This is a genomic window from Caballeronia grimmiae, from assembly GCF_000698555.1.
GTDB classification, from domain to species: domain Bacteria; phylum Pseudomonadota; class Gammaproteobacteria; order Burkholderiales; family Burkholderiaceae; genus Caballeronia; species Caballeronia grimmiae.
The window spans coordinates 114,608-202,827 of sequence record NZ_JFHE01000007.1 but is presented as its reverse complement, the minus strand read 5'-3'; the positions used below and the strand labels follow the sequence as shown (position 1 = coordinate 202,827).

At 62.6% G+C, this 88,220-nt stretch carries 90 protein-coding genes (1 of these 90 cut by a window edge); 46 read left to right on the top strand and 44 right to left on the bottom strand.

Annotation, left to right across the window (positions count from 1 at the left end; genetic code table 11):
• Positions 1-50: 50 nt before the first annotated feature.
• From BG57_RS11230 to BG57_RS11220, 3 genes are all read right to left on the bottom strand, one after another.
• Positions 51-335, bottom strand: coding sequence for a hypothetical protein (locus BG57_RS11230; RefSeq protein WP_052005721.1), 285 nt, complete (start codon positions 333-335; stop codon positions 51-53).
• 204 nt (positions 336-539) lie between these two features.
• The gene (locus tag BG57_RS11225) at positions 540-1,904 is read right to left on the bottom strand and encodes an MFS transporter (RefSeq protein WP_035963020.1); all 1,365 of its coding nucleotides are present in this window, start codon (positions 1,902-1,904) and stop codon (positions 540-542) included.
• A gap of 149 nt (positions 1,905-2,053) precedes the next feature.
• Positions 2,054-3,214 (bottom strand): alpha-D-ribose 1-methylphosphonate 5-triphosphate diphosphatase, encoded by a 1,161-nt coding sequence (locus tag BG57_RS11220; RefSeq protein ID WP_075583112.1) that lies wholly within the window; start codon positions 3,212-3,214, stop codon positions 2,054-2,056.
• A 70-nt stretch (positions 3,215-3,284) separates the two neighbouring features.
• Between BG57_RS11220 and BG57_RS11215 the strand changes: the two genes are divergently transcribed.
• The 3 genes from BG57_RS11215 to BG57_RS11205 are packed head-to-tail and all read left to right on the top strand — an operon-like array spanning position 3,285 to position 5,378.
• Positions 3,285-4,019 (top strand): DUF1045 domain-containing protein, encoded by a 735-nt coding sequence (locus BG57_RS11215; protein ID WP_052005720.1) that lies wholly within the window; start codon positions 3,285-3,287, stop codon positions 4,017-4,019.
• The gene (gene phnN / locus BG57_RS11210) at positions 4,016-4,585 is read left to right on the top strand and encodes a phosphonate metabolism protein/1,5-bisphosphokinase (PRPP-forming) PhnN (protein WP_035963019.1); all 570 of its coding nucleotides are present in this window, start codon (positions 4,016-4,018) and stop codon (positions 4,583-4,585) included. Before BG57_RS11215 ends, phnN begins: the two co-directional genes overlap by 4 nt.
• Positions 4,586-4,631: 46 nt before the next feature.
• The gene (locus tag BG57_RS11205; RefSeq protein ID WP_035963018.1) at positions 4,632-5,378 is read left to right on the top strand and encodes a Pr6Pr family membrane protein; all 747 of its coding nucleotides are present in this window, start codon (positions 4,632-4,634) and stop codon (positions 5,376-5,378) included.
• Positions 5,379-5,385: 7 nt separating this feature from the next.
• Here BG57_RS11205 and BG57_RS11200 read toward each other — a convergent pair whose 3' ends face one another.
• From BG57_RS11200 to BG57_RS11160, 9 genes are all read right to left on the bottom strand, one after another.
• Positions 5,386-5,694: an EthD family reductase gene (locus BG57_RS11200; RefSeq protein ID WP_035963015.1), complete on the bottom strand. Its 309-nt coding sequence runs from the start codon at positions 5,692-5,694 to the stop codon at positions 5,386-5,388.
• A gap of 22 nt (positions 5,695-5,716) precedes the next feature.
• On the bottom strand, positions 5,717-6,634 hold the full coding sequence (locus tag BG57_RS11195) for an MBL fold metallo-hydrolase (RefSeq protein WP_052005719.1): 918 nt from the start codon (positions 6,632-6,634) through the stop codon (positions 5,717-5,719).
• A complete protein-coding gene (locus tag BG57_RS11190; RefSeq protein WP_052005730.1) occupies positions 6,631-7,476 on the bottom strand; it encodes a quinoprotein dehydrogenase-associated SoxYZ-like carrier in 846 nt (281 codons plus the stop codon). The genes BG57_RS11195 and BG57_RS11190 overlap by 4 nt, the downstream gene beginning before the upstream one ends.
• A gap of 17 nt (positions 7,477-7,493) precedes the next feature.
• Positions 7,494-8,423: a quinoprotein relay system zinc metallohydrolase 2 gene (locus tag BG57_RS11185; RefSeq protein WP_035963012.1), complete on the bottom strand. Its 930-nt coding sequence runs from the start codon at positions 8,421-8,423 to the stop codon at positions 7,494-7,496.
• Positions 8,420-9,394 carry a LysR family transcriptional regulator gene (locus BG57_RS11180; protein WP_035963009.1) on the bottom strand — a complete coding sequence of 325 codons (975 nt, stop codon included), beginning with the start codon at positions 9,392-9,394 and terminating at the stop codon, positions 8,420-8,422. Before BG57_RS11180 ends, BG57_RS11185 begins: the two co-directional genes overlap by 4 nt.
• A gap of 24 nt (positions 9,395-9,418) precedes the next feature.
• Positions 9,419-10,189 (bottom strand): hypothetical protein, encoded by a 771-nt coding sequence (locus BG57_RS11175; protein ID WP_035963008.1) that lies wholly within the window; start codon positions 10,187-10,189, stop codon positions 9,419-9,421.
• On the bottom strand, positions 10,186-11,103 hold the full coding sequence (locus BG57_RS11170; protein ID WP_035963006.1) for a quinoprotein dehydrogenase-associated putative ABC transporter substrate-binding protein: 918 nt from the start codon (positions 11,101-11,103) through the stop codon (positions 10,186-10,188). The genes BG57_RS11175 and BG57_RS11170 overlap by 4 nt, the downstream gene beginning before the upstream one ends.
• Before the next feature lie 42 nt (positions 11,104-11,145).
• Positions 11,146-11,559, bottom strand: coding sequence for a c-type cytochrome (locus tag BG57_RS11165; protein WP_035963004.1), 414 nt, complete (start codon positions 11,557-11,559; stop codon positions 11,146-11,148).
• An 82-nt stretch (positions 11,560-11,641) separates the two neighbouring features.
• Positions 11,642-13,453, bottom strand: a complete 1,812-nt coding sequence (locus BG57_RS11160; RefSeq protein WP_035963002.1) for a methanol/ethanol family PQQ-dependent dehydrogenase — start codon at positions 13,451-13,453, stop codon at positions 11,642-11,644.
• Positions 13,454-13,838: 385 nt separating this feature from the next.
• Between BG57_RS11160 and BG57_RS11155 the strand changes: the two genes are divergently transcribed.
• From BG57_RS11155 to BG57_RS11115, 9 genes are all read left to right on the top strand, one after another.
• Positions 13,839-14,213, top strand: a complete 375-nt coding sequence (locus BG57_RS11155; protein ID WP_035963000.1) for a 4a-hydroxytetrahydrobiopterin dehydratase — start codon at positions 13,839-13,841, stop codon at positions 14,211-14,213.
• 852 nt (positions 14,214-15,065) lie between these two features.
• Complete coding sequence (locus tag BG57_RS11150) at positions 15,066-16,088, top strand: beta-ribofuranosylaminobenzene 5'-phosphate synthase family protein (RefSeq protein ID WP_035962997.1); 1,023 nt, start codon at positions 15,066-15,068, stop codon at positions 16,086-16,088.
• 43 nt (positions 16,089-16,131) lie between these two features.
• Positions 16,132-17,061, top strand: coding sequence for an NAD(P)-dependent methylenetetrahydromethanopterin dehydrogenase (locus BG57_RS11145; protein WP_035962996.1), 930 nt, complete (start codon positions 16,132-16,134; stop codon positions 17,059-17,061).
• A complete protein-coding gene (locus BG57_RS11140) occupies positions 17,061-18,215 on the top strand; it encodes an ATP-grasp domain-containing protein (RefSeq protein WP_052005729.1) in 1,155 nt (384 codons plus the stop codon). Before BG57_RS11145 ends, BG57_RS11140 begins: the two co-directional genes overlap by 1 nt.
• Before the next feature lie 3 nt (positions 18,216-18,218).
• Positions 18,219-19,205: a methenyltetrahydromethanopterin cyclohydrolase gene (mch, locus tag BG57_RS11135; protein ID WP_035962992.1), complete on the top strand. Its 987-nt coding sequence runs from the start codon at positions 18,219-18,221 to the stop codon at positions 19,203-19,205.
• The gene (locus BG57_RS11130; RefSeq protein ID WP_035962990.1) at positions 19,190-20,146 is read left to right on the top strand and encodes an ATP-grasp domain-containing protein; all 957 of its coding nucleotides are present in this window, start codon (positions 19,190-19,192) and stop codon (positions 20,144-20,146) included. The genes mch and BG57_RS11130 overlap by 16 nt, the downstream gene beginning before the upstream one ends.
• On the top strand, positions 20,133-20,978 hold the full coding sequence (locus BG57_RS11125; protein WP_035962989.1) for a triphosphoribosyl-dephospho-CoA synthase: 846 nt from the start codon (positions 20,133-20,135) through the stop codon (positions 20,976-20,978). Before BG57_RS11130 ends, BG57_RS11125 begins: the two co-directional genes overlap by 14 nt.
• A 166-nt stretch (positions 20,979-21,144) precedes the next feature.
• Positions 21,145-21,654, top strand: a complete 510-nt coding sequence (fae, locus tag BG57_RS11120) for a formaldehyde-activating enzyme (RefSeq protein ID WP_035962986.1) — start codon at positions 21,145-21,147, stop codon at positions 21,652-21,654.
• Positions 21,655-21,734: 80 nt separating this feature from the next.
• On the top strand, positions 21,735-22,115 hold the full coding sequence (locus BG57_RS11115) for a hypothetical protein (RefSeq protein ID WP_035962984.1): 381 nt from the start codon (positions 21,735-21,737) through the stop codon (positions 22,113-22,115).
• Between the two features lie 20 nt (positions 22,116-22,135).
• Here the strand turns inward: BG57_RS11115 and BG57_RS11110 are convergent, their stop codons facing one another.
• Complete coding sequence (locus BG57_RS11110) at positions 22,136-22,594, bottom strand: dihydroneopterin aldolase (protein ID WP_035962983.1); 459 nt, start codon at positions 22,592-22,594, stop codon at positions 22,136-22,138.
• A 314-nt stretch (positions 22,595-22,908) separates the two neighbouring features.
• On the opposite strand from BG57_RS11110, the gene BG57_RS11105 reads away from it, so the two are divergent.
• Genes BG57_RS11105 through BG57_RS11095 form a run of 3 tightly spaced genes read left to right on the top strand, consistent with a single transcriptional unit; the run spans position 22,909 to position 26,905 of the window.
• Complete coding sequence (locus BG57_RS11105; protein WP_035962981.1) at positions 22,909-24,930, top strand: sigma-54-dependent Fis family transcriptional regulator; 2,022 nt, start codon at positions 22,909-22,911, stop codon at positions 24,928-24,930.
• Positions 24,927-25,526, top strand: coding sequence for a flavoprotein (locus tag BG57_RS11100; protein WP_035962979.1), 600 nt, complete (start codon positions 24,927-24,929; stop codon positions 25,524-25,526). Before BG57_RS11105 ends, BG57_RS11100 begins: the two co-directional genes overlap by 4 nt.
• Positions 25,505-26,905, top strand: a complete 1,401-nt coding sequence (locus BG57_RS11095; RefSeq protein ID WP_035962976.1) for a DUF6513 domain-containing protein — start codon at positions 25,505-25,507, stop codon at positions 26,903-26,905. The genes BG57_RS11100 and BG57_RS11095 overlap by 22 nt, the downstream gene beginning before the upstream one ends.
• Here BG57_RS11095 and BG57_RS11090 read toward each other — a convergent pair.
• The 8 genes from BG57_RS11090 to BG57_RS11055 all read right to left on the bottom strand — a co-directional run bounded on the left by BG57_RS11090 (position 26,902) and on the right by BG57_RS11055 (position 35,571).
• On the bottom strand, positions 26,902-27,447 hold the full coding sequence (locus tag BG57_RS11090) for a thioredoxin family protein (RefSeq protein ID WP_035962975.1): 546 nt from the start codon (positions 27,445-27,447) through the stop codon (positions 26,902-26,904). The two genes, BG57_RS11095 and BG57_RS11090, sit on opposite strands and share 4 nt — an antisense overlap.
• 116 nt (positions 27,448-27,563) lie before the next feature.
• Positions 27,564-28,601, bottom strand: a complete 1,038-nt coding sequence (fba, locus tag BG57_RS11085; protein WP_035962973.1) for a class II fructose-bisphosphate aldolase — start codon at positions 28,599-28,601, stop codon at positions 27,564-27,566.
• A gap of 15 nt (positions 28,602-28,616) precedes the next feature.
• A complete protein-coding gene (gene tkt, locus BG57_RS11080; RefSeq protein ID WP_035963077.1) occupies positions 28,617-30,659 on the bottom strand; it encodes a transketolase in 2,043 nt (680 codons plus the stop codon).
• Between the two features lie 32 nt (positions 30,660-30,691).
• The gene (locus BG57_RS11075) at positions 30,692-31,564 is read right to left on the bottom strand and encodes a phosphoribulokinase (RefSeq protein WP_035962972.1); all 873 of its coding nucleotides are present in this window, start codon (positions 31,562-31,564) and stop codon (positions 30,692-30,694) included.
• A gap of 34 nt (positions 31,565-31,598) precedes the next feature.
• Positions 31,599-32,693: a class 1 fructose-bisphosphatase gene (locus BG57_RS11070; RefSeq protein ID WP_035962970.1), complete on the bottom strand. Its 1,095-nt coding sequence runs from the start codon at positions 32,691-32,693 to the stop codon at positions 31,599-31,601.
• Positions 32,694-32,705: 12 nt separating this feature from the next.
• A complete protein-coding gene (gene cbbX / locus BG57_RS11065) occupies positions 32,706-33,623 on the bottom strand; it encodes a CbbX protein (protein ID WP_035962968.1) in 918 nt (305 codons plus the stop codon).
• Between the two features lie 10 nt (positions 33,624-33,633).
• Complete coding sequence (locus BG57_RS11060; RefSeq protein ID WP_035962967.1) at positions 33,634-34,053, bottom strand: ribulose bisphosphate carboxylase small subunit; 420 nt, start codon at positions 34,051-34,053, stop codon at positions 33,634-33,636.
• 27 nt (positions 34,054-34,080) lie between these two features.
• The gene (locus tag BG57_RS11055; RefSeq protein WP_035962966.1) at positions 34,081-35,571 is read right to left on the bottom strand and encodes a form I ribulose bisphosphate carboxylase large subunit; all 1,491 of its coding nucleotides are present in this window, start codon (positions 35,569-35,571) and stop codon (positions 34,081-34,083) included.
• A gap of 320 nt (positions 35,572-35,891) precedes the next feature.
• Here BG57_RS11055 and pqqA point away from each other — a divergent pair, with 320 nt between their 5' ends.
• From pqqA to BG57_RS11045, 3 genes are read left to right on the top strand one after another with little or no spacing between them, the layout of a single operon-like run.
• A complete protein-coding gene (gene pqqA / locus BG57_RS34115; protein WP_008354335.1) occupies positions 35,892-35,966 on the top strand; it encodes a pyrroloquinoline quinone precursor peptide PqqA in 75 nt (24 codons plus the stop codon).
• A 60-nt stretch (positions 35,967-36,026) separates the two neighbouring features.
• Complete coding sequence (locus tag BG57_RS11050; protein WP_035962964.1) at positions 36,027-36,596, top strand: DUF447 domain-containing protein; 570 nt, start codon at positions 36,027-36,029, stop codon at positions 36,594-36,596.
• A 22-nt stretch (positions 36,597-36,618) separates the two neighbouring features.
• A complete protein-coding gene (locus tag BG57_RS11045) occupies positions 36,619-37,323 on the top strand; it encodes a (5-formylfuran-3-yl)methyl phosphate synthase (RefSeq protein ID WP_035962963.1) in 705 nt (234 codons plus the stop codon).
• Here the strand turns inward: BG57_RS11045 and BG57_RS11040 are convergent.
• Genes BG57_RS11040 through BG57_RS11030 form a run of 3 tightly spaced genes read right to left on the bottom strand, consistent with a single transcriptional unit; the run spans position 37,314 to position 40,044 of the window.
• Entirely contained in the window at positions 37,314-37,901 is a 588-nt protein-coding gene (locus tag BG57_RS11040) for an amino acid kinase family protein (protein WP_035962961.1), read from the bottom strand. The two genes, BG57_RS11045 and BG57_RS11040, sit on opposite strands and share 10 nt — an antisense overlap.
• A gap of 5 nt (positions 37,902-37,906) precedes the next feature.
• On the bottom strand, positions 37,907-39,004 hold the full coding sequence (locus BG57_RS11035) for a hydantoinase/oxoprolinase family protein (protein WP_052005718.1): 1,098 nt from the start codon (positions 39,002-39,004) through the stop codon (positions 37,907-37,909).
• Positions 39,001-40,044 carry an ATP-grasp domain-containing protein gene (locus BG57_RS11030; protein ID WP_052005727.1) on the bottom strand — a complete coding sequence of 348 codons (1,044 nt, stop codon included), beginning with the start codon at positions 40,042-40,044 and terminating at the stop codon, positions 39,001-39,003. Before BG57_RS11030 ends, BG57_RS11035 begins: the two co-directional genes overlap by 4 nt.
• Before the next feature lie 13 nt (positions 40,045-40,057).
• Between BG57_RS11030 and BG57_RS11025 the strand changes: the two genes are divergently transcribed.
• The 11 genes from BG57_RS11025 (at position 40,058) to BG57_RS10975 (ending at position 51,046) form a co-directional block, all read left to right on the top strand.
• Positions 40,058-40,777: a HisA/HisF-related TIM barrel protein gene (locus BG57_RS11025; RefSeq protein WP_035962960.1), complete on the top strand. Its 720-nt coding sequence runs from the start codon at positions 40,058-40,060 to the stop codon at positions 40,775-40,777.
• A gap of 999 nt (positions 40,778-41,776) precedes the next feature.
• Positions 41,777-43,027 (top strand): molybdopterin-binding domain-containing protein, encoded by a 1,251-nt coding sequence (locus BG57_RS11020; protein WP_174447209.1) that lies wholly within the window; start codon positions 41,777-41,779, stop codon positions 43,025-43,027.
• Entirely contained in the window at positions 43,024-44,715 is a 1,692-nt protein-coding gene (locus BG57_RS11015; protein ID WP_035962958.1) for a formylmethanofuran dehydrogenase subunit A, read from the top strand. The genes BG57_RS11020 and BG57_RS11015 overlap by 4 nt, the downstream gene beginning before the upstream one ends.
• Before the next feature lie 5 nt (positions 44,716-44,720).
• Positions 44,721-45,662 (top strand): formylmethanofuran--tetrahydromethanopterin N-formyltransferase, encoded by a 942-nt coding sequence (gene fhcD, locus BG57_RS11010; RefSeq protein WP_035963073.1) that lies wholly within the window; start codon positions 44,721-44,723, stop codon positions 45,660-45,662.
• Positions 45,659-46,480, top strand: coding sequence for a formylmethanofuran dehydrogenase subunit C (locus tag BG57_RS11005; protein ID WP_035962956.1), 822 nt, complete (start codon positions 45,659-45,661; stop codon positions 46,478-46,480). Before fhcD ends, BG57_RS11005 begins: the two co-directional genes overlap by 4 nt.
• A 63-nt stretch (positions 46,481-46,543) precedes the next feature.
• Positions 46,544-47,113, top strand: coding sequence for a cytochrome b (locus BG57_RS11000; protein ID WP_035962954.1), 570 nt, complete (start codon positions 46,544-46,546; stop codon positions 47,111-47,113).
• 22 nt (positions 47,114-47,135) lie between these two features.
• Positions 47,136-48,056 (top strand): pyrroloquinoline quinone biosynthesis protein PqqB, encoded by a 921-nt coding sequence (gene pqqB / locus BG57_RS10995; RefSeq protein ID WP_035962952.1) that lies wholly within the window; start codon positions 47,136-47,138, stop codon positions 48,054-48,056.
• A gap of 43 nt (positions 48,057-48,099) precedes the next feature.
• The gene (pqqC, locus tag BG57_RS10990; RefSeq protein ID WP_052005726.1) at positions 48,100-48,834 is read left to right on the top strand and encodes a pyrroloquinoline-quinone synthase PqqC; all 735 of its coding nucleotides are present in this window, start codon (positions 48,100-48,102) and stop codon (positions 48,832-48,834) included.
• Positions 48,835-48,839: 5 nt separating this feature from the next.
• A complete protein-coding gene (gene pqqD / locus BG57_RS10985) occupies positions 48,840-49,139 on the top strand; it encodes a pyrroloquinoline quinone biosynthesis peptide chaperone PqqD (protein WP_152562563.1) in 300 nt (99 codons plus the stop codon).
• A gap of 12 nt (positions 49,140-49,151) precedes the next feature.
• Positions 49,152-50,342, top strand: a complete 1,191-nt coding sequence (pqqE, locus tag BG57_RS10980) for a pyrroloquinoline quinone biosynthesis protein PqqE (RefSeq protein ID WP_035962947.1) — start codon at positions 49,152-49,154, stop codon at positions 50,340-50,342.
• Positions 50,343-50,344: 2 nt separating this feature from the next.
• The gene (locus BG57_RS10975; protein ID WP_035962945.1) at positions 50,345-51,046 is read left to right on the top strand and encodes a response regulator; all 702 of its coding nucleotides are present in this window, start codon (positions 50,345-50,347) and stop codon (positions 51,044-51,046) included.
• Here BG57_RS10975 and BG57_RS10970 read toward each other — a convergent pair.
• Positions 50,974-52,014, bottom strand: coding sequence for an ATP-binding protein (locus BG57_RS10970; RefSeq protein WP_035963069.1), 1,041 nt, complete (start codon positions 52,012-52,014; stop codon positions 50,974-50,976). The two genes, BG57_RS10975 and BG57_RS10970, sit on opposite strands and share 73 nt — an antisense overlap.
• Positions 52,015-52,192: 178 nt before the next feature.
• On the opposite strand from BG57_RS10970, the gene BG57_RS10965 reads away from it, so the two are divergent.
• Positions 52,193-54,493, top strand: coding sequence for a TonB-dependent receptor (locus BG57_RS10965; protein WP_052005716.1), 2,301 nt, complete (start codon positions 52,193-52,195; stop codon positions 54,491-54,493).
• Between the two features lie 20 nt (positions 54,494-54,513).
• Here the strand turns inward: BG57_RS10965 and BG57_RS10960 are convergent, their stop codons facing one another.
• The 3 genes from BG57_RS10960 to BG57_RS10950 form a co-directional block, all read right to left on the bottom strand.
• Positions 54,514-54,924: a hypothetical protein gene (locus BG57_RS10960; protein WP_152562562.1), complete on the bottom strand. Its 411-nt coding sequence runs from the start codon at positions 54,922-54,924 to the stop codon at positions 54,514-54,516.
• 113 nt (positions 54,925-55,037) lie between these two features.
• Positions 55,038-56,102, bottom strand: a complete 1,065-nt coding sequence (locus tag BG57_RS10955; protein WP_035962942.1) for a cytochrome D1 domain-containing protein — start codon at positions 56,100-56,102, stop codon at positions 55,038-55,040.
• A gap of 144 nt (positions 56,103-56,246) precedes the next feature.
• Complete coding sequence (locus tag BG57_RS10950; RefSeq protein ID WP_052005715.1) at positions 56,247-56,780, bottom strand: DUF3280 domain-containing protein; 534 nt, start codon at positions 56,778-56,780, stop codon at positions 56,247-56,249.
• Between the two features lie 210 nt (positions 56,781-56,990).
• On the opposite strand from BG57_RS10950, the gene BG57_RS10945 reads away from it, so the two are divergent.
• The 4 genes from BG57_RS10945 (at position 56,991) to BG57_RS33710 (ending at position 58,597) form a co-directional block, all read left to right on the top strand.
• Complete coding sequence (locus BG57_RS10945; RefSeq protein WP_035962940.1) at positions 56,991-57,197, top strand: hypothetical protein; 207 nt, start codon at positions 56,991-56,993, stop codon at positions 57,195-57,197.
• Between the two features lie 126 nt (positions 57,198-57,323).
• Positions 57,324-57,647, top strand: coding sequence for a hypothetical protein (locus tag BG57_RS10940; RefSeq protein WP_035963064.1), 324 nt, complete (start codon positions 57,324-57,326; stop codon positions 57,645-57,647).
• A gap of 11 nt (positions 57,648-57,658) precedes the next feature.
• Positions 57,659-58,033 (top strand): VOC family protein, encoded by a 375-nt coding sequence (locus BG57_RS10935; RefSeq protein WP_229754034.1) that lies wholly within the window; start codon positions 57,659-57,661, stop codon positions 58,031-58,033.
• A gap of 315 nt (positions 58,034-58,348) precedes the next feature.
• On the top strand, positions 58,349-58,597 hold the full coding sequence (locus BG57_RS33710) for a hypothetical protein (RefSeq protein WP_075583114.1): 249 nt from the start codon (positions 58,349-58,351) through the stop codon (positions 58,595-58,597).
• Between the two features lie 9 nt (positions 58,598-58,606).
• Here BG57_RS33710 and BG57_RS10930 read toward each other — a convergent pair whose 3' ends face one another.
• Positions 58,607-59,167 (bottom strand): J domain-containing protein, encoded by a 561-nt coding sequence (locus BG57_RS10930; protein ID WP_035962936.1) that lies wholly within the window; start codon positions 59,165-59,167, stop codon positions 58,607-58,609.
• 70 nt (positions 59,168-59,237) lie between these two features.
• Complete coding sequence (locus tag BG57_RS10925; protein ID WP_229754033.1) at positions 59,238-59,558, bottom strand: hypothetical protein; 321 nt, start codon at positions 59,556-59,558, stop codon at positions 59,238-59,240.
• 164 nt (positions 59,559-59,722) lie between these two features.
• On the opposite strand from BG57_RS10925, the gene BG57_RS10920 reads away from it, so the two are divergent.
• A complete protein-coding gene (locus BG57_RS10920; RefSeq protein ID WP_035962933.1) occupies positions 59,723-61,132 on the top strand; it encodes an MFS transporter in 1,410 nt (469 codons plus the stop codon).
• A 218-nt stretch (positions 61,133-61,350) separates the two neighbouring features.
• Positions 61,351-61,806 carry a transglycosylase SLT domain-containing protein gene (locus BG57_RS10915; protein WP_229754040.1) on the top strand — a complete coding sequence of 152 codons (456 nt, stop codon included), beginning with the start codon at positions 61,351-61,353 and terminating at the stop codon, positions 61,804-61,806.
• A gap of 116 nt (positions 61,807-61,922) precedes the next feature.
• Here the strand turns inward: BG57_RS10915 and BG57_RS32975 are convergent, their stop codons facing one another.
• Together BG57_RS32975 and BG57_RS10905 are read right to left on the bottom strand one after the other, a co-directional pair.
• The gene (locus BG57_RS32975; RefSeq protein WP_035962929.1) at positions 61,923-62,342 is read right to left on the bottom strand and encodes a hypothetical protein; all 420 of its coding nucleotides are present in this window, start codon (positions 62,340-62,342) and stop codon (positions 61,923-61,925) included.
• Between the two features lie 94 nt (positions 62,343-62,436).
• On the bottom strand, positions 62,437-62,802 hold the full coding sequence (locus BG57_RS10905) for a hypothetical protein (RefSeq protein ID WP_035962926.1): 366 nt from the start codon (positions 62,800-62,802) through the stop codon (positions 62,437-62,439).
• A gap of 359 nt (positions 62,803-63,161) precedes the next feature.
• Here BG57_RS10905 and BG57_RS10900 point away from each other — a divergent pair, with 359 nt between their 5' ends.
• Complete coding sequence (locus tag BG57_RS10900) at positions 63,162-63,635, top strand: hypothetical protein (RefSeq protein ID WP_035962924.1); 474 nt, start codon at positions 63,162-63,164, stop codon at positions 63,633-63,635.
• A 134-nt stretch (positions 63,636-63,769) separates the two neighbouring features.
• Here BG57_RS10900 and rarD read toward each other — a convergent pair whose 3' ends face one another.
• A complete protein-coding gene (gene rarD / locus BG57_RS10895) occupies positions 63,770-64,747 on the bottom strand; it encodes an EamA family transporter RarD (RefSeq protein WP_035962923.1) in 978 nt (325 codons plus the stop codon).
• A 197-nt stretch (positions 64,748-64,944) separates the two neighbouring features.
• Between rarD and egtD the strand changes: the two genes are divergently transcribed.
• Positions 64,945-65,913, top strand: a complete 969-nt coding sequence (gene egtD / locus BG57_RS10890) for an L-histidine N(alpha)-methyltransferase (RefSeq protein ID WP_035963060.1) — start codon at positions 64,945-64,947, stop codon at positions 65,911-65,913.
• A gap of 3 nt (positions 65,914-65,916) precedes the next feature.
• Here the strand turns inward: egtD and BG57_RS10885 are convergent, their stop codons facing one another.
• The 5 genes from BG57_RS10885 to BG57_RS10865 form a co-directional block, all read right to left on the bottom strand.
• A complete protein-coding gene (locus BG57_RS10885; protein ID WP_035962921.1) occupies positions 65,917-66,213 on the bottom strand; it encodes an acylphosphatase in 297 nt (98 codons plus the stop codon).
• Between the two features lie 69 nt (positions 66,214-66,282).
• The gene (locus tag BG57_RS10880) at positions 66,283-67,422 is read right to left on the bottom strand and encodes a hybrid sensor histidine kinase/response regulator (protein ID WP_035962919.1); all 1,140 of its coding nucleotides are present in this window, start codon (positions 67,420-67,422) and stop codon (positions 66,283-66,285) included.
• Between the two features lie 41 nt (positions 67,423-67,463).
• A complete protein-coding gene (locus BG57_RS10875) occupies positions 67,464-68,060 on the bottom strand; it encodes a chemotaxis protein CheB (RefSeq protein ID WP_035962918.1) in 597 nt (198 codons plus the stop codon).
• A 2-nt stretch (positions 68,061-68,062) separates the two neighbouring features.
• A complete protein-coding gene (locus BG57_RS10870; RefSeq protein ID WP_035962916.1) occupies positions 68,063-68,899 on the bottom strand; it encodes a CheR family methyltransferase in 837 nt (278 codons plus the stop codon).
• 28 nt (positions 68,900-68,927) lie between these two features.
• Positions 68,928-72,077 (bottom strand): hybrid sensor histidine kinase/response regulator, encoded by a 3,150-nt coding sequence (locus BG57_RS10865; RefSeq protein ID WP_035962915.1) that lies wholly within the window; start codon positions 72,075-72,077, stop codon positions 68,928-68,930.
• A 168-nt stretch (positions 72,078-72,245) separates the two neighbouring features.
• Here BG57_RS10865 and hpnA point away from each other — a divergent pair, with 168 nt between their 5' ends.
• The 3 genes from hpnA (at position 72,246) to BG57_RS10850 (ending at position 76,520) form a co-directional block, all read left to right on the top strand.
• Positions 72,246-73,256, top strand: coding sequence for a hopanoid-associated sugar epimerase (hpnA, locus tag BG57_RS10860; protein WP_035962913.1), 1,011 nt, complete (start codon positions 72,246-72,248; stop codon positions 73,254-73,256).
• 194 nt (positions 73,257-73,450) lie between these two features.
• Positions 73,451-75,697 (top strand): NADP-dependent isocitrate dehydrogenase, encoded by a 2,247-nt coding sequence (locus BG57_RS10855; protein WP_035962912.1) that lies wholly within the window; start codon positions 73,451-73,453, stop codon positions 75,695-75,697.
• A 241-nt stretch (positions 75,698-75,938) separates the two neighbouring features.
• The gene (locus tag BG57_RS10850) at positions 75,939-76,520 is read left to right on the top strand and encodes a hypothetical protein (RefSeq protein ID WP_035962910.1); all 582 of its coding nucleotides are present in this window, start codon (positions 75,939-75,941) and stop codon (positions 76,518-76,520) included.
• Between the two features lie 15 nt (positions 76,521-76,535).
• Here BG57_RS10850 and BG57_RS10845 read toward each other — a convergent pair whose 3' ends face one another.
• Complete coding sequence (locus BG57_RS10845; RefSeq protein WP_035962909.1) at positions 76,536-77,738, bottom strand: glycosyltransferase; 1,203 nt, start codon at positions 77,736-77,738, stop codon at positions 76,536-76,538.
• Between the two features lie 421 nt (positions 77,739-78,159).
• Here BG57_RS10845 and ispH point away from each other — a divergent pair, with 421 nt between their 5' ends.
• Positions 78,160-79,131 carry a 4-hydroxy-3-methylbut-2-enyl diphosphate reductase gene (gene ispH, locus BG57_RS10840; protein ID WP_035962908.1) on the top strand — a complete coding sequence of 324 codons (972 nt, stop codon included), beginning with the start codon at positions 78,160-78,162 and terminating at the stop codon, positions 79,129-79,131.
• A 14-nt stretch (positions 79,132-79,145) separates the two neighbouring features.
• A complete protein-coding gene (gene hpnH, locus BG57_RS10835; protein WP_035962906.1) occupies positions 79,146-80,303 on the top strand; it encodes an adenosyl-hopene transferase HpnH in 1,158 nt (385 codons plus the stop codon).
• Positions 80,304-80,371: 68 nt separating this feature from the next.
• Here the strand turns inward: hpnH and BG57_RS10830 are convergent, their stop codons facing one another.
• The 4 genes from BG57_RS10830 to BG57_RS10815 all read right to left on the bottom strand — a co-directional run bounded on the left by BG57_RS10830 (position 80,372) and on the right by BG57_RS10815 (position 83,431).
• Complete coding sequence (locus BG57_RS10830; RefSeq protein ID WP_035962905.1) at positions 80,372-80,767, bottom strand: type II toxin-antitoxin system VapC family toxin; 396 nt, start codon at positions 80,765-80,767, stop codon at positions 80,372-80,374.
• Positions 80,764-81,003 carry a type II toxin-antitoxin system Phd/YefM family antitoxin gene (locus tag BG57_RS10825; protein ID WP_371875871.1) on the bottom strand — a complete coding sequence of 80 codons (240 nt, stop codon included), beginning with the start codon at positions 81,001-81,003 and terminating at the stop codon, positions 80,764-80,766. The genes BG57_RS10830 and BG57_RS10825 overlap by 4 nt, the downstream gene beginning before the upstream one ends.
• Before the next feature lie 124 nt (positions 81,004-81,127).
• Complete coding sequence (locus BG57_RS10820; RefSeq protein ID WP_035962904.1) at positions 81,128-81,322, bottom strand: YbdD/YjiX family protein; 195 nt, start codon at positions 81,320-81,322, stop codon at positions 81,128-81,130.
• Positions 81,323-81,346: 24 nt separating this feature from the next.
• Positions 81,347-83,431 (bottom strand): carbon starvation CstA family protein, encoded by a 2,085-nt coding sequence (locus BG57_RS10815; protein WP_035962903.1) that lies wholly within the window; start codon positions 83,429-83,431, stop codon positions 81,347-81,349.
• Positions 83,432-83,594: 163 nt separating this feature from the next.
• Between BG57_RS10815 and BG57_RS10810 the strand changes: the two genes are divergently transcribed.
• Together BG57_RS10810 and BG57_RS10805 are read left to right on the top strand one after the other, a co-directional pair.
• Complete coding sequence (locus BG57_RS10810) at positions 83,595-85,022, top strand: cache domain-containing protein (RefSeq protein ID WP_035962901.1); 1,428 nt, start codon at positions 83,595-83,597, stop codon at positions 85,020-85,022.
• Positions 85,012-85,650, top strand: coding sequence for a response regulator (locus BG57_RS10805; RefSeq protein WP_035962900.1), 639 nt, complete (start codon positions 85,012-85,014; stop codon positions 85,648-85,650). Before BG57_RS10810 ends, BG57_RS10805 begins: the two co-directional genes overlap by 11 nt.
• A gap of 22 nt (positions 85,651-85,672) precedes the next feature.
• On the opposite strand, the gene BG57_RS10800 is transcribed toward BG57_RS10805, so the two are convergent.
• Positions 85,673-86,290 (bottom strand): MlaC/ttg2D family ABC transporter substrate-binding protein, encoded by a 618-nt coding sequence (locus tag BG57_RS10800; protein ID WP_035962899.1) that lies wholly within the window; start codon positions 86,288-86,290, stop codon positions 85,673-85,675.
• A 249-nt stretch (positions 86,291-86,539) separates the two neighbouring features.
• On the opposite strand from BG57_RS10800, the gene hpnN reads away from it, so the two are divergent.
• Positions 86,540-88,220, top strand: partial view of a hopanoid transporter HpnN gene (hpnN, locus tag BG57_RS10795; protein WP_035962898.1) — the 5' portion only. The gene runs 980 nt beyond the window's last position; only the first 1,681 of its 2,661 coding nucleotides appear in the window; it begins with the start codon at positions 86,540-86,542; its stop codon lies off the right edge, out of view.

The following is an 88,220-nucleotide window of genomic DNA, read 5'->3' as shown; positions in this document are numbered from 1 at the left end:
AAAACGGGACGCTCGCGAGCGTCCCGTTTTTACATCGGCCGAGCTAAAGCTTACTGGCCCGAGCCACTTGCGCTGACCGGTGCGCCGGGGCCGCTCGGCGTTGCAGTGCCGCCGGGCGCGGTCGACGGACCCGTCTTCATCGACGACGAATGGCTGCCGTGCGACTTCTTCGTGTGCGTCGACTTGTGCGAGGTGCCTGAACCTTGCGTCGTGGTTTGCGCATTGTCGCCGGCTTGCAGGCCCGTAGCGGAACTCGGCGGATTGTCCTGTGCGAATGCCGATGCACAGACGAGAGCGAATGCGCCAGCAGCGCACGAGAGAGCGATACGTTTCATGTCCAAAGACTCCTGTTAGCAGTTGCGAATGCGATCCGTGCATTGTTCTACATGCTGAGCGCCGGCGTGACGCACGGCGGCTCGTCGCATTCGCTCATGAGCACGGGACGTGCCACAGTCTGACGAATCGGTGACGAGAAAAACAAAAGCCTCGCGCAGCAAAGCCACGCGAGGCTACGTCACATCATCTGCGATAAAGAACGCTCAGTGTCCGACCGGCCCCGTGGCCTTGAGATCGCCCGACGTCCTGGACTGCGGATGCGCCGCCTGCTTGATCAGCAACGCGACAGCCGAAATGACGCCCGCCACCGCGATCACCGCGAAAATTCCGCCGAACGTGAAGTGCAGACGCGTCAGCTCGGCGACGAGGAACGATCCCGCAATGCCGCCGAAGCGGCCGATGCCCAGCATCCACGCGACGCCCGTGCCGCGGCCTTGCGTCGGGTAGAACGCCGCGGCCAACGCGGGCATCGACGATTGCGCCGTGTTCATCAACACGCCCGCGAGGAACACGACCAGCACCAGCAGTCCGACGTTGCCCGCCGCCTGTCCGATGCAATACACGCTCACCGCCGTCAATGCATAGCACGCTGCGATGATGCGGTTCGCATTGAACTTGTCCATCAGCACGCCGAGCAGCACGGCGCCCACGCCGCCCAGCGGGAACAATGCGGAGATCAGCGTCGCGCGTTGCGGGCTGAGGCCGGATTCCTTGAGCAGGATCGGCATCCAGTTGATGGACGCATAGAAGATCACGAGGCCCATGAAATACGCGAGCCACAGCATGATCGAGCCGACGATGTAGGAACGCGACAGCACCACGCTCACGCCGCTCTGCCCTTGCACCGTGGGCGCGGTTTCGGTCATGAAGAACGAGCCGGCGTCGCGGGCGTCATGCGAGATTCGCGCGAGCGTCGCGCGAACCTTGTCGACGGGCTTCGCCTTCGCCACCATGTATCGCACCGATTCAGGCAGCGCGATGAGCAGCAGCACCGACAACAGGAGCGGTGCAACGCCGCCGAGGAACAGCACGCTGCGCCAGCCGAAATGCGGAATCATCCAGGCCGCGAGAAAGCCGCCGAACGCCGCGCCCAGCGGAAAGCCGCAGAACATCAGATTGATGAGCGTCGCGCGGCGGCTGTCGGGGCAGAACTCGCTCATCATCGTGACGGCGTTGGGCATCGCCGCACCGAGGCCCAGGCCCGTGACGAAGCGCAGCGTCGTGAGTTGCGTAATGTCCGCCGAATAGGCCGATGCAAAGCATGCGACGCCGAAGAGGATGACCGATGAAAGCAGCATCGACCGGCGGCCGAGCCGGTCCGACAGCGGCCCGGACAGCAGCGCGCCCGCCGCGAGGCCGAACAGCGCCGCGCTCAGCACGGGTGCCAGCGCGGGCCGGCTGATATGCCATTCCGTGACGAGCGACGGTGCGATGAAGCCGATCGCAGCGGTATCGAAGCCATCCAGCAGGACGATAACGAAGCACATCCCGAAGATGAGCCACTGAAACGGCGAGAACGGATGCTCGTTGATGAACGTCTGGACGTTCACGCTAGGACTTCTGCTCACTTCAATCCCTTTACGTAAGAGGCAATAGATGTTCGCCACATGTTCGTTACGCGAACAGCGATTCACATAGCGAACTATGCGATGCGCGTGAGAGTACGCAACAACGGATGCCTTCGCAACGCGGGGATACCCGGAAATCGCATGAATCGTCAGCAGACGCGCAGGCCCGCGCGATAGGTTTCCCGCGGCACGACGAGCCCCTGCGCCCGCGCGACCCGCACGAAGTCCGCTCGCAAGCCCACGGCAAGCGCGCCGCGATCGTGAAGCCCCGCTGCATGCGCCGGTGCCCACGAAACAGCCGACACCGCACGCGGCAAGCTCCAGCCTGCGCCATCGACGAGATCGAAGACCGCGATGAGCAGGCTCGACGGCACGTAGTCGGAAGAAAGGATATCCAGCAGCCCTTCGCGTGCGAGTTCCATCGCCGATACGTTGCCCGAGTGCGATCCCCCGCGCACGATGTTCGGCGCGCCCATGATCGTCGCGATGCCGTGCGCGTGCGCGGCGCGCGCTGCGTCCAGTGTCGTCGGAAATTCGGCGAGCGCGATGCCGTCACGCGCGGCTTCTTCGACGTGTTCGACGAGCGTGTCGTCGTGGCTTGCGAGCGGTATGCTGTGGCCTTTGCAACGCTCGACGATTGCCTTGCGATGCTCCGCCGCATAACGCGCCTGTTGCTCAGACCATTGCTCGAGCGTCGCTTGCGCGTGCGCGTCGCTCCACTTGCCATGACGTTCCTGAAACGCGCGCCACTTCCCGTGGTCTTGCCATTGACGCTGGCCCGGCGTGTGATCCATCACCGAGGCGAGCCTGAACAGCGGATGCGCGCTGAGCGAATCGAAGACCTCGACGACATCCGATGTGCCGACTTCGCAGCGAAGGTGCAGAAGGTGATCCGCGCGCAACAGCCCGCTCTCGGCGAGCTTGCCGATGGCATGGGCGCACTCGACCTGCACCGCGCGGCCGCGCAGGGCGTCATCGGGACGCGAGCCCACGCCGAGCGCGTCGAATACGGTCGTGATGCCCGCCGACGCCACTTGCGCGTCGTGCACGATGATCGCCGCTTCGTGATTCCATAGCACGCCGGGGCGCGGCGCGAGATGCTTTTCGATGTTGTCCGTATGCAGTTCGACAAGCCCCGGCAGCAGATAGTCGCCGTTCCAGTCGATGGCGTCGCGCGCCGCCGTGTTGCCCGCCGCGATGTCGGCGATACGTCCGTCTTCGTGACGCATGACGCCGGTGAAGGTTTCATCGCGCGTAACGATTCGCGCGTTCCTGATGAGCATGTCCGTAGTGTTCCGTTGCGCTTGCATTGTTGTTCGGGCTGACTGGATGGCGGTCGCGAGAGCATTACAATCGAACCGTGATATTCAGGCGATGCGAATGACAGCCCCATCTGAATCGAATGATAAAACGGCAAAGGCGATTGCTGCGGATAGCAGTCCGCGCGTGGCGCTTTACTATGCGCCGCCCGCCTCGTCCGCGTGGTGGCAGGAAGGCTGCGAATGGCTGGGCCGCGATGCGGAAAGCGGCCGCGAAACGCACGCGGCCATGCACGCGTGGACCCAGTCGCCGCGTCGCTATGGCTGGCACGCGACCATCGTTGCGCCGTTTCGATGCGCAGCGGGCGTCACGCTGGCGGACGTGCAGGCGGCGGCTCGCGCGTGGGCGAACGGAATCGTCCGCTTCGATATGGCGGTGCGCATCGCGCAGATGAATGGCTTCGTTGCACTGCGCGCCGCGCACGACGGTGACGACGCCCGCATGCGAACCATTGCGGCAAGCGCGCTGCGGGCCATCGCACCGTTGCAGGCGAAGCCTTCGATCGAAAGCATCGGGCGGCGCATTCACGACGGCATGAGCGCACGCCAGATCGCGCTGCTGCGTGAATGGGGCTATCCCTATGTGCTCGACGAGTACCGCTTCCACATGACGCTGTCCGATTCACTCGATGACGCGAACGCGCGCACGTCGATCGCGTCTCACTGGGCGCCGCGCATCGCGCGACTCGGGCCGCTTCCCGTTCATGGCGCGGCGTTGTTCATCGAGCCGGAACCCGGCGCACCGTTCGCACTATGGCAGCGTCTGCCCTTCAACATCGCACAGGACGAGGCATGAACCAGCTCGACAGCGCAAGACTGATCTACGTAATGGGCCCATCAGGCGCGGGCAAGGACGCGTTGCTGGCATTCGCACGCGAGCGCGTCGGTGCGAGCGTGATGTTCGCGCATCGCTATATCACGCGAGCATCCGGCGATGGCGAGAACCACATCGCGCTTACGCACGACGAATTCGCATCGCGCGTCGAACATGGACTCTTCGCGATGCATTGGGAAAGCCTCGGCTTGCGCTATGGCGTCGGCATCGAGCTGGATGCGTGGCTGGCGCGCGGCGTGCCGGTCGTCGTGAACGGCTCGCGACAACATGCCCACGTGGCCCTCGCACGTTATCCCGATGCGCGCTTCGTTCATATCGATGCCGCGCCTGCCGTGCTGGCCGCACGGCTCGCACGGCGCGGACGCGAAGACGCGCGGCAGATCGAAGCGCGCCTGGCGCGCAAGCCCTCGCTGGAAGTGCCCGCGGGCGCGCGCATCGTTCGTATCGACAATTCGGGCTTGCTTGCAGATGCCGGCTCGCGCTTTCTCGGCGTCGTCGAAGAAGCGGCGCAACGTCCGCGCGTCTAACAAGGCGTGCCCGGCACGGTGTCTCATGCGCCGATAGAATGGGCGAATGCCCAAGCCACCCAGGAACTCGCCGCGGCACGAGCACCCCTTGCCGCTTCATACGCCCAGTACCGCATCGCTGGCGACAGCCGCCGCCATCGCGCTGATAGCGTGGCTCGCCATCGCAGCGCAAATGGACCTCAGCATCGCGCGTTCGCTCGGTCGCGGCCTGACCGTGATCGAAGGGCTCGCGCGCATGAGCAGCTATCTGACGAATCTGACCGTGCTGCTGACGGCGCTCTGCTTTACGTGCGTCGCCACACGCGCGCAAGCGCCCATCGCGCGCTTCTTTCGTCAGCCGACTGTCGTGACTGCGGTCGTGGTGTATATCGTGTTCGTCGGCATCGCGTACAACGCGCTGCTGCGTTTCTGGTGGACGCCGTCGGGGTATCGCGCGTTCGTCAACGAGATGCTGCATACCGTCGTGCCCTTGCTTGCTGCGCTTTACTGGCTGTTATTCGTGCCGCGCTTTCATCTTTCATGGCGACGGTGTGCGCTCTGGCTCGTCTATCCGCTGTGCTATCTGTTCATCACGCTATGGCGCGGCAGTGCGTCGGCGTTCTATCCGTACTGGTTCATCAATGTCGCCGAGCTGGGCTATGAACGGGTCTTCTTCAACGCGACGCTGCTCATCGTCGCGTTCCTCGTGCTGATGAGCGTGTTTCTCGTCATCAATCACCGGCGCGAGGACTTGAGCGTGCCCGATCCGGAAGTCGATTCCGACGACATGGCGGATTCGGGCGCACCGCGTTGAACCGCGCTCAGGCGTCTTTCGTATCGAACATCAGCAGATCGACACCGGCCTGCGCGAAGTTCGCAAGATCGGCGGCAGTCGCCTGACCTTCGGGCGATGCAAGCGCGGACTTGATGGCGTCGAGCGAATCGAACTCCAGCAGCGCCACGAGATGATACGGCGACTCGCCTTGCGGCACGGCCACCGGCCCGCTGCTCACCCGATAGCTTCTCAGCCCGGGCATTTTCTTCGCAAGCGGCGCGTGCGTCGAGGTGTAATGGGCGTCGAACGCCTGGTTGTCGGACGGGGTTTTGTAGAGCGCTACAAGCTGGGCCATCGTTGTCTCCTCGGGGCGGTGGTCATTGCTTTTCCAACTGCAGATAAAGGCGTTGCACGTTCTGCGGCTGTGCAATCGCATAGAGCTTGTAGCCGCTGAATTCGGGCGTCTGGATCGAATGCATGGCATCGGTCAGGCCGACGCCGTCCTTATAGGCACGCCTCACCGACGCATCCAGTTGACGCAGATAGACGCCTGTTTGCATGATGTCGTCGCCGTCGAGGGGCGACCCGAATGCGGGAACCACGGTCTTGAGATCGAGTGCGCGAAGATTTTCCAGTGCGCCAAGCCAGCCCGGAATCTGCTCGTTGCGCAACTCGGGAATGCGGCCATTGGAGACGAGACTGCCTGCGAACAACACGCCCGTTTGCGTATCGAGGACCGCGAGATCGCCCGGCGTGCTGGCGGGGCCGAAGTGCAGCAATTGCAGCTTGCGTCCGCCGCTGTCGATCTCCGTCGTGCCATCTATCGTGCGATCCGGGACCGTCACGCGAGAACCGGCCATCTCGTCTTCGCCCAGCGTCTTCCGCAAGTTCGCAAGACAGATCGAGCATCGCTCGCGAATCAGTTGCGCGGTGCGAACATGCGCCAGTATGGGCACGTCGCGATCGCGAAACGCCCCCGCGCCGAACACGAATTCCGGCGCCTGATGCGTGATGATGACGAGTCTGACCGGCAACGGCGTGACTTTGCGGATGGCTTCGATCATCGCGCGGCCATAGCGATACGACGGCCCCGTGTCGATCACCGTTACGCCGCTCGGCCCCACGATGAACCCGTTATTCCCGACGATGCCATGATTCGCGGGCGCAACGGCGTCGCCCGTGCCGATGAACGCATACACGCCCGGCGCGATGGCGACCGGTGCGGGCATGCCCGCGAGCGCGGCGATCGCAGCATGCGCGAACGCGAACAGAAGCGCAGCGATCGCGGCCCTCATTTCATGGCCGACGTTTGCGGACCCGATTGCGCATCGATTGCGACAGCGCTTTCGAACGTCTTGTTTTTCGTATCCTCGATATGCGCCTTCAGTTCGCCATTTCCGTTGGGCAAGAAATAGAAGCGGAAATTCGGGTTCTCGCTGATCGAGAAGCTGACGTTCGCGGTCATCACCGGCTTGTCCGCATACGTAATGGCCACCTTGCGGATGAAATAGGCGGTCGCGTAGTTTCGCGTGACCTGATTCATCGCCATGCCCGTTCGGTTAGGGTGCCGAACCATTACTTGGGCAAGCTCGGGCTTGCCGCCTGCGGGTTTGCCTTCGGCTTGCAAACGCACCGCGCCCGCTGAGCGTTCGGCGGCGTCCTCGTCCTTGTCGGCGGGAGCGGAACAGCCTCCCGATGCCTTCACGAAACGCACGGCGCTATAGAGTTGGCCGTCGTTGGTCTCGGCTATCACGCGCATGAACGTGTAGTCTTCGACGCGAACGCGCGTCTCGATACTCGCGAGGCCCGACTCCGGCGTGAATTCGAACGAGCCTGCATACGGCTCCGGGTTTTCGTCGATGAAAAGATAGACCTTGCTGATGTAACGCGCCGGCGTTTGCGGAAATTGAGCGTTGATTGCGATGGGCACCACGGCAGCATCCGCTGCACGCGCGGGCGCATCCAGCTTGATGACCGCATCGCCATGCGCATCGATCGTGCGGCCCTTGAAGGCGCCTTCCTTGAAATCGAGCCAGCGCGCGACCTTGTCGGGATCGTCGTCGGGTGATGCGGCTTGCGTTACGCACGGCGCAAGCGCAAGCACAGCCGTGAACGCTGCAATACGCTTCCTCAACATGATGTCCTCCTCTGCCGCTACTTCTCCCATTCCAGCTCCGCATAAGCTGCTGTCACGTTGCGGCGATGATAGACGTCGTACAGGAGCCACTTGTCCCGCTGATCGACGCCTACCGTGTTCACGGCTTGCTGAATGGTATCGCCTCGCTTGATGGCCGCTCGCACATCGCGCGCCAGTTCCGCGAGGTACTGCTCTTCCGCTTCGATGGACTGAGGCCAGGGGGCATCGAGCGGGCCGTGCCCCGGCACCACATGACGCGGATTCATCTGCTTAATGCGCGCTATGTCGTCGAGCCAGCCAACCACACTGCCATCTACCACCGGTATGCATCCGACGAAAAGAAGATCGCCTAGCCATAGCGTTCCGCTCTTCTCATCGTATACCGTGATGTCGTTGTTCGTATGCGCTGTTTTCCATGTATGCAGCGTCAACGTGCGGCCGCCGAGATCGAGGGAGGCGCTTCCATCCACCGTCAGCGTCGGCGGAACGATCTCGCTTCCATCTGCCGCCGCTCCGAGTTCGCGATTCAGCGCGCGAAGATAATTGTCGCCGCGCGCCGCCTCGGCTTGCGGGAGCTTTACGCTGCCGACGAACTGCGCGTGCTCGTCCTTGAACGCCCCATTGCCGAAGATATGATCTGGGTGCATGTGCGTATTGATGACATAGCAGACAGGCAAGGGCGTGACCGCGCGAATCGCCGCGCGAAGCTGCCGGCCTTCGGCGAGCGTGCCGCCCGTGTCGATCACCGCGACGCAGCGCGCACCGACGATGAATCCCACGTTAGCAATATCGCCGCCGTTAGCGGGCGTCGCGACATCGTCGTGTCCGCGATGCACATAGTTGCCCGGCGCGATCTGCTGCACCGCGAACGCCGATGCGGCATGCGCTTTCATCGAACCGCATAGCGCGAGAAATACCAGCGCGCGCAGCATCGACGACACGGTCATCGAATGCTTTCCGCATCGGCAAGACGCTTAGAACGCAAGAGGCCGAACTCCGCGTACTCCCGCTCGAGAAACGGCTCGGCGTGTTCGAGAAGAAAGCGTCGAAACGCGAGACACGTCGGCGACAATTGCTTGGTGCGCGAATGCACGAGCTGCCACGTTCTCTCGACCGGCGTGCCGTTCACATCCAGCACGGCGATCTCACCGGTACGCAATTCGAGTGCGAGCGTATGCAGCGAAATCAGGCTCACGCCCATGCCTGCCATCACGGCCTGTTTGATGGTTTCGTTGCTTCCGAGCGTCACGCTGCGTGAAGGCACGAAGAGATTCTGCTTGAACACATGTTCCGATACGGCGCGCGTGCCGGACCCCGGCTCGCGCAACAAGAAGGTATCGCCGGCGAGCTCCTGCAAGTCGAAGCCCCGCGCATGCCGCAAAGGATGCGACAGCGGCGCAACGATGACATGCGGATGCCATGCAAGCGGCTCGGCCGTCGTTCCAAGCTCGGGCGGCGGCCGGCCCATGATGGCGAGATCCGTCGCATTGTCCTGCAGCAGCCTGAGCAAGGTCTCGCGATTGCCGACCGAGAAACGCACATCGACCTTCGGGTATTGCCGCGAATAAAGCGCAAGCAGCTTCGGCGCGAAGTAAGTGGCCGAACTCACGATGCTGACCGCAATCGATCCGCTATCGGCTTGTCTGAGCGACATCATCGCGTCTTCGGCGTCCTTGATTTCACCGAGAATGCGGCTCGCATGATGTTGCAATCGCTCGCCCGCTTCCGTCAGTGCAAGCCGGCGCGCGACGCGTTCGAATAGCGGCAAACCCACTGCGTCTTCGAGTTGCTTGATCTGCATCGATACCGCCGGCTGCGTGAGATGCAGTTCTTCAGCGGCACGCGCAAAACTCGGGCACCGCGCGGTAATCACGAAGATCTGAAGCTGACGCAGCGTGAGGGAACGGATGAAGTTCATGCGCGGGATGCGGCATCGAACCGCTTACCGGCTCGCACGCGGCGCGTTTCCCGTCTTCACGGGCGCACCTGGGGGCGGCGGCGAGATATTCTTGAGCGCACCCTGGAAAGCAATGGTCTCCTTCTGCATCGGATGCGCGAAATCGTTGCCCGCGCCCGGAACTTCGGTCCGAATGAGGAGGACGCGGCCCGGCACGTCATCGGAAATGACGAACGTATAGCGTTTGCCGACACATTGCGCGAAGCGGTCCGCGTTTGGATCGTTGAGGTAAGGCTGAATTACGATCTGCCGCGCATTGACGTTCTTGCTGTTCTTGAGACCGAGCGCCTCCGCTGAAACCGGCGTGATCGCGGGGCTTGCGGCGAGCGCCAGGCGTACGCGCTGCTGAAAATAGCGCTTCTGTCCGCCCGTCAACTGCTGCATCTCGGTGATGTCGTGTTCCAGAAAATAGATGATGACGGGATTGCATGGCAAGCCGCCCGGAACGTCGACGTTGCCCGTGCGATCCGTCAGCCGTGCATCGTTCTTCGCATTGCCGGGGCTCATCACGATTACGCGCACCGTATCGCTGACTTTCGCCGGCGGGCCCGAATAGTCGACCGCGTAATCCAGTTCCGTCATCGGTTCGATGCCGGTCATGTGCGGCTGCATGAAGAGCATGCGCTCGGCCGGCGCGATGTCCGGACTAGGCGCGGACGCGGGCGGCGCATCCGCGGCGAATGCGTTCGTCGCCGCGACGACAGCGAGCGCGCACGCCGCGACCAGCGCGCGAAGCCTTGCATGTGGGGCGTTCATTGCACTTGCGCCGGTTGCATCGGCTGTAGCGGCAGCAAGGGGACCTGATAGCTCGTGAGAATCTGATCGATCTTCGGCTGATTGGAAGCGATCCAGCCATCCACCTTGTCGCGCCACGCCTTCTCGCCATAGCGCACGCCCATCGAGATTTCGAAATCGAAGCGGATGCCCGGCTGCGGCGGAAAGGCCACGAGCCGCACCTTGTTATCCGAGCGATTCACGAAATAGCCCGCGATGGGACCCCACACGAAAGCCGCATCGACATTGCCGCGTGTGAGATCGCGTTCGATCAGCTCGCCGGGAAAAGCTTCCGGGTCGCCGCTTTGCCCTTGATACGACACAGCCTGATCGATGAGATTATTTCGCAGCAGCCAATCCACTGCGGGACTCTTGACGAAGATTCCGAGCTTCATCTTCTTGAGCTGATCGGGCGGCAAGTTGACGAGGTCCGCCGGCGTCTTGATGCTCGCGTACTCGGGCCGGTTCGGAAGCACCATTGCATAGGTGGAATGCAGATAGGGCCGCGTTGTCGACGTCAGCTCATAGCCCTTGGGCACGCCTATGATCAGATCGCACTTGAAGCGTTCGGTATCGGGCACTTTCTGGCGCAGCGTATTGCGCACGAAGCCCATGCGCTGCGGATAGTACGTGTATTCGAGCTTATAGCCGAAGTCACTCGCCATCTGGCTCGCGATCTTGTTCTCGTAGCCTTCGCCCTTGTCGTTGGAGAGCGGCATGTTGTTCGGATCGGCGCATACGCGCAATACGCCGTCTGCGCCGTCGTTGTTCGGCAGATCCGGCGGCGGGCCGCCTGCGCCCTGTGCATATGCCGCATGCGCGGCAAGCGCCGTGAAGCATGCGGTCAGGAACCGCAACGATCGGAACAATGCGCCGCTGGCAGGACGGTGATGCATGAAGCCTCCGGGAGTGAACGCGGTCATCGAACGTCGACGTGCTTACTTCGCATCTATCGCCTGCAAGTCGCCCGGATTGATCTTGCCGTCTGAACGTCCCTTCAGATACGCGTAAAGATTCTCCCAATTCTTTTGCATCATCTGGCTTGCGCTGAAGTCGGGCATACCCTTATCCACGCGCCCGCCGAATACGGTGCGATGAAACTCATTCTTGTCGAGCGTCTTCAATGCATCGACCAGCGACGGGCCGACCATGCCTTCCTGCTTTGCGCCGTGACAGCGTTCGCACGCGAGTGCGCGCCATGTACGCCAGCCCTGCAGCGTATCGTTGTCGACCTTGTTGCCGTCGACGACCTTGTACGCCACCTGTTTCATCTTCCCCGAATCGGTCTGGGCAAACGAAACGGACGACGCAGCGAGCGCCATCGAAAGCAGCAAGAGTGATCGGCCTTTCATGCGTCTGTCTCCATGAATATGATTTTTGTGCGCGGCGGCGCGTCTTGCCGCCGCGCGATACCACTACGTTAAGGACGCTGCATCAACCGCCGGGAATGGCGAACACGAACAGCGTGCCGCCGAGCGCCGTGTACTTGGCCAGTTCCTTATAGCCACCGACCGCGCCCAGGCCTTCAGTCGACTTCTCGAGACCCGCCGCCATGCCGATGCCGGCCCAGCCGCCAATGCCCGAATAGACGCCGACATATTGCTTGCCCTGATACTGATACGTGAACACGTTGCCGATGATCCCCGACGGCGTCTTGAACTTCCAGAGCTCCTTGCCGTCCTTGATGCGAACCGCCTTGATGTACCCTTCGAGCGTGCCGTAGAACACGATGCCGCCTGCCGTTGCGAGCGCACCGGACCACACCGAGAACCGCTCCGGCTTGGACCACGTGATCTTGCCCTTGGCTGCATCCCACGCGATGAAGTTGCCCATCGAACCCTTCTCGTTCGGGCCCGGATACATCGACAGCGTTGCGCCGACGAACGGCTGACCCGACACGTAGTCCACCTGGAACGGCTCGTAATCCATGCAGACGTGATTGGTCGGCACGAGGAAGAGACTCGTGTTCGGATCGAATGCGGCGGGCTGCTGATCCTTCGATCCAAGGGCTGCGGGACAGATGCCTTTCACGTTGACATCGGGACCTGCCTTCTGCGTCGAATAGGTTGCATTGCGAATCGGCAGGCCGCTCTTCAGGTCGACGCTATCGGCCCAGTTCACAGCGGGGTCGTACTTCTGTGCGACGAGCAGTTCGCCCGTTTCACGATTCAACGTGTAGCCGAACCCATTGCGGTCGAAGTGAACGATAGCGGGCACTTTCTTGCCGCCGATGTTCAGGTCCGACAGGATCATCTCGTTGACGCCGTCATAGTCCCATTCGTCGTGCGGCGTCATCTGATAGACCCACTTCGCCTTGCCCGTATTCAGATCACGCGCGAAGATCGACATGGACCACTTGTTGTCGCCGGGGCGCTGAGTCGGATTCCAGGTGCCCGGATTGCCGGTTCCGTAGTAGACAAGGTTGAGTTTCGGATCCCATGCGTACCAGCCCCATGTGGTGCCGCCGCCGTATTTCCACTGATCGCCTTGCCAGCTCTTGAGCGATGAGTCCGCTCCGATCGGCGTCATCTTTCCGTCGGTCCAGGTCATGGTTTGCTGCGGGTCGAGCAGCATTTCATCGTCGGGACCGGTGCTATAGGCCTTCCAGACTTCCTTGCCGTCCTTGATGTTGTAGGCGATGAGCCGCCCGCGCACGCCGAACTCGCCGCCGGAGATGCCTGTCAGGACCTTGTCGCCGAATACGTGTGGTGCGTTCGTATTGGTTTCGCCCTTCTTGGCGTCGCCGTTCTGAGCGGACCATACGACGTCGCCGGTCTTGGCATCGAGTGCGACGAGTTTGGTGTCGGCCTGCTGGAGGAAGATCTTGCCGTCGCCATAAGCGAGACCGCGATTGACGGTGTCGCAACACATCACCGAGATGACTTGCTGATCCTGTTTCGGCTGGTACTGCCAGATGAAGGTCTGGTCTTTCAGATTGATGGCGATGACCTTGTTCGGGAACGGCGAGTGGATGTACATCGTTTCGCCGATGACGAGCGGCGAGCCTTCGTGACCGCGTAGCACGCCGGTCGACATGGTCCAGGCGACCTGTAGTTTGCCGACGTTGCTTTCGTTGATCTGCTTGAGCGTGCTATAGCGGTGATTTGAGTAATCGCCCGCTTGCGCCGCCCAGTTCGAGGGGTTCTTGATGAGGCTGTCGAGTTGCGGATCGGCCTGCGCCACATAGGAATTCAAGCCTGCCGTCGCGACCACCGCCAGTCCAAGAACCAGGGTGCGTAAGTTCATGTCTCCTCCAGAATGATGATGCTTCCGACCCACGGATGACCACGCTACCGGCTTGCATCGTGCGCGCCTTCTGGATGCAGGTAACGCGTTGCGCTTTGCCCGGTTCTTTGCCGGACGCTTGCGTATCGGGGCCAATTGCATATTCCATGCCGGTTTGTTGCGCTCTTTATGTGCAGAGCGATCGTGCGTAACGGTTCTTTGTTTGATGGCCGTGCGCGCCGGTGGTGTGAGACATACTGTGTCAAATCCGCGAATTTCTTTGCTTTTTGTTCTGTGCTGTGGGGCTTTTCGTTTCTGACGCGTTGCAGCAGGGTTTTCGTTGCTGCGTTGGGCGGCGGGCGTGCATACTGGACGCGTGTGTTCTATTGCCAAGCGAGGCATCGCCATGAGTTCTACGGAGAAGGTTTATACCGACGACGAAGTGCAGCAGCGGCTTACGGGACCGCTTTCGCACTGGTATCTCGAGGATGGATGGCTTAGGCGCAAGTTCAGAACGGAAGGATGGAAAGGGACGCTCATGGTCGTGAATACCGTCGGGCATCTGGCCGAAGCGGCGTGGCATCATCCGGATTTGACGGTTTCCTACGCGTTTGTTGTCGTCAAGCTCAAGACTCACTCTGCTAAGGGAATTACCGATAAAGACTTTGCGCTTGCTTCGAAGATCGAAGAGGTCGTGCAGTGGCAGCCTTCACGGGAAGGCGGGCCGCTCGAGGGGACCCCTTCCGGGGATCAGCGGTTTCGGTATATCAAGTACGATTGATTTCTTTTTGCCCTTGGGCGGGCGGGCTTTTATTTCTTCTTCGGTTTTTCGTGTCGGTTTATTAGCTCGCCCCTCCCCGGGGCGGGGGTCACTTTCTTGGCAGTCGGCCAGAGTTGGCGCTTTAGCGCCTTACTCTGGTCCCATGCAAAGAAAGTAACCAAAGAAAGCAGCTTTTTTCTGAACCGCACAAAGCACTAACTTGTGTGGTCACTTCGTAGAACCTCCGTGGCACTCAGATTGAAACAGCCCTGAATCACCTTCCGCGCCCGCTGAGCGCCACGTCCTCCGAGCCCCTTGGCTCGACAAAACCAACTGCTCACAAACGCCCCCGATACTGCGCACTCTCAAATGAGTCGAATGACTCCGCAGGATTACGTTCAGTTCGGTTGCAAGCGCATCACCATCTTCTCCTCGCCTCGACTTCGCTTTGCTTTGCCGTGCCTTCTCGCGCCGGTTGGGGGGCGCGTGGTGCTTGATGTGCGTTCGGTGTTAACGAGCCAAGGGGCTCGGAGGACGTTGGTAGTCAGCGGGCGCGGAAGGTGATTCAAGGCTCTTTCAAGCTGAGTGCCACTGATGTTCAACGGAGTGACCACACAAGTCAGTGCTTCGGGCCAAAAAAGCTGCTTTCTTTGGTTACTTTCTTGGCTGTCGACCAGAGTTGGCGCTTTAGCGCCTTACTCTGGTCCCATGCAAAGAAAGTGACCCCCGCCCCGGGGAGGGGCGCGCCAATAGACCGACACGAATACAAGCTAACCGAGACAAGAACGAACAACAACAAAGAGTCCTTGGTACACCTTTTGCCTTAACCAAAAACCCCCCACCCGGCGCAAGCAGAGAAAAAGTCCAACTTCTGTGGAATACGAAAAAACCCGCCTATCGCCGCCCCGTGCGATCACCCTTTCAGCCTCGGCCCGACTGCATCTGGGCTTCATCGATCCAAACGGCTCGCTGGGCCGATCCTTCGGCAGCGTCGGCCTGACGATCGAGAACCACGACACACGGCTCACCGCCAAGCTAACGCAGCACGCCACACGCATCCACGGCGCAACGACGCCAGCACAACGCGACCGCATCGCGACGCACGTCGAACAACTACAGGCAGCGCTGAAAGAACCCCGCCACATCGATATAGAAGTGCACGAAACCCCGCGCGCCCATACCGGCCTCGGTTCCGGCACTCAACTCGCGCTCGCAGTAGGAACGGCCTTCGCCCGCATCACAGGGCGCCACATCGAGACAGCGGAACTCGCACACATAACGCATCGCGGCGCGCGTTCCGGCATCGGCATTCACGGCTTCGATCACGGCGGCCTGATCGTCGACGGCGGACGCAGCAGCGCCTCCACGCTACCTCCCCTCATCGCGCGACAGCCGTTTCCGGATGCATGGCGCATCCTGCTCATCGACGACACCTCGCGCGAAGGACTGCACGGCGATGCCGAGAAACGCGAGCTTGCAGCACTCGCACCCTTTCCCGCATCGCTCGCCGCGCACCTCGCGCATCGCGTCCTGATGCAGCTTCTGCCCGCAGTCGCGGAAAGCGATTTCGATACCTTCGCCAGCGCCATCACCGACATGCAGCAAACCATCGGCGAATACTTCGCGCCCGCGCAAGGCGGCCTGTTCGCAAGCCCCGCCGTCGCACGCGCACTCGAAGCCGTCGCGGCGGAGCAGAAGGCCGGCGTCGGGCAAACATCATGGGGGCCAGTCGGCTTCGCGTTCGTCGCGAGCGCCGAACACGCCGAGCGCGCGCTCGAAACCGCGAGGAAAGCCGCGCGCCACCCGTCGCTCACGTTCTCCATCGCGACCGCGCGCAATCGCGGCGCAACATGGCGCGCCGCAGATCATCGACAGCCCGGCGCCGATGCCGCCTGACGGCAGCACACGCACGCATTCCCATCGATACGAGTCCATCACCATGCACGAAGCCACCGAAAGACCGTACGTCCTGCACATGTTCACGAGCACGCCGCAGATGAGTCCGTTCGATGTCAACATGGCGGCCGACGCCGGTTATCAAATCCTCGTGCCGTACTGCAACGTCGATATCGACAGCGTCGTGCAGCTCACACAAGACGCGATCTTCTCGCGCGGGCCGAAGGGCGTGTCGCGCACCGGCATCTTTATAGGCGGACGCGACGTCATGCTCGCTGCGGACATGCTCGAACGCGCACGCAACGCGATGGTCCCGCCGTTCGAAGTCTCCGTCTTCGCCGATCCGAGCGGCGCATACACGACAGCCGCCGCGCTCGTCGCGCTCGCGGAAAAGCATCTGAAAGCCGTGCATAACGTCGGCTTCGACGGCAAACGTCTGCTGATACTCGGCGGCACCGGCGCGGTCGGACGCGTGGCGGCCGCGATGGCCGCATCGCTCGGCGCGGACGTCGCCGTCGCGAGCCATTCGAGTCAGTCACGCGCCACCCAGGTCAGCGACGAGATCAACCGCCGCTTCGATATCGCCACATCGGGCGTCGCGACAGGCACGCCCGAGCACCTGCATCGCGAACTCGCGCGGGCGGAGATCGTCTTCGCGACAGCCGCAGCCGGCGTGCAGGTGATGACCGCCACCGATCTCGCCCACGCGAAGCATCTGCTGATCGCCGCCGATGTCAACGCCGTGCCGCCCGAAGGCATCGCCGGCGTTCACGTGATGGACGACGGCAAGCCGCTCGCAGGCGCCGCGCGTCCGGATGCTATCGGCATCGGCGCGCTCGCGATCGGCAACGTGAAGTATCAGGCGGAGCATCGGCTCTTCCTGCGCATGCGAACCGGGGGAAAACCCGTTTATCTGGGCTTTCCCGAAGCATTCGACGAAGCGCGCGTCATCGTCGCGGGACAAGACTCATGATGGCCTCGCGTGCGCCTCGCGTCGCGGTGGCGGGTCTGTCCGCGCGTCTGCTCGCACAATCGGCCGAGCGCGCGGGCCTCAACGTGGTCGCGCTCGATATCTTCGGCGATCGCGATACACGCGCGCACGCCGACATGTGGCTCGATATCGGCGGCGACGGATTGTCAATCGATCGCGGGCGTCTCTACGATGCGCTCGAATGCGCCGCACGCCTGCCGCGCATGCTGGGCCTCATCGTGACGAGCGGCCTCGAACCGCTCGCGACGGAACTGAGCCGCGCGCCGCGCGTGCCGCGCTTCATCGGCAACGGGGCGCAGGCGCTGGCCGTACGCGATCCACGGCGCTTCTTCGCGTTGCTCAATGAAGTGCATGTGCCGCATCCGGAAGTGCGCTTCACGCCGCCAGAGGACGCGCGCGGATGGCTCGTCAAGCGTTCGGATGGCTGCGGCGGCACGCATATCGAGTGGGCGCAAAACGTCGATCGCATTCACGCCGATGCCTATTTCCAGCGGTTTTCGCGAGGCCGTTCGATGTCGGCGCTCTTCGTCGCCGCACACCGCGAAGCGACGGTGATCGGCTTCGCGGAGCAACTCACGACGGCGGCGGGCAACCTGCCTTTCGTGCATGCGGGTTCGCTCGGGCCGATCATGCTGCCCCGCGATATCGCCGAACGCGTCGTTCAGGCAATTGAAACGATCGTATGGAAAACGGACCTCACGGGACTGAACAGCATCGACTTCCTGCTCGATGACGATACCTTCCAGGTCCTCGAAATCAACACGCGCCCTTCTTCGACGATGGCGCTCTACGAAACCGCATGGCCCGATGCGTGGCCGCGTGGTTTGATCGGCGCGCATGTCGAGGCCTGTCTCGACGGCGACTTGCCGCATACGGCCTGCACGTGGAAACATGCCCCGCCGCTGATCGCGGGGCAACGTGTCGTCTTTGCGCCGCAAGGCTTCACCGTATCGAGCCTGTTCAGCGATGCGTGTTTCGTGGATGCCGAGTGCCATGACGTGCCATCGCCCGGCACGCGCATCGAAGCGGGCATGCCTGTCTGCACGATCACCGCGACTGCATCCACGCTCGATGCATTACGCGTCGAACTCGATAGCCAACGCACGAGTCTTCTGCAACGCATCAATGTGAACTAGCCCATGACTTCGACTTCCGCACTCAGCGTCAATGCACTCAGCGAGCCGCTCGTCAAACAACTCATCGACGATGCGCAACGCCTTCGCGTCGACATCGTTCGCACGCCGGCAGGCACCGTTATCGTCGATGCAGGCGTGAACGCGGCAGGCAGCGTCGAAGCGGGCCTGTTGATCGCGCGCATCTGCATGGGCGGCTTGGGGCACGTGACGCAGCGCATCGCTTTCGATGCCGCTCCGCTCTGGCCTGCCTTCATCGAAGTGCATGCGTCGAATCCGGTGCTCGCCTGCCTCGCGAGTCAATACGCGGGCTGGAGCCTTTCGGCGACCAAGGAGCAAACGGGCGGCAAGAAGTTTTTCTCGTTGGGCTCCGGTCCCGCACGCGCGCTCGCATGCAAGGAGCCGCTTTTCGATGAACTCGGCTATCGCGACCGTCACGATCGCGGCGCGCTCGTCATGGAAGTGGACCGCTTGCCGCCGCAAGTCGTCATCGACAAGGTGCTCAACGATTGTGGCCTCGCGCCGGCGAACCTCGTCATTGCGGTGACACCGACGCAATCTGTCGCGGGGACGGTGCAGGTCGTTGCACGCGTCGTCGAAGTTGCGTTGCACAAGACGCATGTGCTCGGCGTCGATCTGAACGAGATCGTCGATGTGAGCGGCAACGCGCCCTTGCCGCCGCCCGCGCCCGACGGCGTGCAGGCCATGGGCCGCACCAACGATGCGATCCTCTACGGTGGCCGCGTGCATCTCACCGTGAAAAGCGATGCGGTTGCGAAGAAGCTCGCGGCCGAGTTGCCTTCGTCGAATGCGCGCGGCTATGGCGAACCGTTCGCGGACATCTTCAAGTCCTTCAACTACGACTTCTATCAGATCGACGCGGCGCTTTTCGCGCCCGCCGAAGCATGGGTCTCCAGCCTCGAAAGCGGCGTCACGTATCACGGCGGCACGTTGAACAAGGCGCTGCTGGACGCGCAATGGCAGGCGCGATGACACGCATTGCGATCATGACCGACGAGACGGGCTGGCACACGAGCCGCCTCAGGAAAGCATTCCGCGCGCGCGGCGTCGAAGCGCGTTGCGTCGATCTCGCGGATTGCCGCATCGATACGACATGGAAGCCGCATGGTCTCGCGATTCCCGGCTTCGGCCACACGCTGCCCGATGCGGTGTTCGTGCGAGGCATCGCGGGCGGCACGTTCGAGCAAGTCACGCTGCGGCTCGGCATCCTGCACGCGCTGCGCGAAAGCGGCGTGCCCGTCTATAACGATGCACGCGCCATCGAACGCAGCGTCGACAAGTCGATGACGAGCTTTCTGCTGAACCGCTATGGCGTGCCCACACCCGCGACGTGGGCCGGCGAATCGTCCGCATTTGCCCAGCGCGTGCTGATGCGCGAACGCGCCGCAGGACGCAAGCTGGTGATGAAGCCGCTGTTCGGATCGCAAGGCAAGGGCTTGCAACTGCTCGGCGACGACGCCTGCGAACCGCTGCCATCGCTCGAATCGTTCGGCAAAGTGGCATATCTTCAGCGTTATGTCGATGGCGGCGAGCCCGGCTTCGACTGGCGCGTACTCGTGATCGGCACGCGGGCGGTCGCGGCGATGAAGCGCGTCGGCGGCGACGGCTGGATTCATAACTTCGCACGCGGCGCGGCGTGCGAGGCCGCTGAGTTGACGCCTTCGTTCGCGGATGTTGCCGTGCGCGCAAGCGCGGCGCTCGGGCTGGATTACGCGGGTGTCGACCTGATCGCTTCCGCCGCATCCGACGAACGGCCGCTCGTGCTCGAAGTGAACGGCGTGGCGGCGTGGCGCGGGTTGCAATCGGTGACATCGTTCGATATCGCGACACTGCTCGTCGACGATCTTCTCGACGGCAAGCTCGCTGCATCGCAACGGGCGATGACGTTCGCGAGCGGCCATGGACGCGCCTGACCCAACGCGAGAACAACGCGCACGTGCAGCGTTTTTGCGCGCATGCCGCCTCGATGTGGAGACGGCCAAACCCGGCAACGTGAGCATCGCCAGCGCGGGACACGGCATGACGTCGGCGCAATTCATCATCAGCGCAGGCACGGCCGCAGCCGGGCTTTTCGTTCCGGGCGCGAGCGTCGGCGCGCGCATTCTCGATGCCGTGCGCCGCACCTTCGATGCGGTCGCCTGCAATACGAATCTGGGCATCGTGCTGCTTGCCGCGCCTTTGTGCGCTGCGCTCGAACGCGTGCCGGGCGATGCGGACATCGACATCGTTCATTGGCGCGCGGAAACAGAGCGTGTGCTCGCATCGCTCGATATCGACGATGCCCGCCTCGCCTATCGCGCGATCGCGATTGCGAATCCCGGCGGCCTCGGCGACGCGCCGGAGCAATCGGTGCACGAAGCGCCGACCGTCGATCTGCGCACGGCCATGTCGCTCGCCGCCGATCGCGACAGCATTGCGCGACAGTACGCGAACGGTTTCGCGGATGTGTTCGATGCGGCGCAGCGCGCGGACGTCACGAAAAACACCGCAATACTAGGGATATTCCTTAGCTTCCTTGCCGCCTTGCCCGACTCGCACATAGTGCGCAAGCAAGGCGCGGCGATGGCGCAAAGTGTCACGCGCGATGCAGCCCTGCATCACGCGCGCTGGCTCGCCGCCGGCTCGCCCGCCGACGATCCCGAACTCGCCGCATGGGACGCCGAACTCAAGGCGCGCGGCATCAATCCCGGCACGAGCGCGGACCTTGCCGTGGCGGCGCTCTTCGTCGCGTTGATGACGGCGTAAACGAAGAAAACGCGCTACGTCCCCCGCAAAAGTGGCACGGATCATGTTTAGGAAGTGCGCGGTTATGCCGCCCCGTTTTTCAACGAGCCTTGCGCGGTTCTCATGCCGTCGCTAGCGAAAGAGCAAGTCGGTCGTCCCAAGAACCACCCATCACTGGAGGAAGAGCATGGCCAAGATCAACCGCGTCCTGATAGGAGAGTCGCTGGTCGGCGAAGGCAACGAGGTCGCACATATCGACTTGATCATCGGACCGCGAGGCTCCGCTGCCGAGACAGCGTTCTGTCACGCGCTCACGAACAACAAGGATGGCTTTACATCGCTGCTTGCCGTGGTCGCGCCGAATCTCATCACGAAGCCGAACACGATTCTCTTCAACAAGGTGACCATCAAGGGCGCAAAGCAGGCCGTGCAGATGTTCGGCCCCGCGCAGCATGCGGTGGCGCTGGCCGTGGCCGATAGCGTCGAGGACGGCACCATTCCGGCAGACGAAGCCGACGACCTCTTCATTTGTGTCGGCGTGTTCATCCACTGGGAAGCGTCCGACGACAAGAAGATTCAGGAGTTCAACTATCGCGCGACGAAGGAATCCATTCAGCGAGCCGTTGCAGGCGAGCCGAAAGCGGCTGATGTCGTAGCGAAGAAGGGTACCGTCGCGCATCCGTTCGCGGCGTCCTGATCGAAGCGACTTGTCCCGCGGCCGGCGCGCATGATGCAACGCCGGCCGCTCATCATCGACGATAAAGCGAGATTCATCGAATGATCCCACGTTGCCGCACGCTCGCGATGTTCGCCGCGCTCTCGCTCGCCTCGTCGTTTTCCTTCGGCGCGGACGCGCAAGGACATGATTATCCGACCGAGGGCCGCGTCGAATACGTGCTGAGCTGCATGGACGACAACGGGCACGACTTCGTGAACGTCTACAAGTGCTCGTGCGCGATCGACAGAATCGCGAAGGTGCTCAACTACGACGACTTCGTCGAGCAGTCCACGTTTTCCAAGTACGCCACGTTAGGCGGCGAAGGCGGAGCGGAATTCCGGGTGGACCGCGCGAAGGCCCAGACCAAGAAGTTCCGCGAGTTGCAGCGCGATGCGTTCAAGGCCTGCGGCATCGTGCAGCGCACATCCACCGGAAAATAGGCCGCTTAGGCCGCTTGAAGTTACTGCGGGACATATCCGCGTCCGATCCAGCCGAGGCCCGTTGTATCGGACCATGAACGGCGGCGCTCGATCACGACGCCGACCGCATCGACGTCATCGAATTTGGCGGGCTTCGCGAGCGAGATCTTCACCCAGTGCGCGCCGAAATCCGCGATCACCATCTGCGCGATGCGCTCGGCCAGCGCCTCGAGCAATTGCAGACGATGCGAAGCGAGCAGCGCATGAATGGCGTCGCGCACGGCCGCGTAATTGATCGTGTCGTCGATGTGATCCGTAGTGCACGCGCGGATCGACGGCACGCCGATCATGAGGCTCATGCGAACGGGCTGCGCCTCGTGCAGTTCGTTCTTGTCGATGCCGATGACCGTCCGGCCCGTCAATCCGTCGATATAAACGATATCCATCGCGGCGTCGTGCTGTTCAGTGAAGGCTTCGCGGATCGGATCGAATCGGCCCATGCGTTAGTGCCTCGCGTGAGTGTGCGGCGCTTCAACGCCGCAGGAATCCGTAAGCTGCAAGCAAAAAGCGGGCGCAAACAAGCTTCTTTATGCGACTACCAATTGAACACCGGCGTCATAGGATGTACAGTTTTTGAGAACCGGGAGTCCGAACAACGGCATCCGCCCGGCTACGAGGCGCGCACGCGTGCGGCAGACAGCACGACGGCAATGGATATCGAGCCGCAGCGCCAGCGGAAATCACAACGGATACGGCGTCCGAAGGCCGCGCGGCGAACGCGCGGCGGAACGCGGCGCCACGGAGACACGCCCTCATGTCGTCGCTTGCTGACGTAGATACGCATGTCCGGGAAGTGCTGAATATCGTCAATAACCCGCTGGCTTCACGGCGCGCGAGCGATTCCGTCGCGCAATCGTGGATGCGTTGCCTCACCGAATTCCATCTCGATCCGGGCCGCTTCGTCATGCCGCCCGTGCTCACGCAGCGCGAACTGACCGAGCGCCGCGAAGCCGCGAGCGATCTCATCGCGTGTTCGAAGCTGGAGATGACTACGCTCTATCAACAACTCGCGGACCCCGAGCTGGCAGTCGTGCTCGTCGACGCCGACGGCGTGATCGTGCATCAGGTGTCGTCGGTGCCGTTCGGCGAAGCCGTCGCCGCTGATGGCCTGCGCGTCGGCGCGCTATGGAGCGAACGCGAGGCCGGGACGAACGGCATGGGCACATGTCTGATCGAGCGCGATTGCATTGCGGTTTGCCAGCACGAACATTTCTATCCGCGCTATACGTCGCTCACCTGTTCCGCCGCGCCGATCTTCGATGAACGCGGCGCGGTGGTCGGAGTGCTGGATGTCACGAGCCGCTCGAAGCTCTTGCAGCAGCATTCGCTCGTGCTCGTCGGCATGTCGCGGCAGATGATCGAAAATCGTCTGATCGATGCGCGCTACCGCCACGCGAACATGATTCACTTCCATAGCCGGCCGGAGTTCGTCGGCACGCTGCACGCGGGCAAGCTCGCCGTCAGCGACGAGGGCATCGTGCTGGCCGCGAGCCGCAGCGCGCTTTTCCAGCTCGATTTGCGTTCGCCGGGCGAGCTATGCGGCAAGCGCATCGAAGAAGCGTTCAACGCGACGCTCGAAGACATGATCGCGCGCAGCATTCGCGGCTCGTTCCATCCGGTCACCGTCTATAGCGCAAAAGCGAACAGCCGTTTCTTTCTTACCGCCCAAACGCCGCGCGAAGCCGCAAGCAACGGAACGCGCATTCTGATGAACGACACGCGCGCCAAGCCCGCGCGCAAGGAAACGCGCGACGCGACCGGCACGGGCCGGCTCGACAAGCTCTCGCATCTGGAGTTCGGCGACCCGCGCATGGCCTCGCAGATCCAGCTTGCCGCACGCGTCATTCAACGCAAGATCCCGATCATCCTGCGCGGGCAAACGGGCACGGGCAAGGAAGTGTTCGCGAATGCGCTGCACAGCATCAGCCCGAATGGAAGCGGCGCATTCGTCGCGGTGAACTGTGCATCGTTGCCGGAGAATCTCATCGAGAGCGAACTGTTCGGCTATCGCGCGGGCGCATTCACCGGCGCGCAGCGTGAAGGCCGGCGCGGCAAGATCGTGCAGGCCAACGGCGGCACGCTTTTTCTCGATGAAATCGGCGATATGCCGCTCGCGTTGCAAGCGCGTCTGTTGCGCGTGCTCGAAGAACACGAGGTCACGCCGCTCGGCGCGGAGACCACCGTCAAGGTCGATTTCCAACTGATCAGCGCGAGCCACCGAAATCTCATCGAACTCGTGCAGAACGGCATTTTCCGCGAGGACTTGTACTATCGGCTCAACGGTATCGAGATCAATCTGCCGCCATTGCGTGAACGCGCCGATGCGCTCGCGCTCATCGGCCATATTCTCGAAACCGAATCCGACGATCCGCCGGCCTTGAGCGCCGAAGCGCGCCAGGCGTTGCTCAACTATCCGTGGCCCGGCAATATCCGGCAATTGCGGCATGTGCTGCAGATGGCGATCGCACTCTGCGATGGCAATGAGATCCGCTGCGCGCATCTGCCGCCGGAGATACTGAGCGGGGCATGGGCGCGTGCAACGAGTACGGCGCCATCGGCGGCGCCTGCGCATCTCACCGACGATGCGCAGATGAGCGCGCTCAACGCCATTCAGGTGAAAGAGCGCGAGACGGTGTTGCTGCTGCTCGACGAGCATCGCTGGAACGTGAGCAATGTCGCGAAGGTGCTCGGCATCAGCCGTAATACGCTTTATCGCAAGATGCATCGGCTGCATATCCGGCTGTCGCATGATTCGTCCTCGCCGCACGACGCATGACGCAGCCGACGCCTGCCCGCCGGCTCGACGAGTTCAAGCCCGACGCACACTTCGCATGGTGCGTGACAGGGTCGGGTCACATGATCGAAGAGTCGATCGATCTGGCCTTGCGTCTGCCGCGTTGCGACCTGTTTCTTTCATCGGCGGGCGAAGAAGTGCTGCCGCTCTACGGCTGGCCCATGAAGAGGCTGCGCGAGCACTTCAAGGTGTTTCGCGACAACAGCGCGAGCAGCGTGCCCGTCGGCATGCTTTATAACGGCGACTATCACACGGTCGTGATCGCGCCCGCGACGAGCAACACGGTCGCGAAGTGTGCGCTCGGCATCTCCGATACGCTGCCCACGAATCTCTTCGCGCAAGCGGGCAAGCAATGCGTGCCGGGCATCGTGTTCGCATGCGATACCGCGCCGAGCGTCATCACGCAGACGCCGCACGAATGGGTCGAAGTGAGGCCGCGTGCGATCGAGTTCGAGAACGTCAAGCGGCTTGCGGGCATCGAACACACGACCGTCGCCTATACGCTCGATGACCTGCGCGCCGCTCTCGACCGGCGGCTCACGCAACTCACGCTCGCATGGAACACATCGTCTTCCTGACCGGCCGTCTTGCCGAGCAGAGCTTGTATCGCGTGCTCGAAGGCATTGCGCCTGTCGATGCAGCATCGCCGTTCACATGGGAAGTGCGCGAACTTGGCTTGCAGGTGGCGGGGCTGATGACCGCCGACATGATCCGCCGGCGCGTCGCGCTGCCGCTCACCGAAGGCACAAATCGCATGATCGTGCCGGGCCGATGCCGCGGCGACCTCGATGCGCTCAGCGCGCACTATGGCGTGAAGGTCGAGCGCGGGCCCGAAGAAGTGAAGGACCTGCCGCAGTTCTTCGGACGCGAGGCGCGGCACGTGGATTTATCGCGCTACGAGACGGAGATTTTCGCGGAGATCGTGGACGCGCCGCGTCTCGACCTCGATGGCATCGCCGCGCGTGCGCGCGAGTACGTGAGCCAGGGCGCGAATGTCATCGATATCGGCTGTCTGCCCGAGACGCCGTTTCCGCATTTCGAAGACGCGGTGGCGATGCTCAAGGAACAGGGTTATCGCGTCAGCGTCGATTCCATGCTCACCGACGAGCTGTTGCGCGGCGCGCGGGCGGGCGCGGATTATCTGATGAGCCTGAACATCGATACCTTATGGATCGCCGACGAAACCGCGTCGACGCCGATCCTCGTGCCGCGCGAGCCGCACGGTATGGCCTCGCTCGATGCAGCGATCGACGCCATGCAAAAGCGCAACCGCCCCTTTCTCGCCGATCCCATTCTCGACCCGATCCCGTTCGGGCTCGCCACGTCCATCGCGCGCTATGTGAGTCTGCGCGAGCGTCATGCCGATATCGCGATCATGATGGGCATCGGCAACGTCACGGAACTGACGGAAGCGGACACGAGCGGCATCAACGCCGTGCTCATGGGGATGGCCGCTGAGTTGCGGGTGGCGGCCGTGCTGACGACATCGGTCAGCCTGCATGCAAGCCGCGCGGTTCGCGAAGCCGATGTCGCGCGCCGCGTGATGCATGCCGCACGCGAAACGCAGACGCTGCCAAAGGGCATGACCGGCGATTTATCGGCGCTGCATGCTAAACGGCCGTTTCCGTATAGCGCACAAGAAATCGATGCGCTGGCTTCGTCCGTTCGCGATCCAAACTTTCGCGTGCAGGTGTCGGAGGAAGGCATTCACGTGTACAACCGGGACGGGCATCGCCTGGATGTCGATCCGTTCGCGCTCTATCCGCAGTTGCAGCTTGAAACGGATGGCGGCCACGCGTTCTATATGGGCGTGCAGCTTGCGCGTGCGGAAATCGCGTGGCAACTGGGCAAGCGCTTCGATCAGGATCAACCGCTGGACTGGGGATGTCAGGTAGATCGGCCAGAAGAGGATCTGAGCGCATGGCATGCGCCCGGACCGACGATGAAGAAGCGCTAAGCCTTCCACTTGATCGAGCAGCCGAGAGCCGGGTATTGCTCGTCCGGTTCGCGGCCCTCGACAATGGCGCGCATCGCTTCGTAAAGGTCCCTTCGCGCGGCGGGCAACGGTTCCTTGCGCGATGCATCGATGCGCCCTCGATAACGCAAGCGCAGTTCCGCGTCGAAGCCGAAGCATTCCGGCGTGCAGACTGCGCCGTAAGCGCGCGCCACTTCCTGAGTTTCATCGTGGAGATAGGGGAACGGCATCCGCCATTCTTTTGACACGGCGATCATGCGGTCGAAGGCGTCGTCGGTGTAGATGCTTGCATCGTTCGAATTGATGCTCGCCAGGCCGACGCCTAGTTCTTTCAAGTCGATCGCGTCGCGGATCAAATGGGGAAGCGCCGCCTTCACGTAGGGGCAATGGTTGCACATGTAGACGAGCACGAGGCCCTTCGGACCGCGCAGCGTGTCGAGGTTGTAGGTGCGGCCATCGGTGGCGGGAAGCGTGAACGCGGGCGCGATTGCGCCGAGTTCCGCAGTCGGAGATTCGGTCGGCATGAGATAGCTCCCAATTGGCCGTTCGGAAGATTGGCGTGCGTGGCGGAGTCGGTTAGCATGGAAGCTATTGTTAGTTATACGGAGTATCCATGTACATTTCATCGGCCCGAGCCTGATCACTGATACCGCCTCGCCATCGCCTCCATCCCCAAAGGCTTGATCCTTTCCGCCTGCCCTTCACACCCGAACGCCCGAAAACGTTCGATGCAAAGATCGCGCGCCGCCGCCGTCGCCGCTTTCAACGCATGCCGCGGATCGAACTCCGATTTGCTCGATGCCATCGCGCGCCGCATCGCACCGGTCATCGCGAGGCGAATGTCCGTATCGATGTTCACTTTCCGCACGCCATTCGCGATGCCGCGCCGAATCTCCTCCACCGGCACGCCGTATGTCGATGGAATCTCACCACCGTACTCGCGTATCACGTCGAGCCACTCTTGCGGCACCGATGACGACCCGTGCATCACCAGATGCGTATCCGGAATGCGCGCATGTATCTCAGCGATGCGATCGATCGCGAGGATATCGCCCGTCGGCTCGCGGCTGAACTTGTATGCGCCATGCGACGTGCCGATCGCAATGGCAAGCGCATCGATGCCGGTTGCATCGACGAAATCGCGCGCTTCATCGGGATCGGTCAACAAGCGCTCACGGCCAAGCGCGCCTTCCGCACCCACGCCGTCTTCCTCGCCCGCACGACCCGTCTCGAGCGATCCCAGACAGCCGAGTTCGCCCTCCACCGAGACGCCCACCGAATGCGCTGCATCCACCACGCGGCGGCTGACGGCCACGTTGTAATCATAGTCGGCGGGCGTCTTCTGATCGGGCATGAGCGAGCCGTCCATCATCACCGACGTGAAGCCCGAGCGGATCGCCTGCTGACACACCGCCGGGCTCGCGCCGTGATCCTGATGCAGCACGACAGGTATACCCGGATGCGCCTCGACCGCAGCAAGCACGAGATGCCGCAGATACGGCTCCCCCGCGTACTTGCGCGCGCCCGCCGATGCCTGCAGGATCACCGGACTCTTCGTTGCTTCCGCGGCCTGCATGATCGCGTGGACCTGCTCCATGTTGTTGACGTTGAACGCGGGCACGCCATAGCCATGCTCCGCCGCGTGATCAAGCAGTTGCCTCATTGCGATGAAAGCCATCGTCGTTCTCCCGGTTCACGCCGCGACACGGCGCGCCTGCTCGATGACAGCCGCCGTCGTAACGCCGAAATGCGCATATAGTTCCCCCGCCGGCGCGGATTCGCCGAAACGGTCGATGCCCACCACGCCGCCATGCAATCCGACGTATTGCCGCCAGTACGCCGTCACGCCCGCTTCGACCGCGACGCGCGGCACCCCTTCCGGCAACACGCGCTCGCACCATGCGTGACACTGCCGGTCGAACACCGTCGTGGACGGCATCGACACGACGCGAGCGAGAATGCCCTCGCGCTTCAGCGGTTCGATGGCCGCAAGCGCCAGCGCCACTTCCGATCCCGTCGCGATCAGCACCACGCGCCGCGCATCGCGCTCCCATGCGCCGGGCCAATCCGCGAGCACATAGCCGCCGCGTTCGATCCCATCGATCTGCGCTTCATCGCGCGGCACGAAAGGCAGGTTCTGACGTGACAGCAACAAGCACGAAGGCCGGTCGCGCTCCACCGCGCTGACCCATGCCTGCGCGGTCTCGACGGTATCGCATGGACGCCACACGTCGAGGCCGGGAATCAGCCGCAACGTCGCGGCATGCTCGATCGGCTGATGCGTCGGGCCGTCTTCGCCGAGGCCGATCGAATCGTGCGTGAAAACGAACACCGTGCGCGTCTTCATCAACGCGGCCATGCGCAGCGCGTTGCGCGCGTAATCGGAGAACGTGAGGAACGTGCCGCCGAACGGCAGATAGCCGCGATGCAGCGCAACGCCGTTCATCATCGCGCTCATGCCGAACTCGCGCACGCCGAAGCGGACATAGTTGCCCCGTTCCGGCGATGCGGTAACGTCGATCGCATCCTTCCATCGCGTGAGATTCGAGCCCGTCAAATCCGCCGATCCGCCGAGCAATTCAGGCAATGCACGCGAGAGTCCTTCGATGGCGTTTTGCGATGCCTTGCGCGTCGCGATGGTCTGACGCGCGCGGTCGGCGTCACGCACGAGCGCATGCGCGGCATCGCGCCAGTTCGCCGGCAATGCACCACGCGTGCGCCGTTCGAATTCAGCGGCCTGCTCCGGATACACGCGACGATACGCATCCAGGCGACGCTTCCAGTCCTGCTGCACAGCCGCGCCTTCGTTGCGCGCATTCCATCGTTCGCGGATCGATGCGGGTATCTCGAAGGGCGGATGCGGCCAGTCGAGCGCGAGACGCGTCGCTTCGACTTCGTTGATGCCGAGCGGAGCGCCGTGCACGTCATGTGTGCCGGCCATCGACGGTGCGCCGTGACCGATCGTCGTCTTGCAGCGAATCAACGTGGGACGATCGGATGACCGCGCCTCGTCGAGCGCCGCCGAGACCGCTTCGACATCGTGGCCGTCGACTGGGGCGATCACGTGCCAGCCATAGGCCGCGAAGCGTTGCGGCGTGTCGTCGCTGAACCAGCCTTGCACGTGACCGTCGATGGAGATTCCATTGTCATCGTAGAGTACGGTGAGCTTATCGAGCCGCAACGTTCCGGCAAGCGACGCGGCCTCGTGCGTCACGCCTTCCATCAAACATCCATCGCCTACGAACACATACGTCCGATGATCGACGATCTCATGCCCCGGCCGATTGAACTCGCGCGCGAGCAGCGTCTCCGCGAGCGCCATGCCGACCGCATTCGCGAAGCCTTGCCCTAGCGGACCGGTCGTTGTCTCGACGCCGGGGGTTACGCCAACTTCGGGATGCCCGGGCGTCTTGCTTCCCATCTGCCGGAAGCGCTGGAGTTCTTCGATCGGCAAGTCATAGCCGGTGAGATGCAGCAACGCGTAAAGCAGCATCGAGCCGTGACCATTCGACAGCACGAAGCGGTCGCGATCGGGCCAGTCCGGATCAGCGGGATTATGTTTCAGGTGGCGGCTCCACAACGCGACGGCAATCTCGGCCATGCCCATCGGCATGCCGGGATGGCCCGAGTTCGCCTGCTGTACCGCATCGACGGCGAGCATGCGAAGCGCGTTCGCCATGTGGCGCGTATCGGGAGATCGAAAAGTTCGGGGCAAAGCCTCGGCGACGGCATTCATGAATGCCTCCATATTTGCAGGGGAAAAGCGGCTCAGGCGCGCGCGCGGCGGTCGCGCAACTGAAGAATCATCGGCGTGAAGATGAGTTGCATCGCGAGTCCCATCTTGCCGCCCGGCACGACGATCACGTTCGGGCGCGACATGAACGAGTCGTGCAGCATCGTGAGCAGATACGGGAAGTCGATGCCCTTCGGCTTCGTGAAGCGGATCACGACGAAGCTCTCGTCGGGCTGCGGAATCTCGCGTGCGGTGAACGGGTTCGATGTATCCACCGTCGGCACGCGCTGAAAGTTCACGTGCGTGCGCGAGAACTGCGGGCAGATGTAGTTCACATAGTCGGGCATGCGGCGCAGGATCGTATCGACGACCGCTTCGTGTGAGTACCCGCGCATGGTCTGATCGCGATGCAGCTTCTGTATCCATTCGAGGTTGATGATCGGCACGACGCCGACCAGCAGATCCGCATGGCGCGCAATATCGACCTTGTCGGTGACGGCCGCGCCGTGCAAGCCTTCATAGAACATCATGTCGGTATCGGACGCGATGTCTTCCCACGGCGTGAACGTGCCCGCGTCCTGTTTGAAATGCGCGGCTTCGGCGTCGTCGTGTATGTAACGCCGATACTCACCGCGACCGCTTTCGCCATACGTGCAAAAGAGGCGCTCCAGTTCTTCGAGCAGATTCGCTTCGGGCCCGAAGTGGCTGAAGTTGAGGATGCCATCGCGCTCGCTTTGCTTCATCGCTTCGCGCATGCCGAGGCGATCGTAACGATGAAAGGCATCGCCTTCGACGATTTGCGCATTGATGCGCTCGCGCCTGAATATATGCGTGAAACTCTTCATGACCGTGGTGGTGCCCGCGCCGCTCGAGCCCGTCACCGCGATGATCGGATGCTTGATTGACATGCGCCTGTCTCCCTATGGTTTTATTCTGTGCACTTCACACCGGCGTCTCGGGAAGGAACAGCGACCGCTCATTAAACAGCGGCGATGTGAATGGCTTGTCCTCCCCACGGTCGTATTCACCGTGATAACGCTGAATGCGCGCCACTTCATTGCGCGAACCGAGAATGACCGGCACGCGCTGATGCAAAGTGCGCGGCGTCGTATCGAGAATGCGTTCGCGGCCTGTGATCGAAAGCCCGCCCGCCTGCTCGACGAGGAAGCTCATCGGGTTCGCTTCATACAGCAGCCGCAAGCGCCCTTCCATCTCCGGCGTCTTGAAGTCGCGCGGATACATGAACACGCCACCACGCATCAGAATGCGATGCACCTCCGCGACCATCGACGCGATCCATCGCATGTTGAAGTCCTGCGCGCGGCATCCGGTGCGGCCCTCCTTGCACTCCTTCACGTAGCGGCGCACGGGCGGCTCCCAGAAGCGTTCGTTCGACACGTTGATCGCGAATTCGCACGAATCGTCCGGTATGCGGATGTCGGAATGCGTGAGCACGAAGTTGCCGACATCGCGCTCCAGCGTGAAGCCATGCGTGCCGTTGCCGACCGATATGACGAGCATCGTCGCTGGCCCGTAGATCGCATAGCCGGCTGCGACCTGTTCGCTTCCCGGGCGAAGGAAGTCCGCTTCGCTCGGTGCTTCATGCCGCGATGCGCTTCTTCTCGACACCGAAAAAATGGAGCCGACGACGCCGTTGATATCGATGTTCGAAGAGCCGTCCAGCGGATCGAATGCAAGCAGATACTCGCCACGCGGATAAGGCTCCGGCACCGCATACACGCCGTCCATTTCCTCCGACACCATGCCTGCCAGCAAGCCGTCCCATTCGCAATGCTGCAGGAAGATATCGTTCGTCACGAGGTCGAGCTTCTTCTGTTCCTCGCCATGCGTGTTGACGCTTAGCGCCGATCCATGCTGTCCGCCGAGCGCACCGCGCGTGAGCGCGGCGGCGATGGTCTTGATCGATGCCGCCACGTCCACCAGCAAGGCCGAGAGCCCGGTGGCCGCATGCGGGCCAGGCTTGCGATCGAGTGTATCGATCAGGAATTTCGACAGCGTCGTGCGTCCGTCCTGCATGGTGCGCTCCTTTCAGGATGACGGTTCGTCGAACACGCGGCTTGCGCGTATATCGCATGGTTCGAGCTGCATCAGCGCGTCGGCGTCGGCGGGACCGCTGCCTCGTTCCGCCGCCGCAAAGAGACGATTCGCCTGACGCAGCCGCGCGCGGTCCAGCGCATTGCGCACCGAGCGCGCATTGGCGAAGTTCGGCTGACGAATGCGGCGCGCGAGATACTCTTCGAAGACGCGGCGGGCATCGTCGTCGAATCGATAACGCATCTCGATGAGCATTTGTTCTGCTATCCTGAGCAACTCGTGCGGCTCGTAATTCGGGAACACGATGTGATGAGCGATGCGCGAGCGAAATCCCGGATTGCTCTGAAAGAACGTCTCCATGCGCGACTCGTAGCCCGCGAGAATCACGACGAGATCGTCGCGCTGGCTCTCCATCGTCTGCAGCAGGATTTCAATGGCTTCCTGACCATAATCACGCTCGTTCTCCGGCCGGTACAGGTAATACGCCTCGTCGATGAACAGCACGCCGCCCATCGCGCGCTTGAGCACTTCGCGCGTCTTGGGCGCGGTATGTCCGATGTACTGGCCGACGAGATCGTCGCGCGTCACCGAGACGAGCTGATTGCGGCGGATATAGCCGAGCCTGTGCAGCACTTGCGCCATACGCATCGCAACCGTGGTCTTGCCGGTGCCGGGATTGCCGGAGAAGCACATATGCAGTGTCGGCGCGCCGCTCGCGATGCCGAGCGTTTCCCGCGCCCGCTCCACGAGCAGATGCGCCGCGATCTCGCGAATGCGCGTCTTCACGGGAGCCAGGCCCACGAGATCGCGATCCAGTTCCGCGAGCACTTCGCCGATGCGCGACTCGCGATACAGCGCCATCAGATCGGCGCGCGTTTGCGGCTCTTCCTCGATGATGTCGTCGGCCTGCATGAGCGTCTCCTTATCGATACCGCTCGCCCGAAGGACGATCCGTCGCGTAGGTGCGAATCGAATAGTGCTGCACGCGGTTACGGCCGTCCTGTCGTTCGAGACGGAAGCCATGTTCTTCGGCAGGCCGGTTGACGATGAACGAAAGCCGCATGGTTTCGAAGCCGCGCACCGAATCGAAGGCATTGACCTTGACGTAGTGTTGCGGAAACGTCTTGCGGCATGCGTTCACTTCCATCATGACGCCGGCGGCATCGTGCAGATCGAACATCGGCAAGCCCCACATGTCCCAGTACGTATTGCGCGGATGCGGGTCGTCCGTGTATTCGACCGAACACGCCCAGCCCTGGCTCAATGCATAGTCGATTTGCGCGGCGATCTCTTCATCGCTCAATGCAGGCAGAAATGAAAACGTTCCTTGTGTGATGTGCATGTCGGCTCCGTTGCTCGTCGTTGATCGTCAGGCCACCGAGGGCGTCACCGCGAAATCCGGCGTGTCCGTGGAGGCATAGTTGAAGGTCACGTCGCGCCAGGTATCGAGTGCGAGCTTGAGCGGCGTGCACCAGCGCGCAGCGGCTTCGAGAATGTCCATGCCTTCGTGAACGATGTCGCGCCCTTCGTTGCGCGCTTTCACCATCGCTTCGAGCGCGACGCGATTGGCCGTTGCGCCCGCCTGTATCCCTTGCGGATGCCCTATCGTGCCGCCGCCGAATTGCAGGATCGCATCGTCGCCGAAGAGATCGAGCAACTGATGCATCTGCCCTGCGTGAATGCCGCCCGACGCCACCGGCATCACCTTGCGCAAGCCCGCCCACGGCTGATCGAAGAAGATGCCGCGCTGCAGGTCCACGTCGTTGCGCGGCTCGCGGCATACGTTGTAATAGCCCTGCACGGCGAGTGGATCGCCTTCGAGCTTGCCGACCGCCGTACCGGCGTGCGCGTGATCGACGCCCGCCATGCGCAGCCACTTCGCGATGACGCGAAACGAGATGCCGTGATTGCGTTGCCGCGTGTAGGTGCCGTGTCCCGCGCGATGCAGATGCAGGATCATGTCGTTCTTGCGCGCCCAGCGCGACATAGACTGAATCGCGGTCCAGCCGATGACTAGGTCGATCATCACGATGCACGAGCCCAGTTCCCTGGCAAACTCCGCGCGCTCATACATGTCTTCCATCGTGCCGGCGGTCACGTTCAGATAGTGGCCCTTCACTTCGCCGGTTTCCGCTTGCGCGCGATGCACCCCTTCCATCGCGAACAGATAGCGGTCGCGCCAGTGCATGAACGCTTGCGAATTGATGTTCTCGTCGTCCTTCAGAAAATCGAGGCCGCCCTTGAGCCCTTCATAAACGACGCGGCCATAGTTCTTTCCTGACAGGCCGAGCTTGGGCTTGACCGTCGCGCCGAGCAGCGGCCTGCCGTACTTGTCGAGCCTTTCACGCTCCACGATGATTCCCGTCGGCGGCCCCTGAAACGTCTTGAGATAGGCAACGGGGATACGCATGTCTTCGAGCCTCAGCGCCTTGAGGGGCTTAAAGCCAAACACATTGCCGATGATCGACGCCGTGAGATTCGCCACCGATCCTTCCTCGAAGAGATCGAGTTCATAGGCGATATAAGCGAAGTATTGCGGCTCGTCGGCGCGTGCATTCGGCACCGGTTCGACGCGATACGCCTTTGCGCGATACATGTCGCATGCGGTGAGGCGGTCCGTCCATACGACGGTCCACGTCGCAGTCGACGATTCACCCGCGACCGCCGCGGCCGCTTCCTCCGGCTCGACGCCTGCTTGCGGCGTGATGCGGAAAAGCGCGATGACGTCCGTGTCTTTCGGCGTGTAATCGGGCTGCCAGTAGCCCATCTCGCGATACTTCATCACGCCGGCCGCGTAGCGTGATCGGGGATCGGCCGGATTGCGCGCCGCCTCGATGGCGGCCTTGCTGAAGTCGTTCATTCCGTTTCCTTCACGAGGGGAAGATGAGAACGACGTGTCCGGAACATCCGCGACCGTCGCGTTCGTGTTGCGCCTTGCTGTGAATGCAGAGTAGGCGCACGCTCATCCCTTGTGAATTCACGAATTTCTTGCGCGGGTCTAAGCGATCCCTTATCTAACGTCACGCGCACGGACGGGACACTTTGCTGCGTTTCCGTCACAGTGCAAGCGCGCCGCACGTATCGGGTTCTTTGGCATGGGCCTTGCGTCGCATGCGTGGAGAATGCCTTCCGTGAGACGGGCGGCGTTGCTCCACTTACCTCGTCAAGGAGAAACAAGCCATGCAATGGACCACACCGAGCTTCACCGATATGCGTTTCGGCTTCGAAATCACGATGTATATCGCCACACGCTGAAGCGGATAAGGCCGCACGAAGAAGCATCGCTTCAACTCTTCGTGCGGCTTCGAATAGATCATGATCTATGAGACCATCGTCACGACCGCGGACCGCGACGGGCTTCCGCATATCGCGCCGATGGGCGTGCGCTTCGAGGAAGAGCGCGCGATTCTCGCGCCGTTTCGCCCGTCGATTACGCTGGACAACATCGTCGCGACGAAGAGCGCCGTCATCAATCTGACGACCGACGTACGCATTTTCGCCGGGTGCGTGACGGGCTTTCAGCGCGACTGGCCGACGCTCGCAGCCACCACCGTCCCGAGCGTGCGGCTGGCAGATCCACTCGCGCATATCGAGCTGCGTCTCGCCGATTTACACGACGATGACACGCGTCCCGTATTACGCATGGAGTGCGTGCATCGTGAAACGCATGCGCCGTTTCCCGGCTTCAATCGGGCGCAGGCGGCCATCGTCGAAGGCGCAATTCTAGTGAGCCGTCTCTTCATGTTGCCGCCCGAGAAAGTGGACAGCGAGATTGCGTATCTGCGCATCGCCATCGACAAGACTGCGGGCGACGCTGAACGCACCGCGTGGAACTGGCTGTTGCAGGCCATCGAAGCACATCGCGCGAAGGCGCTTCATTCCTGACGCATCCCTCCGGAGTTTGACGATGACCGCATTGCTCGCAAGCGTCCGCTCGGCCGATGAGGCATTCGACGCGGCCAGCGCCGGCGCCGAACTAATCGATCTGAAGGAACCGCATGCGGGCGCGCTCGGCGGCGTCGCGTTGCAGGACATCGCGAACATCGTGCGTGCATTGCGCGCGCAATATGCGGTACGGCCGATCAGCGCGACGATCGGCGATCTGCCGAACGATGCGCTCGATGAAATGACGCATCGCGTGCTCGACGTGGCGGCCACAGGCGTCGATTACGTGAAGGTCGGCGTCGCGCCCGGCCCGCGCGCGGCCGATTGCCTGCGTCATCTTGCGGGTCTGCCTGCGGCTGTCGTGCCTGTGTTGCTATCCGATGAAGGCGTGGACTGCGAGCTTGCGGCGCTTGCTGCGCAACTCGGCTTCGTCGGCATGGTATTCGATACCGCGAACAAGAATGGCCGCACGCTGTTCGATTGCGTCGACGTCGCGACGCTCGGACGGTGCATCGCAGAGGCGCGTTCGAGCGGCACGATGACGGCGCTCGCCGGTTCGCTGGGCTGGTCCGACCTGGACAAGATTCGCGCGCTCGCCCCGGATATTGCAGGCTTCAGAGGCGCGCTATGCGATGAACGCGAGGGGCGCACCGGCCGGCTCGATCCATCGCGCGTGCGGAACTGGGCGCGCGCGCTGCACGGCCAGCCTATCGCCGCTCACGCCTGAAACGCGAGCAGCCTGTCCCTCATGCGTGATGCATCGCCCTTGCTGAACACTTCGACGAGATAATTCGCATCGCGCACATAAGCAGGAAAGCGCCTGTCGACGACGCCGCTTGCCGCGAGCATGTCGAGTGGTGCGTGCGCTTCGACATCGCATGATTTGACGAGCAGGAGGCGCTCGGCGTTGAGCGTCGTTGAGAGCCATGCGGCGAGGCTGTCGGACGTGGTGTCCCAGTTGGTCATGGAATCCGGCGTCGTTCGCATGAGGTCGGTCGGCACCCATACGGCCACGCGGCCATCGCGCAATGCACGGCGAATGCGATCTTCGTTCGATGCCAGCACGAGGTCGGGCACGATGCCTTGCATGAGGATCGCGTACTGCGCCATGGCGAGCAGACACATGTTGTGGGCCGCTAGGTCGTCGAAGCGCCATTCGCGCTGATATCGCCGCACCGCATCCGCGAAATCGCCGCCGCCCGGCACGATCACCACGCGCCCTCCGCCCACTTCCCATAGCCGCATCAGCCACTCGCGCAGCGCCGGATCGTGACTCAGGCTTCCCCCGATCTTGACCACCCACATGGTCTTTATCCTCGTTCGAGATTCGTTGTCGTCGCGATCAAGGGCGACGATGCAAGCAACGCGACCGCCACGCTCGGCGCACACGTCGAAGCCCATTCCGCGCGCTCATCGTCCGTATCCGATACACCCGCAAGGCGCGCGAATTCGATGTATCCGCGCGCCTCCTGCCGCGCGAGCGCCTCCGCGAGAAAGCGTCCGCACCCGGCGCCGACAATCGGTGCGGCATTCAGTGAAGCATGCTGCGCACTCACGCGCGCAAGGCTCGCTTCCAGCGTGCGCAATTGCTCGTGCCGCCACGCGAATGCGAAGCGGCGCCATTCGTCGGGTTTCGCATCGCTTGCATCACGTCCGATCATTCTCGCGATGCGCGCGCGGCTCGCGGCTTCGGTCTTGGGTCCGTTGTCGGCGCTAGGATGCTGATCGTGCGCGTCCCACAACTCGCCGGTCAGACGATACACGTCCGCCGTCGTCGCGAACCATTCGTTCATCACGCCGGTGCTTTCCCCGCGAAACGCGATGCGCTGCGCGACGCCGCACAATGGCGTCCGCACGACGCCCTGATACACGAGCTCGCTGCTTGCGAGACGCTGCGCATCGTTCGTGCCGCGTGCGGCGACACGGCCATCGATGATCGAAATGATGTCGGTGGTCGTGCTGCCGATATCGACGAGCACCGCATGAGGCACACGCGTCGCGACCCATTGCGCCGTTGCGAGCCAGTTCGCCGATGCGATCTTGCGCCAGCCATCGGCGCACGCGGATCGCGCGAGCCAGTTCGATTCACCGCCATAGAACATCGTGCGCTGACCGAGCCGCTGCGCGAGCGTGCGTGCGAGCGTGCGCACGCCTTCGGCGCGATCCGCGAAGAGATCGACCATTTCGCCGGTCATGGTGACGGCGTGGCGTGCGGAGGCATCGGCTGCACTGGGCCAGCGTTCGAACGCATATTCGATGACCCGCTCGAGATGCGCAATGCCTTGCCATAGCGGACACGCCCATTGCGCGACATCGACGAGCGCGCCTTTGGTCGTCATCGAGACTTTGACGTGCGCGCCGCCCACGTCCCAGCCGAATACCGGCGCATTGCCGCTGCGCGCGGTCACGACGACGCTCCGACTTCGCGCACGCGCGTGTCATGGTGTGCGAAGCCTGACACACGATGCGCCGCGAGCAATTGCGCAGCGAGATTGCGCTTCTTGCTGATTGCCGCGTAGGCCACGGTGAGGCGCGGATTGACTTCGATCACCACGGGCCCGCGCGCTTCGTTCCATACGACGTCGATGCCGGCGAAACCGCGCAGCCCTGGCAACGCGTGTGCGACGCGCGTCGCAAGACGTTCGAGGGCTTGGCCCTTCGCGCTATCGAGCGGGATGTAATCGGCATCGACGCCATCGAATTCGACGATGCGTTCATTGCGATTCGATGACGTGTCGCTGCTTATGTCGCTGCTTATGCCGATGCGCTGCCGATTGATCGACACGAGTTGCGCGCCTGCCTCGTCGCAGATGAGCGACAGGCTGAGCGGCTCGCCATCGATCCATTCTTGCAGCACTGGATTGCGCCCGGCGGCGGCGCGCGCTTCATATTCCTTCAGCGCGGCGTCGAGGTCGCGATAAACATAGGTATCGAGACCGCCTGCGCCGTCGTCGGGCTTGACCACCCAGTTTGCTGCATCGAGCGATGCAGCCTGCTCCGGCTCGAGCGCGGGCGTCGTTGCGATGCCATGAACTGCGAGACACGTGGCCGTTGCGCTCTTGCTCGATGCAACGCGTATGACCTCCTTCGCGCAGCCGAGCCAGCGGGTTGCACCGACCGCATCGTAGAGACGCAACAGCAGGCCGTCGCATTCGGGCGCGACGACGAGTGCGTAATCGTGCTCGCGCGCCATGCGTGACACGAACTGCGTGATGGATTCTCCTTCTTGCGCGCGTTGGTGCGAATAGCGATCATCGACGTGTTCGAAGCGTGAACTGGCGATGGTCACGTCGATGCCGGGCAATGCGCGCAAATCGGTTGCGATGGCATCGCGCATGACGCGGCCTTCGACGATCAGGGCGCTCAGGTCTGCGAGGCTCGCTGGGCTGGCGATATCCGGGTCGATGCCGCCTCCGGTGAGGTACTCGAATACGAATAGTTTGATCAAAGGAAGGCGATCCATGCAGGTGATACCCGTTCTCGATCTGCTCGACGGTCATGTGGTGCATGCGGTGCGCGGCGAGCGTTCGCGCTACCGGCCGATCCGGTCTTCACTGTGCGCGACGAGCGAGCCGGTCGCGGTTGCTCGGGCATTGCTTCGCGCGACGGGGGCGCGGACGTTGTATGTAGCGGATCTCGGCGCGATTCTCGAGCGTGGCGCGCATGTCGATGCGCTTGCTGCGCTTTGCGATGCGCTTGCTGCGCTTTGCGATGCGCTTGGTCAGGGCGTTTCTATCTGGCTCGATGCGGGGTTCAGCGACTTTGCATCGGTGCGGGCGTTGTTCGGTGCTTGCGGTGCGGGGGCATCGCTCGTGCCGGTGTTCGGGACCGAGAGTTTGCGCGATGCGGGCGCAATTGCCGATGCCGCTGCGGCTGGGTACGAGCCGGTTCTTTCGCTCGATTATCACGGCGGGCGGGCGTTGGGTTCGCTTCATGGCGATAGCGCTCGTTGGCCGATGCGGGTCATCGTCATGACGCTCGATCAGGTTGGCGCGCGCGCCGGGCCGGATCTGGATACGTTCGCTGCCGTGCGCGGGATGGCCGGTGAGCGTCATTTGTTCGGCGCGGGCGGCGTGCGGGATCGCAGTGATCTTGCACGTGCTTCTCGCGCTGGCGCGCACGGGTGGCTTGTCGGGTCGGCGGTTCATGAGCTTGTACTTGGGGGTTCGGCTTTGGCCTGACTCAATATCTATGCCATCGAGAGATTGATTCGCATCGCGGGCTTTGTTGGTCGGGTTTGCTGGGTCTGGTGGGTCAGCAGGTGACAGTTTGTCGCGATTTGGGAGCATTTGGGGCTGCACTTGCTTTGCGTTGAGCCTGCTTGCGTTGAACTTGTATTCGTGTCGGTCTATTAGCTCGCCCCTCCCCGGGGCGGGGGTCACTTTCTTTGCCGCTGCAAAGAAAGTAACCAGAAAGCAGCTTTTTTTCGAACCGCACGATGCATAGACTTGTGTGCTCACTTCGTAGAACGCCAGTGGCACTCAGCTTGAAAGAGCCTTGAATCACCTTCCGCGCCCGCTGACTACTAGCGTCCTCTGAGCCCCTTGGCTCGACAACACCATTGGGGCACCATGCGCTACGTGCTATCAACGCTGTCGAGCGTTCAACTCAAGAACATGTAATGGGCGCAGCCGAAAAACCACGCAGCAAACACGGTCCGAAGGCGGGAACAGTCTTGCACGATCGAGCGCCGCTCGACGTTGCAATCGGCCTCATAACAAGCGTCGCGCGACAGAGCGGTTGAATCACAACGGAGTGCGAAGCCCGAGCGAGAAAGGCTTCAATAACGGCATTCAATCAAATTGGTCAGCCTTGAGCTGTAGCGTGGCCTGTTCATACAGTCGGTTTTGACGAGCCAAAGGGCTCGGAGGACGTTAGTTATCAGCGGGCGCGGAAGGTAATTCAAGGCTCCTTCAAGCTGAGCGCCACTGATGTTCTACGAAGTAACCACGCGTACTGTGCTTCGGGCCTAAAAAAGCTGCTTTCTTTGGTTACTTTCTTTGCATGGGACCAGAGTAAGGCGCTAAAGCGCCAACTCTGGTCGACAGCCAAGAAAGTGACCCCCGCCCCGGGGAGGGGCACACTAATAGACCGACACGAAAAAACGAAGAGAAACAACCAAACCCGAGCGCCAGCGAAAACCCCCGTTCGGCATAGACCTTGCTAAAAGCTCGCCCACTATGTCGAGCTCACCTCCCCAAGCGCCAGCAATAAGAACCTGTCCTTTCTGCCCGCTGCTATGCGAGGACATCGTGCTGACTGCGAGTCTCGAGGCATTGAACACGACCTGTCCGCGTCTAACCAAATCGCTCGCCACGTGCACGAACAACGACGCAACAAAGACCCCCCAGATAAATGGCCAAATTACGGACCTACCCGCAGCACTATCCGAAGCGGCAAAAATCCTGGAACAAGCCCGCCGTCCGCTCTTCAGCGGACTAGCAACCGACATCGCCGGCGCACGCGCGCTATACGAACTCGCGGCACACAGCGGCGCCATCCTCGATCATCTGCACGGCGACGCGCTCGCCGCCAGCACACTTGCGCTACAGGATCGCGGCTCATTCTTCACCACGCTATCGGAGATACGCTCGCGCGCCGATCTGATCGTCGTCATCGCGTGCGAACCATCGCGGCGCTATCCGCGCTTCTATGAACGCGTGCTCAACCTCGACCGTCAAACCGATATCGTCTTCGTCGGATGCGACACAGATCCCGCTGCAAGCACCAACGCCAAAGCGATACTGCCAAACACCGATCCCTTCGACATCCTCGCTCTGTGGTCCGCGCTGACGGAAGGCCGCAACGCCGATGCGCTCGCCGACGCGCAAACCGCGCAACAACTCGAAGCATTGCTCGAACGCATCCACACCGCGCACTACACCGCATTCGTCTACGAACCCGCCACGCTGCCCGCTCCGCACGCAGCCCTCGCCATCGAAGCGATCAACCGCATCGTCAAGACGATCAATCGCACCACACGCGCAGGCGCACTTGCGCTGACCGGCGACGACGGCGCACTCTCAGTCAATCAAACCGTCACATGGCTAACGGGCTTTCCGTTGCGCACGCGCGTCGCGTATGGCGTGCCGGTCGAACATGATTCGCACCGCTATCGCACCGACGACTTATTGCGCCGCAAGGAGATCGACGCATTGCTATGGATATCGAGCTTCGGCCCCGAGCCACTGCCTTCGTCGCTACCCGACGACGTGCCCGCCATCATCCTCGGCCATCCCGCAACGACGCACCACGCGCGCAACGCAAGCACGGTCTTCATCCCCGTCGCGACACCCGGCATCGATAGCAACGGCCACCTTTTTCGCGTCGATGCCTCGGTCGTCGTGCCGCTCGTCGCTGCACGCGATACGGCCTTCCCAACCGTGGCCGCAATCGCCAGCGAACTAGTCCGCGCAAGGAGGCCGCAATGAGCCTCACGCGCATCAGAGGCGCAGCCGTCTACGATCCGGCGAACGGCATCGACGGCGTCCGGCGCGACATCATCATTCGCGATGGCCGCATCGTCGATAACGCGCAGAGCGAAAGCATTCCGCCCGAACGGGACTTCGATGCGAGCGGCATGATCGCGATGGCCGGCGGCATCGACCTGCATTCGCATATCGGCGGCGGCAAGACCAATCTGTCGCGCCTGCTGCTGCCGGAAGATCATCGCAACGATGCACGCGCCATCCCCGACAAGCCCGGCGAAGGCCGCTATATGCGCCTGCCCTCGTGCGGAACATGCGCGCCCGGAACGCTTGCCACCGGCTATCGTTATGCGGAAATGGGCTACACCGCCGCGTTCGAACCGGCAATGGTCGCATCCAACGCACGGCACACGCACCTCGAAATGGGCGATACGCCGATCATCGATCACGGCGCCTACGTGATGATGGGCAACGACGAACTCTTCCTGCAAATGCTCGCGGCCAACGAAGACTTCGAGCGCATGCGCGATTACGTCGGCTGGACCATCGACGCGAACAAGGCGCTCGGCGTCAAGGTCGTGAATCCCGGCGGCATCTCCGCCTTCAAGTTCAATCAGCGTTCGCTCGATCTCGACGAAGGACACGTGCATTACGGCATCACGCCGCGCGACGTGCTAAGGACGTTGACGCGCGCGTTAAGCGAACTGCGCGTGCCGCATCCGCTGCATGTGCACGCGAGCAATCTCGGTGTGCCGGGCAACGTGCATTCGACGATCGCGACAATGGACGCATCCGATGGCCTGCCCATCCATCTCACGCATATCCAGTTCCATAGCTATGGAACCGAAGGGCCGCTCAAGTTCTCATCGGGCGCACGCGCCATCGCGGAAGCGGTCAATGCACGGCCGCACGTAACGATCGATGTCGGCCAGATCATCTTCGGCCAGACGGTCTCCGCATCCGGCGACACGATGATGCAGTTCCGCAATGCACCGCTTTCGCGTCCTCGCAAATGGATACTGGGCGATATCGAATGCGACGGCGGATGCGGCGTCGTGCCATTTCGGTATCGCGAGCAGAGCTTCGTCAATGCGCTGCAGTGGATCATCGGGCTGGAGATCTTTCTGCTCGTCGATGATCCGTGGCGCGTATCGATGACCACCGATCATCCCAATGGCGGACCGTTCACGAGCTATCCGCATCTGATCCGCCTGTTGATGGACAAGCCGTTTCGCGACGAACAACTCGACAAGCTGAACGCCGATGCAAAAGTCGCAAGCGTGCTCAGTGGAATCACACGCGAACTCTCTCTTTATGAAATAGCCATCATCACTCGTGCCGGCCCCGCGCGTCTGCTTGGTCTCGCCGATCGCGGGCATCTGGGCGCGGGCGCGGCGGCGGATATCGCGGTGTATCGGGAAGACGCGGATCGCGAGCGCATGTTCACGTCGCCCGCATTCGTGTTCAAGGACGGCGAACTCATTGCGCGCGACGGAACCTTGCTGCAAACGCCAACGGGCGGGATTCACTTCGTGACGCCCGACTATGACCGCGCAATCGAACAACGCGTGCGCGACTACACGCACGCGAATCTGGCGGGAAGGTTCGAAAACATCGCGATCGGCGACGACGAAATGTGTACGGTCTGCAACGGCGGCAAGCTCTTGCCCGTCGCATGCGAACGGCGATGACCACCATGCGCATCAACGACACCGAGATCGACGATACCTTCGCAGAAGCCTTCCCGATGAAGGCGACGCGTCTGATCATCACTGCGCATACAGCGACGTGGGCGCGTCATGCCGCCAATTCGCTGACGGGATTCGCCACGTCCGTCATCGATTGCGGATGCGAGGCGGGCATCGAACGCGACCTTGCTGGCGATGAAACTCCCGACGGAAGGCCAGGCATATCGGTGCTGATCTTCGCGGTGTCGTCGAAGGAATTGGCGAAGCAGGTTGCGCGTCGCGTCGGGCAATGCGTATTGACGTGCCCGACGACGGCCGTCTATGGCGGAATCGATCCGTCGACCAGCCGTGCGCCGCTCTCCGACAATGCACCGCTTGGCGCTGGCCTGCGCTTCTTCGGCGATGGCTTTCAGATATCGAAAGTGCTTGGCACGACGCGCTATTGGCGCGTGCCCGTCATGGACGGCGAATTCGTGTGCGAAGAATTCACTGCAACGGTCAAGGCAGTGGGCGGCGGCAACCTGCTGTTTCTTGCGCGTGACATCGACAGCGCATTGCATGCGGCAGAAGCCGCCGTTGCCGCAATGCACAAGCTGCCCAATGTCATTACGCCGTTTCCGGGCGGCGTCGTGCGTTCCGGGTCGAAGATCGGTTCGAAGTACAAAGGCGCGACGGCATCCACCAACGATGCGTTTTGTCCCACGCTCGTCGGCTTGTCGAAGAAAAGCGAACTCACTCCGGAAGTGGCGTGCGTGCTCGAAATCGTGATCGACGGTCTCACCGATGCCGACGTCGGCGCGGCAATGACAGCTGGTATCACAGCAGCCACGTCTATCGGACGCACAGGCGGAGTCTTGCGCATTTCAGCCGGAAACTATGGCGGCAAACTCGGGCCTTATCACTTCAAGTTGCATGAGTTATCCGCTGGCGTCACTGGAGCACGCGCATGAACGCCTTCACGCTGCGCGTAAAAAGTGCGCCTGCATTTCGCGTGGATGGGTCCAAATTACTTCCTGCGACGCTAGCGCAAATGTCGTCTACGGAACGTGCAAGACTGCCGCTGCACGCAGACGGTGAAACGTGCGCGATCGGCGATCTTTTCGACATCGCCGAGGCCGATGCAACCGATGCCTCGCTGCGCATAGAAGGCGATGTGGCGTGGCTCGATCGCATCGGCGCGTCGCTTACAGAAGGCAAGCTCACGATTCACGGCAATGCGGGCGACTACGCGGGTATCGGCATGTCGGGCGGCGAACTGTCGATTGAAGGCAATGCGGGCCGGTTCATCGCATGCGAGATGCAAGCGGGACGCGTGACCATTCAAGGCAACGTCGGCGACTTCGCGGCGAGCGCGCTGCCCGGCAACATGGAAGGCATGAGCGGCGGAACGCTCGTCGTCCACGGCGATGCTGGCGCGCGCCTTGCGGACCGCATGCGGCGCGGCACCGTGCTCATCGGCGGAAATACCGGGGATTTTGCTGCGTCGCGCATCGTAGCAGGGACGGTCTGTGTCGCAGGACAAACGGGCGCACACCTGGGCTATGGTATGCGGCGCGGCACGGTCGTATTATTGAAGAACCCCTCACGCGTTCCACCGACCTTCACGGAAGGCGGACGCGGCTTCGATGTCTTCTGGCGACTGCTTGCGCGCATGCTCGCCAAAGAGATCGCGCCTTTCTCGACGCTCGCGCAAAACGCATTGCCGAAGCGCTATACCGGTGATCTTGCCGTAGACGGACGGGGGGAATTGCTGATCGCCAATTCATGAAACGACGATAACAATGGACCCTCTATCCGCCGCACCAATGCCCTTTCGCGAAGGAGGCACGCCATGACCGCAGTCGGCACCCGGCCCGCGACGCCCGGCCGGTCGACGGTGGCGAACGAACGCTTCGCCCGGCCGCTGATTGCGCTGCACTGGATCATCGCCATCGCCATCATTGCGATGCTGTGCATCGGCTTTTATATGGTGGGCCTGCCACGCGGACTGGCGTTCAAGTCGACCGTCATCAACTTCCATAAGTCGCTCGGTTTGACGATTTTCCTGCTGGTGCTGATCCGCATCCTGGTACGCCTGGCCTATGGCCGGCCGCCTCTGCCGCCGATGGGAGCGTGGCAACGCGCCGCCGCGAGCACCACGCAGGGTCTTTTATACGCAGGCATGGTCGCGATGCCGCTGACCGGCTATCTCGGCTCGTCGTTCAACAAATACGGCACGCGCTTCTGGGGCGTGCTTCTGCCACAATGGGGATCGGACGATAAAGCAATGCGCGAATTGTTCTTCGGCATGCATGGTTTCATTGCATGGATGCTGGCCGCGTTGATCGTTCTTCATTTTCTAGGCGCAATGAAGCATCAGCTCATCGATAAAGACGGGCTGTTAAGGAGAATGTGGCCATGACGTTTTCGCGCAGGACCTGACGATGAAGATTCGCGTGTTGGGCTCATCGGCAGGCGGCGGCTTTCCGCAATGGAACTGCAACTGCCGCAATTGCGACGGCGTGCGCCGCGGCGTCATTGCCGCGCGTGCCAGAACGCAGTCGTCGATTGCGGTCAGTGACAACGGCGAGGACTGGCTGCTCGTCAACGCTTCGCCGGACATACTCGCGCAGATCGCGGCTAACCCTGAATTGCAGCCCGCACGCCGCGTGCGCGATACGGGCATCGCCGCCGTCATCACGATGGACGCGCAGATCGACCACGTCACCGGGCTGTTGATGTTGCGCGAGCGCGGCACGCCGTTGCCGCTCTATACGACCGACGCGGTATGGCAGGACCTGTCGACCGGCTTTCCGGTCACATCCATTCTTTCGCATTACTGCGGCGTCGAGCATCGCCGCATTGCGCTCGATGGCGCAGCGTTCGGCGTGCCCGAACTGCCGCGCGTCAGCATCGATGCGCTGCCGCTGTCGAGCAAAGCGCCGCCTTATTCGCCGCATCGCGAAGCGCCGGAAGTGGGCGACAACATCGGCCTCATGTTCACGAACAACGTCACGGGCAAGCGCGCGTTCTATGCGCCCGGCCTCGGCGCACTCGAACCGCATGTCCTCGATGCGATGCGCGCCGCTGACCTCTTGCTTGTCGACGGCACCGTGTGGACCGACGACGAAATGATCCGCCTCGGCCTGACGAAGAAAACCGGCGCGGATATGGGACATCTCGCGCAAAGCGGTCCCGGCGGCATGATCGAAGTGCTTGATTCGATCGGCCGCGCGGACGTGCGCAAGGTGCTCATCCATATCAACAACACGAACCCTATCCTGATCGAGGACGGACCCGAACGGCGCATGCTATCGGAGCATGGCATCGAAGTGGCGCATGACGGCATGAGCTTCGAGCTATGACATCGCGGAGAATCATTGAATGACTGGCAACGCTTTCACGCCGATGCTGAACCCCACGACCGGCCCGCACTTCACCGCACTGAAGGAAGCCGGCCCCGCATGGACGCGCGAGCAGTTCGAAGAGCAACTGCGCGCGAAGGGCACGTCGTACCACATTCATCATCCGTTCAACGTGAAGATGAATAGCGGAGGATGCTCGCGTGAGCAGATACGCGGCTGGGTCGCGAACCGCTTCTACTATCAGATCAACATTCCGCTCAAAGACGCGGCGGTCATGTCCAACTGCCCCGATCGCGAGACGCGCCGCCGCTGGGTGCTGCGTATTCTCGATCACGACGGTTATGAAGAACAGCCCGGCGGCATCGAAGCATGGGCGCGTCTCGGCGATGCAGTCGGACTCTCGCGCGACGATCTCTGGTCGCTTCGGCTCGTGACGCCGGGCGTGCGCTTCGCCGTCGATGCCTACGTGAACTTCGCACGCCGCGCACCGTGGCAGGAATCGGTGTGCTCGTCGCTGACGGAGATGTTCGCACCACAGATTCATAAGGACCGGCTTGCCACGTGGCCCGAGCATTACACGTGGATTGAACCGGAAGGGCTCGCATATTTTCGCTCGCGCGTGTCGCTTGCGCAGCGTGACGTCGAACATGGTCTCGAAGTGACGCTCTCGCATTTCACCACGCGCGAGCAACAGCAACGTGCACTCGATATCCTGCAATTCAAGCTGGATATTCTTTGGACCATGCTCGATTCAATTGAAAAGGCGTTCCCGGCATGAGCGACATGAATCCGACTCAGCGCATAAACGAAGCCGTCGACGCTCCGGACGATGCCTTGCGTCCGAAGCTCAAGCGTCTCTTTCGCCTGCAATGGGAGCCTGCGCAAGACGCGCACGTGCTGCTTTACCCCGAAGGCATGGTGAAGCTCAATCAGAGCGCCGCGCAAATCCTGCTTCGTTGCGATGGCACGCGCGATATTCCCGCGCTCGTCGCCGATCTGGAACAGGCGTTCAACGCAGCCGGTCTCGGCGACGATGTGCGCGCGTTCATCGCCGGCGCGCGTGCGCGTGGCTGGCTGGAGTGAAAAGGTGCAAGCATGACGGATCTTTCCGAACCCATCGCCAAGCCAGAACACGAAGGGACGCCCATTGCGCCGCCGTTGTGGCTGCTTGCTGAATTGACGTATCGCTGTCCGCTGCACTGCGTCTTCTGCTACAACCCGGTGAATTACACGGACCATTCGCGCGAACTGGATACGGCGCAATGGCTCGACGTATTGCGTCAGGCGCGTGCATTAGGCGCGGCGCAACTGGGCTTTTCCGGTGGCGAACCGCTCTTGCGCGATGACCTCGAAACGCTCGTCGGTGAAGCCCGCAAGCTCGGCTTCTATACGAACCTCATCACCTCGGGCATCGGCCTGACGGACAAGCGCCTTACCGCGCTCAAGGACGCGGGCCTCGATCACATTCAGCTTTCGTTTCAGGACTCCACGCAGGAGCTGAACGACTTTCTATCGAGCACGAAGACATTCGATCTGAAGAAGCGCGTCGCCGGTCTCATCAAGGCGCATGACTTTCCGATGGTGCTCAATTGCGTGCTGCATCGCTATAACCTGCCGCATATCGGGCGCATCATCGACATGGCGCTCGCCATGGGCGCGGAGTATCTGGAACTCGCCAATACGCAGTACTACGGCTGGGCGCATGCGAACCGTGCGCAACTCATGCCGACCGCCGAGCAGTTGCAGGAAGCGGAAGCCGTGGTCGAACGGTATCGCAAGGAAATCGGCGACAAGTGCAAGATATTCTTCGTGGTGCCCGACTACTACGAGCGTCGCCCGAAGCGCTGCATGAACGGCTGGGGTTCGGTGTTTCTCGGCATCGCGCCGGACGGTGCCGCGCTGCCCTGTCATACGGCGCGCTCGCTTCCGGGTCTCACGTTTCCCAACGTGATCGACACGCCGCTCAAGGACATCTGGTACGAAAGCGATGCATTCAACCGCTTTCGCGGCTTTGGCTGGATGAAAGAGCCATGCCGCAGTTGCGATGAGAAAACAATCGATCTCGGTGGATGCCGCTGTCAGGCCTATCTGCTGACGCAAGACCCAGCGAATGCGGACCCCGTTTGCGATAAGTCCGCGCACCATGAGCGGGTAATCGAAGTAGTGCGCGCGGCCTCGATGAGACAAGAGCCGCAGGAACAGCCCATCGTCTTTCGTAACGATGCCAATTCGCGGCGGCTCGCTTCGACGCATCGAACGGATGGATCGGAAGTCGGAGAAAAATAATCATGCATGCCGATATCTCCGTGCTGCTCGTAGACGATCACGCCGTCGTGCGCGAAGGCTACAAGCGTCTGCTGGAACTCAGCCCCGATGTCAGCGTCGCGGGCGAAGCGGCGGATGCCGCGCAGGCTTATCAGAAGTTCTGCGCGTTGCAGCCCGATGTCGTCGTCATGGACCTTGCGTTACCCGGCGCAAGCGGTATCGAAGCGATGCGTCGTATGCTTGCACGCGAGCCGCATGCACGCGTGCTGATCTTCAGCGTCCACGAGGAAGCGATCTTCGTGCGCCGTGCGCTCGACGCCGGCGCGCGCGGTTATGTCACGAAAGCCAGCGCGCCCGATGTGCTCGTCGAAGCGGTGCGCTCCGTTGCGCGTCGCGTTTGCTATCTGAGCCCGGATATTTCGCAGGCGATCGCACTGCGCGCGACGATTCAGGAAGGACCGCCGGGACGACAGTTATCGGCGCGCGAGTTCGAAGTGCTCCGTTTGCTCGTGCAAGGTTATACGCTGCCGAGCATTGCGGAGAAACTCGGACTGAGTCAGAAGACCGTGGCCAATCATCAATCGGTGATACGGCAGAAATTCGGCGCCGATAACGGCGTCCAGCTCGCGCAGATCGCGAATCGTCTGGGACTTCATTTTTCCGATCTCACTGGCGCACCCGACGCGCCTTCGTTCGGCTCGCTAGGCAACGGTCGCCCCGCCTGAACGGGTACGCGTGCGCAGACCAGAAAGCCCTGACCGGGACTGCTCGCAAGATGGAATTCGCCGCCCAGCGCCTCCACGCGCTCGCGCATGCCGACGAGTCCCAGACCCTTGCGCGGCACTGACAGATCGACGCCCGGACCGTCGTCCGCAATAGTCACGACGACCTCTCCCGAGCCTTGCTTCGTTTCCGGCGTGCGTACCAGATAGATTTCGACGCGTGATGCACGCGCGAACTTGGACACGTTCGTCAGCCCTTCCTGCACGAGCCGATAAAGCGCGATGTTGAGCGCATCGCCGAGATGGTCGAAATCGCCCTCTACCGTCAACGTGAATTCCGCTTGCGGCAAGCGTTCGCGCCAGCCTTCGATGCAATGTTCCATGGCAGTCGGCAAGCCGAATTCATCGAGGCCGATGGGCCTTAGCTTGCGGGTCATGCCGCCGATTTCGCGGTACACGTGCGTCGCGCTTTGCATCAACGCCAAAGCAAGCCGATGAATTTCGTCCTCACGTTCAGCGGACAAATCGCGGATGCGTGCCGCATCGAGCGATATCGCGTTGAGGTACTGCCCCAGTTCGTCGTGCAGCTCGCGCGCTAAATGGCGGCGTTCCGCTTCCTGCGCGGTAATGGCCTGATTGGCGAGCCGCCGGTTCTCAGCGAGCAGATGTTCCGCCTCCTGTTCGAGCGCACGGCTGCGGCGCACTTCGCGACGCGCGTCCTTGTAGCGGCGCCATGCGAACCACGCAAAGCCGAGCGCAAGCACGAACAGGGTCGCAGGAAGTTCATCTAGCTGAAAGCGCTCGGCGCTGCGCGTCCAGTGATAAGTGAATTCGCTGAAGTCGATCAGGGCGAAGCCTGCGCCCGCGACGATCGTCATCGCGAGCACGCATGCCAGATCGCGCGACGCCGTCGAGGGCGTGGCGCGTCTGGAAGCATCTTTAGCGCGAGAGGACGAGGATTCGGATGGCATCGCGGAATCCATTTTAAGCACGCCAGGCCCGCGCGATGGCGCATGCAACGACGTTTGGGAACCCTTCCCTGCACGATCGGGAAAAGCTCCCGGGGCGCGCACGGATTGTTGTGCGACTCTTTCTATCAAAGGCCGATCGTTTCAAGGAAGCCACAAGAAAGAATAACCGGAGACGACAATGAGGAGCATGCCGCGCCAGTCCGCCATCGCGCATCGGTTCAAACCCCGAGCGGGACTGAAGCTCGTGTTCGGGAGCGCATTCGCGAGCATCACTGCCGGCGCGTGGGCGCAAGCGGCCAGCGCGCCGCCGAATACGGAATTGCCGACTATCGTCGTGGTGGGAACCACACCCTTATTGGGCGTGGGCACGCCGCTCGAAAAGGTGCCGGCGAACGTGCAGACCATCAAGGGCAACGAGATCGAAGCGCAGCACTCCGCTACCGTCACCGACTATCTGCAGCAAAACGCAGTGAGTGTCGACGTCAACGACGCGCAGGGCAATTCTTCTCAAACGGATATCAATTATCGGGGTTTCACTGCGTCGCCCTTGCTCGGCACGCCGCAGGGTCTTTCAGTGTTTCTCGATGGTGTTCGCATCAATGAGCCTTTCGGCGATGTGGTGAACTGGGATCTGATTCCGGAAGCCGCCATTAATACGATGCAACTCATTCCCGGTTCCAATCCGACCTTCGGCCTCAATACGCTCGGCGGCGCAATCGCCATCACGACCAAGAACGGCCGCACGAATCCCGGCGGGAACATCGATATCAGCGGCGGATCGTGGGGCAAAAAGACTGCGCAGATCGAACAAGGCGGCGTGATCGGCACTAACCTGGACTACTACTTCACGGCCAACATCGCCAATGACAACGGCTGGGCGGCACAGAATTCGAGCCGCTTGCGCCAGGCATTTGCGAAGCTACGTTACACGGACGCCGACACGACCATTTCTCTCTCGATGGGCGGCGCGGACAACACGCTCAACGGATCGCAGACCATTCCACGCTCGTTTCTCGACAACTACAAGCAGGCTTATACGTTTCCCGACACGAATGAAAATCAGGTGGGCTATATCACGCTGTCGGGCGAGCACTACTTTTCGCCGAATGTGGAGTTGAGCGGCAATCTGTATTACCGGCACTATCGCAACCGCAACGTGAGCAGCAACGTCAACGACAATTACGGCGAAGCCGATGAGGACGGCACGATCGATCTCACGGAGGCGACCAACGATCAATCCGTGATCGTGACGGACAGCTATGGCGCAAGCCTGCAGCTGACGCTGCTCAACAAGCTGTTCGGCATGGATAACCAGTTGATTCTGGGCGGAGCAGGCGACTTCGCCAATTCGCATTTCACTCAGTCGTCGCAGCCCGCGGAGTTCACCGATAGCCGCGCGACCATCGGCCTCGGCCCTTTCGTGCCGACGACGAACGCCAAGACGCGCAATGAAAACTGGGGCATTTACTTCGAGAATACGCTGTCGTTCACCGAGCAATGGTCGATGACGCTCGCGGGCCGCTATAACTGGGCCAAGGCGACCATCGGCGATGAAAGCGGCGTGCAGCCGCTCCTCGATGGACGGCACACGTTTTCGCGTTTCAATCCGGCAATTGGCTTCAACTGGAACCCGACGCCGTGGTTCACGGCGTATGCGACCTACAACGAAGGCATGCGTTCGCCGACGGCAATCGAGCTTGCGTGCGCGGACCCGAACGCCCCCTGCTCGCTTCCGAACGATTTCATTGCGGACCCCGAACTAAAGCCGGTCATCTCGAAGACGTTCGAAATAGGTGCACGCGGACATATCGGCAGATCGACGACCTGGAGCGCCGCGTTATACAGCACGACGCTCACGGACGACATCCAGTTCGTCAGCAGCGAAGGCGCAACGAGCACGCTCGGCTACTTTCAGAACGTCGGCAAGACACGCCGTCAGGGTTTCGAACTCGCGGGCCGCACGCGATGGGGACCGCTCGGGTTCGCCGCGAGCTACAGCTATGTGAACGCGACGTATCGTTCCACATGGAGGGAGAACAGCGCGAGCAATTCGAGCGCGGACGCCAACGGCAACATTACCGTGCATTCCGGAGACCGCATTCCCGGCATTCCCGCAAATACCGTGAAACTGCGTGTGGACTACAACCCGCTTTCGCGATGGAACATTGGCACGAATCTCACATATCGCAGCAATATCTTTGCGCGTGGCGACGAGAACAATCAGGATGTTAACCGCAGCATCGCCGGCTATTTCCTGATCGATCTCGACACGACCTATAACGTCACGAAGCAATTGCAAGTCTATGCGACGGTCAAGAACCTGCTCAACAAGCGCTACGCGAACTTCGCGATTCTCGGCGAGAACTTCTTCAACGGGCCGAACCATACCTTCAACGGCGCGGATACCACCAATGAGCAATTCCTCGGGATTGGTGCGCCACGCGGCGTCTGGGTCGGCTTGCGCTATGCATGGAACTGAGTGCTGCTGCCAGCTCCGACTCAGCGCGGTTTGAACGGATAGATCTTTGCAGGCCGGCGTTGCCGCAAGTCGGCCAGGAATTTCTCGACGAAGCGGCCGAGTGCGTTGGCCTTGAGTTGCTCGAGCATCCGCATGGCATCGCTGGGCGATTCCGGTCCCATCACGAGCGCGCCCACGCCCAGCGCGCCAAGATGCACGACGAGCGCGCACGAGGAAAGCGAGCCGGCATCCAAGAGGCGAAGCGCGTCGGCGGCATCGTCGTCCAGTTCGATGCCTTCCTGTATGCACTGCTCGTAACGAAGCTCGCCGTGCTTGCCGACGTGTGCGGGCAGCCATCGGCAATTGCCCGTGCTGCCCTGGGCCGCAATCAGAATGCGCCTGCTCACCGGAGTATCGGATATTGCGTCGAACGCCTCGGCTAATGTAAGCATGATTGTCCTCGCCGGAGAGCCTATCTGATACTAGCAGCCGCTCACAGCGAGGCGGAAGGTGGATTGAGCAACGATGCGCGGTGCAAAGCGAAACGGCCGTGCGGCCAGCGCGATCAGCGGCCCGCTATCGATCCCGCGCTCGGCGGATACGTGACGATGCCCCATGCAAGCGGCAAGTCGCCGATCTGGCTGATGGTCTGGAAGTTCGACGCATCGAGCACATACACCGCATTGGAGCGGCCGCATGCCAGCAGCAGCCGCGATCCATCGGGCGTGAAGCTGAAATGCCAGCAGCGCTGGCCTACGGGTATGTCGCTCATGTGCGCGTAGGTCGCGCCGTCGAACACTTGCAGGATCTTGTCCCGCGATGCAACCACAATCAGGCGCTTGCCCGAAGGATCGAACGATACGCCATAGGGGCCGGTTTTCGTATCGACGGTTTTGACAACCTTCAGGTCCTTGCCGTCCAGCACGATGAACTTGTTAGCATTCTCGAGCGTGACGACGTATTGCTTTCCATCGGGCGATATCTTGATGCCGCGCGGACGCGAGCCCTTCTGCAATGCGACGGTGCGCACCGGCTTGCCCGTGCGCGCACGGTAGACGGACACCGTGTCGTCGCCTTCGTTCGTGACGAGAATCAGCGTGCCGTCCCGCGAAAATTCGACGCCTTCCGTTTCATGGCCACTCTTGACCGAACGCGTGACCTTCAACGCTTTTAGATCGACGATGGCGATTTCGGCGGGCGGCGAGTTCGCGTCGTCGTCGTCCTTCTCGGGCTCGCCGGGTTTGGGCGGCGCGCCGGATTCGCCCGGCTCATACGTCACATACGCATAACCGCCGTACACACGCACGAATTCGGGGTTCTTGCCGATCTTCACGCGCCGCGTGACCTTGCCGGAAGCGGTATCGATTTCCGAAAGATCGCCCGTCGATTTGTTGGCGACATACAGGCGCGTGCCGTCCTGATTGAGGCTCAGGCCGCGCGGGCCGTCCTTGCCCACGTCGATGGTTCTGGCAAGCGAGAAATTCGCGAGATCGATCACGCCGACCCCGGCGGTTTCGCTGGTCACATAAGCGGTCTGAGCCGTGGCGTGCGCGCTGAATGCGGAGAGAAACAAAGCGGGTGCGAGAAACGACGCGCACGCCAGGCGCGCCGCCTTGATGGTGACTTGCATGAGCGTCTCCAGCTGAACGTTCTTTGTTCGTTCTATGGCGGGCCGCTTGAGGTGAGCCTCGCCCAGCGACTAACTTAGCGCAGGAGACGCCGCGCACGCAATCGCATCGGGCGGGAGAAATTCCCGAATTCCCTTCGCAAAGGATCAATGAAGCGCGGACGCATCGTTCGCGAGAAGATCGACCAGTGCCTTTGCGCCGCGTCGCCAGGACTGATCCGTATTGCCGCGAATATCGACCGAACGCTGAAAGAGGGTTGCGCCGCTGCGTGCGTCCTCTACCCGCAGGTTCATGTTGAGTATCAGATTGCTGATCTTCTGCACCCAGCACACGCCGACGCGCGACGCGCCCAACTCACGCGCCACACGCAGCTCGCATCCGTTGCATGCGCTCATGTCCTGACCGCTTTGCAGCGAGGCGATGAGATCGCTTGCTCGCGCGTTATCCGCGACTTCGAACAGCGCGCGCTGGTGTACGTCATCGCGCAAGGTGCTGCTGATCATCTGAAGCCGCTGGCTTTGAATGCGGTTGATGTCGGCGTCGTTGTAGGCGGCGTTATCGTCGATGAGCGTGCAGTCGAGCAGTGCAATAGATTGCCGCGCCTCTTGCGCGAGAACGCAGCCGCTAAAAGGCACTGCGCTCGCGAGGATAAAACTCACTGCCCGAACAATGAAGTTCATGGTCCAGTCCCGATAGATGCGCCAACACCACGGTGTTCATCTGTTCGCGCGACTCCAACATACCGCCGCCTGACGACTCGATCAAGTGCGGCTGTTGCGCGCTGCGCCTTGTCCACGCCCAGGCGGCGCGCATTGGCATAGGCCTTGCAAAACTCGTGGCGAGCATCGCAATGCTCGGTTCACTTCAAGCTACCCGCCAGGAGCACCACCATGAAACGCACTCTCGCCATTGCGGACCTTCCGCCCGATACTCAAGCCCGCGACGAAGCCAGGCTCTCTCAGCAACAGATGCAGTGCATCGCAGGCGGAAGGGCCGTGTCCGCCATCGTCGATGGCCGCGCGCCCGGAACCGTCGATGACTGGGGCATCAACATCGCCATCTTCGAAGGGCGCATCAGCGGACCGTATATCGTGTGATGCGGCGTTGGCGGCTCGTGTCCATCGCGTGCGAGCCGCTCGTGGCAACCCGTCGTTCCCGATGGATTCGCATGCCGAAGTGGAGTAACGTTGCAATGCGAGCCTGGCAACGACAGGGAGGCGATCATGTCCGGCGAACCCGCTTCACAATGGCAGGTCTTCGTATATGAGGGCTTCGACATACACGTGCTGCCGCAAATAAAACCGACGCCGGAGCACGCGCCTCCACGCGCGGCCGAGCGATATGTGTTCATCGGTCGTGTATGCCGCCATGGAACGAACGCCGATACGCCTGCGGAAGCCGTATATTTTCATGCCGATGGCGACGATGAATACCGGACCGCGCAAGACGCAGTGGACGAAGCGCGGCATATCGGCAAGAGCATCATCGACGGCACGCATCCGGATTTATCGGTGCTGTCTATCGTTTCGCATCGTCATCCCGAATGACAGCCCCACGCATGGAACCTTCGGATCACGATGATGCGCGCGTCGAAAGTCTGAGCGCAATCACGCTCGCGACGCACGACATGCCACGTGCCGTGCGCTTCTATCAGGCGCTCGGCTTTCGCATCGTTCACGGCGGCGCCGATGAAGCGTTCACCTCTTTCGCGCTGGGGAGTTCCTTTCTCAACATCACCAGCGAAACGCACGGTCCCATTCGATGGTGGGGCCGCGTCATCATCTACGTGTCCGACGTGGATGCGTTCTATCGCAAGGCGCGCGCAAGCGGCATCGAGCCGCTGTTTGCGCCGCGCGATGCGCCCTGGAACGAGCGCTATTTTCATCTCACCGATCCCGACGGTCACGAACTCAGCTTCGCGCGTCCGCTATAACGCATCGGGCCGGGCATGCGTTTCGCTAGTGCCTCTTTGACGATAACCATACGCACCGGTCCGACGATATGACCGTTCGCGCACATACCCGCGCACGACACGTATTGAACATACACGACATAGACGCCTTAATTAAGCTTGGCATGTGCTGTTGCTATTTCGCAAAAGGGCACGACGCTGGCGGATTCACGGCGTAGAGTTAAAGTGTTTTGTCACGAGTGTGGTGCGTTGCGGCAGGCGTCATTCATGCGGCTTAAAGCCTCGTGCGCTTCTAGCCGATATCCAGACATGCACGCCGCGTGCAGGAGACTTCAGATGAAAAGCATCAACGAACGATCCCTACGTTCTCAAGTGGAGAAATGGCTCGCGCCGGCAAGCGTGCCAGTGCATGTCACGAAGTTCAGCCGTACCCGCGCCGATCACACGCGGTACGTGTGCGTCGAAACATTGCAGGGTGCGGCGTCGAGAGCATTATTCTTCTTTCGACACAATGACGGACAGTGGTGCGTTTATCCGCCCGCGCCGCAGCGAGCGAACATCAGGCGAGAGCGGCTCGCTGCGTGACCGGAAGCCTCAAAGACGCATGTTGTTGAAGAACTGAAACCACATTGCGCCAAGCGGGTTCATTGCGCGGGCGCTTTGATCGGCGGTTTGAGCCGGCGCTTCCTTCGTCTCGGTCGCGGGCTCAGGCGCGGATTCGGCCTTTGCCTTCGCTTCGCGCGACTCGTGCAATGCGACGACGCTCTCCGCGATCTGCCGAGCCGTCGCTTCGTCGCAGTCCTGGCCGAGCAGCACGCCGAACACGACGTCACCGTTACGCCCTTCCGACGCAAAGCGCATCGCAAGCGATACGCGCTTCGCATAGAGCGCCTCGCGCGCCGCTTCTTCCTCGCGTAGCTGCGCTTCACGGCGCTCCATTTCTTCCGCGAAGATACGGTCGTATACCTCGCGTTGCGCGGGGTCCGACAAAATGGCGTAAGCGTCATTTATCTCGTGAAACTTCGCATGAGCGGCCTCTTCGTTGCCGACGTTGCGGTCAGGGTGGCAACGCATCGCGGCCTTGCGATACGCCCGCTTGATCTCTTCCTCGGTGGCGTGCTCATCGACGCCCAGCGTTTCGTATAACGTTGCCATCAGCGTTCTTTAGCGTTCGTTGAAGGAAAGGGCACAGGCATCCTAGCACGCTAAAACGGGCCTTTTGTGTCTAGCGCCGCGTGATGGCGCGAATGCCTGATGCGCCCATCAAATCGAAAATGGCGCGTGCGGGCCGCAGATAATGCGCGATGTGCAGCCGGATCACGATCACCGCGACGACGAAGAACCCGAGCGTCACCCACAGATATTCGCTGCGCCCCGCGACGACGCCATAGCGCGTATGCAGCAGCACGAAGACGAGCCAGGCGAACGCCGGCGCATGCAGGCTCCAGTGCCGCTGCGCAAAGTGCCATGCGAGCCGCCGCACGTCGCGTCTTGCGCTGCGATCGAGGCCGGCGAGTTCAGGGCGTCCGCGAAAAGCGAATGGCATGACGTAAGTGCTGGGTCGTCGTCGAGAGAGGATGCATCCAGCATAGCGCGCCGACGGCAGTCCGAGGCATCGAGTAAACTGGCGCACATGCACGTCAATCGAATCGGAACCGGCACCGGAACCGCCGGGCCGCTGCGTTCGAGCGCATTCGCGGGCCACGCATCATGAAGGGCGGCAACTTTCGCATCACGGCGGCTGTCGTTGCCAGTGCGCTCTTTATGCAAAACATGGACGGGACCATCGTCGCGACCGCCATCCCTGCCATGGCCCGCGATCTTCATGTCGATCCCGTTCATCTGAGCAGCGCCATCACCGCGTATCTCGTCGCATTGACGGTGTTCATTCCGGCCAGCGGATGGGTGGCCGACCGCTTCGGCGCACGGCGCGTATTCATGTGGGCGATCGCGACGTTCACATTGGCGTCGATCGCGTGCGCCGCCGCGATGAATCTGCCGCAACTGCTTGCCGCGCGGGTCGTGCAAGGGCTCGGCGGCGCGATGATGGTGCCCGTCGGCCGGCTCATTCTCTTTCGCGGCGTCAAGCGCGAGGAACTGCTGCAAGCAACCACGTGGCTGACGATGCCCGCGCTCGTCGGCCCGTTGCTCGGTCCGCCGCTCGGCGGCTTTCTGACGGATACGCTCTCGTGGCGCAGCATCTTCTGGGTCAATGTCCCGGTCGGCGTCATCGGCTTGTGGCTCACGTGGAGGCTGTTGCCGCCATCGCCGCCGGAAAGCCGCACGGCGCCCGATCTGCGCGGCATGCTGCTGTCGGGCGCATCGCTCAGTTTGTTCATGATCGGCATCGAAAGCGCCGGGCGCGACGTGTTGCCTGCCGGCGTGCCGTGGATCTGCGTCGCGGCCGGCTTGCTGCTTTTCCGGGCGACGATACTGCATTGCCGGAAGACGCCGTATCCGGCCATCGATTTCTCGTTGCTGTCGATCCCGACGTTTCACGCTGCCACCATCGCCGGCAGCCTGTTCCGGGCGGGTGCGGGCGCGCTGCCGTTTCTCGTGCCGCTGACGTTGCAGGCGGGCTTCGGCTACAGCGCATCGGCGAGCGGACTCATCACGTTCGCAAGCGCACTGGGCTCGTTTTGCATGAGGCCGATGACCGCGCTCGCGCTGCGCCGATTCTCCGTCCGTACGGTGCTCTGCGCGGGCAGCGTCACTTTCGCGGCGGTGCTCGTCGTTTGCTCGACGATGTCGCAAGCGTGGCCCCCGAGCGCCATCTTTCTGTTGCTGCTGGTCGGCGGCCTCGGCCGTTCGCTCAGTTTCGCGACGATGGGCGCGCTCGCCTTCGCCGACGTGCCGAAAGCACGCCTCGCCGCAGCGACCTCGTTTCAGGGAACCGCGCAGCAGTTGATGAAGGCGTTCGGCGTCACGGTCGCCGCCGGGACGATCCAGGCCACGATGCTCGTATCGGGCAGCACGCAGACCGAGCGGTGGCAGCTCGCGTGCGGATTCATCGCGACGGCGCTCCTCGTGCTCGCGTCAGTACCGATGTTCGCCCGCCTGTCGCACGACGCCGGGGAAGGCATTTCGGCTCCGCCGGCCAAGCGCGCGGAGCGGACATAGGCGCGTCTTGTCGAAGAAGTAACTTCTTCTACCTTGCAAAACAATTCCTCAGATATAAGACAAGCCCATGATCTGCAACGGGAATTTGTCGGGCTATAATGCGGCTCCGCTGCTTCTCACCGAGTCCGATGCGCCGCACATCCCTTCTGATCGCCCTCTTGCTGACTTGCACCCAGGCCGCCTTCGCGCAGGAAAGCGCGCCCGCCGCCTCGGATGTCATGGCGCAAGCCGTGCAGCAGGACACGCGAAGCGAAGAAGCGCATCACAAAGTCTCCGAAACCATCACGCGCCGGTTCGGCATCGCACGCGAAAAAGCGCAGGCCATCGCGACGGCGGTCATGTCGTCGGCTTCGAAGTATTCGCTTCCCCCGGCGCTTTTGCTCGCCATCATCTCGATCGAATCGCGTTTCAAGGAAACGGCCAGGGGCGCGAACAACGCCACGGGGCTGATGCAGGTCGTGCCGTCGGCGCACAAGAAACTCGTGCGCGATGTCGATCTGACGGAGCCGGAAGCCAACATCGAAGTCGGCTCGGCCATCTTGCATGGCTATCTGAAGTCTGCAAAAGGCGATGTCGATGCCGCGCTGAAGAACTACGGCGGATCGAGCGCCTATGCGCAAAAGGTCAGCCTTCGCGCGAAAACGTTTGAGCCGGTCACCGCGCCTGCTCAGTAACCAATCATCTTCTAGTTGTTCTCCTGGCGCGCCGCCGCGTGGCGGATGCCGCTTAGCCCGTTCAGGCTCGCGACGATCGCACCCGCTTGGCACTCACTGATCATCGACACGGCGCGTCAATAGCCCTGTTGCTGGCCGCTTCCGTTCGACATGCCGCCCGGGCTTGCGCTGCCCGTGCTGCCCGGACCGCTGCGTTGCATGGTGCCCTGCCCCATGCCGTTGTTCACCCCGTTGTTGCCCATGCCGCTCTTGGCGCCGGTTCCGGTGCCGGTCGTGCCGTCGCTCGTTCCGCCCATCCCGCTGCCGCCCATGCCGACGCCGCCGCCCTTGCCTGCCGCGCCAGTGCCCGCACCCGCCGATCCGTTGCCGCCCGCGCCCATGCCGCCGCCGACGCCGGCCGCACCCGCGCCGCCACCGCCGCCCGCGCTGCCTCCACCGCCCGCACCGCCGCCACCGCCGCCCGCTTGCGCGTAGACGCCGCCCGACAGGCCGAGGACGAGCGCCGAGGCCACCAGTTTCATCGTGATTGCTTTCATTGCGAATCTCCCAAAGTTAGCGTGCCGGCTGCGCGTATCGTTTGCTGCAGCCGCTCCTTGCTGGCGCAAGCACCGTGCCGCGTTCGATCAGGCGTCAATAGCCGTAGCCCGCGGGCGCGCATGGGACGTACGCCCGCCGATAACCGTCATAGCAGTAGCCTGCGGGCGGAGCCGGTTGCGCATACGCGGGTTGGGCATAGGCTGGTTGAACGTACGCGGGTTGAGCGTAGGCCGGTTCTGCATAGGCCGGCTGTGCATACGACGGCTGCGCATTGGCGACCGATGTCACGAGCGCGCCCAGCACAGCGCCGCCGATCAACGCGCCGATGATCGCGCCGCCGTCGCCGCCGCGACCGCCGCCATGTCCGCCACCGTATCCGCCGCCGCGCCCGTGCGCCGAGGCCTGGCCCGCCATCGACAGACTACCGATCATCAACAAGACAAGTGCTCCGCGCTTCATGGTGTTTCTCCTGATCCCGTTGTCCGGGTTTGTGAGAAGCATCTTAAGCAGGCACTAAGGAAATAACTGATGCAGTTGGTAACGGTGCATTTCAACGCTTACAAATGATGATTCGGATGCCGAACTAAAAAGGCGGCTGTTACAAACGCGGAAAAATTCGCGTGTCCGTAACACTTGCGTTCTTGAACTTTGCAACGGCTTCGCCCATGCACGACGGCTGTTTCATTTGCTAGCGCCTCGTTACCGTTTGTCACCAAACAGCGGTCAACGATCGACGATGGCTTCGCGTTTTCATCGTCACATGCCGCGCATTGGCATGCGTCGTTGAAAAACGCAGGATCTCAAGGAGTCGAACAATCATGAAGAAAATCGTCGCTGCTCTCGCATCCACGCTGCTCGTCACCACCGTATTCGCGCAGACCGCCACAACCGACGCTGACAAGGCGCAAGTGAAGGCCAATCACGAGAAGACCGAGGCCCAGGCCACGGCCAACAAGAAGAAGGCCGAAGCTCAACACGATGCCGCCAAGGCCCAGGCATCGGCGAACGAAGACAAGGCATCGGCGCAAGCCGACGCCAACAAGGAAGCCGCGAAGGTAGCGCGGGCGACCACGGCGGAGCAAGCCTCCGACGCGCGCGGTGACGCCACGAAGGCACAGGCGAAAGCCAACAAGAAGAAGCACGCTGCACAGGCCAAGGCCGATGACAAGAAGCACGACGCAGCGAAGGATGCCAACGTGGCGCAAGCCAAGGCCGACAAGGAAAAAGTCGAGGCGCAAAGCGACGCAAACAAGGCGGCCGCCGATGCGAAGGTCGACGCCGCGAAGAAGTAAGGGAAGCCGGCGCGCATAATCGATCATCGCATTGCGCACGCGGACCGTCGAGTTGTCGATTCCTTCGGTCCCGTGCGTTGACACATCGAGCGAGCCTTCGGGCTCGCTTTTTTCATCGCATCGATTTACTGGGTTCACTCGATACGTTCGATCTCCGCCGCGCCCACCTCATGCTCCGCGCTCGCATGATGCTCGCTCATCGGTGCTGCGCGACGCTGCGCGCGTTCATGCATCAGAAGCCGTCCGCTATGCACCGCGGTCAGCGCAACCGCCAGCCAGATCGGACCATACGTGCCGAGCTTGTCCGCCGAGAACGGCTCGCCGAGCAGTAACACCGCTACGCCGACGAGCAACACAGGTTCGACGTAACCGAGTATGCCGAACAGCGCGAGCGGCAAATAGCGGCTCGCACGGAGATACGATGCGAGGGCAATCGTGCTGAGTGCGCCGAGACCGGGCAGCAGCACCATCGAAAGAAGCGGCGCACCGGCGACCACGGCAAAGGAACCGCGTGCAGCCAGCGTGATCAGCGCAAATGGCGCGATCAACATGATTTCGACGGCGAACGCGACGAGCGGATCGGCGTCGAGGCGACGCCGCAACAGGAAATATGGCGGATAGCCCAGCATCACGACGAGCGTCGGCCAGGCAAACGCCTGCGTGACGATCAACTCATGCGCTACGCCGATCGCCGCTGCCGCGACACCCGCCCATTGCAGCGCATCGAGCCGCTCGTGGTAATGGAAGCGCCCGATCAGCACCATCACGAGCGGAAGCAGGAAATAGCCGAGCGACACTTCGAGCGCGCGGCCATGCAGCGGCGCCCAGAGAAATATCCACAGCTGCAAGCCGAGCAGCGTAGCCGAAACGGCGAATCCAGCAAGCAGGCGCACGTTTCCGGCAAGCTTCGCAACGAGCGCGCATAATTGCGGCCATCGATTGCGAACGGCCACCAGCAGCAGCGCGCCGGGCAACGTCCAGACCATGCGCCACGCGAAGATGTCGAGGCCATCGAGCGGGGCGAGCCACTTCGTATAAGCGGACATGAGCGCGAACAACGTGGAAGCGGCGACGGACAATGCAATGCCGCGGCCCATGACATGCTGATTCATCGAGATTTCGCGCGTCAGCGCCAGAATGCGTTGAGCGGCATTCTAAACGCAGCATCGGCGTGACCCTCGTCTAGCGTGTTTTTTGCTTCACCGCCAATCGATACCTCCTGAAAGCGTCATTGCATCAGCAGCATCCGAGCGCTGTGCCCCGTTCCGAGCGGGGCACGCGAAGAAAAAGCCGCAACGATGGAGACGTCATGACTCAGCCCGCCTTGTCGCCCCGTTTTTCCAGCGCCTTTGCAGAAGCCGTCCACGCCGGTCTTTCGAGGCGGCCGCAGAAAGAGCTTCCGTCGATGTATCTGTATGACGAAGTCGGCTCCGCCCTTTTCGAAGTCATCACCGCCTTGCCGGAATATGGCGTCACGCGCGCGGAGGAACGCGTGCTGAAGGCGCATGCGGCGGATATCGTGAATGCGCTGCCCGCCAACGTGAAGGTCGCGGAACTCGGCAGCGGCAGCGGACGCAAGACGCGGCGCATTCTGGAAGCGCTGTGCAAGAAGCAGCCCACTGCGTATTACCCGATCGAGATATCGCGCACGGCGTTGCAGTTGTGTCATCGCGAGCTTGGGGATATCGAACGCGTGTCGATCGTCGGTTACGAGCGCGATTACCTCGCCGGCCTCGCCGAAGTGAGCGCGAAGCGAAACAAGGGCGAGCACTTGCTCGTGCTGTTTCTTGGCAGCACCATCGGCAATTTCGCGCGTCTTGCCGCGACGAAGTTTCTCCGCTCGATCCGCGGCATGCTCGAACCCGGCGACGCGCTCCTGCTCGGCACCGATCTCATCAAGCCGCTGCCGGCGCTGATCGCCGCCTACGACGATCCCATCGGCGTGACGGCCGCGTTCAACCTGAATCTGCTTGCGCGGATCAATCGCGAACTGGGCGGCGATTTTCCGCTCGATGCCTTCGAGCATGTCGCGCGCTTCAATCCCGATGCGCGGAGCATTGAAATGCATCTGCGCGCGAAGCGTCCGTTATCGGTGCGTGTGCGCGACGCGGATTTGCACGTCGACTTCGAACAGGGCGAAACGATCTGGTCGGAAAGCAGCCATAAGTATGCGGCCGAGGAAGTCGCCCCGATCGCCGCCGATGCGGGCTTCGAATGCACGCATCAGTGGCGCGATGAAGAGTGGCAGTTCGCGGAAAGTCTGCTGGTGGCGCGTTGAGCGTCAGTGCTGCTCGAAGCGTTCATAACGCTTTTCGACGTAACGCTCTTCGCTGAAGAAGTCCGTGACGCGCGCATGCGGCGGGCCGCGGCGCAGCCATTCGAGCATCAGGTCGACCTGATTGGCGGCGCCCTGAATGACGGCTTCGACGGAGCCGTCATCGAGATTGGCGACCCAACCGCGCACGCCGAGCGCGTGCGCGCGTCTTACGGTGTGGTGACGAAAGCCGACGCCCTGCACTACGCCTTTCACACGCACATAATAAGTTTCGATTCTCGTATCCAGATCCGGGCCCGGCATCGTGCATTCCCTCCATGTCCTCACATGGCCGCATTGTAGACACGACTGGGACTGCGCGTATGAGCCGGCTCAACTCAGCCTGAACGGTTGTGCCAGATCCGCGTGATCGCCCACATGCGGACGCACGATGCGCGGCAGCGTCACTTCGAATGCCGTGCCCGCTTCTGCGGACGAGCGCACCTTCACTTCGCCGCCGTGCATTTCCGCGATCTCGCGCGTGATGTAAAGCCCAAGCCCCAGACCGCTCGATTCGTTCTGACGCCGCCCCGAACGATAAGGCGCGAAGATGCCTGGCAGGATTTCCGCCGGAATCTCGCCGGCGTTCTGCACGATAATCTTCACGTCGTTCGCGCCGCCTTCGAGCCGCACTTGTACCGACGATCCTTCGAGCCCGTGTTGCAGCGCATTGCCGATCAGATTCGAAAACACCTGCGAAAGCAGATCGCCATCGCCTTGCAGGAGCGTATCGCCTTGACGCAGCACGAAGATGCGTCCCTTGCCGACGCGCGCCTCGTATTCCTCGACGATATTCCTGGCGAGCGTCGCCAGTTCGACGGCGCGCGGCTGCAACGTCACGCGCCCGCCGCGCAGACGCGCGAGATTGAGCAGCTGATCGACCATGCGAACCATGCGCATGCCGCTCGACTTGATGCGCGTGCCGATATTCGCGACGTTCTCGTCCTTCACGAAGCGCGACAGGTATTCCGCCGATGCGATCACCGCCGACAGCGGCGTGCGCAGATCATGGCCCAGCACGGCCATCAGCATTTCGTTCGCGTCGAGCAATTGCTGCATGGTCGCGAGTTGCGTTGCAAGCTGCTGCTTTTGCCGTTCCATCTGGATGAACACATCGACCTTCGAATTCAGGATGCGCGAGTCGAACGGCTTGTAGAGGAAGTCCACCGCGCCCGCTTCGTAGCCGCGAAACGTGCGGCTCACGTCCTGCGCCGTCGCGGTGAGGAAGATGATCGGCACGTGCGCCGTGCGGGGGCTGCCGCGCATCAGTTCGGCAAGCTCGAAGCCATCCATGCCGGGCATGTTGACATCGAGAATGGCGAGTGCGACTTCGTGCTTGAGCAGCAGTTCGAGCGCGGCCGGCCCCGATTCGGCCTTCAGCACCGACAGATCCGGCCGCGCGAGCGATGCTTCGAGCGCCGTGATGTTGTTGCGGATGTCATCGACGATCAGCACGTGGATGGGTTGCGTCATCTGGTGACTCCTTGCTTGGGCCATGCCTTCGTTCATAGCGTTCATCTCTGCATCCGGCGTGTGCGTGTATGCATGGCGAGGCGCGCCGCCATGTCGTCGAGCGTGAGCACTTCGTTGGCCGCGCCTTGTGCGATCGCCGCCTGCGGCATCGAAGGCGCCGATGCCGTGTCCGGGTCCTGCGCCCAGCATGCGCCGCCCGCATCGCGAATGGCGCGTGCGCCGCGCCCGCCGTCGTCGTTCGCACCCGACAGCACGATGCCGAGCAGCCGCTCGCCGTAGGCATGCGCCGCCGATTCGAACAGCACGTCCACCGAAGGACGCGAGAAGCGCACCGGCGGATCGACGGAAAGCGCAATCGCGGGCGGCGCGCCGTCTTCGGCTTCGACCATCATGTGATAGCCGGGCGGCGCGAAGTAGATCACGCCGGGCGCGATCACGTCCTTGTCGAACGGCTCCTGCACGGGAATGCTGCACCGCTCGGCGAACAGTCCCGGCAACAAGCTCGGCTGCCCCTGCCGCACGTGCACGACGATCAGCACGGGCAGCGCGAATTCACGCGGCAGCGCGGGCAGCAGCAGATTGAGTGCTTCGACGCCGCCCGCCGAAGCGCCGATCACGATGGCGTCGATGGTGCTCATCGCTATACCTTTTGATAGAGCCGCTCGCGCGGGTTGAAGTCCGCGAAGCTATCGGCGTGCTTCGAGAAACGCAGGCTCTCCTTGCTGCCGAGCCCGAGGAAGCCGCGCCTCACGAGCGAATCGCTGAACAGACCGAGCGCACGATCCTGCAGTGCGCGATCGAAATAAATCAGCACATTGCGGCACGACACGAGATGCGCTTCGAGAAACACGCTGTCGGTCGCGAGGCTATGGTCCGCGAACACCACACGCGACTTGAGCGTCTGCGAGAACTTCGCAGCGCCGTAAGCCGCGTGATAGTAGTCGGAAAGCGAACGTTTGCCCCCTGCCGCGAGATAGTTCTGGCTGAAGCCCGCCAGCCGTTCCACCGGATAGATGCCGCTTTCGGCCTGACGCAGCGCTTCGGCGTTGATATCGGTTGCGTAGAACACGGTGCGGTCCGCGATCTTTTCCTCTGCGAACAGCACGGCGAGCGACCACAGTTCCTCGCCGCTGCTGCAGCCCGCGACCCACACCTTGATCGACGGATACGTCTGCAGGATGGGCACCACCTGCTCGCGGATCGCGCGGAAATACGAGGGATCGCGAAACATCTCGCTGACCTGCACCGTCAGGTATTGAAAGAGCCGCGCGAACAGCGCCGGCTCGCGAAGTATGCGCTCCTGCAATTGCGAAAGCGTCGTGCATTCGAGATCGTGCACCGCCTGCGCGAGCCTGCGCCGCAGCGAACTTACCGCGTAATGCCGGAAGTCGTGCTGATACCTCAGATAGATGGCTTCGAGAATCAGCTTCAGTTCGATGTCGAACGTGGCTTCTTCATCGTGCTTGCTGTCGTTCATTGCGTCGGTCGCTGCGTCCGTCGTTGAGTCATCGCTGCCGCAACCATACGCGGCACAAAGAAACGAGCTTATCTACATCGATGGGCTTCGATATGTAATCGTCCGCACCCGCCTCGAGACATTTTTCGCGATCGCTCTGCATCGCCTTTGCGGTCAGGGCGATGATCGGCAGGCGCGCATGTTCCGGCCGCTTGCGAATCTCGGTCATCGCGGTGAGGCCGTCCATCTCGGGCATCATCACGTCCATCAGCACGAGATCGATGTCGTCGTGACGGGCCAGCGCTTCGAGCGCCTCGCGTCCGTTGCGCGCGATTTCGAGTTTCGCGCCGAGCGGCTCGATCACGCGCGACAACGCGAAGATGTTGCGCACGTCGTCTTCCGCGAGCAGGATGGTCCGGCCTTCGAACACGTCGTCGCGCTGACGCGCCGCGCGCAACATGCGCTGCTGTTCCGGCGGCAACGCGCTTTCGACGCTATGAAGGAAAAGCGTCACTTCGTCGAGCAGGCGTTCCGGCGATTTCGCGCCCTTGATGATGATCGACTTCGAGTAACGGCGCAGGCGCTGTTCTTCTTCCTGCGAAATCTGCCGCCCCGTATAGACGATCACCGGCGGCGACGAGAACTCGCTGCTCGTCGATACTTTTTCGAGCAGTTCATAGCCCGAGCCATCGGGCAGCGCCAGGTCCATGACGACGCAATCGAAGTTCGCGCGCTGCAATTCTTCGACGGCCTGCGCGATCGACCCCGCTTCGACGATGCCCACCGTCTCGCTCGCCAGCAGCGCGTGAATGCTCTGGCGCAACACGAGATCGTCCTCGACCACGAGCACGCGCCGCATCCCTTGCGACGACCGCGCTTCGAGCTTGCGGATGGCCTGCGCCAGTTCGTCCCGCGCGCTCGGCTTGAGCGTGTAGCCGATTGCGCCGAGGTGCAGCGCAACGTCGGCGTGATCGGTCGCGGAGACGATATGAATCGGGATGTGGCGCGTGAGCGGATCATGCTTCAGCCATTCGAGCACCGTGAGACCCGACTGATCCGGCAAGCCGACATCGAGCAGAATGCCGTTCGGCTGCAGGGAGCGCGCCAGTTCGACGCCTTGCGTCGCGTTGGCGGCATGCACGCAGTCGAAGTCCAGTTCGTGCGCGAGATCGTAGAGGATGCCCGCAAAGCGCCGATCGTCCTCGATGACGAGAATCACGCGGTCCGGCCGCTGCCGGTTCGCGCGGTCATCGGCGATGCCCAGGTGCTCGGGCTTCGGCGTTAGCAGATCGGGCTGCGATGGCGGCGGCACGGGCGCGGAAATGGGCGCGGGCGGCGGCGGCTTCACCGCGGCGGGTTCCGGCTCGCTCATGTGGCCGATCGTATCCAGCTTCGCGGTCACGGTGCCTTCCCGCGCGGCGATCGGCAGCGTCACCGAAAAAATGCTGCCACGGCCCACTTCGCTCGATACGCCGACCGAGCCGCCCAAAAGACGCGTGAACTCGCGCGAAATCGACAGTCCCAGACCGCTGCCGCCGTATTTGCGGCTCGTCGTGCCGTCGGCCTGCTGGAACGCCCGGAAGATCAGATCCTGCTTGTCGCGCGGAATGCCGATGCCCGTATCGCGCACCTCGAAGCGCACCGCGTCGTCGCCGGCGCGCCCTACCGCGACCGTCACGCTGCCGCGCTCGGTGAACTTGAACGCGTTCGCGAGCAGATTGCGCAACACCTGCAAGAGCCGCTGGCTGTCGGTCACGAAGTACTGCGGGACGTCGTCGGCCACTTCCGTGATGAACGACAGGCCCTTCGTCTCCGCGACCGGCGTGAACGATTGCCGCAGCGCCCGCAGCAGCGATTCGACGGCGGCCGGGGCGAACTGCACGTCCATCTGGCCGGCTTCCACCTTCGACAGATCGAGGATGTCGTTGATGAGCGAAAGCAGATCGCTGTTGGACGAATGAATCGTCGCGGCGTAGCGCACCTGTTCTTCGGTGAGATTGCCCTGCCGGTTGTCCTCCAGCAGCTTCGCGAGGATCAGCGAGCTATTGAGCGGCGTGCGCAACTCGTGCGACATGTTCGCGAGGAACTCCGACTTGTACTGGCTCGCGCGCTCCATTTCGAGCGCATTCGCGGTCAGTTCCTGCTGCGCCTGCAGCAGTTCGGTCTTCTGGCGCTCGAGATGCTGCGCATGTTCTTCGAGCTGCACGTTGGTCTGTTCGAGTTCCGCCTGCTGCTGCTCGAGCCGCGCCTGCGAATCCTGCAGCGCCCGGCCGCGCTCTTCCAGTTCCTCGTTCGAGACGCGCAGTTCTTCCTGCTGCACCTGAAGCTCTTCGCTTTGCCGCTGCGTTTCTTCGAGCAATTCGACGAGCCGCGTGCGATACCGCGCCGATCGCATGGCCATGCCCATCGCTTCGGACGCCATCTCGAGCAGCGTGCGGGCATCGTCGAAACGCCCTTCGTTGCCGACGAAACCGATTTCAAGCGCGCCCGCGACGTCGCCATCGGCGAAAAGCGGCGCAATGACCACGCGCGATGCCGCCGCCGAGCCGAGCGCCGAGCCGGCCTTGAGATAATGCGCGGAGGCGTCGCCGACTGCGAGCAGGCGCTTGTCCTGCACGGCCTGGCCGACGAGCCCTTCGCCCAGCGCGATCCGGCGGGGCGCGCCGTCCTCGTCGGGAAGCGCCCAGGCCGCGATGCGCTGGAGCGAGTCGCCTTCGAGCAAATAAACGACGCCGACCTTCGCGTCCACATACGGGATTATCGAACGCAGGATGCTGACGCCGATCGAAGCGGGAGACTGCTCTCCGCGCAACTGCAGGCCCATCTGCATGGTGCCCTGCTGGAGCCAGGCGGTGCGTTGTATGGCAAGCCGCGATTTGATATACAGATGCGCCACCACGGCCAGCACGAGCAGCACGAAGATGCCCATCGCGCGATTGATCTGGAGCACTTCGTGCGAGGTGGGCGCGTCGCCGGTGGCGAACATGTAGCCGAGAATCATCAGCACGGACGCGACGCCTGCCGTGACGAGCGGCACGGCGGGCCGGTCCACCCACATGCAGAGCACGACGGGCAGCACATAGAACACCCAGATCGCGGAGCGCATCGGCGTGAGAACGTCGACGGCGAACACGGCCGCGAGCGAAAGCGTAATGGCGATATAGATCCACAGAGCGTGGTTGCGATTGTCTTGAGGCATCGTTGACCGGTAGTAACGTTTTTCGGGGCCGCGCGCCCCGCAGCAGGCACGGACCTTAGCACGAGCCGCAACGCCTTGTCACATGGGCTTGAGCGGGCGATTAAAACGGCGATTGTCGCGCGGAACTAGTTCCGAAAGCCGCGCGTCACGCGCATCGAAGAGGTAACAATGACTGATTTTTCCGGCTCACGCGTGCTCGTCACCGGCGCTTCTGGCTTCGTCGGCTCCGCGGTTGCGCGGCTCGCCATCGAACGCGGTTTCGACGTGCGCGTGCTGGTGCGCGCGACGAGTCCGCGCAAGAACGTGGAATCGCTCGATGCGGAAATCGTCGTCGGCGACATGCGCGACGAAGCGTCGATGCGCGCGGCGCTTCAAGGCGTGCGCTATCTGTTCCACGTCGCCGCCGACTATCGCATCTGGGCGCCCGATCCGAGCGAAATCGAGCGCGCGAACCTGCAAGGCACGGAAGCCACGATGCGCGCGGCGCTCGCGGCGGGCGTCGAGCGGATCGTCTACACGAGCAGCGTGGCGACGCTCAAGGTGACGAGCTCGGGCGCGATCGTCGACGAGACGAAGCCGTCGAATGCCGCGAGCACGATCGGCGCGTATAAGCGCAGCAAGGTGCTGGCCGAGCGCGCGGTCGAGCGCATCGTGGCGAACGATGGCCTGCCGGCCGTGATCGTCAATCCGTCGACGCCGATCGGTCCGCGCGACGTGCGGCCGACGCCGACCGGGCGCATCATCGTGGAAGCGGCGACGGGCAAGATTCCCGCGTTCGTGGATACGGGCCTCAACCTCGTGCATGTCGACGATGTCGCGCATGGCCACTTGCTCGCGCTGGAGCGCGGCGTCATCGGCGAGCGATACATTCTCGGCGGCGAGAACCTGCCCTTGCAGCAAATGCTCGCGGATATCGCGGGCTTCGTGGGCCGCAAGCCGCCGACGATCCGCCTCCCGCGCGGGCCGCTCTATCCGCTCGCGATCGGCGCGGAACTGTATGCGAAGGTCAGCGGCAAGGAGCCGTTCGTCACCGTCGACGGGCTGAAGATGTCGAAGAACAAGATGTACTTCACGTCGGCGAAGGCGGAGCGCGAACTGGGGTATCGGGCGAGGCCGTATCGGGAAGGCTTGCGGGATGCGCTGGAGTGGTTTCGGGCGAACGGGTATTTGGGGGCATGAAAAGGCCAACTCTTCTATAAGACCTAAAAAATATTAAGTCACTGATCCGTAAGGAAAAAGCACCGTTTTCCACCCGACGCCGCACGTCCTTTCACACGCTTGGCGCCTGAAATAAGGCAAAATAGCGGATTGATGCCGGGGTGTAGCCGACCGGCGGTTTTCTTTCAACCCGTTTCTGGATGTCGAGACTAGCGATGAGTAACCAGCAACCCACCATCATCTACACCCTGACCGACGAAGCTCCGCTGCTCGCCACCAGCGCCTTTCTGCCGATCATCCGCACCTTCACGACGCAGGCCGGCGTCAACGTCGCGACCAGCGACATCTCGCTCGCAGGCCGCATCCTCGGCGAATTTCCCGAGTTTCTGAGCGAAGAGCAGCGCGTTCCGGACAACCTCGCCGAACTCGGCCGCCTCACGCAATTGCCCGACACCAACATCATCAAGCTGCCGAACATCAGCGCGTCGGTGCCGCAGCTCGTCGCCGCCATCAAGGAACTGCAGGGCAAGGGCTACAAGGTGCCCAACTATCCTGAAGAGCCGAAGAACGACGAAGAAAAGAGCATCGCCCAGCGCTACTCGAAGTGCCTGGGCAGCGCGGTGAATCCGGTTCTGCGCGAAGGCAATTCGGACCGCCGCGCGCCGCTCGCCGTCAAGAACTACGCGAAGAAGCATCCGCACAGCATGGGCGAATGGAGCATGGCTTCGCGCACGCACGTGGCGCACATGAAGCATGGCGACTTCTACCACGGTGAAAAGTCCATCACGAACGACCGCGCGCGCGAAGTGCGCATGGAACTCGTCACGAAGAGCGGCGAGACCATCGTGCTGAAGCCGAAGGTCAAGCTGCAGGACGGCGAAATCGTCGACAGCATGTTCATGAGCAAGAAGGCGCTCGTCGCGTTCTACGAAGACCAGATGGAAGACGCGCGCAAGACCGGCGTGATGCTGTCGCTGCACGTGAAGGCGACCATGATGAAGGTGTCGCACCCCATCGTGTTCGGCCACGCCGTCAAGGTGTTCTACAAGGAAGCGTTCGCCAAGCACGCGAAGCTCTTCGAAGAACTCGGCGTGAACGTGAACAACGGCCTCGTCGATCTGTACTCGAAGATCGAAGCGCTGCCGGATTCCCAGCGCGATGAAGTCATCCGCGACATGCACGCGTGCCACGAACATCGCCCGGCGCTGGCGATGGTGGATTCCGCCAAGGGCATCTCGAACCTGCACGCACCGAACGACGTCATCGTCGATGCCTCCATGCCCGCGATGATCCGCGCCGGCGGCAAGATGTGGGGCGCCGATGGCCGCCCGCAAGACACGAAGTGCCTGATTCCGGAAAGCACGTTTGCGCGCATCTATCAGGAAATCATCAACTTCTGCAAGACCAACGGCGCATTCGATCCGCGCACCATGGGCACGGTGCCGAACGTCGGCCTGATGGCGCAGAAGGCCGAAGAATACGGCTCGCACGACAAGACCTTCGAGATTCCGCAGGACGGCACGGCGCGCATCGTCGACAACGCGACGAACGAAGTCATCGAATCGCTCACGCAGCAAGTGGAGCAAGGCGACATCTGGCGCATGTGCCTCGTGAAAGACGCGCCGATCCGCGACTGGGTCAAGCTCGCGGTCACGCGCGTGCGCAATTCGGGCATGCCGGCGGTGTTCTGGCTCGACCCGTATCGTCCGCACGAGAACGAGCTCATCAAGAAGGTCGAAACGTACCTGAAGGATCACGACACCGAAGGGCTCGACATCCAGATCATGTCGCAAGTCCGCGCAATGCGTTACACGCTCGAACGCGTGATTCGCGGCCTCGACACCATCTCGGTCACCGGCAACATTCTGCGCGACTACCTGACCGACCTGTTCCCCATCATGGAACTCGGCACGAGCGCGAAGATGCTGTCCATCGTTCCGCTGATGGCGGGCGGCGGCCTGTACGAAACCGGCGCGGGCGGCTCGGCGCCGAAGCACGTGCAGCAGCTCGTGCAGGAAAACCACCTGCGCTGGGACTCGCTCGGCGAATTCCTCGCGCTGGCGGTATCGCTGGAAGAACTCGGCATCAAGAGCAACAACGCGAAAGCCCAGCTCGTCGCGAAGGCGCTCGATGCCGCCACCGGCAAGCTGCTCGACAACAACAAGGGCCCGTCGCCGAAGGCTGGCCAGCTCGATAACCGCGGCAGCCAGTTCTATCTCGCGATGTACTGGGCGCAGGAACTCGCGGGTCAGTCGGAAGACCGCGAAATCGCTGAGTTCTTCGCGCCGCTCGCGAAGGGCCTTGCCGAGAACGAGCAGAAGATCGTCGAGGAACTGACCGTCGTGCAGGGCAGCGAAGCGGACATCGGCGGCTACTACAAGCCGGAAGATGCGAAGCTCGAAGCGGTCATGCGTCCGAGCAAGACGTTCAACGCCGTTCTGTCGCAAGCGCAGGCGAAGTAACGCTGTATCGGCGCGGGCCGTCCGGCTCGCGCTTTCCGCGCGGCGTCGTTCCATTCGTTTGGTTGGTCTGGATCGGCGCCGCCGCGCTTTCCCCTCCTCGTTGTTCCGGCAGTACGCAGACGCATTCGCGTCGTCTGCATCGCGTTTCGCATGCATTTGGTTACAACGTGTGCCGGCTCGCGCGCAAGCGAGCGGTTAAAATCGTTGCCTCCGCTGCCAGCTTCGCAAGACATACACACGCATGAACCTACATGACCAGCTCGGCGCGCTGGAGTCGAGCCTCGATGCGCTCCTCCGGGCCGCCGCCCATCCCGCTGCCGTTGCGCCTGCTGTCGTATCAACCGACGAAACCGCGAACGATGCCCCGGCGCCGCTGCCCTTTCACGCCCACGATGGCGAGCAGGTCGGCGTTCCGGCCGAGCCCCGGGCGCTGAATACAGCGAACGACGCCGAAGCAGTGGCAATGGCAGAGCCAGCGGCGGAGGCGCAGCCCGGCACGCCGCCCACGCTCACCGTGTCGCGGCCCGACCGCGATGCGATTCAGATGAGCATCGGCGGCCAGTCCGTGTTGTTGAATCCGGAGGGCGTGTCGGAACTGATTCAGGAGTTGTCGAACGTGCGGGCGTCGATGTCGGAGGAGCAGCCGATGGGCGTCGCGCCCGGCTGGCGCTTCGCAGCGACGAAGAATCCGGTGATGGCGGTGCAAAAGCAGGCCAATGGCGACCGCCTGCTTCTGATGCGTCACACGGGTCACGGCTGGGTGCCGTTCACCTTCTCGCCGGATATGGTCGTCGAGTTATATGCGATGCTGACCAAGCGCTGAGCCGGCGCGCATCGTTCACGGATTTTCCTGCGTCGGCGCCTGAACGCGCGCCTTCCACTGCCCGCCCTTGCCGCTCCAGTAACGCACAGCCGAGCCAATCGTCGCCGATACGTAGAACAGCGCGACGAGCGGCAGCAGCGGCGCCCACAGCAACGATCGCCGGTAGTAGCGCAGCATCGGTCCATAGGCGATGCACATCATCGCCCACGCCGCGCAGGCGGGCCACGCGCGCGCGCCCCACGCCAGCGACAGCACCGGCGGCGCGAGATAGATCACCCCCATCCCGAGCACCGTGCCCGCCAGCAGCAGCGGCGAATAGCGCAACTGCGTGAACGCCGTGCGGGCGATCATGTTCCAGATTTCGCGCCAGTCGTCATAAGGACGCAGCGATTCGCTGCTCTGCGCGAGATCGAGACGGATCGGGCGCGCATCGGCCTTGCCCGCGCGATGCTTGATGCGCTGCGCGAGACTGCAATCGTCGATCAGTTCGCGGCGGATCGATTCGATACCGCCCGCCTCCACGAGCGCCGAACGGCGCACGAGCATGCAGCCCCCTGCCGCGCCCGCCGTCGTTTTTCGGGTGTCGTTGACCCACGCGAACGGATACAGCTTCGCGAAGAAGAAAACAAACGCGGGAATCAGCGCCTTTTCCCACAGCGAATCGCAACGCAGGCGGACCATCAGCGAGACGAGATCGCGATCTTCCAGAATCGTGCGCGCGACGAGTTGCGTGGCGGCATCGGCCGGATGGTAGATGTCGGCGTCGGTGAGCAGCAGGAACTCGGCGGGCAAGCCGAGCTTGTCGATTGCCTCGATGCCCTGCGACTGCGCCCACACCTTGCCCGACCATCCGGGCGGCAGCGGCTTGCCGGTCAGCACGGTCAGGCGGTCTTCCAGGCCCAGATCGCGGGCGGCGCCGAACGCGGCGGCGGCGGTGCCGTCGGTGCTGTGATCGTCGACGACGATCACGTGGAACGCGCCCGCATAGTCCTGTTTGAGCAGCGAGCCGACCGCGCGGCCGATGACATCCGCCTCGTTGCGCGCCGGCACGACGGCGACCAGCGCGGGCCACGCGCCGCGTCGCGCGATCTCGGCGTTGCCGACCGCGTGAACGGTCGACGGCGACAACGCGGGCGCGGGCTGCGCGCGCCAGAAGCCGCCGCGAGCGAAGAGCAGCACGATCCAGATGAGGAGGGACAACCAGGCGATCAGTAGCATGGACAGACTTGGGCGGCGAGTTGCGACGGTTGCGACGAGTGAGGGCGACAAGCCCGGCGGCATCGCGCGGGCGAATGCAATTGCATGAACGGGCGATGCGCTTCGCGCACCGTCGTTCGGAAAGAAAGCGGATGAAGCAGCATGCGCGGCTTCCGGGCGTCCGCTAGTGTAATGACTTCCGCCGATCGCCGTATTTCACTCGGGCTACAACGTCTTGCAAAGGCGCGCGGCTGCAAGCGTTAAAAAAGGGAACGCGTTAGAATACGCGGTCAACTTCGGCGAGCAGACAAACTTACCGGACGTTAGATTCCGGTTGCTTTCCGGGCCGTCACGCGCGGGTTGCGTGAAGCGTCCCGATAGCGAAAGCACAAGCGGCCCGCCCGATTACCCGAAACCCGCGCCAGTCGGAGTTCGTTCGAATATGCGTATCATCCTTGCTCAACCCCGCGGCTTTTGTGCGGGCGTGGTCCGTGCGATCGAAATCGTCGATCGGGCGCTCGAACGGCACGGCGCGCCCGTGTACGTGCGTCACGAGATCGTACATAACAGGCACGTCGTCGATAACCTGCGAGGCAAGGGCGCGCGTTTCGTCGAGGAACTCGACGAAGTGCCGCACGGCGCGGTCGCAATTTTCAGCGCGCACGGCGTCGCGCAAAGCGTCGAACACGATGCCGACGCGCGCGGCCTCGACGTGCTCGACGCCACCTGCCCGCTCGTCACCAAGGTGCACGTGCAGGGGCGGCAATACGTGTCGCAGGGCCGCACGCTGATTCTGATCGGCCATGCGGGACATCCCGAAGTGGAAGGCACGATCGGCCAGATTCCGGCCAAGGTCGTGCTCGTACAGAGCGAAGCCGAAGTGCAAGACATGGCGCTGCCCGCCGATACCCCCGTCGCCTACGTCACGCAGACGACGCTTTCCGTGGACGACACGCGCGGCATCATCGATGCCCTGCAGCGCCGCTTCACCGATATCGTCGGCCCCGACACGCGGGACATCTGCTACGCCACGCAGAACCGGCAAGCCGCTGTGCGCGAGCTGTCCACGCAAGTGGACGTGCTGCTCGTGGTCGGCGCCACCAACAGTTCCAATTCGAACCGCCTGCGCGAAATCGGCGCCGAGAGCGGCGTGCCGAGCTATCTCGTCGCGGACGGTTCCGAGATCAAGGCCGAATGGTTTGCGCATGCGCAGACGGTCGGTATCACGGCCGGCGCTTCGGCGCCTGAAGAAATGGTCGAACATGTGATCCAAGCCCTGCGCGCGATCGGCCACGTCGAAGTTACGACGATGAACGGCCGCGAGGAAAAGGTCGAATTCAAACTCCCCGCGAAGCTATTGCAGCCGCTTGCCGCATTGTCGGCAACGACGGCGACGGCGATTCGCGAAGAATAAAGGAGAGGACGTCAGTGTCTATTCCGATGCTTCAAAAGGCCCGCGTAGGCGCCTATATCTTCAAGCAGCACCTGACGCGCAACAAGCGCTATCCGCTCGCGCTGATGCTCGAGCCGCTGTTCCGCTGCAACCTGGCGTGTAATGGCTGCGGCAAGATCGACTATCCGGACCCGATCCTGAACCAGCGGCTGTCGCTCGAAGAATGCCTCGGCGCGGTCGACGAGTGCGGCGCGCCGGTGGTGTCGATCGCCGGTGGCGAGCCGTTGCTGCACAAGGAAATGCCGCAGATCGTGAAGGGCATCATCGAGCGCAAGAAGTTCGTGTATCTCTGCACGAACGCGCTGCTGATGGAAAAGAAGATGGACGACTATCAGCCGAGTCCGTACTTCGTCTGGTCCGTCCACCTCGACGGCGATCAGGCGATGCACGACCATTCCGTGTCACAGGACGGCGTGTACGACAAGGCGACGAAAGCGATTCGCGAGGCGAAGCGCCGCGGGTTCCGCGTGAACATCAACTGCACGCTGTTCAACGATGCGAACCCGGAGCGCGTCGCGAAGTTCTTCGATACGCTCGGTCCGATGGGCGTGGATGGCATCACCGTGTCGCCGGGCTACGCTTACGAGCGCGCGCCGGATCAGCAACACTTCCTGAACCGCGACAAGACGAAGACGCTGTTCCGCGAAATTTTCAAGCGCGGCAACAACGGCAAGAACTGGTCGTTCAGCCAGTCGGCCATGTTCCTCGACTTCCTGGCGGGCAACCAGACGTATCAATGCACGCCGTGGGGCAACCCGGCGCGCACCGTGTTCGGCTGGCAGCGTCCCTGCTATCTGCTCGGCGAAGGCTACGCGAAGACCTTCACGGAGCTGATGGAAACCACCGACTGGGACAAGTACGGCACCGGTAACTACGAGAAGTGCGCGGACTGCATGGTGCATAGCGGCTTCGAGGCGACCGCGGTGATGGACACCGTCGCGCATCCGCTGAAGGCGCTGGGTGTATCGCTGCGCGGGCCGCGCACCGAAGGCGCGTACGCGAAGGAACTGCCGATCGACAAGCAACGCCCGGCTGAGTACGTGTTCTCGAAGCACGTCGAGATCAAGCTGGAGGAGATCGGCCGCGCGCAGAAGAACGGCAAGGGTGCGAAGCAGGCGGCGGCTGCGCATTGAGGCTTGCTTCGGTTTAGAGATGGGCGAAGGGCGGATGGCTTGCGAGGCATCCGCCTTTTTACTGGCGGCTACCAGATCGTCTTGATGTGCTCATAACTTCGAATCTGCTCGTCCTTCGTCACCAGCGAAGCCGATAACGAGCGCGCCGTTGCGACGATCATCCGGTCCGCCGGGTCCTGATGGAAGTTGCCAGGAAGATCAGCCGATGCCAGGGCGATGTGACGATCGATGGGCGCGAACTGCACGCCTTCGATCCTGCTCACCTTATCCAGCCAGCGGCCGACATCCGTGGCCAGACGGAGACGTCCCTTCTTGATGAGCAGCATGATTTCCCACGCTGTCATCGTCGAGACGACGATTTCGCCGTGCTCCTTCGCTTCCCGGTCAATCGCGGCTCGCGCCGGCTTGCTCAGTCCTTTTCCTCCGATCCACCACACGAGCGCGTGCGTATCCAGCACGATCATGGAAGCAGCTCCCAATCCTCCAGCGCGACCGGTGCGAGAGGATCCTCGTAAAACAGCACGCTCCCACGCAGTTCCTCCAGCGGTGTCAGCGCCGTATTCTCGTACCGCCGAATCTCAAGCACCGGTTTTCCATGGTCCGTCACGATCATATGTTCTCCTGTCGATTCCACGAGCCGGAAGAATTCGAGCGCTTTGGCCTTGAACTCCGATTTCGAAACTCGCTTGACAGCCATGATAACGCTCCTAGTCATGAGCAACTAGTCATTTTACCCTCGTCCGGATGGGCTAGGCCAAACGCAAAAAAAAAAAGCGCGCCGGCTCATCACCGACGCGCTTCTTAGAATTGCCAGGCACCTTAGATCAACAACACTTCCCCGCCCCCGACCCATACCGCGCTTCCTGACGCTCGCGGAAGAACTCCGCATACGTCATCACCGGCTGATCCGGATGCGTGTTCTGCATATGCGTGACGTACGCGTCGTAGTCGGGCATGCCGACCATCAGGCGCATGGCCTGGCCCAAGTATCGTCCCGCTTGCCGAAGATCGCTGAACATTGCCGCCTCCTGTGCCTCGCAGTATCAGTGGCCCGAGCGCACGGCCGCCGCGCCACCCGTCGGCATCGGCTCGAACGGGGTCTCGCGCACCGTCGGACGCGCCTCGCGACGCGCACGGAGCACCGACAACACACCATACACCGCAATGCTCAGCACCACGAAGATGAACAGCCCGGCGAGCGCCGCATCGATGTAGTCGTTCACGATGATGCGCTGCATCTCCGCCAGCGACTTCGCCGGCGCCATCACCTTGCCCGCGTCGGCGGCATCGCGCAGCTTTGCCGCATGCGCGAGGAAGCCGACCTTCGGATTTGCATCGAAAATCTTCTGCCAGCCGGCCGTCAGCGTGCAGATCAGCAGCCACACCGTCGGCACGACCGTGACCCACGCGAAACGCTCGCGCTTCATCTTGAACAGCACCACGGTTCCGAGCATGAGCGCGATACCCGCGAGCATCTGGTTCGAGATGCCGAAGAGCGGCCACAGCGTGTTGATGCCGCCGAACGGATCGACCACGCCCTGATACAGGAAGTAGCCCCAGGCCGCGACGCACAGCCCGGTTGCGATGAGATTCGCCGGCAGCGACTCCGTGCGGCGCAACGCCGGATGGAACGTGCCCAGCAAATCCTGCAGCATGAAGCGGCCGGCGCGCGTGCCTGCATCGACGGCGGTCAGGATGAACAGCGCCTCGAAGAGAATCGCGAAGTGATACCAGAAAGCCATCATCGCCGGGCCGCCGATCACCTGATGGAGAATCTGCGCCATGCCGACCGCCAGCGTCGGCGCACCGCCCGCACGCGCGACGATGGTCGTCTCGCCGACCGCCTTCGCCGTCGACGTCAGCATGTCGGGCGTGAGCGCGAAGCCCCACGAAGTGACCGTCTGCGCGACCGCTTCAGGCGTCGTGCCAAGCACCGCTGCCGGGCTGTTCATCGCGAAGTAGACGCCCGGCTCGATCACGCATGCCGCGACCAGCGCCATGATCGCGACGAACGATTCCATCAGCATCGCGCCATAGCCGATCAGGCGCATGTTGACTTCGTTGTCGATCATCTTCGGCGTCGTGCCCGACGAAATCAGCGCGTGGAAGCCCGACACCGCGCCGCACGCGATCGTGATGAAAAGGAACGGGAACAGGTTGCCCGCCCAGACAGGGCCGCTGCCATCGACGAACTTCGTCAGCGCAGGCATCTTCAGTTCCGGCGCAACGATCAGAATGCCGATCGCGAGGCCGAGAATCGTGCCGATCTTGAGGAACGTCGAGAGATAGTCGCGCGGCGCGAGCAGCAGCCACACCGGCAGCACCGACGCCACGAAGCCGTAGCCGATCAGAATCCACGTAAGCTGCACGCCCGTGAACGTGAAGAGCGGCGCGAGCGTGGCCGATTCGGCGACATGCTGGCCGTAGACGATCGCCAGCATCAGCCCGACGAAGCCGATGATCGACACTTCGCCGATGCGCCCCGGCCGCAGGAAGCGCGTGTAGACGCCCATGAAGATCGCGATCGGGATGGTCGCCGCCACGGTGAACGTGCCCCACGGCGAGCCCGTCAGCGCCTTGACGACGATCAGCGCCAGCACCGCGAGAATGATCACCATGATGAGGAACGCGCCGAACAGCGCGATCACGCCGGGCACCGTGCCCAGTTCCATCTTGATGAGATCGCCGAGCGAGCGGCCGTCGCGGCGCGTCGAGATGAACAGGATGATGAAATCCTGCACCGCGCCCGCGAACACCACGCCCGCGAGAATCCACAGCATGCCGGGCGTGTAGCCCATTTGCGCGGCCAGCACGGGCCCGACGAGCGGACCTGCGCCAGCAATCGCCGCGAAATGGTGGCCGAACAGCACGTATTTGTTGGTCGGGACGTAGTCAAGGCCGTCGTTGTGACGCACCGCGGGCGTCATGCGCAAGCCGTCGAGTTTGAGGACGGTGCCCGCAATGAAGCGCGAGTAGAAACGATACGCGATGAGATAAACGCAGACCGCCGCGATGACGATCCATAGTGCGCTGATTCGCTCGCCGTGCGCGAGCGCGATGGTGCCGAATGCGAACGCGCCCAGCAGCGCGAGCGCGATCCAGACCAGGAATCCGGAAGCCCGATTCATGGTGTCTCCTGTCTTTTAGTTGCCCTTCGATGTCCGCGCGCGCGGCATGAGCCGTCGGACGCTTCGGGCGTGTAGTATTCGCCTTCGTCCGGGCGCTTACAACCGGACAACTACGTATGCCGCCTACGTAAGATTACGTAGAAGCACCCAGCGTTCCAGCTTCATGAACCTCAAAGCGAAGATTTTTCTGCTGGCGATCGTGCCGTTCGTGGTGGCGATCGGCGGCATCGAGTATGGCGTGCGTCATCAGGCGACGACGCTTGCGCACGCGCAGCGCGCGACGCTGCAGTCCGCTTACATGTCGAGCAAGGAAATCGAGCTTCGGCACTATGTCGAACTTGCGCGCAGCGCCATCGCGCCTTACTACGACGCCCCCGCCGCCAGCTCGCTCACCGACGAAGAACGCCGCCGTCTCGCGCTCGACGCGCTGCATCGGCTGGATTTCGGGCCGGACGGCTACTTTTTCGTCTACACGATGCAGGGCACCTCGCTGATGCACCCGCGCCAGCCCGATCTCGTCGGCCGCGATCTGTGGACGATGCGCGATCCGTCCGGCGCGCTCACCATCCAGACGCTGATCCGCGAGGCGTCGAAGGGCGGCGGCTACGTGCGTTACGTGTGGCGGCGGCCGTCCACCGGACAGCTTGCGCCGAAGCTCGGCTACGTCGTGCCGCTCGAACGCTGGGGCTGGATGATCGGCACCGGCATTTATCTGGAGGACGTGGAAGCGACGCTCGGGCGGATCGATGCGCAGGCGGCCGCGAACATCGACCGGACGGTCATGTGGATCGGCGGCATCGCGCTGGCGGCGCTTGGGGCGATCGCGCTGTGCGGCGCGGTGCTGAACATCAGCGAGCATCGCAGCGCGGACGCGAAGCTCAAGCGCCTCGCGCGGCGCGTGGTGGAGTCGCAAGAGCAGGAACGCGCGAGGCTGTCGCGCGAACTGCATGACGGCATCAGCCAGATGCTCGTTTCCGTGAAACTGCTGCTCGAATCAGCGCTGACGCGCTTCGAACGGGGACAGGCGCGCGAACCGGCTGCGGAGGCCGCGCTCGCTACCGGGCTCGGGCGGCTGTCAGGCACGCTGCGCGAAGTGCGCCGCATCTCGCACGCGCTGCGCCCCGCGATGCTCGACGACCTCGGCCTCGCTGCCGCGCTGGAACAGCTCGCCCGCGAACTCGACGGGCAGGACGGCATCGAAGTGCGCTTCGAATCGACGACGCGCGGCAAAACCAGCCTCGCGCCGCGCCCGGCGCTGCCCGATCCGGTCAATACGGTGCTGTTTCGCATCGCGCAGGAAGCGCTGACTAACATCGCGCGTCACGCGCATGCGACCCGCGCGAGCGTCGCGCTCGATATCGCGCCGAACGCGGTACGCCTCGTCGTCAGCGACAACGGACGCGGCTTCGACGCCGAACCCGCACTCTACGGCCCGGCGAGCGGCCTCGGCCTGCGCAACATGCGCGAGCGGCTGGACGCGCTCGGCGGCACGCTCGCCATCCAGTCGCAACTCGGCCGCACGGCGATCGCGGCGACCGTTCCGCTGCCGCTCGCCGCCTCCATCCTGTCAGGACTTTCCGATGAACTCTGAACCCGCCCGTATCGTCATCGTCGATGATCATCCGCTCGTGCGCGACGGTCTGCGCGCACGGCTCGAAGCTGTATCGCACGTTGTTGTGACCGGCGAAGCGGGCAACGGCGACGAGGCGCTCGCGCTCGCCGCCGACGAGGCCAGCCGGCCCGACCTCGTTCTGATGGACGTCGGGATGGCGGGCATGAGCGGGATCGAACTGGCCGCGTGCTTTCACGAACGCTTTCCGGCGATCCGCGTGCTGATGCTGTCGATGCACGACAACGTCGAATACGTGACGCAGGCAGTGCGGGCCGGCGCGAGCGGCTATGTGCTGAAGGATTCGCCCGCCGCTGAAATCATTCAGGCCATCGACGCCGTGCTCGCGGGCAAGACGTTCTTTTCGGCCGGGCTCGCGGCGCGCATGATTCAGGCTCAGGCGATGCAAACGCCGCTCGACCGCCTGACGCCCCGCGAATGCGAAGTGCTCGATGCGCTCGCGCAGGGCTTGTCGAGCAAGCAGATCGCACAGCAGCACGGGTTATCGGTGCGTACGGTGGAGACGCATCGGCTGAACCTGAAGCGCAAGCTGTCGATCGACGGCCAGGCCGAACTCATCAAGTACGCGGTCGAGCACCGGCGCACCTGACGAACCTGACGCGCGGCATACATCACCCCGCCGAACGGGCATTGTGCTCCGACAGATACTTGATCAGCCCGTCCACGCCGCCCTTCTGAAGCTGGCCGGCGAACTGCTGCTGGTAGACCTGGATGAGCCACGCGCCCATCATGTCGATGTCGTAGATTTTCCAGCCCTGCGCGGTCTTGCCCAAGCGATACCGCACGGGATTGTCGCCGCCCGTTGAAACGACATGCGATTCGACGACCGCGTCTTTCGCGCCGGCGTCGATGGTCGGGGGATCGAAGCGGAACTTCACGTCCTGATCGCGCAACTGGGCAAGCGAGGCCGCGTAAGTCCTGACGAGCAGCGTCTGGAACTGGTCGTAAAGCTGTTTTTGCTGTTCGGGCGTGGCGGTGGCCCACGCCTTGCCCAATGCGATGCGCGTGGTGCGCTGGAAGTCCGTGGCGGGCAGAAAGCGCGTTTCCACGAGCTGGGTGATCTTCGCCATGTCGCCGCCGCGCGCTCGCGGGTCGGCCTTCATTGCGTTGACGGTGCCTTCGACGGCGCTTTTCACGACGGCGTCAGGGTTCGATTGTGCAACCGCCGCGTTCGAAAACGACAGGACAGCGACGAGAAAAGCGAAGCAGACAGACAGATAGCGTTTCATGGCACCGTTCTCTAATTTCAGTGTGTGTTGGCGCGGATTTCCGAGGGCGTCGAGCCAGTATATCGACACACCGGCAGGCCGACAGTTCACCGCCGCCCCGACCAGTATACTTGCGCGGCATCAATCGTCGTCGTTGGACTCGCGGTTCGGTCGCCGAAACAAGAAGCGGCGCACCAGCCCGGCAGCGCGTATCACGCGGCCCGCTCCATGCGGCGCCCGAAAATAACAGGACACACCAGGTAGCGTCTCATGCTGACGTCCAACATCACTCGCTTTGTCACCCTCGCGATCCGCCGGCCGGCGTGGATTATCGCCGTTTCGATACTGCTCGGCGTTCTGAGCACGATTTATGTCGTTCACCACTTTCGCATCAGCACCGATGTCAGCCAGCTGATCGAAACCGAGCCCGAGTGGGCCGCGCGCAGCAAGGCGATCGAGGCCGCGTTTCCGCAGCGCGGCGCCACGCTGCTGATCGTCGTCGAAGCGCCGGCCCGCGAATTCGCCGATGCAGCCGCAAGCGAACTCGCCGCCGCGCTCGCAAAAGAACCGGCGCGTTTCAAGCAGGTATCGGAACCGGAGGGCGGCGCGTTCTTCGAGCACAACGGCTTGTTGTATCTGCCCACGAACAAGGTCGAGGAAGTCACGAAGCAACTCGTGCAGGCGCGGCCGCTCATCAATACGCTCGCTCACGACCCGACGCTCACCGGCCTCGCGCAGACGCTGAACACGACGCTCAATGTGCCGCTGATGCTCGGTCAGGTCAATCTCGGCCAGATGGCCGGTCTGCTCGGCCACAGCGCCGACGTGCTCGACCGCGTGCTCGCCGGTCAGCCGGCCGCGTTCTCATGGCGCGACCTCGCCGATCCGTCGAAAAAGAGCGGGCCAGGACGTGCGTTCGTCACCGTGGTGCCGGAACTCGACTTCAACGCGCTGAAGGCCGCAGCCGGCACGTCCGATGAAATCCGTGCGGTGGCCGCGCGAATCGGCATCGACAAGAAGTATGGCGCGACGCTGCATCTCACTGGCGCGCAGCCGCTCGCGGACGAGGAATTCGCCTCCGTGCAGGACGGCGCGGTGCTCAACGGCGTGCTGACTTTCCTCGTCGTGCTCATGATCCTGTGGGTCGCGCTGCGCTCGAAGCGCATGATTCTCGCCGTGTTCATCACGCTGTTCGTCGGCTTGTCGATCACCGCCGCGCTCGGCCTCATGATGGTTCACGCGCTCAACATGATCTCGGTCGCGTTCATGGTGCTGTTCGTCGGCCTGGGCGTGGACTTCGGGATTCAGTTCGGCGTGAAGTATCGCGAGGAACGGCACCGGCACAAGCGGCTCGATGTGTCGCTTGCCGAGACGGCGCGGCACGTCGCAGTGCCGCTCACGCTGGCCGCCGCAGCCACCGCTGCGAGCTTCTTCTCGTTCCTGCCGACCGCGTATCGCGGCGTGTCGGAACTCGGGCTGATTGCGGGCGTCGGCATGTTCGTCGCGTATCTGACCAACATGACGCTGCTGCCCGCGCTGATCAAGGTCTTCGCGCCGCCGGGCGAAGCCAAGGCGCCGGGCTTTCCGCTGCTGGCTCCCGTCGATGAGTTCCTCGACCGGCATCGCAAGCCGGTGCTGATCGGCACGCTCGTCATCGTGATCGGCGCGCTGCCGCTGCTCGCGTACCTGCGCTTCGACTTCAATCCGCTGCATTTGAAGGACCCGCATACCGAATCGATGGCGACGCTCATCTCGCTCGCGGATTCCCCCGAAGCCGCGGTCAACGATGTCGCCGTGCTCGCGCCTTCGCTCGCGGAGGCGGATCGCATCGCGGCGAAGCTCGAAAAACTGCCGGAGGTCGAGCGCGCGACGACGCTGTCGTCGCTGATTCCGGCCGATCAGCCGAAGAAGCTCGCACTGATCAAGGCCGCTGCCGACCAACTGCTGCCGG

Excerpts from the sequence above, each read along its gene's own strand:
- BG57_RS10930 (WP_035962936.1), bottom strand. The coding sequence starts at position 59,167 with ATGGCAACGTTATACGAAACGCTGGGCGTCGATGAGCACGCCACCGAG.
- phnN (WP_035963019.1), top strand. The coding sequence starts at position 4,016 with ATGAACCAGCTCGACAGCGCAAGACTGATCTACGTAATGGGCCCATCA.
- BG57_RS10920 (WP_035962933.1), top strand. The coding sequence starts at position 59,723 with ATGAAGGGCGGCAACTTTCGCATCACGGCGGCTGTCGTTGCCAGTGCG.
- BG57_RS11200 (WP_035963015.1), bottom strand. The coding sequence starts at position 5,694 with ATGGCCCAGCTTGTAGCGCTCTACAAAACCCCGTCCGACAACCAGGCG.
- BG57_RS11115 (WP_035962984.1), top strand. The coding sequence starts at position 21,735 with ATGATCCCACGTTGCCGCACGCTCGCGATGTTCGCCGCGCTCTCGCTC.
- BG57_RS11020 (WP_174447209.1), top strand. The coding sequence starts at position 41,777 with ATGTCGAGCTCACCTCCCCAAGCGCCAGCAATAAGAACCTGTCCTTTC.
- BG57_RS10815 (WP_035962903.1), bottom strand. The coding sequence starts at position 83,431 with ATGAATCGGGCTTCCGGATTCCTGGTCTGGATCGCGCTCGCGCTGCTG.
- BG57_RS11185 (WP_035963012.1), bottom strand. The coding sequence starts at position 8,423 with ATGACCGTGTCGTCGATGCTGCGCGCGCTGGTATTTCTCGCGCTATGC.
- BG57_RS10880 (WP_035962919.1), bottom strand. The coding sequence starts at position 67,422 with ATGACGCAACCCATCCACGTGCTGATCGTCGATGACATCCGCAACAAC.
- BG57_RS11105 (WP_035962981.1), top strand. The coding sequence starts at position 22,909 with ATGTCGTCGCTTGCTGACGTAGATACGCATGTCCGGGAAGTGCTGAAT.
- BG57_RS11110 (WP_035962983.1), bottom strand. The coding sequence starts at position 22,594 with ATGGGCCGATTCGATCCGATCCGCGAAGCCTTCACTGAACAGCACGAC.
- tkt (WP_035963077.1), bottom strand. The coding sequence starts at position 30,659 with ATGAATGCCGTCGCCGAGGCTTTGCCCCGAACTTTTCGATCTCCCGAT.
- BG57_RS10885 (WP_035962921.1), bottom strand. The coding sequence starts at position 66,213 with ATGCCGGGCCCGGATCTGGATACGAGAATCGAAACTTATTATGTGCGT.
- BG57_RS11125 (WP_035962989.1), top strand. The coding sequence starts at position 20,133 with ATGGACGCGCCTGACCCAACGCGAGAACAACGCGCACGTGCAGCGTTT.
- hpnA (WP_035962913.1), top strand. The coding sequence starts at position 72,246 with ATGACTGATTTTTCCGGCTCACGCGTGCTCGTCACCGGCGCTTCTGGC.
- BG57_RS10870 (WP_035962916.1), bottom strand. The coding sequence starts at position 68,899 with ATGAACGACAGCAAGCACGATGAAGAAGCCACGTTCGACATCGAACTG.
- BG57_RS11045 (WP_035962963.1), top strand. The coding sequence starts at position 36,619 with ATGACCGCATTGCTCGCAAGCGTCCGCTCGGCCGATGAGGCATTCGAC.
- pqqD (WP_152562563.1), top strand. The coding sequence starts at position 48,840 with ATGAATCCGACTCAGCGCATAAACGAAGCCGTCGACGCTCCGGACGAT.
- BG57_RS11000 (WP_035962954.1), top strand. The coding sequence starts at position 46,544 with ATGACCGCAGTCGGCACCCGGCCCGCGACGCCCGGCCGGTCGACGGTG.
- BG57_RS11175 (WP_035963008.1), bottom strand. The coding sequence starts at position 10,189 with ATGAACGCCCCACATGCAAGGCTTCGCGCGCTGGTCGCGGCGTGCGCG.
- pqqB (WP_035962952.1), top strand. The coding sequence starts at position 47,136 with ATGAAGATTCGCGTGTTGGGCTCATCGGCAGGCGGCGGCTTTCCGCAA.
- BG57_RS11100 (WP_035962979.1), top strand. The coding sequence starts at position 24,927 with ATGACGCAGCCGACGCCTGCCCGCCGGCTCGACGAGTTCAAGCCCGAC.
- BG57_RS11170 (WP_035963006.1), bottom strand. The coding sequence starts at position 11,103 with ATGCATCACCGTCCTGCCAGCGGCGCATTGTTCCGATCGTTGCGGTTC.
- fae (WP_035962986.1), top strand. The coding sequence starts at position 21,145 with ATGGCCAAGATCAACCGCGTCCTGATAGGAGAGTCGCTGGTCGGCGAA.
- BG57_RS10940 (WP_035963064.1), top strand. The coding sequence starts at position 57,324 with ATGTCCGGCGAACCCGCTTCACAATGGCAGGTCTTCGTATATGAGGGC.
- pqqE (WP_035962947.1), top strand. The coding sequence starts at position 49,152 with ATGACGGATCTTTCCGAACCCATCGCCAAGCCAGAACACGAAGGGACG.
- BG57_RS11025 (WP_035962960.1), top strand. The coding sequence starts at position 40,058 with ATGCAGGTGATACCCGTTCTCGATCTGCTCGACGGTCATGTGGTGCAT.
- BG57_RS11155 (WP_035963000.1), top strand. The coding sequence starts at position 13,839 with ATGAGTTCTACGGAGAAGGTTTATACCGACGACGAAGTGCAGCAGCGG.
- BG57_RS10820 (WP_035962904.1), bottom strand. The coding sequence starts at position 81,322 with ATGTTCAGCGATCTTCGGCAAGCGGGACGATACTTGGGCCAGGCCATG.
- BG57_RS10845 (WP_035962909.1), bottom strand. The coding sequence starts at position 77,738 with ATGCTACTGATCGCCTGGTTGTCCCTCCTCATCTGGATCGTGCTGCTC.
- BG57_RS11230 (WP_052005721.1), bottom strand. The coding sequence starts at position 335 with ATGAAACGTATCGCTCTCTCGTGCGCTGCTGGCGCATTCGCTCTCGTC.
- BG57_RS10970 (WP_035963069.1), bottom strand. The coding sequence starts at position 52,014 with ATGCCATCCGAATCCTCGTCCTCTCGCGCTAAAGATGCTTCCAGACGC.
- BG57_RS33710 (WP_075583114.1), top strand. The coding sequence starts at position 58,349 with ATGAAAAGCATCAACGAACGATCCCTACGTTCTCAAGTGGAGAAATGG.
- BG57_RS10855 (WP_035962912.1), top strand. The coding sequence starts at position 73,451 with ATGAGTAACCAGCAACCCACCATCATCTACACCCTGACCGACGAAGCT.
- BG57_RS11205 (WP_035963018.1), top strand. The coding sequence starts at position 4,632 with ATGCCCAAGCCACCCAGGAACTCGCCGCGGCACGAGCACCCCTTGCCG.
- pqqC (WP_052005726.1), top strand. The coding sequence starts at position 48,100 with ATGCTGAACCCCACGACCGGCCCGCACTTCACCGCACTGAAGGAAGCC.
- BG57_RS11095 (WP_035962976.1), top strand. The coding sequence starts at position 25,505 with ATGGAACACATCGTCTTCCTGACCGGCCGTCTTGCCGAGCAGAGCTTG.
- BG57_RS11070 (WP_035962970.1), bottom strand. The coding sequence starts at position 32,693 with ATGCAGGACGGACGCACGACGCTGTCGAAATTCCTGATCGATACACTC.
- BG57_RS32975 (WP_035962929.1), bottom strand. The coding sequence starts at position 62,342 with ATGAAAGCAATCACGATGAAACTGGTGGCCTCGGCGCTCGTCCTCGGC.
- egtD (WP_035963060.1), top strand. The coding sequence starts at position 64,945 with ATGACTCAGCCCGCCTTGTCGCCCCGTTTTTCCAGCGCCTTTGCAGAA.
- BG57_RS10810 (WP_035962901.1), top strand. The coding sequence starts at position 83,595 with ATGAACCTCAAAGCGAAGATTTTTCTGCTGGCGATCGTGCCGTTCGTG.
- BG57_RS11075 (WP_035962972.1), bottom strand. The coding sequence starts at position 31,564 with ATGTCAATCAAGCATCCGATCATCGCGGTGACGGGCTCGAGCGGCGCG.
- BG57_RS10800 (WP_035962899.1), bottom strand. The coding sequence starts at position 86,290 with ATGAAACGCTATCTGTCTGTCTGCTTCGCTTTTCTCGTCGCTGTCCTG.
- BG57_RS11040 (WP_035962961.1), bottom strand. The coding sequence starts at position 37,901 with ATGTGGGTGGTCAAGATCGGGGGAAGCCTGAGTCACGATCCGGCGCTG.
- BG57_RS11190 (WP_052005730.1), bottom strand. The coding sequence starts at position 7,476 with ATGTTGAGGAAGCGTATTGCAGCGTTCACGGCTGTGCTTGCGCTTGCG.
- BG57_RS10925 (WP_229754033.1), bottom strand. The coding sequence starts at position 59,558 with ATGCCATTCGCTTTTCGCGGACGCCCTGAACTCGCCGGCCTCGATCGC.
- BG57_RS11055 (WP_035962966.1), bottom strand. The coding sequence starts at position 35,571 with ATGAACGACTTCAGCAAGGCCGCCATCGAGGCGGCGCGCAATCCGGCC.
- BG57_RS11090 (WP_035962975.1), bottom strand. The coding sequence starts at position 27,447 with ATGCCGACCGAATCTCCGACTGCGGAACTCGGCGCAATCGCGCCCGCG.
- mch (WP_035962992.1), top strand. The coding sequence starts at position 18,219 with ATGACTTCGACTTCCGCACTCAGCGTCAATGCACTCAGCGAGCCGCTC.
- BG57_RS11130 (WP_035962990.1), top strand. The coding sequence starts at position 19,190 with ATGGCAGGCGCGATGACACGCATTGCGATCATGACCGACGAGACGGGC.
- BG57_RS11215 (WP_052005720.1), top strand. The coding sequence starts at position 3,285 with ATGACAGCCCCATCTGAATCGAATGATAAAACGGCAAAGGCGATTGCT.
- BG57_RS11015 (WP_035962958.1), top strand. The coding sequence starts at position 43,024 with ATGAGCCTCACGCGCATCAGAGGCGCAGCCGTCTACGATCCGGCGAAC.
- BG57_RS11005 (WP_035962956.1), top strand. The coding sequence starts at position 45,659 with ATGAACGCCTTCACGCTGCGCGTAAAAAGTGCGCCTGCATTTCGCGTG.
- BG57_RS10975 (WP_035962945.1), top strand. The coding sequence starts at position 50,345 with ATGCATGCCGATATCTCCGTGCTGCTCGTAGACGATCACGCCGTCGTG.
- BG57_RS10905 (WP_035962926.1), bottom strand. The coding sequence starts at position 62,802 with ATGAAGCGCGGAGCACTTGTCTTGTTGATGATCGGTAGTCTGTCGATG.
- ispH (WP_035962908.1), top strand. The coding sequence starts at position 78,160 with ATGCGTATCATCCTTGCTCAACCCCGCGGCTTTTGTGCGGGCGTGGTC.
- BG57_RS11160 (WP_035963002.1), bottom strand. The coding sequence starts at position 13,453 with ATGAACTTACGCACCCTGGTTCTTGGACTGGCGGTGGTCGCGACGGCA.
- cbbX (WP_035962968.1), bottom strand. The coding sequence starts at position 33,623 with ATGCAGGCCGACGACATCATCGAGGAAGAGCCGCAAACGCGCGCCGAT.
- BG57_RS10950 (WP_052005715.1), bottom strand. The coding sequence starts at position 56,780 with ATGAACTTCATTGTTCGGGCAGTGAGTTTTATCCTCGCGAGCGCAGTG.
- fhcD (WP_035963073.1), top strand. The coding sequence starts at position 44,721 with ATGCGCATCAACGACACCGAGATCGACGATACCTTCGCAGAAGCCTTC.
- BG57_RS10850 (WP_035962910.1), top strand. The coding sequence starts at position 75,939 with ATGAACCTACATGACCAGCTCGGCGCGCTGGAGTCGAGCCTCGATGCG.
- BG57_RS11165 (WP_035963004.1), bottom strand. The coding sequence starts at position 11,559 with ATGAAAGGCCGATCACTCTTGCTGCTTTCGATGGCGCTCGCTGCGTCG.
- BG57_RS11220 (WP_075583112.1), bottom strand. The coding sequence starts at position 3,214 with ATGCAAGCGCAACGGAACACTACGGACATGCTCATCAGGAACGCGCGA.
- BG57_RS10915 (WP_229754040.1), top strand. The coding sequence starts at position 61,351 with ATGGCGCAAGCCGTGCAGCAGGACACGCGAAGCGAAGAAGCGCATCAC.
- BG57_RS11140 (WP_052005729.1), top strand. The coding sequence starts at position 17,061 with ATGGCCTCGCGTGCGCCTCGCGTCGCGGTGGCGGGTCTGTCCGCGCGT.
- rarD (WP_035962923.1), bottom strand. The coding sequence starts at position 64,747 with ATGAATCAGCATGTCATGGGCCGCGGCATTGCATTGTCCGTCGCCGCT.
- BG57_RS10830 (WP_035962905.1), bottom strand. The coding sequence starts at position 80,767 with ATGATCGTGCTGGATACGCACGCGCTCGTGTGGTGGATCGGAGGAAAA.
- BG57_RS11050 (WP_035962964.1), top strand. The coding sequence starts at position 36,027 with ATGATCTATGAGACCATCGTCACGACCGCGGACCGCGACGGGCTTCCG.
- BG57_RS10965 (WP_052005716.1), top strand. The coding sequence starts at position 52,193 with ATGAGGAGCATGCCGCGCCAGTCCGCCATCGCGCATCGGTTCAAACCC.
- BG57_RS11145 (WP_035962996.1), top strand. The coding sequence starts at position 16,132 with ATGCACGAAGCCACCGAAAGACCGTACGTCCTGCACATGTTCACGAGC.
- BG57_RS11195 (WP_052005719.1), bottom strand. The coding sequence starts at position 6,634 with ATGAGGGCCGCGATCGCTGCGCTTCTGTTCGCGTTCGCGCATGCTGCG.
- BG57_RS10865 (WP_035962915.1), bottom strand. The coding sequence starts at position 72,077 with ATGCCTCAAGACAATCGCAACCACGCTCTGTGGATCTATATCGCCATT.
- BG57_RS10900 (WP_035962924.1), top strand. The coding sequence starts at position 63,162 with ATGAAGAAAATCGTCGCTGCTCTCGCATCCACGCTGCTCGTCACCACC.
- BG57_RS10935 (WP_229754034.1), top strand. The coding sequence starts at position 57,659 with ATGGAACCTTCGGATCACGATGATGCGCGCGTCGAAAGTCTGAGCGCA.
- BG57_RS10875 (WP_035962918.1), bottom strand. The coding sequence starts at position 68,060 with ATGAGCACCATCGACGCCATCGTGATCGGCGCTTCGGCGGGCGGCGTC.
- BG57_RS10955 (WP_035962942.1), bottom strand. The coding sequence starts at position 56,102 with ATGCAAGTCACCATCAAGGCGGCGCGCCTGGCGTGCGCGTCGTTTCTC.
- BG57_RS11060 (WP_035962967.1), bottom strand. The coding sequence starts at position 34,053 with ATGCACATCACACAAGGAACGTTTTCATTTCTGCCTGCATTGAGCGAT.
- BG57_RS10805 (WP_035962900.1), top strand. The coding sequence starts at position 85,012 with ATGAACTCTGAACCCGCCCGTATCGTCATCGTCGATGATCATCCGCTC.
- BG57_RS11180 (WP_035963009.1), bottom strand. The coding sequence starts at position 9,394 with ATGAACTTCATCCGTTCCCTCACGCTGCGTCAGCTTCAGATCTTCGTG.
- BG57_RS10945 (WP_035962940.1), top strand. The coding sequence starts at position 56,991 with ATGAAACGCACTCTCGCCATTGCGGACCTTCCGCCCGATACTCAAGCC.
- fba (WP_035962973.1), bottom strand. The coding sequence starts at position 28,601 with ATGGCTTTCATCGCAATGAGGCAACTGCTTGATCACGCGGCGGAGCAT.
- BG57_RS10960 (WP_152562562.1), bottom strand. The coding sequence starts at position 54,924 with ATGCTTACATTAGCCGAGGCGTTCGACGCAATATCCGATACTCCGGTG.